General features: G+C 73.2%; 117 protein-coding genes, 1 tRNA gene and 1 pseudogene (1 of these 119 cut by a window edge). 48 read left to right on the forward strand and 71 right to left on the reverse strand.

Annotated features, from left to right (window positions below; genetic code table 11):
* Positions 1-70 precede the first annotated feature (70 nt).
* A complete protein-coding gene (gndA, locus tag TOK_RS14090; protein ID WP_098958309.1) occupies positions 71-1,507 on the reverse strand; it encodes an NADP-dependent phosphogluconate dehydrogenase in 1,437 nt (478 codons plus the stop codon).
* Positions 1,508-1,635: 128 nt separating this feature from the next.
* Here gndA and TOK_RS14095 point away from each other — a divergent pair, with 128 nt between their 5' ends.
* The gene (locus TOK_RS14095) at positions 1,636-2,382 is read left to right on the forward strand and encodes a histidine phosphatase family protein (RefSeq protein WP_098958310.1); all 747 of its coding nucleotides are present in this window, start codon (positions 1,636-1,638) and stop codon (positions 2,380-2,382) included.
* A gap of 76 nt (positions 2,383-2,458) precedes the next feature.
* On the opposite strand, the gene TOK_RS14100 is transcribed toward TOK_RS14095, so the two are convergent.
* The 4 genes from TOK_RS14100 to TOK_RS14115 all read right to left on the reverse strand — a co-directional run bounded on the left by TOK_RS14100 (position 2,459) and on the right by TOK_RS14115 (position 5,612).
* Positions 2,459-3,253, reverse strand: coding sequence for an SCO1664 family protein (locus tag TOK_RS14100; RefSeq protein ID WP_098958311.1), 795 nt, complete (start codon positions 3,251-3,253; stop codon positions 2,459-2,461).
* A 9-nt stretch (positions 3,254-3,262) separates the two neighbouring features.
* Positions 3,263-3,832, reverse strand: coding sequence for a DUF3090 domain-containing protein (locus TOK_RS14105; RefSeq protein WP_098958312.1), 570 nt, complete (start codon positions 3,830-3,832; stop codon positions 3,263-3,265).
* 70 nt (positions 3,833-3,902) lie between these two features.
* Complete coding sequence (locus tag TOK_RS14110; protein ID WP_098958313.1) at positions 3,903-4,598, reverse strand: histidine phosphatase family protein; 696 nt, start codon at positions 4,596-4,598, stop codon at positions 3,903-3,905.
* 192 nt (positions 4,599-4,790) lie between these two features.
* Positions 4,791-5,612: an undecaprenyl-diphosphate phosphatase gene (locus tag TOK_RS14115; RefSeq protein ID WP_098958314.1), complete on the reverse strand. Its 822-nt coding sequence runs from the start codon at positions 5,610-5,612 to the stop codon at positions 4,791-4,793.
* Between the two features lie 82 nt (positions 5,613-5,694).
* On the opposite strand from TOK_RS14115, the gene TOK_RS14120 reads away from it, so the two are divergent.
* The 3 genes from TOK_RS14120 (at position 5,695) to TOK_RS14130 (ending at position 8,633) form a co-directional block, all read left to right on the forward strand.
* Positions 5,695-6,639 (forward strand): aldo/keto reductase, encoded by a 945-nt coding sequence (locus TOK_RS14120; RefSeq protein WP_098958315.1) that lies wholly within the window; start codon positions 5,695-5,697, stop codon positions 6,637-6,639.
* Between the two features lie 181 nt (positions 6,640-6,820).
* Entirely contained in the window at positions 6,821-7,060 is a 240-nt protein-coding gene (locus tag TOK_RS14125; protein WP_098958316.1) for a DUF5703 family protein, read from the forward strand.
* A gap of 106 nt (positions 7,061-7,166) precedes the next feature.
* Positions 7,167-8,633 (forward strand): hypothetical protein, encoded by a 1,467-nt coding sequence (locus tag TOK_RS14130; protein WP_141566396.1) that lies wholly within the window; start codon positions 7,167-7,169, stop codon positions 8,631-8,633.
* Positions 8,634-8,696: 63 nt separating this feature from the next.
* Here the strand turns inward: TOK_RS14130 and TOK_RS14135 are convergent, their stop codons facing one another.
* The 3 genes from TOK_RS14135 to TOK_RS14145 are packed head-to-tail and all read right to left on the reverse strand — an operon-like array spanning position 8,697 to position 11,801.
* Entirely contained in the window at positions 8,697-9,695 is a 999-nt protein-coding gene (locus tag TOK_RS14135) for an NADPH:quinone oxidoreductase family protein (RefSeq protein ID WP_253258377.1), read from the reverse strand.
* A 1-nt stretch (position 9,696) separates the two neighbouring features.
* Positions 9,697-10,467 carry an SDR family NAD(P)-dependent oxidoreductase gene (locus TOK_RS14140; protein WP_253258378.1) on the reverse strand — a complete coding sequence of 257 codons (771 nt, stop codon included), beginning with the start codon at positions 10,465-10,467 and terminating at the stop codon, positions 9,697-9,699.
* A 17-nt stretch (positions 10,468-10,484) separates the two neighbouring features.
* A complete protein-coding gene (locus TOK_RS14145) occupies positions 10,485-11,801 on the reverse strand; it encodes a M20/M25/M40 family metallo-hydrolase (RefSeq protein WP_098958319.1) in 1,317 nt (438 codons plus the stop codon).
* Positions 11,802-11,888: 87 nt separating this feature from the next.
* On the opposite strand from TOK_RS14145, the gene TOK_RS14150 reads away from it, so the two are divergent.
* Positions 11,889-11,973 (forward strand) — tRNA-Leu (locus TOK_RS14150).
* 23 nt (positions 11,974-11,996) lie between these two features.
* Here the strand turns inward: TOK_RS14150 and TOK_RS35370 are convergent.
* The 4 genes and pseudogenes from TOK_RS35370 to TOK_RS14170 form a co-directional block, all read right to left on the reverse strand.
* The gene (locus TOK_RS35370; protein ID WP_098958320.1) at positions 11,997-12,140 is read right to left on the reverse strand and encodes a hypothetical protein; all 144 of its coding nucleotides are present in this window, start codon (positions 12,138-12,140) and stop codon (positions 11,997-11,999) included.
* Positions 12,141-12,330: 190 nt separating this feature from the next.
* A pseudogene (locus TOK_RS35375) lies at positions 12,331-12,456 on the reverse strand (DUF899 family protein); the annotation flags it as partial.
* Positions 12,453-12,815, reverse strand: coding sequence for a metalloregulator ArsR/SmtB family transcription factor (locus TOK_RS14165; RefSeq protein WP_098958321.1), 363 nt, complete (start codon positions 12,813-12,815; stop codon positions 12,453-12,455). The pseudogene TOK_RS35375 and the gene TOK_RS14165, both read right to left, overlap by 4 nt.
* Positions 12,812-13,240 carry an SRPBCC domain-containing protein gene (locus TOK_RS14170; RefSeq protein ID WP_098958322.1) on the reverse strand — a complete coding sequence of 143 codons (429 nt, stop codon included), beginning with the start codon at positions 13,238-13,240 and terminating at the stop codon, positions 12,812-12,814. Before TOK_RS14170 ends, TOK_RS14165 begins: the two co-directional genes overlap by 4 nt.
* Positions 13,241-13,893: 653 nt before the next feature.
* Between TOK_RS14170 and TOK_RS14175 the strand changes: the two genes are divergently transcribed.
* The 4 genes from TOK_RS14175 (at position 13,894) to TOK_RS14190 (ending at position 17,556) form a co-directional block, all read left to right on the forward strand.
* Entirely contained in the window at positions 13,894-14,142 is a 249-nt protein-coding gene (locus TOK_RS14175) for a hypothetical protein (protein ID WP_098958323.1), read from the forward strand.
* A 52-nt stretch (positions 14,143-14,194) separates the two neighbouring features.
* The gene (locus TOK_RS14180) at positions 14,195-14,479 is read left to right on the forward strand and encodes a hypothetical protein (protein WP_141566398.1); all 285 of its coding nucleotides are present in this window, start codon (positions 14,195-14,197) and stop codon (positions 14,477-14,479) included.
* 40 nt (positions 14,480-14,519) lie between these two features.
* Positions 14,520-15,002 carry a histidine phosphatase family protein gene (locus TOK_RS14185; protein WP_098958325.1) on the forward strand — a complete coding sequence of 161 codons (483 nt, stop codon included), beginning with the start codon at positions 14,520-14,522 and terminating at the stop codon, positions 15,000-15,002.
* Positions 15,003-16,062: 1,060 nt separating this feature from the next.
* On the forward strand, positions 16,063-17,556 hold the full coding sequence (locus TOK_RS14190) for an anti-sigma-D factor RsdA (RefSeq protein ID WP_098958326.1): 1,494 nt from the start codon (positions 16,063-16,065) through the stop codon (positions 17,554-17,556).
* A 42-nt stretch (positions 17,557-17,598) separates the two neighbouring features.
* Here TOK_RS14190 and TOK_RS14195 read toward each other — a convergent pair whose 3' ends face one another.
* Both TOK_RS14195 and TOK_RS14200 read right to left on the reverse strand, forming a co-directional pair.
* Positions 17,599-18,081, reverse strand: coding sequence for a MarR family winged helix-turn-helix transcriptional regulator (locus TOK_RS14195; protein ID WP_098958327.1), 483 nt, complete (start codon positions 18,079-18,081; stop codon positions 17,599-17,601).
* Positions 18,059-19,171 (reverse strand): LLM class flavin-dependent oxidoreductase, encoded by a 1,113-nt coding sequence (locus TOK_RS14200; RefSeq protein WP_098958328.1) that lies wholly within the window; start codon positions 19,169-19,171, stop codon positions 18,059-18,061. The genes TOK_RS14195 and TOK_RS14200 overlap by 23 nt, the downstream gene beginning before the upstream one ends.
* 382 nt (positions 19,172-19,553) lie before the next feature.
* Between TOK_RS14200 and TOK_RS14205 the strand changes: the two genes are divergently transcribed.
* Positions 19,554-20,699 (forward strand): MSMEG_0568 family radical SAM protein, encoded by a 1,146-nt coding sequence (locus tag TOK_RS14205; RefSeq protein WP_253258379.1) that lies wholly within the window; start codon positions 19,554-19,556, stop codon positions 20,697-20,699.
* A gap of 62 nt (positions 20,700-20,761) precedes the next feature.
* Here the strand turns inward: TOK_RS14205 and glmS are convergent, their stop codons facing one another.
* Positions 20,762-22,597, reverse strand: a complete 1,836-nt coding sequence (glmS, locus tag TOK_RS14210; RefSeq protein ID WP_098958330.1) for a glutamine--fructose-6-phosphate transaminase (isomerizing) — start codon at positions 22,595-22,597, stop codon at positions 20,762-20,764.
* A 9-nt stretch (positions 22,598-22,606) separates the two neighbouring features.
* The gene (locus TOK_RS14215; protein WP_253258380.1) at positions 22,607-22,885 is read right to left on the reverse strand and encodes a hypothetical protein; all 279 of its coding nucleotides are present in this window, start codon (positions 22,883-22,885) and stop codon (positions 22,607-22,609) included.
* 435 nt (positions 22,886-23,320) lie between these two features.
* On the opposite strand from TOK_RS14215, the gene TOK_RS14220 reads away from it, so the two are divergent.
* Positions 23,321-23,995, forward strand: a complete 675-nt coding sequence (locus TOK_RS14220) for a hypothetical protein (protein ID WP_098958331.1) — start codon at positions 23,321-23,323, stop codon at positions 23,993-23,995.
* Positions 23,996-24,014: 19 nt separating this feature from the next.
* On the opposite strand, the gene TOK_RS14225 is transcribed toward TOK_RS14220, so the two are convergent.
* Positions 24,015-27,752: an ABC transporter ATP-binding protein gene (locus TOK_RS14225; RefSeq protein WP_098958686.1), complete on the reverse strand. Its 3,738-nt coding sequence runs from the start codon at positions 27,750-27,752 to the stop codon at positions 24,015-24,017.
* A 170-nt stretch (positions 27,753-27,922) separates the two neighbouring features.
* Between TOK_RS14225 and TOK_RS34090 the strand changes: the two genes are divergently transcribed.
* The 7 genes from TOK_RS34090 to TOK_RS32620 all read left to right on the forward strand — a co-directional run bounded on the left by TOK_RS34090 (position 27,923) and on the right by TOK_RS32620 (position 36,199).
* Positions 27,923-28,114: a hypothetical protein gene (locus tag TOK_RS34090; RefSeq protein ID WP_253258381.1), complete on the forward strand. Its 192-nt coding sequence runs from the start codon at positions 27,923-27,925 to the stop codon at positions 28,112-28,114.
* Positions 28,114-28,488, forward strand: a complete 375-nt coding sequence (locus TOK_RS14230) for a hypothetical protein (protein WP_253258382.1) — start codon at positions 28,114-28,116, stop codon at positions 28,486-28,488. The genes TOK_RS34090 and TOK_RS14230 overlap by 1 nt, the downstream gene beginning before the upstream one ends.
* A 57-nt stretch (positions 28,489-28,545) precedes the next feature.
* Entirely contained in the window at positions 28,546-30,105 is a 1,560-nt protein-coding gene (locus TOK_RS14235; protein ID WP_098958332.1) for a long-chain-fatty-acid--CoA ligase, read from the forward strand.
* A 62-nt stretch (positions 30,106-30,167) separates the two neighbouring features.
* Positions 30,168-31,199, forward strand: coding sequence for an LLM class F420-dependent oxidoreductase (locus tag TOK_RS14240; protein WP_098958687.1), 1,032 nt, complete (start codon positions 30,168-30,170; stop codon positions 31,197-31,199).
* A 162-nt stretch (positions 31,200-31,361) separates the two neighbouring features.
* Positions 31,362-31,973: a histidine phosphatase family protein gene (locus tag TOK_RS14245; RefSeq protein ID WP_098958333.1), complete on the forward strand. Its 612-nt coding sequence runs from the start codon at positions 31,362-31,364 to the stop codon at positions 31,971-31,973.
* Between the two features lie 285 nt (positions 31,974-32,258).
* Complete coding sequence (locus TOK_RS14250) at positions 32,259-35,981, forward strand: multifunctional oxoglutarate decarboxylase/oxoglutarate dehydrogenase thiamine pyrophosphate-binding subunit/dihydrolipoyllysine-residue succinyltransferase subunit (RefSeq protein WP_253258412.1); 3,723 nt, start codon at positions 32,259-32,261, stop codon at positions 35,979-35,981.
* Between the two features lie 47 nt (positions 35,982-36,028).
* On the forward strand, positions 36,029-36,199 hold the full coding sequence (locus TOK_RS32620) for a DUF6104 family protein (protein ID WP_098958335.1): 171 nt from the start codon (positions 36,029-36,031) through the stop codon (positions 36,197-36,199).
* 102 nt (positions 36,200-36,301) lie between these two features.
* On the opposite strand, the gene TOK_RS14260 is transcribed toward TOK_RS32620, so the two are convergent.
* From TOK_RS14260 to TOK_RS14290, 7 genes are all read right to left on the reverse strand, one after another.
* Positions 36,302-36,691, reverse strand: coding sequence for a hypothetical protein (locus TOK_RS14260; protein WP_098958336.1), 390 nt, complete (start codon positions 36,689-36,691; stop codon positions 36,302-36,304).
* Entirely contained in the window at positions 36,688-39,429 is a 2,742-nt protein-coding gene (locus TOK_RS14265; protein ID WP_306305141.1) for an FtsK/SpoIIIE domain-containing protein, read from the reverse strand. Before TOK_RS14265 ends, TOK_RS14260 begins: the two co-directional genes overlap by 4 nt.
* Before the next feature lie 26 nt (positions 39,430-39,455).
* Positions 39,456-39,704, reverse strand: a complete 249-nt coding sequence (locus TOK_RS14270) for a hypothetical protein (protein WP_098958337.1) — start codon at positions 39,702-39,704, stop codon at positions 39,456-39,458.
* A 31-nt stretch (positions 39,705-39,735) separates the two neighbouring features.
* Positions 39,736-39,996, reverse strand: coding sequence for a hypothetical protein (locus tag TOK_RS14275; RefSeq protein WP_098958338.1), 261 nt, complete (start codon positions 39,994-39,996; stop codon positions 39,736-39,738).
* Positions 39,997-40,149: 153 nt separating this feature from the next.
* The gene (locus TOK_RS14280; protein WP_141566399.1) at positions 40,150-40,842 is read right to left on the reverse strand and encodes a DUF5134 domain-containing protein; all 693 of its coding nucleotides are present in this window, start codon (positions 40,840-40,842) and stop codon (positions 40,150-40,152) included.
* A 205-nt stretch (positions 40,843-41,047) separates the two neighbouring features.
* Entirely contained in the window at positions 41,048-42,241 is a 1,194-nt protein-coding gene (locus tag TOK_RS14285; RefSeq protein WP_098958340.1) for an LLM class flavin-dependent oxidoreductase, read from the reverse strand.
* Positions 42,242-42,278: 37 nt separating this feature from the next.
* On the reverse strand, positions 42,279-43,349 hold the full coding sequence (locus tag TOK_RS14290; protein WP_098958341.1) for a helix-turn-helix domain-containing protein: 1,071 nt from the start codon (positions 43,347-43,349) through the stop codon (positions 42,279-42,281).
* Positions 43,350-43,527: 178 nt separating this feature from the next.
* Between TOK_RS14290 and TOK_RS14295 the strand changes: the two genes are divergently transcribed.
* Positions 43,528-44,451 carry an SDR family oxidoreductase gene (locus tag TOK_RS14295; RefSeq protein ID WP_098958342.1) on the forward strand — a complete coding sequence of 308 codons (924 nt, stop codon included), beginning with the start codon at positions 43,528-43,530 and terminating at the stop codon, positions 44,449-44,451.
* A gap of 20 nt (positions 44,452-44,471) precedes the next feature.
* On the opposite strand, the gene TOK_RS14300 is transcribed toward TOK_RS14295, so the two are convergent.
* The 8 genes from TOK_RS14300 to TOK_RS14335 form a co-directional block, all read right to left on the reverse strand.
* Complete coding sequence (locus TOK_RS14300) at positions 44,472-44,891, reverse strand: PadR family transcriptional regulator (protein WP_098958343.1); 420 nt, start codon at positions 44,889-44,891, stop codon at positions 44,472-44,474.
* A 157-nt stretch (positions 44,892-45,048) separates the two neighbouring features.
* A complete protein-coding gene (locus tag TOK_RS14305; protein WP_098958344.1) occupies positions 45,049-45,972 on the reverse strand; it encodes an ABC transporter substrate-binding protein in 924 nt (307 codons plus the stop codon).
* A gap of 33 nt (positions 45,973-46,005) precedes the next feature.
* Positions 46,006-46,722 (reverse strand): ABC transporter permease, encoded by a 717-nt coding sequence (locus TOK_RS14310; protein ID WP_098958689.1) that lies wholly within the window; start codon positions 46,720-46,722, stop codon positions 46,006-46,008.
* The gene (locus TOK_RS14315; protein WP_098958345.1) at positions 46,719-47,381 is read right to left on the reverse strand and encodes an ABC transporter permease; all 663 of its coding nucleotides are present in this window, start codon (positions 47,379-47,381) and stop codon (positions 46,719-46,721) included. The genes TOK_RS14310 and TOK_RS14315 overlap by 4 nt, the downstream gene beginning before the upstream one ends.
* Positions 47,382-47,392: 11 nt before the next feature.
* Positions 47,393-48,502, reverse strand: a complete 1,110-nt coding sequence (locus TOK_RS14320) for an ABC transporter ATP-binding protein (protein ID WP_098958346.1) — start codon at positions 48,500-48,502, stop codon at positions 47,393-47,395.
* A gap of 145 nt (positions 48,503-48,647) precedes the next feature.
* Positions 48,648-51,422: a bifunctional diguanylate cyclase/phosphodiesterase gene (locus TOK_RS14325; protein ID WP_098958347.1), complete on the reverse strand. Its 2,775-nt coding sequence runs from the start codon at positions 51,420-51,422 to the stop codon at positions 48,648-48,650.
* Between the two features lie 222 nt (positions 51,423-51,644).
* Complete coding sequence (locus TOK_RS14330) at positions 51,645-52,808, reverse strand: NADP-dependent malic enzyme (RefSeq protein ID WP_098958348.1); 1,164 nt, start codon at positions 52,806-52,808, stop codon at positions 51,645-51,647.
* A gap of 208 nt (positions 52,809-53,016) precedes the next feature.
* On the reverse strand, positions 53,017-53,796 hold the full coding sequence (locus tag TOK_RS14335; RefSeq protein ID WP_098958349.1) for an alpha/beta fold hydrolase: 780 nt from the start codon (positions 53,794-53,796) through the stop codon (positions 53,017-53,019).
* 94 nt (positions 53,797-53,890) lie between these two features.
* Between TOK_RS14335 and TOK_RS14340 the strand changes: the two genes are divergently transcribed.
* Positions 53,891-54,244 carry a VOC family protein gene (locus TOK_RS14340; protein WP_098958350.1) on the forward strand — a complete coding sequence of 118 codons (354 nt, stop codon included), beginning with the start codon at positions 53,891-53,893 and terminating at the stop codon, positions 54,242-54,244.
* On the opposite strand, the gene TOK_RS14345 is transcribed toward TOK_RS14340, so the two are convergent.
* Complete coding sequence (locus TOK_RS14345; protein WP_098958351.1) at positions 54,241-54,570, reverse strand: putative quinol monooxygenase; 330 nt, start codon at positions 54,568-54,570, stop codon at positions 54,241-54,243. The two genes, TOK_RS14340 and TOK_RS14345, sit on opposite strands and share 4 nt — an antisense overlap.
* Positions 54,571-54,764: 194 nt before the next feature.
* Here TOK_RS14345 and TOK_RS32625 point away from each other — a divergent pair, with 194 nt between their 5' ends.
* The 3 genes from TOK_RS32625 to TOK_RS14360 all read left to right on the forward strand — a co-directional run bounded on the left by TOK_RS32625 (position 54,765) and on the right by TOK_RS14360 (position 57,341).
* Complete coding sequence (locus tag TOK_RS32625; RefSeq protein ID WP_098958352.1) at positions 54,765-55,145, forward strand: hypothetical protein; 381 nt, start codon at positions 54,765-54,767, stop codon at positions 55,143-55,145.
* Positions 55,146-55,290: 145 nt separating this feature from the next.
* Positions 55,291-55,980, forward strand: coding sequence for a response regulator transcription factor (locus TOK_RS14355; RefSeq protein ID WP_098958353.1), 690 nt, complete (start codon positions 55,291-55,293; stop codon positions 55,978-55,980).
* Positions 55,977-57,341, forward strand: coding sequence for a HAMP domain-containing sensor histidine kinase (locus TOK_RS14360; protein WP_098958354.1), 1,365 nt, complete (start codon positions 55,977-55,979; stop codon positions 57,339-57,341). Before TOK_RS14355 ends, TOK_RS14360 begins: the two co-directional genes overlap by 4 nt.
* Here the strand turns inward: TOK_RS14360 and TOK_RS14365 are convergent.
* Entirely contained in the window at positions 57,316-57,633 is a 318-nt protein-coding gene (locus tag TOK_RS14365; RefSeq protein WP_256387975.1) for a S26 family signal peptidase, read from the reverse strand. The two genes, TOK_RS14360 and TOK_RS14365, sit on opposite strands and share 26 nt — an antisense overlap.
* Positions 57,634-57,732: 99 nt before the next feature.
* Between TOK_RS14365 and sodN the strand changes: the two genes are divergently transcribed.
* Positions 57,733-58,140 carry a superoxide dismutase, Ni gene (sodN, locus tag TOK_RS14370; RefSeq protein WP_098958355.1) on the forward strand — a complete coding sequence of 136 codons (408 nt, stop codon included), beginning with the start codon at positions 57,733-57,735 and terminating at the stop codon, positions 58,138-58,140.
* A gap of 124 nt (positions 58,141-58,264) precedes the next feature.
* Positions 58,265-58,411, forward strand: coding sequence for a hypothetical protein (locus TOK_RS32630; RefSeq protein WP_172457569.1), 147 nt, complete (start codon positions 58,265-58,267; stop codon positions 58,409-58,411).
* 73 nt (positions 58,412-58,484) lie between these two features.
* Here TOK_RS32630 and TOK_RS14375 read toward each other — a convergent pair whose 3' ends face one another.
* Positions 58,485-58,760 (reverse strand): hypothetical protein, encoded by a 276-nt coding sequence (locus TOK_RS14375; RefSeq protein ID WP_098958356.1) that lies wholly within the window; start codon positions 58,758-58,760, stop codon positions 58,485-58,487.
* Positions 58,761-59,052: 292 nt separating this feature from the next.
* Here TOK_RS14375 and TOK_RS14380 point away from each other — a divergent pair, with 292 nt between their 5' ends.
* The 3 genes from TOK_RS14380 (at position 59,053) to TOK_RS14390 (ending at position 61,452) form a co-directional block, all read left to right on the forward strand.
* Complete coding sequence (locus tag TOK_RS14380; protein WP_098958357.1) at positions 59,053-59,802, forward strand: RluA family pseudouridine synthase; 750 nt, start codon at positions 59,053-59,055, stop codon at positions 59,800-59,802.
* Between the two features lie 255 nt (positions 59,803-60,057).
* Positions 60,058-60,741, forward strand: a complete 684-nt coding sequence (locus tag TOK_RS14385; protein WP_098958358.1) for a cyclopropane-fatty-acyl-phospholipid synthase family protein — start codon at positions 60,058-60,060, stop codon at positions 60,739-60,741.
* 102 nt (positions 60,742-60,843) lie between these two features.
* Positions 60,844-61,452 (forward strand): acid phosphatase, encoded by a 609-nt coding sequence (locus TOK_RS14390; protein WP_098958359.1) that lies wholly within the window; start codon positions 60,844-60,846, stop codon positions 61,450-61,452.
* A gap of 12 nt (positions 61,453-61,464) precedes the next feature.
* Here the strand turns inward: TOK_RS14390 and TOK_RS14395 are convergent, their stop codons facing one another.
* Positions 61,465-61,977, reverse strand: a complete 513-nt coding sequence (locus tag TOK_RS14395; RefSeq protein ID WP_098958360.1) for a L,D-transpeptidase — start codon at positions 61,975-61,977, stop codon at positions 61,465-61,467.
* Between the two features lie 128 nt (positions 61,978-62,105).
* Here TOK_RS14395 and TOK_RS14400 point away from each other — a divergent pair, with 128 nt between their 5' ends.
* Positions 62,106-62,624: a GNAT family N-acetyltransferase gene (locus TOK_RS14400; protein WP_253258383.1), complete on the forward strand. Its 519-nt coding sequence runs from the start codon at positions 62,106-62,108 to the stop codon at positions 62,622-62,624.
* Here TOK_RS14400 and TOK_RS14405 read toward each other — a convergent pair.
* On the reverse strand, positions 62,569-63,009 hold the full coding sequence (locus TOK_RS14405; protein ID WP_098958362.1) for a hypothetical protein: 441 nt from the start codon (positions 63,007-63,009) through the stop codon (positions 62,569-62,571). The two genes, TOK_RS14400 and TOK_RS14405, sit on opposite strands and share 56 nt — an antisense overlap.
* A 33-nt stretch (positions 63,010-63,042) precedes the next feature.
* Here TOK_RS14405 and TOK_RS14410 point away from each other — a divergent pair, with 33 nt between their 5' ends.
* Together TOK_RS14410 and TOK_RS14415 are read left to right on the forward strand one after the other, a co-directional pair.
* Positions 63,043-63,972: a diacylglycerol kinase family protein gene (locus TOK_RS14410; protein WP_098958363.1), complete on the forward strand. Its 930-nt coding sequence runs from the start codon at positions 63,043-63,045 to the stop codon at positions 63,970-63,972.
* A gap of 425 nt (positions 63,973-64,397) precedes the next feature.
* The gene (locus TOK_RS14415) at positions 64,398-64,649 is read left to right on the forward strand and encodes a WhiB family transcriptional regulator (RefSeq protein WP_098958691.1); all 252 of its coding nucleotides are present in this window, start codon (positions 64,398-64,400) and stop codon (positions 64,647-64,649) included.
* A 233-nt stretch (positions 64,650-64,882) separates the two neighbouring features.
* Here the strand turns inward: TOK_RS14415 and TOK_RS14420 are convergent, their stop codons facing one another.
* Complete coding sequence (locus TOK_RS14420) at positions 64,883-66,382, reverse strand: sensor histidine kinase (RefSeq protein WP_098958364.1); 1,500 nt, start codon at positions 66,380-66,382, stop codon at positions 64,883-64,885.
* A gap of 98 nt (positions 66,383-66,480) precedes the next feature.
* On the opposite strand from TOK_RS14420, the gene TOK_RS35380 reads away from it, so the two are divergent.
* Positions 66,481-66,555, forward strand: a complete 75-nt coding sequence (locus tag TOK_RS35380) for a 50S ribosomal protein bL37 (protein ID WP_098958692.1) — start codon at positions 66,481-66,483, stop codon at positions 66,553-66,555.
* Positions 66,556-66,631: 76 nt separating this feature from the next.
* Here TOK_RS35380 and rsrA read toward each other — a convergent pair whose 3' ends face one another.
* Together rsrA and TOK_RS14435 are read right to left on the reverse strand one after the other, a co-directional pair.
* Entirely contained in the window at positions 66,632-66,967 is a 336-nt protein-coding gene (gene rsrA / locus TOK_RS14430; protein ID WP_098958365.1) for a mycothiol system anti-sigma-R factor, read from the reverse strand.
* A complete protein-coding gene (locus tag TOK_RS14435; protein ID WP_098958693.1) occupies positions 66,964-67,680 on the reverse strand; it encodes a sigma-70 family RNA polymerase sigma factor in 717 nt (238 codons plus the stop codon). The genes rsrA and TOK_RS14435 overlap by 4 nt, the downstream gene beginning before the upstream one ends.
* A 191-nt stretch (positions 67,681-67,871) precedes the next feature.
* On the opposite strand from TOK_RS14435, the gene ybaK reads away from it, so the two are divergent.
* The gene (ybaK, locus tag TOK_RS14440; RefSeq protein WP_098958366.1) at positions 67,872-68,348 is read left to right on the forward strand and encodes a Cys-tRNA(Pro) deacylase; all 477 of its coding nucleotides are present in this window, start codon (positions 67,872-67,874) and stop codon (positions 68,346-68,348) included.
* A 14-nt stretch (positions 68,349-68,362) separates the two neighbouring features.
* Here the strand turns inward: ybaK and TOK_RS14445 are convergent, their stop codons facing one another.
* From TOK_RS14445 to TOK_RS14455, 3 genes are read right to left on the reverse strand one after another with little or no spacing between them, the layout of a single operon-like run.
* A complete protein-coding gene (locus tag TOK_RS14445) occupies positions 68,363-68,677 on the reverse strand; it encodes a YbjQ family protein (protein WP_098958367.1) in 315 nt (104 codons plus the stop codon).
* Between the two features lie 34 nt (positions 68,678-68,711).
* Positions 68,712-69,326: an alpha/beta family hydrolase gene (locus TOK_RS14450; protein ID WP_098958368.1), complete on the reverse strand. Its 615-nt coding sequence runs from the start codon at positions 69,324-69,326 to the stop codon at positions 68,712-68,714.
* Positions 69,326-70,135: an SOS response-associated peptidase gene (locus TOK_RS14455; protein ID WP_098958369.1), complete on the reverse strand. Its 810-nt coding sequence runs from the start codon at positions 70,133-70,135 to the stop codon at positions 69,326-69,328. The genes TOK_RS14450 and TOK_RS14455 overlap by 1 nt, the downstream gene beginning before the upstream one ends.
* Before the next feature lie 40 nt (positions 70,136-70,175).
* Between TOK_RS14455 and aroA the strand changes: the two genes are divergently transcribed.
* Genes aroA through TOK_RS14475 form a run of 4 tightly spaced genes read left to right on the forward strand, consistent with a single transcriptional unit; the run spans position 70,176 to position 74,698 of the window.
* A complete protein-coding gene (gene aroA, locus TOK_RS14460; RefSeq protein WP_098958694.1) occupies positions 70,176-71,441 on the forward strand; it encodes a 3-phosphoshikimate 1-carboxyvinyltransferase in 1,266 nt (421 codons plus the stop codon).
* Positions 71,438-72,439 (forward strand): ribosome small subunit-dependent GTPase A, encoded by a 1,002-nt coding sequence (gene rsgA, locus TOK_RS14465; RefSeq protein ID WP_098958370.1) that lies wholly within the window; start codon positions 71,438-71,440, stop codon positions 72,437-72,439. Before aroA ends, rsgA begins: the two co-directional genes overlap by 4 nt.
* 25 nt (positions 72,440-72,464) lie before the next feature.
* Positions 72,465-73,277: a hypothetical protein gene (locus tag TOK_RS14470; protein WP_141566402.1), complete on the forward strand. Its 813-nt coding sequence runs from the start codon at positions 72,465-72,467 to the stop codon at positions 73,275-73,277.
* The gene (locus tag TOK_RS14475; protein ID WP_098958695.1) at positions 73,274-74,698 is read left to right on the forward strand and encodes a serine/threonine-protein kinase; all 1,425 of its coding nucleotides are present in this window, start codon (positions 73,274-73,276) and stop codon (positions 74,696-74,698) included. The genes TOK_RS14470 and TOK_RS14475 overlap by 4 nt, the downstream gene beginning before the upstream one ends.
* Positions 74,699-74,744: 46 nt before the next feature.
* Here TOK_RS14475 and pruA read toward each other — a convergent pair whose 3' ends face one another.
* Entirely contained in the window at positions 74,745-76,379 is a 1,635-nt protein-coding gene (pruA, locus tag TOK_RS14480) for an L-glutamate gamma-semialdehyde dehydrogenase (protein WP_098958696.1), read from the reverse strand.
* A gap of 93 nt (positions 76,380-76,472) precedes the next feature.
* Here pruA and TOK_RS14485 point away from each other — a divergent pair, with 93 nt between their 5' ends.
* Positions 76,473-77,045, forward strand: a complete 573-nt coding sequence (locus TOK_RS14485; RefSeq protein ID WP_098958372.1) for a DUF1707 domain-containing protein — start codon at positions 76,473-76,475, stop codon at positions 77,043-77,045.
* A 21-nt stretch (positions 77,046-77,066) separates the two neighbouring features.
* Here the strand turns inward: TOK_RS14485 and TOK_RS14490 are convergent, their stop codons facing one another.
* On the reverse strand, positions 77,067-77,939 hold the full coding sequence (locus TOK_RS14490; protein WP_098958373.1) for an enoyl-CoA hydratase-related protein: 873 nt from the start codon (positions 77,937-77,939) through the stop codon (positions 77,067-77,069).
* A gap of 124 nt (positions 77,940-78,063) precedes the next feature.
* Here TOK_RS14490 and TOK_RS14495 point away from each other — a divergent pair, with 124 nt between their 5' ends.
* Positions 78,064-78,861 (forward strand): formate/nitrite transporter family protein, encoded by a 798-nt coding sequence (locus TOK_RS14495; RefSeq protein WP_098958374.1) that lies wholly within the window; start codon positions 78,064-78,066, stop codon positions 78,859-78,861.
* Between the two features lie 27 nt (positions 78,862-78,888).
* Here TOK_RS14495 and TOK_RS14500 read toward each other — a convergent pair whose 3' ends face one another.
* From TOK_RS14500 to TOK_RS14510, 3 genes are all read right to left on the reverse strand, one after another.
* A complete protein-coding gene (locus TOK_RS14500) occupies positions 78,889-79,551 on the reverse strand; it encodes an HAD hydrolase-like protein (RefSeq protein WP_253258384.1) in 663 nt (220 codons plus the stop codon).
* Between the two features lie 61 nt (positions 79,552-79,612).
* Complete coding sequence (locus TOK_RS14505) at positions 79,613-80,119, reverse strand: hypothetical protein (protein ID WP_098958376.1); 507 nt, start codon at positions 80,117-80,119, stop codon at positions 79,613-79,615.
* 23 nt (positions 80,120-80,142) lie between these two features.
* Positions 80,143-81,552: a wax ester/triacylglycerol synthase family O-acyltransferase gene (locus TOK_RS14510; protein ID WP_098958377.1), complete on the reverse strand. Its 1,410-nt coding sequence runs from the start codon at positions 81,550-81,552 to the stop codon at positions 80,143-80,145.
* Between the two features lie 36 nt (positions 81,553-81,588).
* On the opposite strand from TOK_RS14510, the gene TOK_RS14515 reads away from it, so the two are divergent.
* The 3 genes from TOK_RS14515 to TOK_RS14525 all read left to right on the forward strand — a co-directional run bounded on the left by TOK_RS14515 (position 81,589) and on the right by TOK_RS14525 (position 83,944).
* Complete coding sequence (locus TOK_RS14515; protein WP_098958378.1) at positions 81,589-82,359, forward strand: RNA methyltransferase; 771 nt, start codon at positions 81,589-81,591, stop codon at positions 82,357-82,359.
* 104 nt (positions 82,360-82,463) lie between these two features.
* Positions 82,464-83,684 carry an alpha-hydroxy acid oxidase gene (locus tag TOK_RS14520; RefSeq protein ID WP_098958379.1) on the forward strand — a complete coding sequence of 407 codons (1,221 nt, stop codon included), beginning with the start codon at positions 82,464-82,466 and terminating at the stop codon, positions 83,682-83,684.
* Between the two features lie 44 nt (positions 83,685-83,728).
* On the forward strand, positions 83,729-83,944 hold the full coding sequence (locus TOK_RS14525) for an antitoxin (RefSeq protein ID WP_216361974.1): 216 nt from the start codon (positions 83,729-83,731) through the stop codon (positions 83,942-83,944).
* A 9-nt stretch (positions 83,945-83,953) separates the two neighbouring features.
* On the opposite strand, the gene TOK_RS14530 is transcribed toward TOK_RS14525, so the two are convergent.
* Complete coding sequence (locus TOK_RS14530) at positions 83,954-84,358, reverse strand: HAD-IA family hydrolase (RefSeq protein ID WP_253258385.1); 405 nt, start codon at positions 84,356-84,358, stop codon at positions 83,954-83,956.
* Complete coding sequence (locus tag TOK_RS14535) at positions 84,355-84,771, reverse strand: MarR family winged helix-turn-helix transcriptional regulator (RefSeq protein ID WP_098958382.1); 417 nt, start codon at positions 84,769-84,771, stop codon at positions 84,355-84,357. The genes TOK_RS14530 and TOK_RS14535 overlap by 4 nt, the downstream gene beginning before the upstream one ends.
* A 148-nt stretch (positions 84,772-84,919) precedes the next feature.
* Here TOK_RS14535 and TOK_RS14540 point away from each other — a divergent pair, with 148 nt between their 5' ends.
* A complete protein-coding gene (locus TOK_RS14540) occupies positions 84,920-85,513 on the forward strand; it encodes an Rv3235 family protein (protein ID WP_141566403.1) in 594 nt (197 codons plus the stop codon).
* Between the two features lie 7 nt (positions 85,514-85,520).
* Here TOK_RS14540 and secA read toward each other — a convergent pair whose 3' ends face one another.
* From secA to TOK_RS14595, 10 genes are all read right to left on the reverse strand, one after another.
* Positions 85,521-88,406: a preprotein translocase subunit SecA gene (gene secA / locus TOK_RS14545; RefSeq protein ID WP_098958384.1), complete on the reverse strand. Its 2,886-nt coding sequence runs from the start codon at positions 88,404-88,406 to the stop codon at positions 85,521-85,523.
* Between the two features lie 208 nt (positions 88,407-88,614).
* Positions 88,615-89,346, reverse strand: a complete 732-nt coding sequence (gene hpf, locus TOK_RS14550) for a ribosome hibernation-promoting factor, HPF/YfiA family (RefSeq protein WP_098958385.1) — start codon at positions 89,344-89,346, stop codon at positions 88,615-88,617.
* Between the two features lie 412 nt (positions 89,347-89,758).
* Positions 89,759-90,505: a ComF family protein gene (locus tag TOK_RS14555; protein WP_253258386.1), complete on the reverse strand. Its 747-nt coding sequence runs from the start codon at positions 90,503-90,505 to the stop codon at positions 89,759-89,761.
* 167 nt (positions 90,506-90,672) lie between these two features.
* On the reverse strand, positions 90,673-92,406 hold the full coding sequence (locus TOK_RS14560; protein WP_098958386.1) for an LpqB family beta-propeller domain-containing protein: 1,734 nt from the start codon (positions 92,404-92,406) through the stop codon (positions 90,673-90,675).
* Positions 92,403-94,193, reverse strand: coding sequence for an MtrAB system histidine kinase MtrB (gene mtrB / locus TOK_RS14565; protein ID WP_374754897.1), 1,791 nt, complete (start codon positions 94,191-94,193; stop codon positions 92,403-92,405). Before mtrB ends, TOK_RS14560 begins: the two co-directional genes overlap by 4 nt.
* A 16-nt stretch (positions 94,194-94,209) precedes the next feature.
* On the reverse strand, positions 94,210-94,887 hold the full coding sequence (mtrA, locus tag TOK_RS14570; protein WP_098958387.1) for an MtrAB system response regulator MtrA: 678 nt from the start codon (positions 94,885-94,887) through the stop codon (positions 94,210-94,212).
* Between the two features lie 47 nt (positions 94,888-94,934).
* Positions 94,935-95,579: a dTMP kinase gene (locus TOK_RS14575; RefSeq protein WP_098958388.1), complete on the reverse strand. Its 645-nt coding sequence runs from the start codon at positions 95,577-95,579 to the stop codon at positions 94,935-94,937.
* Positions 95,580-95,589: 10 nt separating this feature from the next.
* A complete protein-coding gene (locus TOK_RS14580) occupies positions 95,590-96,072 on the reverse strand; it encodes an NUDIX domain-containing protein (protein WP_098958389.1) in 483 nt (160 codons plus the stop codon).
* A gap of 13 nt (positions 96,073-96,085) precedes the next feature.
* The gene (ahcY, locus tag TOK_RS14585; protein WP_098958390.1) at positions 96,086-97,597 is read right to left on the reverse strand and encodes an adenosylhomocysteinase; all 1,512 of its coding nucleotides are present in this window, start codon (positions 97,595-97,597) and stop codon (positions 96,086-96,088) included.
* Between the two features lie 722 nt (positions 97,598-98,319).
* Entirely contained in the window at positions 98,320-99,612 is a 1,293-nt protein-coding gene (locus TOK_RS14595; protein WP_098958392.1) for a glutamate mutase L, read from the reverse strand.
* A gap of 201 nt (positions 99,613-99,813) precedes the next feature.
* Between TOK_RS14595 and TOK_RS14600 the strand changes: the two genes are divergently transcribed.
* Both TOK_RS14600 and TOK_RS14605 read left to right on the forward strand, forming a co-directional pair.
* Entirely contained in the window at positions 99,814-101,457 is a 1,644-nt protein-coding gene (locus TOK_RS14600) for a long-chain fatty acid--CoA ligase (protein WP_098958393.1), read from the forward strand.
* 207 nt (positions 101,458-101,664) lie between these two features.
* Complete coding sequence (locus tag TOK_RS14605; RefSeq protein WP_098958394.1) at positions 101,665-102,747, forward strand: YeiH family protein; 1,083 nt, start codon at positions 101,665-101,667, stop codon at positions 102,745-102,747.
* 15 nt (positions 102,748-102,762) lie between these two features.
* Here TOK_RS14605 and TOK_RS14610 read toward each other — a convergent pair whose 3' ends face one another.
* Together TOK_RS14610 and ald are read right to left on the reverse strand one after the other, a co-directional pair.
* Positions 102,763-103,035, reverse strand: coding sequence for a hypothetical protein (locus TOK_RS14610; RefSeq protein ID WP_098958395.1), 273 nt, complete (start codon positions 103,033-103,035; stop codon positions 102,763-102,765).
* Positions 103,036-103,092: 57 nt separating this feature from the next.
* Complete coding sequence (gene ald / locus TOK_RS14615) at positions 103,093-104,208, reverse strand: alanine dehydrogenase (protein WP_098958396.1); 1,116 nt, start codon at positions 104,206-104,208, stop codon at positions 103,093-103,095.
* Between the two features lie 139 nt (positions 104,209-104,347).
* On the opposite strand from ald, the gene TOK_RS14620 reads away from it, so the two are divergent.
* Positions 104,348-104,821 (forward strand): Lrp/AsnC family transcriptional regulator, encoded by a 474-nt coding sequence (locus tag TOK_RS14620; protein WP_253258387.1) that lies wholly within the window; start codon positions 104,348-104,350, stop codon positions 104,819-104,821.
* 44 nt (positions 104,822-104,865) lie between these two features.
* On the opposite strand, the gene TOK_RS14625 is transcribed toward TOK_RS14620, so the two are convergent.
* From TOK_RS14625 to TOK_RS14650, 6 genes are all read right to left on the reverse strand, one after another.
* Positions 104,866-105,789: a cation diffusion facilitator family transporter gene (locus TOK_RS14625; RefSeq protein ID WP_098958398.1), complete on the reverse strand. Its 924-nt coding sequence runs from the start codon at positions 105,787-105,789 to the stop codon at positions 104,866-104,868.
* A 93-nt stretch (positions 105,790-105,882) separates the two neighbouring features.
* Positions 105,883-107,097: a mannose-6-phosphate isomerase, class I gene (gene manA, locus TOK_RS14630; RefSeq protein ID WP_098958399.1), complete on the reverse strand. Its 1,215-nt coding sequence runs from the start codon at positions 107,095-107,097 to the stop codon at positions 105,883-105,885.
* Between the two features lie 52 nt (positions 107,098-107,149).
* Positions 107,150-108,268, reverse strand: a complete 1,119-nt coding sequence (locus TOK_RS14635; protein WP_253258388.1) for a hypothetical protein — start codon at positions 108,266-108,268, stop codon at positions 107,150-107,152.
* Positions 108,255-108,467 (reverse strand): Trm112 family protein, encoded by a 213-nt coding sequence (locus tag TOK_RS14640; protein WP_098958400.1) that lies wholly within the window; start codon positions 108,465-108,467, stop codon positions 108,255-108,257. Before TOK_RS14640 ends, TOK_RS14635 begins: the two co-directional genes overlap by 14 nt.
* Positions 108,468-108,617: 150 nt before the next feature.
* On the reverse strand, positions 108,618-109,973 hold the full coding sequence (locus TOK_RS14645) for a phosphomannomutase/phosphoglucomutase (protein WP_098958401.1): 1,356 nt from the start codon (positions 109,971-109,973) through the stop codon (positions 108,618-108,620).
* 70 nt (positions 109,974-110,043) lie between these two features.
* Positions 110,044-110,412, reverse strand: coding sequence for a DUF3499 domain-containing protein (locus tag TOK_RS14650; RefSeq protein ID WP_098958402.1), 369 nt, complete (start codon positions 110,410-110,412; stop codon positions 110,044-110,046).
* Positions 110,413-110,500: 88 nt separating this feature from the next.
* On the opposite strand from TOK_RS14650, the gene TOK_RS14655 reads away from it, so the two are divergent.
* A complete protein-coding gene (locus TOK_RS14655) occupies positions 110,501-110,980 on the forward strand; it encodes a metallopeptidase family protein (protein ID WP_098958403.1) in 480 nt (159 codons plus the stop codon).
* Between the two features lie 510 nt (positions 110,981-111,490).
* Here TOK_RS14655 and TOK_RS14665 read toward each other — a convergent pair.
* A complete protein-coding gene (locus TOK_RS14665; RefSeq protein WP_172457591.1) occupies positions 111,491-111,742 on the reverse strand; it encodes a WhiB family transcriptional regulator in 252 nt (83 codons plus the stop codon).
* A gap of 220 nt (positions 111,743-111,962) precedes the next feature.
* Between TOK_RS14665 and TOK_RS14670 the strand changes: the two genes are divergently transcribed.
* Entirely contained in the window at positions 111,963-112,727 is a 765-nt protein-coding gene (locus TOK_RS14670) for a site-2 protease family protein (protein WP_374754898.1), read from the forward strand.
* Here the strand turns inward: TOK_RS14670 and TOK_RS14675 are convergent.
* Complete coding sequence (locus TOK_RS14675; RefSeq protein WP_098958406.1) at positions 112,700-113,284, reverse strand: NUDIX hydrolase; 585 nt, start codon at positions 113,282-113,284, stop codon at positions 112,700-112,702. The genes TOK_RS14670 and TOK_RS14675 overlap by 28 nt on opposite strands.
* On the reverse strand, positions 113,278-113,363 hold the final stretch of the coding sequence (locus tag TOK_RS14680; protein WP_098958407.1) for a coenzyme F420-0:L-glutamate ligase. The gene runs 1,267 nt beyond the window's last position; 86 of the gene's 1,353 nt are visible here — the last part of the coding sequence; the start codon falls outside the window, past its right edge; the stop codon is at positions 113,278-113,280. The genes TOK_RS14675 and TOK_RS14680 overlap by 7 nt, the downstream gene beginning before the upstream one ends.

Consider the following 113,363-nt stretch of genomic DNA (forward strand, 5'->3'; position numbering starts at 1 on the left):
GCCATGCATGGCGACGCCTCCCCACGGCCTCCCTGCCGTCCCGGGGCACGCCCGCCGCCACTCATTGGGGTCAGCCGTCCGTGCGGACCTCCGTGCCGTCCTGGGCCCAGCGGGTGTGGAAGGCGCCCTCGGCGTCGGTGCGCTGGTAGGTGTGGGCGCCGAAGAAGTCGCGCAGACCCTGGATCAGGTTGGCCGGGCCGCGCTCGCGGCGGTAGCCGTCGTAGTAGCTCAGGCTCGACGAGAACGCCGGGATCGCGACGCCCTGCTCCGTCGCCGTCACCACGACCCGTCGCCACGCGTCCTGCGCGTTCGCGACGGCCTCGGTGAAGTACGGGACCATCAGCAGGTTGTCGAGGTCGGGGTGCTCGGCGTAGGCGTCGCGGATGCGGTTGAGGAACTGGGCCCGGATGATGCAGCCGCCGCGCCAGATGGTGGCCATCTCGCCCAGCTTGAGGTCCCAGCCGTTCTGCACCGACGCGGCCCGCATCTGGGCGAAGCCCTGCGCGTAGGCGACGACCTTGGAGGCGTAGAGCGCCTCCCGGATGTCGTCGACCAGGCGCTCGTCGACCTTCGTCGCGGGCGTCGGGCCGGTGAGGGTCTTCGCGGCCGCGGCGCGCTCGGCCCGCAGCGCCGAGAGCCCCCGGGCGAATACGGCCTCGGTGATGCCGGTGAGCGGGATGCCCAGGCCGAGGGCGTCGATCGCGGTCCAGGTGCCGGTGCCCTTCTGCCCTGCCTGGTCGACGATGACGTCGACCAGCGGGCCGCCGGTCTTCTCGTCGACCTTGGCCAGCACCTTGCCGGTGATCTCGATGAGGAACGACTCGAGGTCGCCGGAGTTCCACTCCTCGAAGATCTTCCCGATGGCGTGGGCGTCGAGCCCGGCGACCTGGGTGAGCAGGTCGTAGGCCTCGACGATGAGCTGCATGTCGGCGTACTCGATGCCGTTGTGCACCATCTTCACGTAGTGCCCGGCGCCGCCGGGTCCGACATGGACGACGCAGGGCGTGCCGTCGACGACGGCGGCGATCGCCTCGAAGACGTCCTTCACCTCGGCGTAGGCCTCGGGGTCGCCGCCCGGCATGATGCTCGGCCCGAGCAGCGCGCCCTCCTCGCCGCCGGAGACGCCGACGCCCATGAACCGGATGCCGTTGGCCTCGCACTCGGCGGTGCGCCGCACGGTGTCGGGGAAGTGGGAGTTGCCGGCGTCGATGATGATGTCGCCCTTGTCGAGCAGGGGCGTGAGGTCGGCGATGACGCCGTCGACGGGCTTGCCCGCCTTGACCATGACGATGATCCGCCGCGGCGTCTCCAGCGCGTCGACGAACTCCTGCAGCGACTGCGTGCCGGTGAAGTCGCCCTCGCCGCCGAACTCACTCATGAACTCGGTGGTCTTCGAACCCGTCCGGTTGTGCACCGCGACGGACACCCCGCGGCTTGCGATGTTGCGGGCCAGGTTCGCGCCCATCACCGCCAGTCCGGTGACCCCGATCCGGCTCTGTCCCGCCATTGGTCGACTCCCTTGCGTCGGTGCGGCCGTGTGCCTGCTGCTGTGACGTCTCGCCGATCATCCTGCCCGTTCCGCACCCCGGGACGAACCGCCGTGTGGCGTCCGCGACGCCGGTAGCGTCCGATCACATGTACGAGGTCGTTTTGCTCCGCCACGGCGAGACCCTCGGCTACGACGGCGACCACGGCCTCACTCCACGCGGCGAGGAGCAGGCCAGGGCGCGGGGCAAGGCGCTGGCCGCGGAGATCGCGCCGGGTACACGGGTGCTGCTGCCGCACGCGCGGACGTCGCGGGCGACGGCGACGGCCGTGACGTTGCGGGCGGCCCTGGTCGCCGAAGGTGTCGACGAGTCGCTGCTCGGCGCGCTGTACACCGAGCCGCATTTCGACAACCTGCGGTTCTCGCTGGACGGCGAGGTCGTCGACACGTCGGTGGCGGTGGGGGCGCGGCTGGAGCTGGGGCCGGGGCCGGAGCCCGACTGGGTCCGCGAGTACGACCGCTTCGACAGCGACTACCGCGACGTCGCCGCCGCGGGTGGGCCGATCGAGTTCTGGGTGCACGAGCCGACGCTCTACTTCGAGCCGCCGCAGGTCGCGGTTCTGCGGACGTGGCTGGGTGTGGCGGCGCTCGGACCGCGGCTGGCCGACGCCGGCGCGGAGCTCGCGCTGGTCTGCACCCACTCGGCGCCGATGCGGGCCTTCGTGGCGACGACGTTCGGCGAGGACCTGGGCGAGCCGGAGAACCTGGAGCCCATCCGGCTGCGTGTGGAGGACGGGGAGGCGCGCGTCGCCTTCCGGGACCGGAGCATCACCACGCGCATCCCGCAGCCACCCGCGTGGATCGACCGCGGCTGGCTGGAGTCCTACGGCCGCTGACCCCCGGTGAACGCATCCGTCCGCGGGAGCGTGCGTACATCGGGGCCCCGGGCGGGGCCGTGCGCAGCAGGGAGGGTCAGAAGGCAGGCCACGGGATCGCCGGCCCGTACCCCGAGGGCTGCGGGTAGCGGGGCTCCGCGAGCAGCCCGTCGATGCGTGAGGTCAGCGCCACGACCTCGGTGAGCGTGATGTGCTCGTTGAGGGTGTCGGCGAGGCCGCCGTCGAGCGCGCTGCGCAGCTTCTCCAGGCCGGCGACGACGGTCCCGGGCAGCTCGTCGCCGACCCAGCCCCACAGGACGGTCCGCAGCTTGTCCTCGACGTGCATCGTCAGGCCGTGGTCGACGCCGTAGACACGGCCGTCGACCCCCGCGAGGACGTGGCCGCCCTTGCGGTCGGCGTTGTTGGCGACGACGTCGAACGCCGCCATCGCGGCGAGCTGCGGGTCGTCGGCGTGGACGAGGACTGCGGGGTCGCCCGCGCCGTCGCGGGCCCGCAGCACGCGCTTCCAGCCCGCGGGCACCTTCTTCGGCGAGCAGACGTCGATGAGCTCGCGTTCGTCGGTGTCGACCCAGACCTGCAGCATCCCAGGGCCGAAGGGGCCGTTCTCGCGCAGGATCGTGGGCGGGACGACGTGCAACCCGGCGGCCTCGGACACCAGGTGGCTCGCGACCTCACGGCCGGCGAGGGTGCCGTCGGGGAAGTCCCAGAGCGGGCGCTCGCCGCGGACCGGCTTGTAGACGCACTCCAGCTCGGCGCCGTCGAGGGTGATGGTGCCGAACAGCGTCGTGTTCGAGGCGTCGACGAGCCTGCCGGTGATCTCGATCCTGCCGGCGGTCAGCACCTCGTACACCGCCGGGTCGCGAAGGTCCACGTGCGGGCGTCAGTCGGTCATCGGGGAACGCTGGTGGAACCCGTTGAGGCGCACGCACACGTGCCCGGCCGGGTCGAGCGGTTCGGCGCACAGCGGGCACGGCGAGCGGCCGGCCGAGACGACCAGCTCCGCGCGCTCGGCGAACGCCTTGGCCTGCGGAGGGGAGAGGAACACGCGCAGCGCGTCGGGACCCTCCTCGGTGTCGTCGAGGACGACCGACTCGTCGACCTCCTCCTCGCTCACGGCGAGGAGCTCGACGACGATGGAGCGGCTGTCGGCGTCCCAGCCCAGGCCCATCGTGCCGACGCGGAACTCCTCCTCGAGCGGCACGGCGAGCGGGTCGTTGTCGGGGTCGCCGCCCACCGGGGTGGGCAGCTCCTGGCCGAAGCGGCGGTTGACCTCCTGCAGCAGCGCGGCGATGCGCTCGGCGAGGACGGACACCTGCTGCTTCTCCAGCAGCACACTGATGGTGCGGGCCTGTTCGGCGGCCTGGAGGTAGAACGACCGGTCGCCGGGCTCGCCGACGGTGCCCGCGACGAATCGTTCGGGCTGGCGGAAGACGTGGATGACGCGTGACATGGCACCTCCGAGAGTAGGCCACCCTCGCGCGGCGGGCACACCCGTGACGGGACGGGTCACCCCGGCGGGATCAGGTGGAGCCACCGACGACGGCGTCGGAGCTGCGCTTGGTGGACCTCCGGCGGCGCGGTTTCGGCGGGACGATGCTCGCGAGATCGCCCCCGAGGTCGTTCACCTTGGCGACGAACGGACGGGTGTCGGTGTAGTGCACGACGCTCACCGAGCAGGTGTCGACCATGATCCGCTGGAAGTTGTCCAGGTGGGTCGCCAGCGCGTCGGCCAGCACGGACTTGATGACGTCGCCGTGGCTGCACGCCACCCACACCGCGCTCGGGCCGTGGGCCTCGGCGATGCGGGCGCCGTGGGCGCGCACGGCCGCGACGGCCCGGGCCTGCATGCCCGCGAGGCCCTCGCCGCCGGGGAAGACCGCCGCCGACGGGTGGGCCTGCACGACCTTCCACAGCGGTTCCTTGGCCAGCGTCTTGAGCGAGCCACCGGTCCAGTCGCCGTAGTCGACCTCGGCCAGCTGGTCCTCCACGACGGGCACCAGCTTGCGGTCGATCGCGAGCGGCTCGACGGTCTGCCGGCAGCGGGTCAGCGGGGAGGTGACGATCTCGGCGACCGGGATCCCGGCGAGCCGCTCCACCACCTTCTCGGCCTGGCTGCGGCCGGTCTCGTCGAGCTCGACGCCGGCGCTGCGCCCGGCCAGCACACCGGCCACGTTGGCCGTGGAGCGGCCGTGCCGCAGCAGGATCAAGGTCGTCACCGCACCGAGCCTACGTGCGGGGCGGGCCGGCAGGGTGCTGGACCACTCCGGCCGTGGCGAGCGGCGTCCAGGTGATGTCGTCGCAAGGCGGGCAGGTGCGGCGACACCCGGGGTCGTGTCGACGCGCCTGCCCGGCGCGGCGAGGGCGCCGCCTGGGCGTCGCGCAGCAGGCCTGAGTGGCTCGGCGCCCTCCTAGGTGGCCGCGACGGCGCCGATCGCCAGCGCCGCGAACAGCGCCACGCCCAGCGCGATGCGGTAGGCGACGAACACGTAGACGGTGTTGTTCTGCACGTACTTGAGCAGCCAGGCGATGATCACGTACCCGACGGCGAACGCGATGATCGTGCCGACGACCATCTGCGGCCCGCTGGTCAGCCCGGACTCCTTGACGTCACCGATCTGGAACAGGCCCGCCGCCACGACCGCCGGGATGGCCAGCAGGAACGAGTAGCGGACCGCGGCGGGCCGGTCGAGGCCCAGCGCGAGGCCCGCGGTGATCGTGCCGCCGGAGCGCGACACCCCGGGGATCAGTGCCAGCGCCTGGGCGAAGCCGAGGACGATGCCGTCGCGCACCGTGAGGTGCTCCAGCGGCCGGTTCTGCTTGCCGTAGCGCTCCGCCAGCCCGAGCAGGATGCCGAAGACGACCAGCGTCGTCGCGACGATCCACAGGTTGCGCGCGACCGTCTCGATGGAGTCCTTGAACAGGAAGCCCAGGACACTGATCGGGATCGTGCCGATGATCACGAGCCAGGCCAGCCGGTAGTCGTTGGTGGCGCGCACCTCGGCGTCGGTGAAGCCGCGGAACCACGTCTTCACGAGGTTCCAGATGTCCTTCGCGAAGTAGATCAGGACGGCGGCCTCCGTCCCCAGCTGGGAGACGGCGGTGAACGCCGCGCCGGGGTCGTTGCCGAAGAACGCTCCCGACACGATCCGCAGGTGCGCCGACGAGGAGATCGGGAGGAACTCCGTCAGCCCCTGGACAACGCTCAGGACGACGACCTCGAACCAGCTCACGAACCTGCCTCAGAACGGTGGGACGACACGGCGGGAGCACCGTACCGGGGCCGCCCGAGAGGACTGGCAATAGGCTGACCCGGTGCGGCACAGACAGGTCGGGACGAGTGGCCTCCAGGTGTCACGGATCGGGCTCGGGACCATGACCTGGGGCGACGACACGGATCTCGAGGCGGCCACCGACCAGCTCGTGACGTTCGTCGACGCCGGCGGCAGTCTCGTCGAGACCTGCGACGCCTACGCCGAGGGCGCGGCCCAGGAGATCCTCGGCGCGGTGATGGCCGACTCGGTGCCGCGCGAGGACGTCGTGATCTCGGCGCGCGGCGGGCTGCCCGGGGGCGCGTCGGGCGACCGCGGGGCCCGCGGGGCGCTGCTCGACGCGCTCGACGCGACGCTGCGCCGGCTGCGGGTCGACCACGTCGACCTCTGGCAGCTGCCCGGCTGGGACGCTGCGGTGCCGTTGGAGGAGACGCTGTCGGCGGTGCAGGTCGCGGTCATGTCGGGCAAGGCCCGCTACGCCGGGCTGGTCGGCTCCACGGGCTGGCAGCTGGCGACGGTCGTGGAGAAGGCGCGCGCGACGGCGGGCGTCGCCGTCCCGGTCGCCGCGCAGGTCGAGTACTCGTTGCTGACCCGCGGCGTCGAGGTCGAGCTCGTGCCCGCCGCCGAGCACCACGGCCTGGGGATCGTCGCGTGGGCGCCGCTGGGCCGCGGGGTGCTCACGGGCAAGTACGTCGAGGGCACCCCGGCCGACTCGCGTGCGGCGTCGGCGGTGCTCGCGCCCTACGTCGAGGCGCGGCGCAACGAGCGGTCCGCCCGCATCGTGCAGTCGGTCCTCACCGCCGCGGACGGGCTCGGCACCTCTCCCCTCGCCGTCGCCCTGGCGTGGGTGCGCGACCGGCCCGGGGTGGCGTCGGCGGTCGTCGGGGCGCGTGACGGCGCCCAGCTCGCGGCGTCGCTGTCCACCGAGAAGGTCGAGCTGCCCGCGGAGATCCGCGCGGCCCTCGACGACGTCAGCGTCCCCATCTGAGCGCGTCCGGAGCACGCCCAGGCCCGCGATCGGGCCTGGCCGAGGACCGCCACCGGCGCATATGGTGAACGGCACGTCACCTGCCGTTCACGCGGTGGCGACGTCGGCGCCGGGCGGTCCCGGCGGCGGCCGGGCACGGCCGGGCAGTGTTCGTGGCAGGACCGGGCAAGGAGGTGGGCCGGTGGCGTCGACCGGCACGGCTACGGAGGAATCCGGAGATGTCGCCGACGGGGACTGGGAGTACCGCCCCGTCCATCTGTCCGGGGACGTCACCCGGCTGACGGCGGCGGTCCGACTGGCCATCCAGGCCGAGTCCGGCGGCTGGGAGCTCTCCCGCGTCAGGCTCTACCCCGGCGGGGTGCGGAAGGTGTGGCTCCGGCGCAAGCGGTCGCTGTCGATGCTCCCCGAGCCGACGTTCTGACCGATCACCCCTGACCTGGCACCCCTGTCGTGTGACCACGGCTGTAATGCCGCGCCGAGAACCGCCGATGGACCCTGTGTACGAGATGTGTCCAGGGGGGATCACATTGGCAACCACCACCACAGGGGGCCGTCCCGGTGCGAGGGCGGTGCTCGTCGAGTTCAACGAGCTCAGCCCGGCGCTGATCGACCGCTTCGTCGCGGCCGGGCACCTGCCGGCCTTCCGCGCGTTCCGCGACTCCTCGGTCGTCTGCACGACCGACGCGGGTGAGGACGCGCCCAACCTCGAGCCCTGGATCCAATGGCCGACGGTGCACAGCGGGATGCCGTTCGCCGAGCACGGCGTCTTCGCCCTCGGGGAGGGCCGCGAGAAGCTGACCGCACCGCTGCTCGGCGACGTGCTGTCCGCGGCGGGCATCCCCGTCGGGGTGTTCGGGTCGATGAACACCGCCTACAGCCGCCGGCCCGGTGAGCCCGGCTACGTCGTTCCCGACCCGTGGGACGTCGACGGCGTCGCCTACCCGCAGTCGCTGCAGCCGTTCTACGAGACGGTGTCGTGGGCCGTGCAGGAGTCCTCACGCAACGGCCTGCCCGGCGCCGGGCAGCTCGCCCGCTTCGCCGCGTTCCTGGCACGGAGCGGCCTGCGCCCGGCGACCGTGCTGGCCGCGGTCCGCCAGCTCGTCGACGAGCGCCGCATCGGTGGCGTGGCGTGGCGGCGGGCCTCGGTCCTCGACGACCTGTCCTACGACGTGTTCCGCACCCTCAACCGTCGCCACGGCGTGCGGTTCGCCTCGTTCTTCTCCAACAGCACCGCGCACTACCAGCACTACTACTGGCGCGACATGGAGCCGGAGCTGTTCGACGAGGTCGGCGACGGCGCGCACGCCGACGCCGTGCTGCACGGCTACCGCCGGATGGACGCGCTGCTGGCCCGGATCATGGCCGACGAGCCCGACTCGTTGCTGATCCTGGCCACCGCCCTGTCGCAGGAGCCGTGGTCCACCTCGGCCAAGCGCACGTTCCGGCCCCACGCGTTCGACGCGTTGCTCGCGTTCGCCGGGGTCCGTGACGCGGTCGCGAAGCCGATGATGGCCGAGCAGTTCGTCGTCGAGCTGACCGACGACGACGCCGCCGCGACCGCCCGTGAGGCGTTGCGCGCGTTGACGATCGACGGCACCCGGATGCTCAATGCCGACCGCGACGGCCGCCGCCTGCAGGTGGGCTGCCGCAGCGACGTCGGTCGCGAGGGCGCGACGATCGAGGACGGCCCCGGTGGCGCGACCCGCGCGTTCGACGAGCTGTTCTACCCGATCCACACCACCCGCAGCGGCCGGCACAGCCGCGACGGCGCGCTGTGGTTCCGGACCGGTGCGCACCGGGTCGTCGAGGGCCGCGTCCAGCTCACCGACATCGCGCCGACGATCCTCGACCACTTCGGGGTGGCCACGCCCGCGCACATGACGGGCTCGGTCCTGCCGCTGTACCGGGCACCGGCGGTCCCGGCGCAGCGCTCCCGCCCGTTCTCGCCGCTACGGCGCGAGTCCGAGCCGGTCGGGGTCCCGCAGCCCCGCTGACCTGTGGGTGGCCCCGTCCCGGGGGCGCATCGGAGAACGTCGCGACCATCCCCACTCACGACCTCAGGGGACCAGGACGACCTTGCCGGTCGTCCCGCGCGAGCCCAGACGCCGTAACGCCTCCTTGACCTCGGACAACGGCAGCTCCGCGCCGATCAGGGGATCGATGAGCCGCTTCGCCCAGAGGTCCTCCAGCGCGTCCTGCCAGGGCTGGATCAGCTCCGGGGCCATCTGCCGGTAGTAGCCCCAGTGCACGCCGACGACCGAGTAGTTCTTGATCAGGATGTGGTTGGTCGGGGCGTCGGCGATCCGCCCGCCCGCGAAGCCGATCACGAGGATGCGGCCCTCGAACGCCGCGATCCGCCGCGACGCGTCGAACACGTCTCCACCGACCGGGTCGTAGATGACGTCCGCGCCGCGGCCACCGGTCAGGTCCTTCACCGCGGCCACCAGGTCGGCGTCGCGGTAGTCGACGACCTCGTCGCAGCCCACCGACCTCGCGACCGCGCACTTCTCCGGGCCACCCGCGGTCCCGATGACCCGCGCGCCCATGGCTTTGCCCAGCTGGACCGCCGCGGTCCCCACCCCGCCTGCGGCGGCGTGCACGAGCAGCGTCTCGCCCTCGCGCAGCGCGCCGCGGTGCGAGAGCGCGCACCAGCCCGTCTGGTAGGTGATGAGGAACCCGGCGGCCTGCGCGGGCGTCATGCCCTCGGGCCAGCGGAACGTCGCGACGTCGGGCAGCAGCGTGGCCTCGGCGAACCCGCCCGACCCCAGCACGGGCAGCCCGACGACGCGGTCGCCGACCGCGAACCGGGCGCCCTCCCCCACTGCGATGACCTCTCCCGCGACCTCCATGCCCGGGGTGAACGGCAGCGGCGGCTTCTCCTGGTACTTGCCCTGGCAGGCCAGGATGTCGGGGAAGTTGCACGCCGCGGCGTGCACCCGCACCGCCACCTGCCCCGGTCCGGGGACCGGCACCGGGATGTCCTCGTGCCAGGTGAGGACGTCGTCCGGGTCGCCGTTCTGGTGGACCTGCCAGCCGCGCATCGGTGTCGTCGTCAATTCAGTGCTTCTCCCAACTCACTTCGGGGGCCCGGCGTCCGCCGGCCGGGCCGGGGACGCCGCGGAACCCGTAGGGCCCGGGCTCGCGACCGGGCTGCACGAACCAGCACTCGCCCGGCGCGCCATCGGAGATGATCGCCGCGATCGCGGCCGCGACGTCGTCGGCACCCAGGAGCGGGAAGTCGCCGAAGTCACTGCGCGCGTTGGCGATCAGTGCCGTGTCGGTGTAGCCCGGGCAGACCGCGGCCACCCGGATGCCCTCCTCGGCCAGAGCGGGCGCCGCGGCCCGCACGTATCCGACGACGGCGTGCTTGGTCAACGTGTAGAGCGGGTCGCCCGGGTGTGGCATCAGCCCGGCCAGCGACGCCGTCGCGACGACGACCCCGCCGCCCGCCCGCCGCAGCGCGGGGACGGCCGCGGCCAGCCCGAACACGACATGGTCGACGTTGACGCCGACGATGCGCCGGTAGGCGTCGACGTCGAGGTCGGTGACGCCGTCCTGCCCGGACGTCATGCCCGCGTTGAGCAGCACGACGTCGAGCCTGTCGAACGCGTTCTCCGCCGCCGCGACGGCCTCGGCCATGGCGGTCGGCGCGGACACGTCGGTCGCGTGGGCGAGCCCTCCCACCGCATCGGCGACGCGCCGCGCCCCGACCTCGTCGCGGTCGACGACGGCCACCCGCGCCCCCGCCGCGGCGAGCAGACCGGCAGCGGCCTCGCCGATGCCCGACGCGCCCCCGGTGACGAGCGCGGCCTTCCCCTCGAGATCCACGATGATCTCCCCTGTCCTCAGCTGTTCTGCAGGAACGTGTCCAGGACGCGGGTGCCGAACTCCAGGGCGTCGATCGGCACGCGCTCGTCGATGCCGTGGAACAGCGACGCGAAGTCGAGGTCGGGGGGCAGCCGCAGCGGGGCGAACCCGTAGCAGCGCATGCCGAGCCGGAAGAACGACTTCGCGTCGGTGCCGCCGGAGAGCATGTACGGGACCGTCCGCGACGACGGGTCCTCCGTCCGCAGCGCCGCCGCCATCGCCTCGACCAGCGGCCCCTCGAACGGCGTCTCCACCGGCGGCAGCTCCGTCACCCACTCCCGGGTCACGTGCGGGCCGAGCAGCTCGTCGACCTCACGCAGGAACGCCTCCTGCCGCCCCGGCAGCACCCGGCAGTCGACGACCGCCTCCGCCGTCGACGGGATCACGTTGGCCTTGTAGCCCGCCGAGAGCATCGTCGGGTTGGCGGTGTCGCGGACAGTCGCGCCCACGATGCGCGCCAACGGACCCAGCTTCGCCAGCGACCCCTCCAGGTCGTCCTCCGGGAACTCCAGGCCGGTGATCTCGCGCATCGAGGCCAGGAACTCGCGCACGGTGTCGGTGAGCACCAGCGGGAACGTGTGGTTGCCCAGCCGCGCCACCGCTTCGGCGACGCGGGTGACGGCGTTGTCGTCGTGCAGGAACGAGCCGTGGCCGGGCTTGCCCTTGGCGCGCAACCGCATCCAGGCGATGCCCTTCTCCGCCGCCTCGATGAGGTAGACGCGCTGGTCCTCCCCCAGCGTCAGAGAGAACCCGCCCACCTCGCCGACCGCCTCGGTGCAGCCCTCGAACAGGTCCGGCCGGTTCTCCACGAGCCACTGCGCCCCGTACTTGCCGCCCGCCTCCTCGTCGGCGACGAACGCGAACACGATGTCGCGCGGCGGCACCACGCCCTCGCGCTTGAACCGGCGGGCGACGGCGATCGTCATCGCCACCATGTTCTTCATGTCGACGGCCCCGCGCCCCCACACGTAGCCGTCCTGCACCGCGCCCGAGAACGGGTGCACCGACCACTCACTCGGGTCGGCGGGGACGACGTCGAGATGGCCGTGGACCAGCAACGCCCCACGTTCCCGGTCGGCGCCCTCCAGGCGACAGAAGACGTTGCTGCGGCCCGGGGCGCCCGAGTCGAGCACCTCGACCTCGTAGCCGACCTCCGACAGCTTGGCCGCGACATACTCGGCAGCTTCCCGTTCACCCACCACGGTGTCGGGGTCGCCGGTGTTGGAGGTGTCGATCCGGATGAGTTCCGAGGCGAGCTGGACGACCTCGTCGGCAGCGGAGTTCTGGCCGGTCATGGCGATCTTCCTACCATCGCCGGTCCGGTGACGGGGGGTGGATGTGGGTGGTCTATCCTTTGCTCGTCGCGGTCACCGCGGCAGCAAGTCCGAGTGGCGGAATGGCAGACGCGCTAGCTTGAGGTGCTAGTGCCCTTTAACGGGCGTGGGGGTTCAAGTCCCCCCTCGGACACTTCTCAGATTCACCTCCCCCGGTCAGCGGAAGCGGCCGAAACTCGTCGACGATCCCTCGATGGTCATCGGGTTCGGGAAGATCGCGGTCGGCACCTTCGGCCAGCCCTCCCGCTCCTCCCCGCGGCCGTACGCCGTGAGGTCGAGGACACCCGTCACGAAGGTCACGCCGTCGATCCCCCGCGAGGTCGTCGCGCAGGTCAGGTGCCCCTCGTCCCCTGTGCGAAGGAACGTCGACAGCCGGCAACCACCGCCGGCACCGCTGTCGGCCGTCCACCCCGTGCCGTGTGACGACGCATACGGAAGCGCCCAGCCCCGCCGCGCCCAGCCCCGCCGCGCCCAGCAGGACCGGGGTCATCGGCAGCCGCCTGCGGCACGCGGCCACCTCGTCGGCCGCCCGGCGCACCTGTCTCTCGGCGACGAGCAGGTCGTCGCGGGCACGCGTCCACTCCTGCGCGTCGACGACGGACGGTATCGCGGTCATCGCTGTTCTCCTTCGTTCTCCAGGTGGTCCTTGAGTGCGGCGAGCGGGCCGTCCCAGTCACGGGCCAGCGCCGCGAGGAACTGCTGCGCGACCTGCATCGGCGCCGACCGCAGCCGGTACCGGACGCGACGCCGCTCCCCCGGCTCGGCCGTCACCAGGCCGGCGTCGGCGAGCAGGGCGAGATGCTTGGCGATCGCCTGGCGGGTGATCGGCAGCCGCGTCGCGAGATCGGTGGCCGTCGACGGGCCTGCGGCCGCCAATGCGGCGAGCAGCGCCCGGCGGCTGGCGTCGGCCAGTGCGGCGAAGACCAGTTCGGCGACGGCCTCCGCCTCGTCGCCGAGCCGTTGCTGATCGGTCATGCCGCCAGGTACTCGACCAGCTCGCCCAGCTCGGCGGCCCACCCCTTGGCGTGCTCGTCGTACTCGGTGACGCGGACGTCGGCGGGGAGCTGGGCGAACCCGGTCTCGACGACCGTGAGCCGGGTCCCGGCGGCTGCGGTCTCGAGGGTGAACTCGACGTAGGTGCGGCGCGGGTCGTCTGCGCCCAGGCCCTGGTTGCTCCAGGTGAAGGCGAACACCGCCGGCTCCTCGACGCGCTCGACCCGCATCTGTGTGTGGTGCCCACCGTCCCAGCTCATCGACGCCGCGCCACCCGGCCGCAGGTCGACTTCCGCCTCCTGGCCGAACCACGCCGCCAGGCCGTCGGCGGTGGTGAGCGCCGACCAGACGTCGGCCTGCGGGCGCGCGATCTCGACGGTGCGCTCGATGCGATCAGGGAATCCCATGGCTCCTCCTCGATAGCAACTCAACGGTTGCGATATTATGGCAACTGATTGGTTGCGTCAAGGCGGGCATCGAATCCGGTGGCGACGGGATCAGGCGACACCGGTACGCGGCTCGACGCCCCGGTCCAGCAGGTACGCGAGCAGGGCGCCGACGAGGGCGTGCCCGCACCGCGCCAGTCCTCGGCCCTACGACGTGCCCGGTCGGGTGTGCCCGATGCGGTCGTGCCGTCGCCGCCACCGAGCGGCGCCTCGGTGAGCACCAGCCGCGGGGTGCGGCCGGGCATGACGATGCGGTCGACCCGCCACCCTGCGCGCCGACCCGGAACAGGTCCGGATCGAACGACCTGCCACCTCCGGGTTTCCCGCCCGGGTGTTCGGGGTGGTAGCCGGTGGGCCGGGCACGACGTGGAAGCGCCGCGGTGTGCGGGCAGGCCAGGAACTCGGGCCCGGTGTCGACGAACACCTCCGCGAGCCCGCGGTCGATCAGGCCGTGCGAGATGGCTCGCCGCCGCGGGCATCGCCGAGGCTCCGCGCCCGGCACCTGCCCAGCCCCGGGCGGCGCGGGCAAGCTCTCGGCAAACACTTCGGAAGGGATCACCCATCTCCCGCCCGGCACGCCGGTTGCGCGGCGGCGACCCGGTACCGTCGGAGGCATGAACGACGCGACCGTGCCCCTCCGAACGGCGACCCCTCGGCGAAGCCCCGCCTTCGCCATCGCCGTCACCTGGGCCGTGGCCGCGTTCGTCACCCTCGGCGTCGCCGCGGAGACCAGGATCGGGCCGGTGATCCTCACGTTCACCCCGAAGCACGGCATCCACCTGGGCGACATCGCGGTGTTCTTCGGCTGCACGGCCGTCGCGCTCGTCGTCACCGCCGCGCTGCTCGCCCGCCCCCGGCGCTGATCGTCTCCAAACGAGACATCCCGCTCCGTGACGGCGCGCTACGGTGCCGCTCATGGCGGCCGACATCGATGTCCTCGACGCCCTCAGCAACGTCCCCGCACTGCGCAATGCGCAGGTCTGGGAGATCGTCAGGTGCTGCCGCGCGTTCCGGGAACACCCCGACGGCGGCGACCAGACCGTCGAGATCGAGATCAGCGCCGACGGTGCCGGTCGCTTCATGGTCGTCGCCACCGACGTGGCCCGCGGCCTGACCGCGCAGGGCGTGCCCATGCCCGGGCTCAACGGCGCCGTCAACATGGTGCCCTGGTACATCCTCGACGACCCCGAATCGCCGTGACGACGGGCGGACCGCGCCTCGCTGCGAGAGGATCCCGACCATGAGCGAACGCCGGCTCGTGATCCTGCGCCACGCCAAGTCGGACTGGTCCACCGACGCGCCCGACCACTCCCGCCCGCTCAACGTGCGCGGCCGCCGCGACGGACCCGAGGCCGGTCGCTGGCTGCGGATGAACGTCGGCACCCTCGACGTCGTCGTCTGCTCCTCCTCGACCCGCACCCGGCAGACGTGGGAGCTCGCCTCCGCGGCCCTGCGCGACGCGCCGGAGGCGCAGTTCACCGACGACGTCTACGACGCCTCCGCCATCGACCTGCTCGACGTGGTGCGCGGCCTGCCCGACTCGGCCTCCTGCGTGTTGCTGATCGGCCACAACCCGGGCATCGAGGACCTGACGACGCTGCTGGCCGGTGAGTTGCTGCCGATGACGACATCGGCCGTCGCGGTACTCACCTGGCCGGGATCGTGGAGCGACGTGGGCCTCATCCCGGCGACACTGCAGGCCCACGCGGTACCGCGCGGCTGAGCCCGCCCGGCGGCTACCCGCGTGTGCCGTCACTCGTCCGAGTGACACAAACCACGCGCCGTCACTGACCAGTGATCGGGTCCGAAAGGTCGGGCGGATGCGGCAGACGGGGCCCGGGTCGGCGCCGACCAGGGCAGCGGCCTCCTGCGTCTCGACACCCCCGACGGCGAGAGGGCCACGTCTTCAACCGCGACTTCTACGGCAAGCCGCTCTCCACGCTGGCCGACCTCGCGTACGAGACCTACATCGAGCAGGCCGGGACCGACAGACTCCCAGGAGGCGCCGTCGTTCGACATCGAGGTCACCACCCCGCAAGGCTTCACCACCCTCGTGTGGGAGCCGGCCTACAGCGGGACGGCGGTGACGACGGGCGGGTGGCAGACCTGGTCGCCGTCCACGGTCAAGGGCTGGTGGGCGTCCCGTGACGTTCGCCGACGTGGAGACCGCGCTCCCGGCCGCGACCATCGGCCAGATCGGCATCAGCCAGGACAGCGGCGCCCCCGGACTGCGGGCCCGCGCCGACCGCTTCGGCCTCGACGGCACGGTCTGCGACTTCGACACCCCGTCGTCCCGACGACGATCGTCGCGACGGCCGGTGACGAGCAGACCGCGCAGACCGGCAAGCCCTTCGCCACCGCGCTCGCCACGAAGGTCACCGGCGCCGGCAACCTGGCCGCCCCGGGCCGCACCGTCACCGGCACCGTCGCGACGGGCTCGGCGTCGTTCGGCGGCCAGGAGACCGCGACGGCCACGACCGGCGCCGACGGCGTCGCCACCGCGCCCACCCTGACCGCGGGTCAAGGCCGGCACCAGGGCCACGGGCCCGCAGCCCGTCCGGGCAGCAGGTCTGTCCACCCGGGTGACCGACCCGATGTTGCTGAACAACGTCGACATGAGGACCGTTACGGTGCGGCGGTAACAGGTTCTCGCAGGTCAGCGTGAGCGCGTGCTGACTCGCGGGCGGTGCCGGACGCCTGACGGCCTGTAACGGACCGCGGACTCCGGACGAATCAACCTGAGCCCGTCGGGAAGGGTCCGGAAGCCCGCAGGAGGTGAGCACGTGCACGAGTCGGATGGCGGCGACGAGCCCGTCCGCCACCACCCGCGCCCGGACGACCCGGCAGCTCCGCTGCGGCTGGGCGACATCCAGGCCGACGACGCGTTGATCGACGCGCTCGGCTCCGGACACCTCCGCACCACCGACGAGATGGCCGCCAGCGACGACGTCGACGACCGTCTCGCCGCGTTGCTCGCGTCCTGGGTCGCCGCCGTGAACGAGCCCGGCGCCCCCCGCGACGGCGCACTCGCAGCCGCCGAGGCCGCCGCGACCGAGCCGGCGGAGGCCGACGCCGAGACTCCGGCCGACGGCATCGCCACGGTCCCGGTCGAGGTCCGCGCGGCGAACGGAGACATGGCCACGCGCCACCGGCGCCGCCGCGACCGCCCGAGCTACCTCGCCCGGCTGTCGGCCGCCGCCGTGGTGGCGATCGCCGTGACCGGTGGGATCGCCGTCGGGAACGCCGACACGGCCCGCCCCGGCGACGTGCTGTGGCCGGTGGCGAAGGTCTTCTACCGCGACCACGCACAGTCCGTCGAGGCCGCCGACACCGTGGCCGTCCACCTCGAGCGCGCCCGCACCGCCCTGCGCCAGGGCCGGACCGCCGACGCCGCCCGCGAGGTCAACGACATGCAGGCAGCGCTCGCCGTGGTCCTGCCCGCCGACGGGCGCGCCTCGCTCGACGCGCAGCACACCTCGATCGTCGCGATCGTCGCGGCCACGCCGGACGCCGTGCTGCTCGACCCGCAGCTGCGGGCACCGGCCGTCCCCGACGTCGCGGGCGCCGTGGCCCTCGGCCTGCCCCGCGCACCCGGCCTGCCCGACCCGCCGTCGACGGCTGCACTGCCCACCGACGTCCTGACCGCCACGCTGCCGCCTCCGGTCAGCAGCAGCCCGCCGACGGGTGGGACGAGCGAGGTCCCGCTGGTCGTGACCGAGCCGACCGCACCCGTCGTGCCGCCGCTGGTCGACGAGCCGCCCGTCGACCAGCCGCCCGTCGACCAGCCGCCCGACACCGCTCCGGTCGAGCCACCGCCCTACATCCCGCCGCGCACCGATCCGCCGGTCCCCGACCCGGGCACGGACACGGACACGGACAACGGCGCGCAGGGAACCACGGAGGCGCCTGCGACGACGGACCCAGGGACCGACCAGCCGGCCGCTGCGGGCACCGACACCGACTCGGGCTCCACGGACCCTGTCGACCCGGGCCCTGCCGACACAGGTTCTGCCGACACAGGTTCTGCCGACACAGGTCCGGCGGACACAGGCTCGGAGGGCACGACCGACACGGCGTCGACGGACACCGGCTCCGGCACCCCCGCGGACACCGGCTCGACCGACGGCACGTCCGCCACGGGCACCGGCGACCAGAGCGGTTCCCAGGACCAGGGCGGCTCCCAGGACTCCGGCGGCTCGCTCCTCTCGGTGTCGGCCGACGCCTCGCTCGGCGTCGCGGGCACCTCGCTGTCGGGGACCCTCGGCATCAACCTCTGAGCATCGGCCTCCGAGCGTCGACCTCCGAGCGGTCCGACGCGGTCAGCCGGCCGTGCCTGCCCGCAGCTTGTCGCAGAGCAACCGCAACGCGCGCAGCTCACGCTCGTCGAGACTCGCCCCGACGACCCTCCTGATGCTCTCGGCGTGCCGGGCTCCCACCCGGCGGCGCGCCCGGTCGCCGTCCTCGGTGAGCACGACGACGGTGCCGCGGCGGTCGTCGGGGTCGGCGTCGCGCGCGACGAGGCCGTCCTCGGCCATCCGTTCGACGAGCCGCGACAACGACGGCTGGCTCAGCAGCACCTCGCGGTGCAGGTCGCGGATGCGGGCACGACCGTCGGCACGCCGGTGCAAGGTGTGCAGGACGTCGTACTCGTGCACCCCGACGCTGCCCCAGACGTCGTCGGCCTGCAGCAGCCGCCACACCGCGACCTGGCTGCGCAGCAACGCCTCCCAGGCCTCAACGGCCGGGCCGGCCCCCACCGGGGCCGAGCCGGCGCGGCCGTCAGCCTGCGGCGACGGCGACATCGTCGCTCGCCTGCACGGCGGCCTTCGCGGCCACGCGGGACGCGTGCGACGGCGGGTCGGACGGCACCCCGGCGGGCCGCAGCTCGTCGAAACCCCTGCGCAGGTCGGGCAGGACCTCCCCGAGCAGGTCGAGCTGCTCGAGGACGGTCTTGAGCGGCAGCCCGGCGTGGTCGACGAGGAAGAGCTGGCGCTGGTAGTCGCCGAAGTGCTCACGGAACGTCAACGTCTTCTCGACGACCTCGGCCGGGCTGCCGACGGTCAGCGGCGTCTGCGAGGTGAAGTCCTCCATCGACGGGCCGTGGCCGTAGACCGGGGCCTCGTCGAAGTAGGGCCGGAACTCGTTCCAGGCGTCCTGGGATCGGCGGCGCATGAAGAACTGCCCACCGAGCCCGACGGTCGCCTGGTCGGCGCGGCCGTGCCCGTAGTGCTCGAAGCGCTGCCGGTAGAGGTTGATCAGCTTCGTGTAGTGCGAGGCCGGCCAGAAGATGTTGTTGGCGAAGAAGCCGTCGCCGAAGTAGGCGGCGATCTCCGCGACCTCGGGGGTGCGGATCGAGCCGTGCCAGACGAAGGGTGCGACGCCGTCGAGCGGGCGGGGCGTCGACGTGAAGCCGTGCAACGGGGTGCGGAACCGGCCCTCCCAGTCGACGACCTCCTCGTCCCACAGCCGGCGCAGGAGCTGGTAGTGCTCGACGGTCAGCGGGACGCCCTGGTTGATGTCCTGGCCGAACCAGGGGTAGACCGGCGCCGTGTTGCCGCGGCCGAGCATCAGGTCGACGCGGCCGTCGGCCAGGTGCTGCAGCATCGCGTAGTCCTCGGCGATCTTCACCGGGTCGTTGGTGGTGATCAGCGTCGTGGACGTGGACAGCACGAGCCGCTCGGTGCGGGCCGCGATGTGGCCCAGCAGGGTGGTCGGCGACGACGGCACGAACGGCGGGTTGTGGTGCTCACCGGTGGCGAAGACGTCGAGTCCGACGGCCTCCGCGTGCTCGGCGAGGGTGACCATCGCCTTGATGCGCTCGTGCTCGGTGGGTACGCGCCCGGTCGTCGGGTCACGGGTCACGTCACCGACGGTGAAGATGCCGAACTGCACGGCGGGCCCCCTTCCGGAGCTGTGGTCCATGCGTTTGCATGAACATTACCGTCAACCACGCGTTCACGTCGGAGTGTTCCCGCGGTGAGGCAGAGCACGTCCGCTCGTCGCGCGAGGACGGGAACACCGCGGTCAGCAGTGCTCTCATCACCTACGATGGTCATGGCACGGGTCCACGGCGTCGGCCGGAGCGGGCGCCGGAGGCGGACGCACGGGAAATCAGTTCACCGACTCGTATCGCATCCGACACCTCACCTCCTATAGTGGACGGAACTGCTCGCGATCCCGAGGTGGTTGTCGAATGACCGACGTGCTGGACTCCGCTCCCCCGCGGCCGAGTACCGAGGTTCCTACCCCGGTCGACTCGACCGACTCTGCAGCCGTGGCCGAACTGATCATGGACCTGCAGTCGGTCGGACTGCGGATCGAGACACAGCTCGAGACCGGCCGCACCGGCGGTGCCGGCCCCTCCGACTCGGGCTTCCTGTGGGTCGAGGGTGTCCCGGTCACCGTGCCGCCGAGCGAGTCGTCGCCGTACTCGCTGCGCGCCGAGGACGAGGGCCAGGGCATCTACCGCGCCGGCGTCAAGGTCGCGAACGTGTCCGGCACCCGCCGTCCGCGCTTCTACGACCTCAAGACCGCCGACGGCATCCCCTACGAGCAGATCGCCCTGCTGCACCTCGACTCGCTGGCGTCGACGGTCGTGCAGGCCTGCAACTACTGGGGCAACTCCGACCAGTGCGGCTTCTGCGGCATCGGCCTGTCCCTCAAGGCCGGGCGCACCATCGCCAAGAAGTCCCCCGAGATCCTGGCCGAGGTCGCCCTCGCGGCCAAGGAGCTCGACGGTGCGGTCGACGCGACGCTGACCACTGGCTCGTCGGTGGCCCCCGACCGCGGCGCGCTCTACGTCGCCAAGTGCGGGCAGGCCGTCAAGGAGCACGCCGGGCTGCCCGTCGAGGTCCAGTTCGAGCCGCCGCGCGACCTGAAGTACATCGACCAGGTCCACGACATGGGCGTCGACGCGCTCGGCATCCACATCGAGTCGTTCGACCCGAAGGTGCTGGCCAAGGTCGCCCCCGGCAAGTTCCGCACCGGCATGGACACTTACTTCCGCACCTGGGAGTACGCGGTCAACCTCTTCGGTGAGGGCCGGGTGTCGACGTACGTCATCCTGGGCCTCGGCGAGGACCCGGACCTGACCGTCGAGATGTGCCGCCGGGCCGTCGACATCGGCGTGTACCCGTTCGTCGTGCCGCTGCGGCCCGTCGCGGGCTCGCTGCTCGAGGACCTGCCCGCGCCGTCGCGCGAGTACACCGAGCCGATCTACCGCAAGGTCGCCGGCTTCCTCGAGGCGAAGGGCCTCGGTGCCGACACCGCCGTCGCCGGCTGTGCGCGCTGTCAGGCGTGTTCGAGCCTCAACCTCGTCCAGCAGGCCGGCAACGCGCCGGGTTGCGGCTCCTTCGGGGCCCCCGCGGGCGCCCCGAAGGCCGCGCCGCTGCTGCAGATCGGCAAGCGCCCCGACGCCTGACGGTCACCCACGAACGAGGGGCGGGTCCGCGTCGCGGACCCGCCCCTTTCCAATCCTGGCGCCTACTCGACCGTCACGCTCTTCGCCAGGTTGCGCGGCCGGTCCACGTCACGGTCCAGCGCCACCGCGGCGTGGTAGGCCAGCAGCTGCAGCGGGACCGACTGCAGGATCGGGTCGAGCTCCGGCTCGTTGGCCGGGATGACGATCGTGCGGTCGGCCAGCTCGGCCGGCAGCTCCCGGTGCGCGACCGCGTAGACCGGGCCGCGGCGGGCCCGGATCTCGGCCAGCGTCGAGGTGTTCTTGTCGAACAGGTCGTCGTCCGGGACGACCGCCACCGTCGGCAGCTCCGGGCTGACCAGCGCCAGCGGGCCGTGCTTCAGCTCCGCCGACGCGTACCCCTCGGCGTGGACGTAGGAGATCTCCTTCAGCTTCTGCGCGCCCTCGCGCGCCACCGGGAACCCGCGGCGGCGGCCGATGAACAGCACGCTCTCGCGCACCGCGATCTCCTTCGCGACGGCCTCGATCGCCCCCGACTCCTGCTCGGCCTCGACGATCGCACTGATCTGCTCAGGCAGCTTCGCCAGACCGGCGAGGATGCGCGCACCCTCCGTCGGCGACAGGTCACGGATGCGTCCCAGGTGCAGCGCCAGCAGCGCGAACGCCGCCACCGTGGAGGTGAACGACTTCGTCGCCGCCACCGACATCTCCGCACCCGCGTGCAGGTAGATGCCGCCGTCCACGGCCCGGGCGATCGTCGAGCCCACGACGTTGATCACGCCGATGACCTTGCCGCCCTTGCGCTGGATCTCCTGCACCGCCGCGAGGGTGTCGCTGGTCTCGCCGGACTGGCTGACCGCCACGTACAGCGTGTCCGGCTCGACCACCGGGTTGCGGTAACGGAACTCCGACGCCGACTCCGCCGACGCGGGCACCCGCGCCAGGTCCTCGATCAGCTGCGCGCCCAGGTCACCGGCGTAGCACGCCGACCCACAGCCCAGGATCTTCACGCGCTTGAACTCCCGCGCCTCCCGGACGGTCAGGTTCAGCCCGCCCAGGTGCGCCGTGGAGAACCGCTCGTCGAGCCGCCCCGACAGCGTCCGCTCGATCGACCGCGGCTGCTCCAGGATCTCCTTGATCAGGAAGTGCGCGTGGTCGCCGATCTCGGCGCCGATGATGTCCCAGTCGATCGTCGACGGGCTCTTCGCCGTCGCCCGGTCGTCGATCGTGAACGTCCGGTAGCCGGTCGCCGTGATCGTCGCCAGCTCGCCGTCGTCGAGGTACACGACCTGCCGGGTGTACCCGACCAGCGCCGCCGCGTCGGAGGCGACGAACATCTCCTTCTCCCCGACACCCAGCAGCACCGGCGAGCCGTTTCGCGCCACGACGATCCGGTCCGGGTGCTCGGTGTCGAGGACCGCGAGGCCGTAGGCGCCGACGACCTGGCGCAGCGCGAGGCGGACCGCCTGCTCCAGCGTCTCCGCACCCGCCGCGAACGCCGCGCCGATCAGGTGCGCCACCGTCTCGGTGTCGGTCTGCGACGAGAACTCCACACCGTCCGCGGTCAGCTTGGCCCGCAGCTCCTCGGCGTTCTCGATGATGCCGTTGTGCACCACCGCGACCCGGCCCGTCGTGTCGGTGTGCGGGTGCGCGTTCTCCACACTCGGCTCACCGTGCGTCGCCCAGCGCGTGTGCCCGATGCCCGGCGACCCCTTGAACCGGGCGGGCAGGTCACCCGCGAGGTCGGCGACCCTGCCGCTGACCTTGCGCACCTTCAGCGCGCCGCGGTGCAGCACCGCGAGGCCGGCCGAGTCGTACCCGCGGTACTCCAGCCGGCCGAGGCCTTCCAGCAGGATCGGGGCGGCGTCCTGCGCCCCGACGTATCCGACGATCCCGCACACGTGCGGCTCCTATCCGTAGACGATCCGTCGCAGCTGGCGGGCGGACAGCGCCGGCGGCGCGACCCTGCGGACGGCCAGCTCGGCGCCCACCCGCTCGAAGATGCGATCGTTGGTCATCCCCCGACGTTGCAGCTCGCCGTGCCGGCGTCGCACGAAGTGCTCCGTCGACTCGGCGAAGTAGCCGAGAACCTCGGCCACCACCCGCTGCGCCTCCCCCGCCGACAACGGCGTGCTCTGCACCAGGTGCTCCAGGAGCTCCGGATGAGCGTCCAGAAATTCAGCGGGCACCTCGCGATGGTGCCCGATCCCACGGCGAAACACCAAAGCCCTGCCCGAAATCGGGCAGGATCGCGCCATTCCGCGCCCCCGAGCCACCGCTCACCTACCCAACGCTCTCACGCGCCCACAGGACTCGCCCGGCCCCACCGCGACGTTTCCCCCGCCCCAGGGAGGTGATCACCGTTCGCGGCGGCTGAGCGACGCCTCCGTCACTCACCGGCCCGGAACGGCGATCACCACGGCAGGGGATGAGCGCTCGCGAACGGTCGAGCCGATGTCGGGCCGGCGGCGCGGGTCCGGGCGGCAGCATGCCCGCGTGCTCGACGACCTGCTGCGCCGCCAGGCCGGACTCGTCGCGGTGAGGCAGGCCCAGGCCCACGGCGTGACCCCGCGGACCCCGCAGCGCCGTGCCGCGGAGGCCGGCTGGGACCGTTGCATCCTGCGGTGTACCTCGCGGCCGGGCATCGCCTCACCGGCGAGGTGCGGGGCCGGGCTGCATGGCTGTGGGCAGGTGAGGCGACGACGGTCGGTGGGCCCGCGGCGGCGCACTGGCTCGGCATGCTTCCGGCCGCCCCCGACATCGTGGATCTCACACCGCCACCGGCAACGGGGCGACGGTCCCGGCCCGGGGTGCGGGTCCGCCACCGCGACCTGGATGACGAGGACCGGGTCGGCGTCCGCGACATCCGGGTCACCGCGGCACCCCTCAGCGCTCTGGAGACCTCCGTCGCACTCCCGAACGGGTCGACGTTCCTGGACCGGGTGCTGCAACGACACGTCCGCCTCCCGATGCTGCAGCGCGCCCCCTCCCGCAACCTGGGCATGCGCGGCCCGGCGGCAGCCGGTCGGCTGCGCGCCGCCGCGGCCGGCGGAGCGGACTCCGTCGCGCAGCGGCTCCTCACCCGCCTGCTCCGCGACGCCGGGATCGGCGGGTGGGTCCTCGGCCATCCGTTCGGCTCGTTCACCGTCGACCTGGCGTTCCCGGACGCGCGGGTCGGGGTCGAGGTCGACGGCTGGGCCTGGCACGTCGACGCCGAGCGGTTCCGCACCGACTGCCGGAACGCAACGCCCTGGTCGGTACCGGATGGACCCTGCTGCGCCTCACCTGGCACGACCTGACCGGTGCCGCCCTGCCCCGTCACGCTGAGCGGGACTCTGCGGGGTCGGGCGCGGCCGGCTCCAGTTCGCCCGCGGCCCAGAGGGCGGCGTAGCGGCCACCGGCGGCGAGGAGCTCGGCGTGGGGGCCCACCTCGACGACGCGGCCGTCGTCGAGGACCACGATCCGGTCGGCGCGGGCGGCGGTGGCGAGCCGGTGGGCGACGACGAAGGCGGTGCGCCGGGAGGTGACGTGGTCGCCCGCGGCGAGGACGGCTGCCTCGGTGGCCGGGTCGAGGGCGGCGGTGGCCTCGTCGAACACGAGGATGTCGGGGTCGACGAGCTCGGCGCGGGCCAGGGCGACGAGCTGGCGCTGCCCCGCGGAGAGGCCCTGCCCGCGTTCGCCGACGGGGTGGCGGAAACCGCCGGGCAGGGACCGGACGAGGTCGAGGGCACCGACGGCGCGGGCGGCGCGCTCGACGTCGGCGGGGGTGGCGCCGGGGCGACCGTAGGCGATGTTGGCGGCGAGGTCGCCGGTGAACAGGTGCGGTTCCTGGGGGACGACGCCGAGGCGCTGCCGGTAGGCAGAGAGCGGATAGCGGCGGATGTCGATGCCGTCGACGAGCACGGCGCCCGCGCGGACGTCGTAGAACCGGGTGACGAGCTTGACCAGTGTGGACTTGCCGGCGCCGGTGGCACCGACGAGCGCGACGGTCTCGCCGGGTTCGACGTGGAGGTCGATGCCGACGACGGCGGGGTCGGCGGCGGCGTCGTAGCGGAAGCAGACGTCGCGCAGCTCGACGTCGCCGCGCAGCCGTGCGGGCACCGGGACGGCCGTGCCGAGTCGGGGGTCGGGGGCGGCGGGGACGGAGGTGGGGGTGCGCAGCAGCTCGGAGATGCGGGTGAGGCCGACGCGGGCCTGCTGGTAGCCGTCGAACACCTGCGACAGCGCCTGGACGGGGCTGAAGAACATGCCGAGGTAGAGCAGGAACGCGGTGAGCACGCCGGGGGTGAGGTCGCCGCCGGCGACGCGGGCGGCGCCGACGCCGAGGACGGCGGCCTGCGCGATGTCGGAGAGGTAGGCGACGCCCGGGAAGTAGGTGGCGATGTAGCGCTGGGCGCGCAGCCGGGTGCGGCGGTAGGCGTCGCTGCGGTCGCCGAAGGCCTGGGCGCTGTGCTTCTCGCGGACGAAGGCCTGGGCGACGCGGACGCCGGAGACGTTCTCCTGCATGTCGGCGTTGACGACGCTGACCTTCTCGCGGGCCTCGGCGTAGGCGCGGGAGGACAGCCTCCGGAACACGACGGTGGCGACGATCAGCAGCGGCAGCACGGACAGCGCGACGAGGGCCAGCTCGGGGTCGGTGACGAGCAGGGCGACCGCGACGCCGACGACGGTGAGCAGGCTGACGACGGCCTGGGTGAGGCCGGTCTGCAGGAACGTCGAGAGGGCGTCGACGTCGGTGGTCATCCGCGTCATGATCCGGCCGGACAGCTCGCGCTCGTAGTAGTCGAGGCCGAGTCGTTGCAGGTGTGCGTAGCTGCGGACGCGCAGGGAGTACAGCAGGCTCTCCCCGGTCCGCGACGTGATCACGGTCTCGGCGGCGACGACGAACCAGGCGACGGCGACGAGCCCGACGCCGAGCAGGGTGGCGACGAGGACGGCGTGCCCGGAGCGGGCGGTGATGCCGTTGTCGACGGCGTAGCGGGCGACGGTGGGGAACGCGAGCGAGGTCAGCGCGTCGAGGGTGACGAGCAGCAGGCCGAGGGCGAGCAGCCCGCGGACGGGCCGGAGGATGCGGACGAGCCGGGCGCCGTCCTGCGGGGTGGTGGGGTCGGTGTCGCCGAGGCGGGGAGCCTCGGTGGCGGGCGGGAGCCTGTCGACGGCCGCGAGGAGCTCGGGAGTGGCGGGGATGCCGCCGACCATGGCGGCGGCCCCGGCGCTGCCGCGCATCCCGCCCCCGGACGCGGCGGCGGCACGGACGGCGCCCGCCGATCCGGCGGCCGGCCCGGCAACGGGTTCGGGCCAGAGCTCGGGGGTGACGCCGTCGACGGGAACGGTCGGCGGGGCCGGGACGGGTGCGGGGTCGGCGACGGAGCCGAGCTCCGGCCCGTCGGCGGCGAGCAGGCTGCGGAACAGCGGGCTGCGGTCGACGAGCTCGGCCTGGGTCCCGACGTCGACGACGTGGCCGTGGTCGAGGACGGCGATGCGGTCGGCGAGGGCGAGTGTGGACCGGCGGTGCGCGACGAGCAGCGTCGTGCGCCCGGCCGTGAGCGACCGCAGGGTCGCGTGGATGGCGGCCTCGGTGGCGGTGTCGACGGCGGAGGTGGCGTCGTCGAGGACGAGGACGCGCGGGTCGGTGAGCATGGCGCGGGCCAGGGCGATGCGCTGGCGTTGCCCACCGGAGAGGGTGAGGCCGCGTTCGCCGACGAGGGTGTCGTAGCCGTCGGGCAGTGACTCGACGAAGCCGGCGACCTGCGCGGCCTCGGCGGCGGCGCGAATCTCGTCGTCGGCGGCGCCGGGACGGGCGTAGGCGATGTTGGCGCGAATGGTGTCGGAGAACAGGAATGCCTCCTCGAACACCACCCCGAGCTCGGAGCGCAGGTCGGCCAGCCGCAGCCGTCGCAGATCGACCCCGCCGAGGCGCAGCGACCCCGCCTGCGGGTCGTAGAAGCGTGGGAGCAGCAACGCGACCGTCGACTTCCCCGATCCCGCCCCGCCGACGATGGCGAGCGTCTCCCCCGGGCGCACGGTGAGGGAGACGCCGTCGAGGACCGGGTCGCGGCGGGTGTAGCCGAAGGTCACGGCGTCGAGCTCGATGCCGAGCGGGCCCTCGGGGAGGGTGGCGGGCTCGTCGGGGTCGGTGACGTCGGGGGTGGAGTCGACGACGTCGTAGACCCGTTCGACGCCGGCGCGGGCCAGCTGGGCGGACACGATGAGCGACCCGACGAGCCGGGCCGGCCCGACGAGCTGCGCGACGTAGGTGGTGAACGCCAGGAACGTGCCGATGGTGATCGACCCGTTCAGCGCGAGCATCCCGCCGACACCGATGACGGCGACCTGGCCGAGGGTGGGCAGGGCGAGCAGCGTCGGGTTGAGCCGGGAGGTCATCCGGGCGGCGCGCATGCGTTCGGCGAAGAGCCGTCGCGAGATCCGTTCGAGGGTGGCGACCTCGCGGTCCTCCTGCCCGAACCCCTTGACCACTCGGACGCCGGTGACGGTCTCCTCGACCTGCTGCGCGACGTCGGCCGCCCGCTGCTGCGCCGACCAGGTGGCGGGGAAAAGCGTGCGGCGGGTGCGGTTGGTGACGAACGCCGCGGCGGGGAGCATGACGAGCGCGACGACGGTGAGCAGCGGGGACAGCCACAGCATCGCGACGACCGACGCGACGACGAGCACGACCGTGCCGGCGGCGAGCGGCACCATGGACAGCAGGCTCTGCACGAGCTGCAGGTCGGTGATGGCGCGGGACACGACCTGGCCGGTGCGCATCTGGTCCTGGCGCTGTCCGTCGAGGCGCTGGACGGCGGCGAACACCTGGCGCCGCAGGTCGTGCTGGACGTCGAGGGCCATCCGCCCGGCGAGGTAGCGGCGCAGGAACGAGGCCGCGAACCGGATCGTGGCCAGCGCGAGGATCGCGACGACGATCGGCACCAGCACGTCGGTGACGCCGCGGACGGCGTCGTCGACGGCGACGCGGGTGAGCAGCGGGCCGACTGCGTCGAGGCTGACGCCGCACACCGACGCGACGAGCGCGCCGACGGTGACGCCGCGATGGCGCATGCACGCGCGCACGAGCTTGCGGATCCAGCCGGGCCCGGGGCGCGGTGTGTCCTCGTCGACCGCCGTCGCGTCGACCGTTGGTGCCACCACGCGATCAGGCTATGCCCGGCCACCGACATCCCGCCCGCCGCGACCCCGGGCCCACCGTCGGCGGGAGTAGGTTCGCCCGGGTGCGCGAGTTCGTGATGGGCATGCCGAAGGCCGAGCTGCACGTCCATGTCGAGGGCACGATCGAGCCGGTGACGGCGTTCGCCCTCGCCGGGCGCAACGGGGTGCCGCCGCCTGGGCGGGCCCCGACGAGCTGGCCGCGGCCACCGCGTTCGAGGACCTCCAGTCGTTCCTCGACGTCTACTACGCGGTGATGGCCGTCCTGCGCTCGCTGGAGGACCCGGAGCTGGTGGCGCACCTCGTCGAGACCCGGCTGCCGTTGACGGTGTGCCCCTTCTCGACGGTCCGCCTGCGCGGCTGCGACACCCTCGCCGGCCATCCGCCGGCCCGGATGCTGCGGCTCGGGCCGGCCGTCTCGGTGAACTCCGACGACCCGGCCTACTTCGGCGGCTACGTCGGCGACAACCTCGACGCGGTCCGCGAGACCCTCGGGCTGACCGACGACGAGCTGCACACGCCGGCCGCCAACTCGTTCCGGTCGTGTTTCCTGCCCGAGGAGGCCATGCGCGAGCAGCTGCGGGCCCTCGACGAATACGTCGCGGAAGCCCCGAACGTCCGGTTCCGGTGACCCCGGGGCGACGCTAGCGTGGCGTACGACACAGTCGCCGCAACACCGGGAGCTCCGATGACGCCGCAGTTCTCCGACATCCCCGCGATGCTCGCGCACTGGGCGGCCGAACGCGCCGACGACGAGGTCTTCCGGGCCGGCGACCGCACGTGGACGTGGCGGGAGCTCCAGGACCGGGTGCACCGGCTCGCGGGGGCGCTGCGGGCCGCGGGGGTGGGCCCCGGCGACCGGATCGCCGTCCTCGACCTCAACCACCCGTCCTGCCTGGAGCTCACGCTGGCGTGCGCGCAGATCGGGGCGGCCAACGCCGTCGTCAACTTCCGGCTGGCCCCGCCCGAGATCGTCTACGTGATCAACGACGCCGAGGCGAAGCTGCTGTTCGTCGGGCCGGAGTTCGCGGCGGCCGCGGAGTCGTTGGCCGACAAGGTGCCGACGGTACAGCGGCTGGTCCGCATCGGCGGCGCCGACGACGAGTACGAGGCGCTGCTCGCCGCGCACGAGCCCGACACCGAGGTGCACCCGCCCGCACCGGACGACTGCTTCGTGCAGCTCTACACGTCCGGGACGACGGGTTTCCCCAAGGGCGCCATGCTCACCCACCGCGGGATGCTCGCGCACGCCGCGAACGTGCTGGCCGACATCCCGATGGCGGCGGGCGCGGTCGTGCAGGTCGCGATGCCGTTGTTCCACGTCGGCGGGACGAGCTACGCGTTCGTCGCGCTCACCGCGGGCGCACGCATGGTGCTGCTGCGCATCCCCGACCCCGCCGCGGTCCTCGACATGTTCGTCACCGAGCGGATCACCCACACCTTCCTGGTGCCCGCGCTGATGGCCGGGATCGCCGCCGTTCCCGGTGCGGCCGGCCGCGACTACTCGGCGCTGGAGGTCCTCTCCTACGGCGCCTCGCCGATCCCCCTGCCCGTGCTGCGGGCCTGCGTCGCCCTGTTCCCGGGCACGTTGCAACAGGTGTACGGGATGACCGAGGCATGCGGCGTCGTCACCGCGCTCGGTCCCGCCGACCACGAGAACCCCGACGTCGCGCACCGGCTGGTGTCGGCGGGCCTGCCGATCCCGGGCGTCGAGATCGAGATCCGCGACCCCGCCACCGGCGACCGGGTGCCGACGGGCGAGCCCGGCGAGGTGTGGGTGCGCACCGAGCAGCTGATGTCCGGCTACTGGCACAAGCCCGAAGCCACCGAGGCCGCCGTCACCGGGGACGGCTGGCTGCGTTCCGGCGACGGCGGGCACGTCGACGCCGACGGGTACGTCTACGTCACCGACCGGATCAAGGACATGATCATCTCGGGTGGCGAGAACATCTACCCCGCCGAGATCGAGCGCGTCCTCGCCGAGCACCCCGACGTGGGCGACGTCGCCGTCATCGGGGTGCCCGACGACCGCTGGGGCGAGGTGGGCAAGGCCATCGTGGTCGCCACGCCCGGCGCGACCGTCGACCGCGAGGCGCTGCTCGCGTATTGCCGCGACCACCTGGCGTCGTTCAAGTGTCCCAAGACCGTCGACGTGGTCGCCGAGCTTCCCCGCAACCCGACGGGCAAGATCCTGAAGAAGGACCTGCGCGCGCCCTACTGGGAGGGCCGCGACCGGCAGACCGTGTGAGGGTGACCGACCGAACTTGACCCGCGAGTAACTTCTGCGGCTAACTGTCGACCATGGCGGCGATGAAGCTCTCCACCCAGGTCTCCTACGGCGACGACCCGCGCACGACGGTCCGGTCCGTCGTCGAGATGGAGAAGGCAGGACTCGACGTCGTGTGGGTCGCCGAGGCCTACAGCTTCGACGCCGTGTCGACGATGGGCTACCTCGCCGCACGCACCGACCGGCTCGAGATCGGCTCCGGCATCCTGCCGATCTACAGCCGCACCCCCACGCTCACGGCGATGACCGCGGCGTCGCTGGACGCGCTGTCTGGCGGGCGGTTCCTGCTGGGCCTGGGCGCGTCGGGCCCGCAGGTGATCGAGGGCTTCCACGGCGTCCCCTACGACAAGCCGGTCGCGCGGACCCGGGAGGTCGTCGAGATCTGTCGCAAGGTGTGGGCCCGCGAGAAGGTGGAGCACCACGGCCTCTACGAGATCCCGCTCCCCGAGGAGCAGGGCACGGGGCTGGGCAAGCCGCTGAAGCTGATCAACCATCCTGTCCGCGCCGACATCCCGGTGTGGATCGCCGCGCTCGGCGAGCGGAACGTCGCCATGACGGCCGAGATCGCGCACGGGTGGCTGCCGCACGTCATCATCCCGGAGAAGGTGCGCGACGTCTTCGGCGGGTCGATCGACAAGGGCCTGGCCAAGCGCGACCCGGCGCTCGGCCCGCTGCAGATGACCGGGGGCGGGTTCCTGGCCGTCGACGACGACATGATCGAGCACGCCCGCAACGGCGCCCGCGCGATGTTCGCGCTCTACATCGGGGGGATGGGCGCGCGGGGCAAGAACTTCTACAACACGGTGTTCGCCCGGCAGGGCTTCACCGAGGCCGCCCAGACGGTGCAGGACCTCTACCTCGCCGGCCGCAAGGACGAGGCCGCGGCGGCGCTGCCGGACGAGTTCATCGACGGGATGACACTGACCGGCTCGCCCGGCGCGATCAAGGAGCGGATCGCATCGCTGGCCGAGGCGGGCGTCACGCACCTGCACGTCACGCCGGTGTCGAAGGACCCGGTCGGACTGCTGGGCCAGGTCAGGGAGTGGCTCGGCTAGGAGCCGGCCAGGGCGCCCGGCCGGCCGTCGGCCCGGCGGGGTCGGTCCGGCGCGTACTCGGGCAGGTCCGTCACGGACGTCCTCTCCTCGGGCACACAGCCACGCCCAAGGTCTCGCAGTTGAGCAGATGTTCACATGTTGCGCGAGATCTAGGCTCTCCCGGTGAGCGCCCGCCTGACCCTCGTGTCGCACGCCTCGACGGCCGCGACCGCCGCGTCCGCCTTCGCCGCCGACGAGCCGCTCGAACCCCGCGGCGCAGCGGCCGCGGCGGACGCCCGCGGTACCGTGGCTCGGGTCACCGCACTGCGCTGCTCCCCCGCCGCGGCGGCTGTCGAGACCGCGGCCGCGCTCGGGCTCGGACCCGGCGACACGTCCACGACCGCCGACGCCCTGCGCGACTGGGACCTCGGCCGGTGGCGCGGACGCACCCTCGACGACGTCGCCGGCACCGACCCCGCCGCCGTCACCGAATGGCTGTCCGACCCGGCCGCGGCCCCGCACGGCGGCGAGCCGCTCGTCGGCGTACTGGCGCGTGTCGCCGACCTCCTGGCCGACCCCGCGCTCGTGGCGGGCGACGACCGCGCTCCGCACGTCGTGCTCGTCACGCACGCGGCCGTCGTCCGCGCCGCAGTGCTCTCCGTGCTCGGTGCGCCGCCCCAGGGGTTCTGGCGGATCGACGTCGCCCCGCTGACCTCGACGGTCCTGCGCGGGGCCCCGGGCCGCTGGACTCTGCGGACCCTCGCCCACCCCCTCGCCTCCCCCGCGCGGGGGTGATCGGCTCCCCCGTGATCTCCCCCGCCCGGGAGGCGCGCGAACGGACGAGCCCGCGCCCGTTCGTCCTGATCACGCCCCTGACGGTCGACGAGAAACGCCGGAAGCGACGAAGACGACACCCAGAGGTACCTCCGTGCGGTACCTCCCCCTCCGGGGGAGGACTACCGTGGGAGCGTCCCGGCGGAGTGACGACGATCGAGCGAACCGAGGCGATTCAGCGTGTCCACCAGCAGTACCTCCGACCAGGCGAGCCAATTCGGCCCCAACGAATGGCTCGTCGAGGAGATGTACCAGCGATTCCTCGACGACCCGAGCGCCGTCGACGCAGCCTGGCACGAGTTCTTCGCCGACTACCGGCCCCCGGAGGGTGACGGAGTGGCGAGCAACGGCTCCACCCCCACGACGACCACCGCGACCACCGACGGCCCGGCCGCCGGTTCCGCGCGTTCCGCCGCTGCCCCCGGGACGGCCGCGACGGAGCAGCGCCGGACCGCCGGGCCCGCGGCACCGGAGAACGACACCACCACGCCTGTGAAGACCGGCGCCGCCACGAAGTCCACCACCCCGGCCGGTTCCACGGCCGAGGCCGCCGCCCCCGCCAAGCCCGTCGCCGGCACCACGTCACGCGCCGCCCGCCCTGCGCCCGCGGCCACCGAGGGCGCGCTCACCCCGCTGCGGGGTGCCGCCAACGCCGTCGTGAAGAACATGAACGCGTCGCTCGCAGTGCCCACCGCGACAAGCGTGCGCGCCGTGCCCGCCAAGCTGCTGGCCGACAACCGCATCGTCATCAACAACCAGCTCAAGCGCACTCGCGGCGGCAAGCTGTCGTTCACCCACCTCATCGGCTACGCGCTGGTCAAGGCGCTGGCCGACTTCCCGGTGATGAACCGGCACTTCGCCGAGACCGACGGCAGGCCCGCCGTCGTGCAGCCCGAGCACGTCAACCTCGGGCTCGCGATCGACCTGCAGGGCAAGAACGGGCAGCGCTCGCTCGTCGTCGTCTCGATCAAGGGCTGCGAGGCGATGACCTTCGCCCAGTTCTGGTCGGCCTACGAGGCGATCGTCCACAAGGCGCGCAACGGCGCGCTCACCGCCGAGGACTTCGCCGGCACCACGATCAGCCTCACCAACCCGGGCACGCTCGGCACCAACCACTCGGTGCCGCGGCTGATGCAGGGCCAGGGCACGATCGTCGGCGTCGGCGCGATGGAGTACCCCGCCGAGTTCCAGGGCGCCAGCGAGGAACGCCTCGCCGAGATGGGCATCAGCAAGATCATCACGCTGACGTCGACCTACGACCACCGCATCATCCAGGGGGCCGAGTCGGGCGACTTCCTGCGCCGCGTGCACCGGCTGCTCCTGGGCGACGACGGCTTCTACGACGACATCTTCCGCTCGCTGCGGGTGCCCTACGAGCCCGTCCGGTGGGTGCAGGACATCCCCGAGGGCGCCGTCGACAAGACCGCCCGGGTGCTGGAGCTGATCGAGTCCTACCGGACCCGCGGCCACCTGATGGCCGACACCGACCCGCTCAACTACCGCCAGCGCCGCCACCCCGACCTCGACGTGCTCTCGCACCGCCTCACGCTGTGGGACCTCGACCGCGAGTTCGCCGTCGGCGGGTTCTCCGGCCAGTCGCGGATGAAGCTGCGCGACGTGCTCGGTGTGCTGCGCGACGCCTACTGCCGCACCATCGGCACCGAGTACATGCACATCGCCGACCCGGAGCAGCGGGCCTGGCTGCAGGAGCGCATCGAGGTCCCGCACCAGAAGCCCGCGGTCATCGAGCAGAAGTACATCCTCTCCAAGCTCAACGCGGCCGAGGCGTTCGAGACCTTCCTGCAGACCAAGTACGTCGGCCAGAAGCGGTTCTCCCTCGAAGGCGGCGAGACCGTCATCCCGCTGCTCGACGCGGTGCTCGACAAGGCCGCCGAGCAGGAGCTCGACGAGGTCGTCATCGGCATGCCGCACCGCGGCCGGCTCAACGTGCTGGCCAACATCGTCGGCAAGCCGATCAGCCAGATCTTCCGCGAGTTCGAGGGCAACCTCGACCCCGGCCAGGCCCACGGCTCCGGCGACGTCAAGTACCACCTGGGCGCCGAGGGCAAGTACTTCCGGATGTTCGGCGACGGCGAGACCGTCGTGTCGCTGGCGTCCAACCCGAGCCACCTCGAGGCCGTCGACCCCGTCCTCGAAGGCATCGTCCGCGCCAAGCAGGACCTGCTCGACCAGGGCGACGGCGCCTTCACCGTGCTGCCGCTGATGATGCACGGTGACGCCGCGTTCGCCGGGCAGGGCGTGGTCGCCGAGACCCTCAACCTGGCGCTGCTGCGCGGCTACCGCACCGGCGGCACCGTGCACGTCGTCGTCAACAACCAGGTCGGGTTCACCACCGCACCCGAGGCGTCGCGCTCCTCGCAGTACTCCACCGACGTCGCGAAGATGATCGGCGCGCCCGTCTTCCACGTGAACGGCGACGACCCCGAGGCCTGCGTCTGGGTCGCCAAGCTCGCCGTGGAGTACCGCGAGCGCTGGCACAACGACGTCGTCATCGACATGATCTGCTACCGCCGCCGCGGCCACAACGAGGGCGACGACCCCTCGATGACCCAGCCGGCGATGTACGACGTGATCGACGCCAAGCGCAGCGTCCGCAAGATCTACACCGAGTCCCTCATCGGCCGCGGCGACATCACCGTCGGTGAGGCCGAGGCCGCGCTCAAGGACTTCTCCAACCAGCTCGAACACGTCTTCAACGAGGTGCGCGAGCTGGAGCGCACGCCGCCGTCGGCGTCCCCGTCGGTCGAGGACGAGCAGATGGTCCCCACCGACCTCGACACCTCCGTCCCGCTGGAGGTCGTGCACCGCATCGGCGACGCGCACGTCCAGCTGCCCGACGGCTTCACCGTCCACCAGCGCGTCAAGCCCGTGCTGGCCAAGCGGGAGAAGATGTCGCGCGAGGGCGACGTCGACTGGGCCTTCGCCGAGCTGCTCGCCATGGGCTCGCTCGCCCTCGACGGCAAGCTCGTCCGGCTCTCGGGCCAGGACTCGCGGCGCGGCACGTTCGTGCAGCGGCACTCGGTGCTGATCGACCGCAAGAACGGCGAGGAGTACTTCCCGCTGCGCAACCTCGCCGAGGACCAGGGCCGCTTCCTGCCCTACGACTCGGCGCTCTCGGAGTACGCGGCCGTCGGCTTCGAGTACGGCTACTCCGTCGCCAACCCCGACGCGCTCGTGCTGTGGGAGGCGCAGTTCGGCGACTTCGTCAACGGCGCCCAGTCGATCATCGACGAGTTCATCTCCTCCGGCGAGGCCAAGTGGGGGCAGATGGCCGACCTGGTCCTCCTGCTGCCGCACGGCCTGGAGGGGCAGGGCCCCGACCACAGCTCCGGCCGCATCGAGCGGTTCCTGCAGCTGTGCGCCGAGGGTTCGATGACCGTCGCGATGCCGTCGGAGCCCGCGAACTACTTCCACCTGCTGCGCCGGCACGCCCTCGACGGCGTCCGCCGCCCGCTCGTGGTGTTCACGCCGAAGTGGATGCTGCGCGCCAAGCAGGTCGTGAGCCCGATCTCCGACTTCACCGGTGGCCGCTTCCGTACCGTGATCGACGACCCGCGCTTCCGCGGGGCGGACGGTCCCGCGGCGAGCGTGCGCAAGCTGCGGCTGTGCTCCGGCAAGATCTACTGGGAGCTCGCCGCGGCGCTGGAGAAGCGCGGCAACCCCGACGACATCGCGCTCGTCCGGGTCGAGCAGCTCTACCCGGTGCCGCACCGCCAGCTCCAGGCCGTCCTGGACCGCTACCCCAACGCCACCGACATCCGGTGGGTGCAGGAGGAGCCGGCCAACCAGGGCGCCTGGCCGTTCTACGGGCTCATCCTGCCGGAGAAGATCGACCGCTTCGCCGGGATCCGCCGCGTCTCGCGGCGCCGGATGGCTGCGCCGGCCGCCGGGTCGTCGAAGGTCCACGAGTTCGAGCAGACCGCGCTGATCGACGAGGCGCTGGCCTGACCGAGGGTCCGTCCGTGAGGTGCACGCCCGCTTCCTAGAATGCGGGCGTGTACTTCACCGACCGGGGCATCGAGGAGCTCGTCGACCGACGCGGCGAGGAGCAGGTCAGCGTCGAGTGGCTGGCCGACCGGCTGCGCGCCTTCGTAGACCTGAACCCCACCTTCGAGGACGCCGTCGAGCGCCTCGCCAGCTTCCTCGCCCGCGACGACGAGGACTGACCCCGCAACCTGCCGCCGAGTTCGACCTGACGCTGGCTTCCCGGTCGGGTAAGCCGGTCCGAGGGAACTCGGCGGGGGTCCGACGAGCGCGGCGGCGGGTGGTCAGCGGCGCAGGCCCAGGCCGCGGCGGCGGACGGCGTCTGCGAGGTCGGCGAAGCGGGCGGCGACCTCGTCGTCGAGGGCGTCGAGATCCGGGGCCTTGCGCAGGCCCGTGGCGGGCTCCGCGGGGTCGGGGGAAGGCATGGGGCGCAACGTCATCCACGACTCCGACCACAGCATCTCCAGCGCCGCCTCCCAGTGCAGCTCCACGCCGGCACGCGACAGCGCGACGCGGTCGCCGACCCGGGCCATCGCGGCGTCGAGGGCGGCGAGGGTGTGGGTGAGCTCTGCGGCGCGGGCGAGGTCGCGGTCGCGCAGCGCGTCGACGGCGTCGGTGACCGCGGCGGTGATCGCCTTGTACTCGCGGATGGGGTCGGTGGCCGGCTCGGTCACGACGGTCCTCCGTCGAGGTCGGGCACGATGACGACCTGTGGCCGCGCGTGCTGGGAGCGGTCGAAGAACAGCCCTCGGCCGGGGCGGGGTGCCCAGGTGACGACGCCGGGTCCGAGCGCGCCGAGCTCGGCGCCCTGGACGTCGAGGGCGACCCAGGCGCCGACGTCGTCGGATGAGGCGCCGAGGGTGAGCAGCGTCTTGAGCCTGCCGACGCTGCGCCACCAGCCGAGGACGTGCACGCCGGTCTCGGGGCCGAAGTGCAGGATGCGGCGCAGGGCCTCGGTGCCGGGGCGGTCGAGGACGTGGTCGGCGGCGTCGGCGCCGTAGAGGACGAGGTAGACGGGATGGCGGGGGCCGCCGGAGAGCCGGGCGGTGATCTCGGCGGCGAGCTCCTCGACGCGGGCACGGACGTCGCGGATCCCGATCGTCGAGACGGCGCCGGGGGCGTGGGCGGCGAGGGCGGCGGCGGCGTCGACGGCCTCGGCGACGAGCGGGGCGAGCACGACCTGTACGTCGGAGGAGCGGGCGAGTGCGGCGGTGATCGCGGACGTCGCGGCGGCGCCGAGGACGGAGAGCGCGTCGCCCGCGCCGGCCCCGAGGACGGCGACGTTGCGGCCGGGGGCGTCGGGGAGCGGGACGGTGGCGGGGCTGCCGGCGACGTCGATGACCTGCCCGAGCACCGCGCGCGGGACGGGCCCGTCGCCGGGGGTCGCCAGGTCGGCGAAGCGGGGGGCCCGCGAGCCGTCGAACAGGGTGGGTGGGGCGAGACCGGGTGGGCGCGCCTCGAACGCCTGCCGCTGCACGACGTCGACGGTGCCGGGAGCGGTGGCGTCGGGGATGCGGACGATCTCGTTGCCGTGCCGGATGCCGGACTCGTGGTTGAGCAGGGCGTGCCAGCGCGGGAGGTCGAGCGCGGCGTCGTTGAGGTCGGCGAGGACGCGGCGGGCGCGGGGCAGGGCGATGCGCAGCACGAACTGTTCGAAGATCGCGGGCCGCCCCCAGAACGCCTCGATGCCGGAGACGTCCTGGCTGGCGAGGACGAGGTGGATGCCCTGGGAACGGCCGCGGCGGGCGACGTCCTCGAGCAGCGCGGTGGCGGCGCGGGTGACGTCGTCGCGTTCGGCGAACAGGTACTGGAACTCGTCGACGACGGCGACGATCCGCGGCCACCGGCCGTCGGGGTCGTGGCGGCGCAGCTCCTCGAGCTTGGTGACCTCGTGGCGTTTGGCGGCCTCGGCGCGGCGGCGCATCTCGTCGGACAGGAAGCGCAGCAGAGCGAGCCCGAACTCGCGGTCGGTGTTGACGTTGACGCCGATGAGCCGGGCGTGCGGCAGCCAGGACGGGTCCCGCCGGCCGGGTGCGAACTGCGCGAAGGAGACGCCCTCCTTGAAGTCGAGGAGGTAGAACTCCAGCTCGTCGGGGCCGTACTTGGCGGCCATCGAGCCGATCATGGCGAGCAGCAGGTTGGTCTTGCCGGTGCCGCTGGGCCCGCCGACGAGCGCGTGCGGCGACGCGTCGGCGAGCACGAGGTCCTTGGCGACGCCGTCGGCGAACCCGATGGGGGCGTGGACGCCGGCGTGGGTGGTGGGCGGGCGGCCGGCGTCGGCGTGGCGGGGCAGCAGGTCGGCGAAGGTGCCGACGCGGCTGCGCCATTCCTCGTGCTCGCGGCTGATCTCGTGGCAGGCGGCGACGACGCGGTCGCGTTCGAGCGGGTCGTCGAGGGTGACGTCGACGTGCGGTCCGCTCATCGAGGAGCGCACCCGGCCGGGCCGCAGGTCGACGGTCTCGACGGCGGCGCTGAGGGTGACGGGCACGTCGAGCAGGACGAGGGAGATGCCGCAGGCCAGGCCGCCGCGGGCGACGCGCTGGAGCTGGCGGTGGTCGTCCTCGGACAGCGCGGAGCGGTTGCCGACGAGGACGGCGACGACCCACGGTTCGGTGCGGGGGTCGCCGGTCTCGCGGGCCAGCGCGCGCAGCGACGGCTGCCCGTCGACGAGGACGCGGGTGTGGACGCGCCGGATCCGGTCGGAGAGCTCCTCGAGGAGAGCGGGCAGCCGGGTGGGGTCGTGGACGGTGAGCAGGCCGCTGCCGGTGAGCGGGTAGAGCCCGGGCAGGGAGCCGGTGAACTGGCCGACGTCCCAGACGTGCACGGTGACCAGCCCGGGCCGGAAGTGCGACAGCACCCGGACGAGCAGTCCTTCGAGGAGGGACTCGGCGGCGCCGCGGGTGGCGTGGTCGGACGAGACCTGCAGGTGGGAGTCGTCGAGCAGCGGGACGCCGACCGGGAACCCGGGTCCGCCGGCGACCGACGCCGCGCCGATGCGCCACAGCCGTGGCACGGCTCCGGCGGCGTCGTCCTTGCCGGGCTCGCCGAGCCAGCGGCGCGGGTCGTCGCCGGCGACGCCGGGTGCGGCGGCGGCGAACACCGAGCGCAGGGTCGCGGGGCCGTCGGCCTGCCAGCCGTCGAAGGCGGCGGCCCGGTCGGCCTCGACCCGTTCGACGACGGACGCGAACGCGGGCGAGGCCAGCGCGGCGGCGAGGGCGGGGTCGGCGCGGGCGGCGTCGAGACCCTCGTCGCGCAGCCAGAGCTCGAACATCGCGCGGGCGTGGGCGTGCACGGCCTCGTCGCGGGCGCCACCGGCGGCGCGCAGCGTGGACTCGACGGCGTCGACGAACGCGTCGAAGGCCTCGTGGATGCGGTCGCGGCGGCCGCGGCGGGCCATCACCGTCGCCCCCACGGGGATCCGTCGCCTGCCGCCATCGGCTACAGCCGCGCGTCGAGGTCGTCGACGGCCAGCAACGCGGCGGCGACGTGGCCGTGGCAGCGGTCGAGCTCGTCGGCGGCGCGGCTGAGGGCGTCGGGCACCAGCGACTCCGGGTGCTGACGGCTGAGCTCGACGAGGACGCGCACGGCCTCGGCGACGTCGTCACCGGCCCGGCGGACCAGCTCGGCGGCCGTGCGCGTCACGTCGGCGACGTCGGCGACGACGGCCTTCACCTCGGCGAGGGACATGTCCCGCTCCCCTGCTCCCAGGTCCCGGCCGTCACAGGCGCGCCGCGACGCCCTCGGACTCCTGGATGGCCGAGGCCACGGCCTGCTGCACCTCGGAGATGCTGCGGGCAGCCTCGGCGTAGGCGGCGTTGGCGGAGTCGACGTCGGACTGGCTGCTGCCTGCGGTGACCTGCTGCAACGCCGACTGTGCCTGCTCGATGCACGACTGCGCCTGCTGCAGCGCCCCGAGGCTCTCGGAGGCCTTGTCGTTGGCCAGCGCGATCCCGGCCCGGACCTCTTCGATGCTCGCCATGGCGGGTGTGCCTCGCTTCCGCTCGTTCCACCGCGCGGTCGGGGCCCGCCGGTGCAGGCGTGAAATCTAGCGGTCGGCCGCGGCCGGATCCGTCCGGGTCGTCAGGTCCCGATCCCGTTGCGATGCTACGTCCCCGGGCGTGTCGGGGCAGGTTCAGAGCATCCCCAGACACATGACGGTCATGGCTCCGGCCATCGCGATGTGGGCACCGGTCGCGGTGCGCGCGGAGCGCAGCCGGGCCATCCCCCCGGAGACGGGGGCACCGGCGACGACGGGGTCGAGCGCGCGGGTCGCTGCGGGCGGTCCGGCAGTGCCCCGGAGGAGGGCACCGGTGCGGGCGGCGAGCCCACGATCGGCGTCGGGTGCGGGTTCGCACGCGCAGTCCGCGTCGCCGCGGGCGGCGGCGAGGAGCCGGTCGCCGCAGCGCAGCGCGTGCCACGCGAAGAACCCGGCGAGCGCGAGGGCCGCCACCGGGAGCAGCCCTATGCCGCCGTGCCCGCCGTGCCCGCCCACCGCGTCGTGTCCGCCCATGGTGAGCATGAACAGCATCGCGGCGGCGCAGACGACGTGGTAGCCCGCGTCGCGGGTGCCGATGCCGGCGCGGACGGCGAGCGCGGCGAACCACAGCCCCGTCGCGGCGAACACGACGAGCCAGACGGCGTCGGGCACCGGGTCGCCCAGCGGCGAGTACATGGCGGCCATGCCGAAGCCCATCGCGGCGTGCGACGCCTCGCCGACCCGGTCGCCGCGCATGAGCCACAGCCGCGCCAGGTGCAGGACGCCCAGCCCGAGGCAGCCCACGGCGAGGAGTACATGCACCCACTCCATCAGCGGGAACCCCCTCACCCGTCCAGGCTCATGTCGCAGGAAGACGGTAAGCGACGATCACGCTCCGAAGCCATACGGTCCGGGGGTAGTGACTTCCGCGCTCGGACGTGCTGGGCACGGCCGGGCGCGGCCTCAGACCGTTCGGATCGTCGCCATCATCGCCATGTCCTCGCGCGGGTCCTGCTGCTCGACCGGCCCGTGGTGACCGCCGCAGCCTGAGGGGTCACGCCTGGCCCGCGGCCTCCTTCTCCGCCGCGTACTTCTCCGACCAGGCCGCGATCGCCGCACCGTTCTTCTCGTCGAGCTCGCCGTGGCGGCTGCGCGCCCACTCCTGCGCGGCCAGCAGGCGGCGCTGCGACGGCTGGAACGCGGGGATGACGTGGCGGGCGAACAGCTCGTAGTGCCGCTGCGTCGCCTCCCAGTTGGCCCAGTCGTGCTGCATCATCATGTAGCAGCCGAACCCGCCGTCCGACTGGTCCATCAGCCGCTGGATCTGGGTGATCGCCTCGTCCGGCGTGCCGATGACGCCCAGGCCCGTCTCGTTGATCCAGGCGACCCGCTCCTCGAACGTCTCCCCCACCGCGCGGAACGTCGGCAGCGCGAGCGTCTTCTGGGTGTACTCGCAGAACAGGTCGAAGCCGTAGCGGACGTCCTCGATCGCCTGCTCCTTCGTCTCCGCGATGTGCATCGGACCGACGAGGCGCCACTTCGACCGGTCGGTCGGCTGCCCGGCCTTCGCGGCCTCCGCCTCGAGGACGTCCCAGTGGTGGGCGAGCACGTCGAAACCCTCCCGGGTCGTGGCGCCCAGCGACAGCAGGCCCAACCCGTGCTTGCCCGCCAGGATCGGACCGGCCGGGGAGACCGTCGCGGCCACGGCGATCTCGAAGCACGGGTCGGAGTACGGCGCGAGCTGGGTGCGGGCCTCGACGACGGAGTACCGGTCGGTCCGGTGCGTGACCCGCTCCTCGGTCAGCAGCAGCCGCAGCAGGACGTCGAGGTCCTCGCCCAGCGCGGGGCGCAGCTGGGAGGGCTCCAGCCCGATCATCTCGGAGTCCGTCGGCAGCGAGCCCGGCCCCACGCCGAGCATCAGCCGCCCGCGCAGCAGGTGGTCGACGAGGATCGCGCGGTCGGCGATCCACAGCGGATGGTGGTAGGGCAGCGACACGACGCCGGTACCCAGCTTGATGTTGCGGGTCACGGCACCGACGTGGGAGATGAACGTCAACGGGTCGGCGATGATCTCCGTCCCGGCGCTGTGGTGCTCCCCGATCCACGCCTCGTCGTAGCCGAGGCGGTCCAGGAGCTGGATCGTCTCGATGTTGCGCTGCAGCGACGTCGTCGGGTTCTGGGTGGACGGGCTGTTGAACGGGGGCATGAAGATCCCGAACCGCAGCTTGTTGACGGGGTTCGCGGGCATGGCTCTCCTCAGGGACGGACGTACGGGCGATCGGGGGTCAGACGGGACGGTGCGCGCCACGGGTGGGCGCGGCGGTCAGGCGGTAGCGGCGGAGCTTGGCGTAGAGGGTTCCGCGGGAGATGCCGAGCCGGGCCGCGGCGGCGGCCTTGTTGCCCCCGCACTCGGCGAGCACCCCGGCGACGACCTCGGCCTCGGCGTGCTCCAGCAGGCCGAGACCCGCGCGCGGGTCGCGAGCACCGACGGGCGCGACCGCGGCGGGGTCGGGGCGCAGCGTGAGCACGACGCCGTCGGCGGTGGTCCCCGGCGTCACGGGCCAGACGTGCGCGCCCAGCCCGTCGGCGACGTCGATCTCCTCGTCGGGACCGGCCTCGGTGACCAGGGCCCACAGCTCGGCGTGGTCGAGTCCCACCCCGCCGGTGCTGTCGGCGGCCAGCAGGATCATGGCGTCGAGCGCGACGACGGGAGCGGTCGTGCGGGCGCGGGCGGTGAGGAACGCGTCGAGCAGCCGACGTTCCGACGTCGCCGCGCCGGCCCGCAACGCCTCCGACACGCCCTGCACCATCGCCGACGCGGCGAGGCCGAGCAGCCGGCCGGCGTCGCCCGCGCGGCAGGTGATGTTGACGGCGCCGCAGACCTTGCGGGTCACCGGGTGCACGACGGGCGCCGCGACGCACGCCCAGCGGTGGAACGCCTCGACCCAGTGGTCGGCGCCGCGCACGAAGGCGGGACCGCCGCTCTCCAGGGCGGTGCCGATGCCGTTGGTGCCGATGGCCTCCTCTGCGAACCGGCCGCCACGCACGACGCCGACGTCGTCGAGGTCCCCGGCGATCCCGGGGTCGGACACCCACCGCCACACGACGGTGCCGCGCGGGTCGGCGAGCGCGAGGCAGCTCGACGTGCCCGCCAGCTGGTCGGCCAGACCGAGCATCACCGGCGCCGCGACCCGCACGAACGGGGTGTCGGCGTCGACGGTGACCTGCGGGATGTCGGTGTCGGAGGGGTCGACGCCGCTCCATCGGGAGCGCCGCCACGAGTCGAGCAGGCCGGGGCCGACGTCGCCGGGGTCGCCGCCCGACTGGAACGCCTCCCACGCACAGCGCCGGTCCATCACACCCCCACCCGGCGGCGCGGGCCCGGTCGTCGGTGACCGGTGGCTCGCGTGCCGCCCTCTCCCCCAGTATGCGAAGTCACACCACGGTCGGAACTGTTCAATTCCTGGACGCCCGATCAGGGACGAACCGGCTCGACTGACAGAAGGTGTCAGTCGAGGGGTGGATGCTGGGCCGATGACGTCAGCAGAACGACCCCTTGCCGGCCGTGTCGCCCTCGTCGCCGGGGCCACCCGCGGTGCCGGCCGTGGCATCGCCGTCGAGCTCGGCGCCGCCGGCGCCACCGTCTACGCGACCGGCCGCAGCCGCCGGGGCGCGCCGTCGGAGTACGGCCGCGCCGAGACCATCGAGGACACCGCCGACCTCGTCACCGCCGCGGGCGGCACCGGCATCGCCGTCCCCACCGACCATCTCGTCCCGGAGCAGGTGAAGGCGCTCGTCGACCGCATCGACGCCGAGCAGGGCCGCCTCGACATCCTGGTCAACGACGTCTTCGGCGGTGACCCGCTCACCGAGTGGGACACCCCGGTGTGGAAGCACTCCCTCGACGACGGCCTGCACCTGCTGCACCTGGCCGTCGACACCCACATCGTCACCGCGCACTTCGCGCTCGCACTCATGGTCCGCACCCCGGGCGGGCTCGTCGTCGAGGTCACCGACGGCACCGCCGCGTACAACGCCGACAACTACCGGATCACCGTCTACTACGACCTCGCGAAGGTCGCCCCGATCCGGCTCGCGCGCAGCTGGGCCCACGAGCTGCGCGACCACGGTGCCACGTCCGTCGCGATCACCCCGGGCTGGCTGCGGTCGGAGAACATGCTCGACCAGTTCGGCGTCACCGAGGAGAACTGGCGCGACGCGTGCGAGAAGGTGCCACACTTCGCGATCTCGGAGACCCCGCGGTTCGTGGGCCGGGCCGTCGCCGCGCTCGCCACCGACCCCGACCGGCACCGCTGGAACGGGCAGTCGCTGTCGTCGGGCGGGCTCGCCGCGGAGTACGGCTTCACCGATCTCGACGGCTCGTCCCCGGACGCGTGGCGCTACCTCGTCGAGGTGCAGGACCCGGGCAAGCCGGCCGACGTGACCGGCTACCGCTGACCCACCAGGACCCGGACGACTCAGCGTTGCCCCGGCCGACCGTTGGCTGTGACGGCGTGCTGCCCGCCGAGCATCGGCACCGCCTCGGCCGGGGACGGCAGCCCCGCGGTCCCGGTGACCTTCGCGTAGCGCTCGAGGAAGACGTGCAGCGCCTCGTCGACGTGCAGCAGGCCGCGCGCCTGGGCGTCGAGACAGGCCAGCCCCTCCGACGTGATGTGGTAGATCCGCCGTGCCGGGCCGACCTCCGAGGACTCCCACTCCGACCGGACCAGCCCGCGTTTCTCCAGGCCGCGCAGCGCCCGGTAGACCCCTCCCGCGTCGCCGTCGCCGTCGTGCATCGGACGGAGCCGTGCCGCCAGCTCGTACCCGTGGTCCGGCTGCTCGCGCAGGAGGAGCAGCAGGCACGGCTGCAGGAAGTTCCTCGGTTCGAGCTCGGCCAATGCTGGCCCCCAACGTCGGAGTGGTGGACTCCTGGCGCCGCGATGCTCCCATCAGGTGACTGGAATCACAACTCAGGGCGAACCTGCGGTACCGACACCCCTCCGGCGTGCGCCGGGGCCCGCCCGCGGATCGCGGACGGGCCCCGGCGGGTGAGGGTCAGAAACCGTTCTGCGACAGCCAGTTCTTGGCGACGGTCTCCAGCGACGGCTTCGCGTCGGACGAGGCCTCCGCGTTGAGCTTGGTCAGCCCGTCGGTGGTGAGCTTCGCCGAGATCTGGTTCAGCACGTCGAGCGTGGTCCCCGTGGCCTTGGCCTTGGTGATCAGCGGGACGACGTTCTGCGCCGCGAAGTTGTCCTTCGGGTCGGTCAGCACGACGAAGTTGTTCGTGACGATCGACGCATCCGTGGTGAAGATGTCGGCGGCCTGGATGTCGCCGTTCTTCAGCGCGGCGACGGTCAGCGGGCCACCGGCGTCGAGCGCCTTGTACTCCTTGAACGTGCAGTTGTAGGTCTTCTGGATGCCCGGGATGCCGTCGGGCCTGGTCTGGAACTCCGGCGGCCCGCCGAACACGATCTGGCCGCAGTTGGCCGCCAGGTCCTCGATCGACTTCGCGTTGTACTTGGTCGCGGTCTCCTGGGTGACGACGACCGCGTCCTTGTCCTCGGCCGCCGACTTGTCGGTCACGGTGAGGTTGGCGGGCAGCGCGGCCTTGAGGGCGTTGTAGACCGCGTCGGGCTCGGTCTCGGTGGCGTTCTTGTTGATGTACTGCAGCAGCGTCCCCGTGTACTCGGGGATCAGGTCGATCGAGCCGTCCTGGATCGCCGGGTAGTAGGTCTCGCGGCTGCCGATCGGCGGTCGCAGATCGACCTTCACGCCCTTGGCCTGCAGGGCCTGGGAGTAGATGTTGGCGATGATCTGGCTCTCGGTGAAGTTGGCCGACCCGATGACGACGGTGTCGGACGCTCCGGCGGTGCTCCCCGAGCCGCCGTTCTGCAAGGGGTCACTGCCCCCGCCACAGGCGGCGAGCGCAAGCGCTGCGGTGGCGACCACCGCGATCCGGGCGATCAGCGTGCGTCTCATGGTTGTTGTTCCTCCGGGCGGTTCGGTCGGGGCTCAGGCCGCCTGGGCGGCCGTGTCGGTGGGGCGGGTGGCGACGGCGCGCACCCTGCGGCCCGTTCCCGCGGTCTGCAGGCCGGGCGAGACGAGGAGCTTCTGCAGGCCGGCGAGCACCAGGTCGGCGACGACGGCGAGCAGGGCGACGAGGATCGAGCCGCCGATCATCTGCGGGAAGTCGCGGATCGACAGCCCGTCGATGATGTAGCGGCCCAGGCCGTCGAGGCCGACGTAGGCGGCGATCGTGGCCGTCGAGATGACCTGGAGCACCGAGCTGCGGATGCCGCCGATGATCAGGGGCAGCGCGTTGGGCAGCTCGACGCCGAACAACACGTCGCGCCCCCGCATACCCATGCCGCGGGCGGCGTCGACCACCGAGGCGTCGACGTTGCGCACCCCGGCGTAGGTGCCCGCGAGCACCGGCGGGACGGCGAGCAGCACCAGCGCGATGAGCGGGCCCAGCAGTCCGAGCCCGGTCCACTGCACCAGCAGGATCAGCACACCCAGCGTCGGCAGCGCCCGCAGGCCGTTGGCCGAGCCGACGACGAGGAACCCGCCCTTGCCGGTGTGCCCGATCCAGGCGCCCAGCGGGACGGCGATGACGATCGCGATCAGCATCGTGAGCGCGGTGTAGCCGATGTGCTCGACGAGGCGCTGCGGGATCGAGCCGGAGCCCGACCAGTGTGCGGGGTCGAACAGCCATCCGAGGAAGTTCACGCCGTCGCCCCCTTCGCGACCGCGCGTGCGGCCCGGTCCCACGGTGTGAGGGCCCGGCCGATGAGCAGCAGGATCCCGTCGACGATCAGCGCGAGCGCGACGACCAGCACGATCCCGGCGACGACCTCCGCGGTGATGCTGCGCTGGAAGCCGTCGGTGAACATCTGGCCGAGCCCGCCGAAGCCGATGACGGAGCCGACGGTCACGAGGCTGATCGACGACACCGCCGCCACCCGGACACCGGCCAGGATGACCGGCACCGAGACCGGCAGCTCGGCGGCGACGAAGCGGCGGAACGGCTTGAAGCCCATCGCGGTGGCCGCGTCGACCAGCAGCGGCGGGACCGCCTCGAGCGCGTCGGCGACCGTGCGCACCAGCAGGGCGACGGTGTAGACGCTGAGCGCGACGATCACGTTGACCGGGTCGAGGATCCCGGTGCCGAGGATGACCGGCAGGAATACGAACAGCGCCAGCGACGGGACCGTGTACAGCAGCCCGGCCAGGTTGACCACGACGGCGCGGCCGAACCCGGCGCGGTTGGCCAGCCAGCCCAGCGGGACGGCGATGACCAGCCCGATCACCACGGGGACCAGCGAGAAGACGATGTGGTCGGTGAGGAGGCTCGAGATGAACCCGAGATTCTGGATCACCCAGTTCACGACGCCCCGCCTCAGCCGACCCGGCCGGTCGCATCGGCCTCGGGCGCGCCGTCGGCGCTGCGGGAGTCGGCGAGGCCGCGCAGCACATCGTCGGCACCGATGGAGCCCAGCACCCGGCCGTCGCTGTCGACGGCCACGCCGCGGCCGGACGGCGACGACAGGGCCGCGTCGAGCGCCGCGCGCAGCGAGCCCGCCCCGGCGTCGTAGAGGGAGCCCCCGGGGACCAGCGAGTCCTCGGTGACCGTCCCGGTGCCGCGGGCGGCCCAGCCCAGCGGGCGACGCTCCCCGTCGACGACGAGGGCCCAGCCGTCGCTCGGCCTGCGGTCGCCCATCGCGACGACCGGCAGGTCGCCGATCGGAAGCCCGTCCGAGGACAGGAAGCCCAGCCCGCGGTAGCCGCGGTCGCGCCCGACGAAGGAGTCGACGAAGTCGTCGGCCGGGCGGGACAGCAGCACGCCCGGCTCGTCGTACTGGGCGAGATGGCCGCCGGTGCGGAACACCGCGACCTTGTCCCCCAGCTTGATCGCCTCGTCGATGTCGTGGGTGACGAACACGATCGTCTTGCCCAGCTCCGACTGCAGGCGCAGCAGCTCGTCCTGCAGCGTCTCGCGGACGATGGGGTCGACCGCGCTGAACGGCTCGTCCATGAGCAGGACCGGCGGGTCGGCCGCCAGCGCGCGGGCGACCCCGACACGCTGCTGCTGGCCGCCCGACAGCTGCGCGGGATAGCGCTTGGCCATCTCGGGTGCGAGCCCGACCGTCTCCATCAGCTCGGCCGCACGCTCGCGGGCCTGCTTCTTGTTCCAGCCCAACAGCAACGGGACCGTGGCCACGTTGTCGAGGATGGTGCGGTGCGGGAACAGGCCGGCCTGCTGGATGACGTAGCCGATGCCCCGGCGCAGCTCGGCCGCGTCGCGGGACATGATGTCCTCGCCCTCCACCGAGATCGTGCCACCGGTGGGCTCGATCATGCGGTTGATCATCCGCAACGAGGTGGTCTTTCCACAGCCGGACGGCCCCACGAACACGGTGATACGACCCGAATCGACGACGAGGTCGAGATCGTCCACCGCAATGGTGCCGTCCGGGAAGCGCTTGCTCACGCCCCGGAACTCGATCATCCGGGTACCCCCGTCGTCGCCGGCGGCCCCTTGTCGGCCGCCGCAGTCCCGGAAAGATAGCCCGGGGGGCCGACAGTCGCGACCGATGTGACCGGACCGCGACCGTCCACGGGCGGTCCCTCCGGCTGCCCGATGCCGGTCGCGCTCAGGCGACGTCGGTCGACGGGGGCACCCGCAGCCGGCGGGCGCGCAGCACGGCGCGCATCGCCTCGGGGTCGAGCGGCCGGGCGAAGTACCAGCCCTGGAACGCGTCGACCCCGATGCCGCGCAACGCCTCGAACTGCGCCTGCGTCTCGACCCCCTCGGCGACCGTGGTGCGCCCCATGGCGCGTGCCATGTCGACGACGGCGCGGGCGACGGCGTGGTCGACCGGGTCGTCGGCGACACCCGTCACGAAGGCGCGGTCCACCTTGACCGTCTGGGCAGGGAGCTCCTTGAGCCGCGCGAGCGAGGAGTAGCCGGTACCGAAGTCGTCGACGGCGAACCGGACGCCCCGCGCGACGAGGTCCGCCATGGCCGACAACGCGTGCGGCGGAAGCGCGACCAGGCTCGTCTCGACCAGTTCGAGGATCAGCCGCGAGTGGTCGAGCCCGGTCTCGGCGAGCGTGGCGTTGACCAGGTCGGCGAACTCCGGGTCGCCCGGCAGCAGGCCGGCCAGGTTGACCGCGACCGCGACCTCGGCCAGCGACCCCCACGACGCCGCCTCGCGGGCGGCGGTGCGCAGCACCCACAGGTCCAGCTCGCGCATCAGGCCGCCGCGCTGCGCGACCGGCAGGAACTCGCCGGGCGGGATCATCCCGCGCTCCGGGTGCGGCCAGCGGATCAGCGCCTCGCTGCTGCGGACGGTGCCGTCGGCGGCCACGACCGGCTGGTACTGCAGCACCAGCCGGTCGTCGGCGATCGCGGCCCGCAGCTCCGCCTCGACGACGAGCTGGCTCGTCGCCGAGCGCATCACGACGTCGGTGGCCACGCCCACGCTGCCGCGGGAGCGCTTCTTGGCCTCCTGCATCGCGACCTCGGCGAAGCGCAGCATGTCAGCGGCCCGCAGGCCGGGGTCGGCCGTCGGCGTGGCCAGCCCGACCGACGCGGTGACCTCGACGGGCCGGCCCGTGACCGTCACCGACGTCCGCAGCAGGTTCGCGACGGTGTGCCCCAACCGTTCCGGGCCGCCCGCCTCGCCGTGGTCGGAGCAGATGACGACGAACTCGTCGCCCGACAGCCGCGCCGCGGTGCAGCCGAACGGAAGCTCGCGCTGCAGCCGCGCCGCCAGCGTGACCAGGACGTCGTCACCGGCGTCGTGACCCAGCGAGGAGTTGACGCGGGCGAAGTCGTCGAGGTCGCCACAGACGAGGACGACGCCGTCGCGACCGGGGCCGGCCAGCAGCCGGTCGACCGCGTCGAGCGCGGCGGCCCGGTTGAGCAGGCGGGTCAGCGGGTCGACCGTGCCGGCGCTGCGCAGCACCTCGGCGGCACGACGCCGGTCGTCGACGTCCTCGCAGGTGACCAGGAACAGCGGGGCACCGTCGTCGGCGCGGGTGACGGTGACCCCGACGCCGCACCAGACGCGGGTGCCGTCGGCGCGCAGCAGCGGCAGCGCGTCGATCCGGTAGCCGTGCTCGGCACCCTCGGGGACGCGGCGCAGCCAGTCGGGCAGGCCGTCGGCACTCAGCGGCTCGGGCTCGGCGGACAGCGCCGCCGCCGAGACGCCGCGCAGGTTCTCCGGCGCGGTGTCGAGGATCGCGCACACGGCCGGGTTGGCGTCGAGGACGCGGCCCGCGGCGTCGAGCAGCAGGACCCCGGTGGGCAGCAGCGCCACGAGGTCGGCGAAGCGGGCGCCCGCGGCGCGGTGCCGGTTCTCGGCGAGGCGCTGGGCCGACAGGTCGCGCACGGTGCCGATGAGCCGGACCGGGGTGCCGTCCTCGGCGCGCTCGACGACGGCGCGGCAGCCCAGCAGCCGGTCGCCGGGCAGCCGCAGGTCGACGTGGTGGTCGGGCGTGCGGTTGCCACCGCGCAGGCCCTGGCACAGCAGTGCGACCTGCTCGCCCTCGACGGGCCCGTCGGCGGCGTCGGGGTCGATCCCGGCGGCCCGGTAGAGATCCTCGAGGGACCCACTGCGGCGCAGCGTCGCCGATGCCAGCTCGTAGGTCCAGGTGCCGACGCCCGCCATCCGCTCCAGCTCCGCGATGCGGCGGGCGTCCGATGCCGAGCCGAGCTCGACGAACACCACGGCCTGCAGGTCCATCGCGAGGTCCCAGCGGACGACGCGGACCCGGGCGAGCGTGCCGTCGGCACGGATCAGCCGGGCGTCGGCGTCGCCGCCGACGAGCAGCCTGCGCAGCGCCATCCCGAGGGGGCCGACCTCGGAGTCCCCTGGCATCCGGCCGGCGAGCCGGGCGAACGCCGGGTTGACCCTGACGATGCGCTCCGCGCGGTCGACCACCACGGCGGCGGTGGCGGGCAACGGCAGCATGTCGGGGCCTGCGGGCGTCGGGCGGCCGAACGCCGTGTCCCGCACGCCGGGCGCCACACCCGGGCGGGCCGGGGCGTCGGTACCGGAGGAACGGGTGCCGACACGTCCGGGATGGACGGTGTCGGGCGCGAGCGGCGCGGGCCCGAACGAACGGTCGCGGCGCGGGTCGGTGAGCGGGTCGGCTGCCGCCGGCGCCGGTGCGACGGCGGCGATGGCCACGTCGCGGACCTCGTCGCGGACCTCGGTGTCGATGTCGTCGTCGGGGTGGCCGGGGGCCCGGTCGATGGCCCGCGCGAGGTGCTCGGCGAACCGCACGGCGTCCGGGTCGGCCGGGCCACCGGAGGCCTTCCGCGCACGGCGCAGGTCGGCCATGGCGACGGCTTCCGTGGCCGGGACATCGTCCCGGCTGTCGTCCCGCTCGTCGCGGGGACCACGTCCGAACTCGCTCACGGGCTTCCCCCACCAAGTGCGCCGACGGTGCTGACTGGACAACGAGGCACTCGTCCACTCGATGCGCCGACTTCACACGGACGGACTACGCCGCCCCGAGTGAGGTACGTCGAGAACACGTACAGGCTGTGATCGCGAGGGCCGACCGGTGGAATAGCCCCAGGTGGGGCACGTGATCCCCTTCACGCTGCGTTGCGTGACCGGCCGACCCCACGATCGTGATCAACCGCGATCCGCGGCCTCCGCCACCGCGGCCGCGACGGCCGGGGCGACCCGCGGGTCGAACGGGCCCGGGACGATGCGGTCGAGGGCCAGGTCGTCGCGCGCGACCTCGAAGATCGCCTCGGCCGCGGCGAGCTTCATCGACTCGGTGATCCGCCGCGCGCCGGCGTCCAGCGCACCACGGAAGACACCCGGGAACGCGAGCACGTTGTTGATCTGGTTCGGGAAGTCGCTGCGGCCCGTCGCCACGATCGGGGCGTACCGGCCCGCCACGTCCGGGTGCACCTCCGGGTCCGGATTGGACAGAGCGAACACCATCGCGCCCGGGTTCATCGCCGCCAGCAGCTCCTCGGGCAGCAGGGCGCCCGACAGGCCGACGAACACGTCGGCGCCCTGCATCGCCTCGGCGATGCCGCCGGTGACGCCGCGCGGGTTCGTGATCGCCGCGAGCGCGGCCTTCTCACCGCCGCGGGCGGTGTCGACGACGCCGCGCGAGTCGAGCAGCACCACGTCGCGCGCCCCCGCGGCCAGCAGGATGCGCGAGCACGCGATGCCCGCAGCGCCCGCGCCGGAGACCACGAACCGCAGAGCGGTCAGGTCGCGTCCGGTGACCTCGCACGCCCCGCGCAGCGCCGCGAGCAGCACGATCGCGGTGCCGTGCTGGTCGTCGTGCATGACCGGGCAGTCCAGCGCCTCGACCAGCCGTGCCTCCAGCTCGAAGCAACGCGGCGCCGAGACGTCCTCCAGGTTGACCGCGCCGAAGCTCGGGCGCAGCCGCACCAGCGTCTCGACGATCTCGTCGACGTCGGTGGTGTCGAGCACCAGCGGGATGGAGTCGAGCCCGCCGAACGTCTTGAACAGGGCCGACTTCCCCTCCATCACCGGCAGCGCCGCACGCGGGCCGATGTCGCCCAGCCCCAGGACCGCGGTCCCGTCGCTGACGACGGCGACGAGCCGGTCGGCCCAGGTGTGGGTGCGGGCGACGGACACGTCGGCGGCGATGGCCCGGCTGACCTCGGCGACACCCGGGCTGTAGGCGATCGCCAGATCACGCTGGTCGCGCAGCGCGGCGGTGAGGCCGGTGGACAGCTTGCCGCCGCGGTGGGCGTCGAAGATCTCGTCGCGGGTGGGCGCCGACAGGGCGCGCTCGGGCGCGGTGGTCATGACAGGGGTCCCTCGTCCTCGGGTGTGGGTGGGCGCGACTTCTCGCGCGTTCCGTACACCGGAGGTCGCGGGTGTTCGCCCGCTCGCGGTGCCGGACTGCCCCACCTGCCGGTCACCGCGGATGTCGCGATCACTGCCGGCCGTGGAGGCGGTCGGGTTCTCCTCGGATGTTACCCACGCCCGGCACCGACGGGCAGGGTCGTCTTCGTCACCCCGTGATCGGGTGCTCCGCCAGGAAGTCGAGGACCACCCGGGCGGCTTCCTGCTCCTGCTCCTCGAAGTAGCCGTGCTGCGCACCGGGGATGCGGTGCACCCGTGCGTCGGGGATGCGCCCGGCCAGCAGGTCGCTGTTGGCGACGACGTTGAGCACGTCCTCGGTGCCGTGCACGCACAGCGTGGGCGCGGTGATCGACGGCAGGCCGTCCCACGAGTCGTGGGCCTGGCTCGCCCGATAATGCCTCAGCGCGGCGACCGGCCGGGTCCCGACCCGCCAGTCGTTGCACACGCCCTCCGTCCGCAGCCGGGCCCGCGCCCAGGCCGGGTTGTGCAGGAACTCCGTCAGGTCCCCGCCCGCGCCGAGCCGCTCGTTCACATGCTCGGGGCGCGGGACCCCGTGCGCGTCACCGGGGGTCGTCGCACCGAGCACCAGCGCGCCGACGCGGTCGGGGTGGTCGACGGCCACCCACTGAGCGACACGCCCGCCCATCGAGAACCCGTACACGTGGGCGCGCCCGATGCCGAGCGCGTCGAGCACGGCGACGGCGTCGCCCGCGAACCCGCGGGTCGAGTACCCGGCCGCCGGCATCTCGCTCGCCCCGGTGCCGCGGTAGTCGAACAGGACGACGCGGTGCCGCGCGGCCAGCAGGCCGATCGTGCGACCCCACATCAGATGGCTCGATCCCTGCCCGGGCAGCAGGATCAGCGGGTCGCCCGCGCCGGTCTCCTCGGCGTGCAGGCTCGTGCCGTCGGCGGTGCGCACGGTCGTCATACCCACAACCCTGCACCCCCGCCTGTTCTCGCGACCCCCCGGCCGGACAGGATGCGGTTGCGCCCGACGACATCCCCGACGAAGTGGAGACCCCGTGTCCGACACCCCCGCCCGCATCGGCAACGTCCTGCACCCCGTGGCCGACGTCGCCGCGGCGGTCGAGTTCTACGGCTCCGTCTTCGGGTTCGCGACGAAGTTCGTCGACGGCTCGCGCTACGCCGCCCTGGACGCCGGCGGCACGACGCTCGCGCTGGCCGCGCCGGAGGAGGACCTCACCGACGGCATGCCGGCCGCGTCGATCAAGGTCGCCGACGTCCCGTCCGCGCTCACCGCGCTGCTCGAGGCCGGCGGCACGGTCGTCCGCGCGCCGGAGGAGGGCCCCCACGAGGTCCGCGCCGTCGCGCGCGACCCGTGGGGCAACACCGTCGTCGTATACGCCTCCCGCTAGGCGTCCTCCATCACGACCTCGCCCATCGGGCCCCAGCCGTCGCCCGGGAGCTCGGTGAAGACGATCTTCGGCTGCGCCGTCACCACCGACGGCAGCCAGCCGAAGAACCACTTCGCGTGCTCGGACGACACGTGCGCCTCCCCCGCCGCCTGGTCGACGTAGTTGGCGAGGACCGTGTACTCGTTGGCCCGCTCGACGCTCTCGTAGCAGCTGAACAAGAGGTTGCCGGGCTCGTCGCGGACCTGCCCGGAGTAGCGGACGATGCCGTCGAGGAAGTCCTCGCGCTTGTCCGGGCGGACGTCGAGCCTGAAGACGATGAAGATCATGTGATGCCTCCTGTACCCGGTTCTTCGGATGCACTCTCTTACCGCACGCACTCCGACGCGGGTGTGTCACGGGTGCGACGGCGCCCTGACACGACCCGAACATTTCCCGCACCGGTCGTTCACGTCGGCTCGGCATCGTCGTCGGTGTCCGGCACACGTCATCGCCGCCGGACCCGGATGCAGGAGGACGACGGATGCGAGTCAACCGATGGGTCGGCGGACTGGTCGCGACAGGGGCCACCGCGGGAGCGCTGGTCGTCGGCGGCGGCACCGCGTTCGCCGACGCCCCGCCGCCCACGACAGCCGGTGCGACGAACGCGAAGACCTGCACCGACCGGATCCCGGCGATCCTCGCGCGCATCGACAAGGTGACCACCCGGATCAACGGGGACGCGAGCACCAAGGGGTCGACGGCGTGGCTCGAGGCCAGGGAGACCAGGGCCCGCGCCGCCGGCGACAACGCGCTGGCCGACCTGATCTCCGCCCGCGTCGGGAACCGCCAGGCGCGGCTCGACGAGCTCACGAAGGCGAAGTCGACCGTGCAGGGCATCCAGCAGGAGGACTGCGCGTCGTGAGGACGCGGGGGGTGGTGCTCCTCGTCGCGACCGTCGGGGCCGTCGAGTCCCAGGTCGCGAGCGACGGCGGGGGGTGAGTCGCGGACCGTCGGTGGCACGATCCACGCCACCGGCTCCCACGCCGGCGTCCGGAGGTGCAGCACAGGTGTCGCTCGACGCGAACGGACGCGCGCTCGTCCTGGTCGTCGAGGACGAACCGGCGATCGCCGACCTCATCCGGCTCTACCTGCGCAAGGACGGGTTCGGGGTGCACGTCGAGCACGACGGCACCGCCGGACTCGACGCCGTCCGCAGGCTCTCCCCCGCCGCCGTCGTCCTCGACGTCGGGCTGCCCGGGATCGACGGCGTCGAGATCTGCCGCCGGATGCGCGCCGCCGAGGACTGGACCCCCGTCCTGTTCGTGACCGCCCGCGACGACGAGATCGACCGCATCCTCGGGCTGGAGATGGGCGCCGACGACTACGTCACCAAGCCGTTCAGCCCTCGCGAGCTCGTCGCCCGGGTGCGGACGGTCCTGCGTCGCGCGGGCGGTGGCCCCGCCCGCGACGACGAAGTGCTGCGGATCGGCGACGTCGAGTTGCTCGTCGACCAGCGCCGCGTCCGCGCAGGCAGCGCCGAGGTGGCGCTCACCGCCACCGAGTTCGCCCTGCTCACCCACCTCGTGCGCACCCCCGGCCGGGTGTTCTCCCGCGACCAGCTCCTCGCCGCCGTCTGGGGCTACACCGCGTCCTCGGGGGCCCGGACCGTCGACGTCCACGTCGCCCAGCTGCGCGCCAAGCTCGGCGACGCCAGCCCCATCCGGACCGTGCGCGGGGTCGGGTACGCGGCGTCATGAGCGACACCGTGCGCACGCGCACCTCGCTGGCGTTCCGGGTCACCGCCAGCTGCCTGCTCGTCGCGATCGTCGCCGTCGTCGTCGCCGCGCTCGTCGGGCTGCGCCTCGTCGGCGCCACCGCCCGGCAGGTCACCCGCGACGTCCTCGCCCAGCAGGCCGACGTCGTCGCCGCCCAGCTCGCCCCGGCACCCACCGCCGCCGGGTTCCGCGCCGTCGTGCAGGTCCTGCAGGGCCAGGACGTCGCCGTCGTCGGGCTCGGTGACACGCTCCGGCTGCCCGCCCCGGGCCCCGACGTCGCCGTCGCACTGCGCCGCGCCGACGCCGACCGCGCGCTCACCGGCGTCCCCGTCTCCGCGGTCGTCGGCGCAGACGGCCGGACCTGGATCGTCGAGGCCCGCCCGACTCCCGCCGGGGCGTTCGCGCTGGCACGCACCACCGACACCGGGCCGCTCGGCACCGGGCTCATCCGTCGCAACCTGGCGTTCGCGTTGCTGGCCGGCGCCGCGGTGGCGCTGCTCGTCGGCGGGGTTGTCGGCACCCTGCTCGCGCGGCCGTTGCGCCGCACCGCCTCCGCCGCCCACATGCTGCGCACCGGGCGGCGCGACGTCCGGGTCCCCCTCGCCGGGCCGGGCGAGGTCGCCGAGGTCGCGACGGCCGTCAACGAGCTCGCCGACGCCCTGACCCGCAGCGAACGGCGCCAGCGCGAGTTCCTGCTCTCGGTGTCCCACGAGCTGCGCACACCGCTCACCGCCGTCCGCGGCTTCGCCGAGTCCCTCGCCGACGGCGTCGTCACCGGCGACGGCGCCCGCGCCGCCGGCACCACGATCCTGCACGAGGCCCAGCGCCTCGACCGGCTCGTCGCCGACCTCATGGAGCTCGCCCGCCTGGAGGCCGACGACTTCCGCGTCGACATGACCACCGTCGACCTCGTCGCGCTGCTCACCGAAGCCGCCGCGGTGTGGCGGGCACGTTGCGCGGCAGCAGGTGTGGACTTCCGCCTCGACCTCCCACCGGCCCCGGTCCCGGTGCGGGCCGATCCGCGGCGGCTGCGGCAGGTCGTCGACGGGCTCGCCGAGAACGCGCTGCGCCTCGTCCCCGCCGGTGCCCCGCTGGTGCTCGCCGCGCGGGCAGGCACGGTGCAGGTCCGCGACGGCGGTCCCGGCCTCGCCCCCGACGACTACCCGCTGGTCTTCGAACGCGGCGCCCTGCACGACCGCTACCGCGGGCACCGGCCCGTCGGCACCGGTGGCGTGGGTCTGGCACTCGTCCACGGGCTGGTGACCCGCATGGGCGGCACGATCTCCGCCTCCCCCGCCCCCGAGGGCGGGGCGTGCTTCACCGTCGCGTTCCGTTCGTCCTGAGCCGCCCCGGCCTCGGCCACAACCGGCCGACGACAACCGCGTCCACCTCCGCCGGCCCCAGCGTCCGGGAGTCCGTCGACCCGAAGGGGTTGTCGCCCTCGACCCACCAGCCGCCGGCCTCGGGCCGGACCGCCCGCTTCACCGACAGCTGACCCGGACGCGACACCCACCGCACCAGCACGACGTCGCCGGCCCGCACCGCCGCGCCGAACCGGACGACCACGACATCACCGTCCGACAGCGTCGGCGACATCGACGGCCCCCGCACCGCCACCCGACGCCACCACCGCACGTCACACCACCTCCCGCCGTCACACTGTCGACCCGAAGGTCCGAGGGTAGGGTTGGCGACGCCAGAACGATCACCAGAGACCCACGATTGGGAGGACCAATGCGGCTGTCCCGCATCTTCCGCCCGCAGCTCGAGGCCACCGCGCACTGCGACCTCCCCTGCGGCGTCTACGACCCCGCCCAGGCACGGATCGAGGCCGAGTCGGTCAAGGCGATCCAGGAGAAGTACCAGGGCAACGACGACGTCTCCTTCCGCGCCCGCGCCATCGAGATCAAGGAGCAGCGCTCCGACCTCGTCAAGCACCACCTGTGGGTGCTGTGGACCGACTACTTCAAGCCCCCGCACTTCGAGAAGTACCCCGAGCTCCACGAGCTGTTCAACAAGGCCACCAAGGCCGCCGGTGCCTCGGGCACCAAGGGCTCCAACGACCCCAAGACGGGCCAGGAGCTGCTCGACTACATCGCCCAGATCGACAAGATCTTCTGGGAGACCAAGCAGGCTGCCTGATCCAGGCGCTGAAAACGGCGCTGACCAGCGGGGATCGCTCCCGTGGGTCAGCGCCGTTCTTCGTGGGAGCTTCGGCGTCACCCCGCAGCACGTCCTCGACGCCGCCGACGGGGACGCCGGCACCGTGCGCCGCATCGCGACGACGGCCGTGATCGAGGCCGGCGCTGCGCCCGAGGTACCGAAGACCGGCCGGACGCGCCTGCTGCTGGGCCTGCTCATCGGACTCGTAGTGGTGGCCCTGGTCGTCGTGATCGTCCTGCTGCTCCGCTGAGGACGCGCGTCGACACCGACAGGAGTGCTGTCCCCCGCGCCGGGGACAGCACTGCTGTTGGTCTCGGTGCCGGTCACATCTCCGGGGGCAGGCCCGGGCGTGGCGGGATCGGGGGCATCGGCGGGGACAGCGGCGGGTTCCCGCGACCCGGACGCTGCGACGGGTCGGTCCGGGCCGGCGGCACGAGCCGCGGCGCCGTCGAACGCTGGGCGAGCAGCTCGCGCAGGAGCTGGTTCGTCTCGAGCGACGCGTAGTAGGCGGCGAGCGACGCGTGGGCCGATGCGTCGTCGTCGGCGATGTGCGACTCGGCCAGCTCGGCGTGCTGCCGGGCGCGATCCTCGTGCTCCATCCCGGCAGTGTCGGCGGCGTCGCGCCGGCCGGCAACGCGGGAGGGGCGACGTCAGCCCCCGCTCGACGCCCCATGATCCGGTCGGCGATGCGGGTCGCGGCGGCGCGGTCGAAGTTCCCGTTCTCGGCTGCAGCCGGTCCCCCGGCCCCGACGCGGGGGCGGGGGACCCGTCGACCGTGGCGCTGCAGGCGCCGAGCAGCAACGCTGCGGCGAGTCCGGCCAGCAGCAGACGCGCAGCGGCGATCATGAGCCGCAGCACAGGAGTGCTCACACGCCCTGAGAGGATCGCCGCGTGAGTCGCTGGTCGGAGCTGCGTGCCGGGACGGTCCTGTTCGAGGACGAGTCGTGCCTGGTCGTCGACAAGCCGCCGGGTCTGTCGGTGATGGGCGAGCGGCACGACACCGACCTGGTGACGATCGCCGCGGACGGCGGCGAGGAGCTGCGCTGGGTGAACCGGATCGACAAGGTGACCTCGGGCGCGGTGCTGCTGGCCAAGTCGAAGGAGGCGCACGGCGCGCTGACGCGGCAGTTCCAGCAGCGCACCGTCGCGAAGTCCTACCTGGCGGTCTGCCGGCCGGGTGGGTTCCCGACCGCGGCGATGATCGACGTCCCGCTGATGACGGCGGGCAGCGGCCGGATCCGGGTGGCGGCCGACCGGGAGCACATCCGGTTCGAGGAGGGCCGCTGGTTCGTCCGCGCCGAGGACGAGCACGCCCGCAAGAACTTCCCGTCCCGGACCGAGTGCACGTCGCTGTTCGACGACGGCGACACCGTGGTGCTGCGCGCCGACCCGGTGACGGGCCGCAAGCACCAGATCCGGGTGCACCTGGCGTGGGTGGGGCACGCGATCGTCGGGGACCCGCTGTTCCTGCGCAAGACCGATCCGCCGCAGCCGCGGACGTACCTGCACTCGTTCCGCGTCGGTTTCAGCAGCCCGGCCGGCGCGGGCGTGACCGTCGAGGCGGTGCCGCCCGCCGAATTCTGGGCTCCCGTGCCCACCGCCGACGCCGCCGAGCTCGTGGACCTGGCGCGCGGCCGGTAGGGGGCGGGCGTGGAGCCCGACCTCGACGGCGTGTGCGACCCGCTCCTCCAACACCCTCGCCTGCGAAGGGGCTCATCAGGTGCGCGGCGTCACCGAGCAGCGTGACGCCGGGGACGCGGTCCCGGTGTCGGTGTGGACGTCGAGTATGCCGCCCGTTTCCGGGCGGGCTCGCCACATTTTCCAGGCGGGCTCGCCACGTTGCCGTTCCGGCACGACCGCTTGCCGTTGTGAACCGATCCGAGCGACGGTGGGGACATGAGCGAGACACCCACCCCGCACGCCGACCACCGCGACCTGCGCGAGGTCCCCGACCTGGCGGACATGGTGTTCGACGAGGCCTTCTGGGACGGCCGCTACCGTTCCGCGCCCACGATCTGGAGTGGTCGTCCCAACCCGACCCTGGTCGCCGAGGCGGCGGACCTCTCCCCCGGCACCGCCCTGGACGTCGGGTGCGGCGAGGGCGCCGACGTCGCTTGGCTCGCCGAGCGTGGCTGGACGGCGACGGGAGTCGACGTCTCGCAGGTCGCACTGGACCGCGCCGCGGCGCACGCGCGCGGGGCCGGGCTCGCCGCGAGGACGACCTGGCTGCACCTCGACGCCACGGTGGAGCCGCCGCCTGGACGGTACGACCTGGTCAGTGCCCATTTCGTGCACCTGCGGCCGGGCATGCGCGACGACCTGCACCGCCGGCTCGCGGCGGCGACCGCGCCGGGCGGGACCCTGCTGGTCGTCGCCCACCATCCCGACGACCTGGCCGCCGGCGTGCCCCGCCCGCCGATCCCGGAGCTGTTCTTCACCGCCGACGACGTCGCGGGGGTGCTCGATCCGGCGGAGTGGACCGTCATCACCTCGGAGGCGCGGACGCGGCCGTGGACCGACGGCGACGGCCGGGACTGGACGATCAGCGACACCGTCCTGCGGGCGCGACGCCGGGCCTGACCGCAGCGGATCGGGGAACCGTCGCGACGGTCGTGCCACCGATCCTCGGTCCTGGGTGAACGGACCGCCCCGCGGGAGGCCGCTACGCCCTACGGTGGCGCGGTGGGGACGAGCACCGGCCGGGTCTTCCTGTTGCGCCACGGCGAGACCGAGTGGTCGCAGACGGGGAAGCACACGGGCCGCACCGACATCGAGCTGACCGAGCGTGGCCGCGATCGCGCGGTCGCGACGGGGGCGCTGCTCCCCCGGCTGCGCGGGACGAGCGAGCCACCCGCGCTGGTCGTCGCGAGTCCGCGGATCCGGGCGCGGGTCACGGCCGAGCTGGCGGGCCTGCACATCGACCGGATCGACGACCGGCTCGCGGAGTGGGACTACGGCGAGTACGAGGGCGTCACCACGCCGGAGATCCGCGAGACGGTTCCGGGCTGGACGGTGTGGACGCATCCGACGCCCGGCGGCGAGACGGCCGAACAGGTGACGGAGCGGGCCGACGCGATGCTGGCGGACGCCCGCTCGCACCTCGACGCCGGTGACGTCGTCCTGGTGGGGCACGGCCAGTTCAGCAGGGTGCTGATGGCGCGCTGGATCGGAATGTCCGCCGGGGGCGGGCAGCACATCGCGATGGACCCGGCGGCCTGGGCGGTGCTGGGCTTCGAGCGGGAGGCACCCCAGCTCGCGGCGACGAACGTCACCCCTGCGCTTGCGGGCTGACCACCGTCCAGGTCAGTGGACCTGGACCTCGTCGCCGACCTGCAGCGTCTGGTAGTAGTGCTGGGCGTCGGCATCGGACAGGTGCACGCAGCCGGCTGAGTATCGGGTCAGGCTGCCCTCGTGGAACGCGACGCCGCCGTCGGCGAAGAACACCGACCAGGGCATCGGCTGGTCGAGGGTGTTGACGTGGTGCGGGTCCTTCCACTGCACGTGGAAGGTGCCGACGGGCGTGGGCTGGTCGGGCGCGCCCGGCATCATCGCGACGGGTCCGCCGTCGACCTTGCCGTCGGTGATGAGCCATGCCTGGCGGGTCGCGAGGTCGACGCAGGCCTTGGCCGTGGTGGTGCAGGGCGTGCCCTCGACGAGGGTCGTCGCGTCGCCCGCGGGCTGCGCACCGGCCGCCGGACCGGTGGCCGCCTGGGCGGCGGGGCCGAGGAGCACCGAGCCGAGGCCGACGGCGCCGACCGTCACGGCGGTGAGCCGCCGGCGCGACCGGAGCGCGCTGACCTTCGAGTGCCGTCCCACGACGTTCCCCTTCCGAGTTCCCCCCTGGTTAGACGAGTGGGAGGCAGGGAGGTTGCTCCGTCCGGCCCACAGGTTTCCCCCGTCGAGCTCCAGGGTGATCGTCTTCGGCCCGCGGTTACGGTCAGCGTGTGACGACACCCGGTTCCGTGCGCCCGATCGAGCAGGACGACGTGGACGCCGTCGTGGCGCTGGTCTTCGAGCTCGCCGAGTACGAGCGGGAACCCGAGTCGTGCCACCTGACGTCCGGCCAGCTGCACTCGGCCCTGTTCGGTCCGGCGCCCGCGTTGTTCGGGCACGTCGCGGTCGCCGACGGGCGGGTCGTCGGCTGCGCGCTGTGGTTCCTGAACTTCTCGACGTGGGAGGGCGTGCACGGCATCCACCTCGAGGACCTCTACGTGCAGCCCTCCCACCGGGGCCACGGGCTGGGGCTGCGGCTGCTGGCGACACTGGCGGCGGAGTGCACGCGGCGCGGGTTCGCCCGGCTGGAGTGGTCGGTGCTCGACTGGAACACGCCGTCGATCGAGTTCTACCGTGCGCTGGGCGCCGTCGGGATGGACGAGTGGACCAACTTCCGGCTCGACGGGCAGGCGCTCAGCGCGTTGAGCGGTCGTGCAGGTCCAGCGCCCACTCACGGGAACGCTCACTGATCAGCAGCAGGAACGTCGCGATCACGACGGCGCCGACGACGATGCCCCACACGATCTGCTTGGACGGCCCCAGCAGTGAGTAGACGACGGGCAGCAGCAGCAGCTCGACGACGATCGCGGGGCTGCGCGCCCACCGCCTGCCGCGCAGCAGGCCGACGCCGATCGCGACGCAGGCGACCCCGATGAGGACGAAGTAGCCGGTCTCACCCAGGACGAAGCGGACGCCCGCGCCGGCGCCGAGCCCGCGGACGAGCAGGACCACGCCGAACACGACACCGACCAGGCCCTGGAGAGCGACGACGACCCCCGCGAGCCTGACCTGCGGCGGCGTCTGCGGGGCCGGCCGCGCGGCGGCCGCGGCGGGCGGTTCGGACTCGGACGTCACGACCGCAGGATAGGCCTGACTATCCTGGCGTCGGTGCGCGCGCTGCTCGTGGTGAACCCGCAGGCCACGTCCACCACTCCGGCGGGACGTGACGTGCTGGCGCACGCGCTCGCCAGCGAGCTGAAGCTCGACGTCCTGCTCACCGACTACCGCGGTCACGCGGCGGAGGTCACCGAGCAGGCGGTCGCCGACGGCATCGAGCTGGTGGTCGCCCTCGGCGGCGACGGCACGGTCAACGAGGTCGTCAACGGGATGCTGGCGCGCGGCCTGCCGTCGGATCCGTCGTCGGCGCCCGCGCTCGCGGTGGTGCCGGGTGGATCGGCCAACGTGTTCGCCCGGGCTCTCGGGATGCCGCGCGATCCCATGGAGGCGACCGGCACGATCCTCAACGCGTTGGAGGAACAGCGCAGCAGGCTCGTGGGGCTCGGCCGCACGGCCGACCGCTGGTTCACCTTCAACGCGGGCCTGGGGCTCGACGCCGAGGTCGTGGCGGCCGTCGAGCGGGCGCGCGCGCAGGGCCTGGAGGCCACGCCGATGCGCTACGCGCGCACCGCGCTGCGGGAGTACTGGAACGAGCGGCGCCGGCCGCCGTCGATGACCGTCGAGATCCCGGGTGCGGCACCGCTGGAGGGTGTGCGGCTGGCGTTCGTCAGCAACACCGATCCGTGGACGTATCTGGACGGGCGGGCGGTGCGGCTCAACCCCGGCGCCTCGTTCACCGATGGGCTCGCGCTGTTCGCGCTGAAGGACCTCGGGGTGCCGACGATCGCGGGTGTGCTGCGGCAGGCGCTGCGCCCCGACGGCGACCCGCGGGGCCGCCACGTCGCCCGTCAGGACGCCGTGGCCTGGGTGAAGGTGCGTTCCGACAAGCCGCTGGCGCTGCAGATCGACGGCGACCACATCGGCGCGCGGACGGAGATGGAGTTCCGTGCGGTGCCCCGTGCGCTGCGCGTCGTCGTGTGAGAGGGGCTGCTCGTCGTAGCCGAACGGCGTCGTCACTCGACGGAGTGACAAAGGCGGTCCATTCACCGCTCGCCGCGGACCGTCGAGCCGCAAGGGTCTCGCACCTGGGGAAACAGTCCTCCAATCTAGACGAGCACCACGGCACCACCGCGGGAACCCCCCGCACCTTTGGTTCGTTGCAGACCGGGTACCCGGAAAGCAGTGGACCGGGAATGGGTTTGTCGCTCATCGTGACGAAATGGCCCGCCGGTAACTAAATCCGGTGGTCTTCGTTGGGAAGAGTGGGTGAGGATGCTCACCCGGACGGACCTGGCCCCTTGAAGACCCGCCGTGCTCGTGAAATCCTTCACAAGCACGGAAACACCGTGACAGACTCACAGTCGATCGGCGCGACCCCGATCGCGCACTACGAGGAGCACACCGACATGGATTGGCGTCACCACGCCGTATGCCGCGACGAGGACCCGGAGCTTTTCTTCCCGGTCGGCACCAGCGGCCCGGCGCTGCTTCAGATCGCCGAGGCGAAGACGGTCTGCCGTCGCTGCCCCGCCGTCACCGAGTGCCTCGCGTGGGCGCTGGAGAGCGGGCAGGACGCAGGCGTCTGGGGCGGCATGAGCGAGGACGAGCGTCGTGCGCTGAAGCGCCGCAACGCCCGGACGCGCGCTCGTACCGCCTGACTTCGTCCTCGGTCGGGCCGCGACGCCTACGCAGCCCACTACGAGAAGAAGTCAGAGAGCGAAGAAGCAGAGAAGCTCCCTGACCGCGGGCCCGAATGCCGGACGCCACCGGCTTCGGGCCCGCGGTGCGTTCACCGGGCGCTCACCACGTGGGGGCGCACCAGGTGGGGGGCGATCCCGGGCCACGGAACCAGCGCGACCACGGCACCGGTACCTGGGATCACGGTGTCAGGCTATCTCCCCCCCAGAGGGAGCTCGAGAACGGCCTCGGTACCGCCCCCTGGACGGGGCCTGAGCTGCAGCGACGAGTCGAGCTCGGAGTGCAGGAGCGTCCGCACGATCTGCAGCCCGAGCCCGTTGGCGAGCTCCGGGTCGAAGTTCTCCGGCAGCCCCCGCCCGTCGTCGGCGATGACCACGACGATCTTCCCGGCCGACCGCGTGGCCGACACGACGACCTCGCCGGCCTGACCCGCCTCGAAGGCGTGCCGCAGCGCGTTGTGCACCAGCTCGGTCACGACGAGGACGAGCGGTGTCGCCATCGCGGCCGGGTGCGTCCCGAAGCTCCCCTCGCGGCGGACCTTGGCGCGCACCTCGGCCGTCGCCCCGTCGCCGATGGCCGGCAGCACGGTGTCGATCAGGCTGTCGATGTCGACCTGCTCGGCGACGGAGTACGCCAGCGCCTCGTGCACCAGGGCGATCGAGCTGACCCGGCGCACACTCTCGTCGAGGGCCTGCTTGGCCTCGGGGATCGACGTGCGCCTGCCCTGCAGCCGCAGCAGCGCGGCAACCGTCTGCAGATTGTTCTTGACGCGGTGGTGGATCTCCCTGATCGTCGCGTCCTTGCTCAGCAGCGCGAGATCGCGGCGGCGCAGGTCGGTCACGTCACGGACCAGCACGAGGGCGCCGGCGGCGTCGCCACGCGGGCGCAACGGCAGGGCGCGCACCAGCATCACCGCGCCGCGGGCCCGGATCTCCAGCCGCAGCGACGACCGGCCGGCGAGCGCGGACTCGATGCGCGCCACCACCTCCGCGGCGTCGAACGGATCGCGGACGAGCTTGCGGGTGGCCTCGGCGAGCGGCAGGCCGATGAGGTCGCTTGCGTGCCCCATCCGGTGGTAGGCCGACAGCGCGTTGGGGCTGGCGTACGCGACCAGGCCGCGGGAGTCGAGCCGGATCAGGCCGTCACCGGCGCGCGGGCTGGTGTCGGCGCCGGCGACGCTCGCCGCGGGCGGGAACGTGCCGTCGGCGATCATCTGGCACAGGTCCGACGCGCTGCCGAGATAGGCGATCTCCAGCGGGCTGGGCACCCGCGGCATCGCGAGGTTGGTGTCGCGGGACAGCACGGCGAGGACGCGGCCGTTGTGCCGCACCGGGATCGTCTCGCGCCGGACCGGCACCTCCAGGTGCCAGCGCGGGTCCTCCTCGCGGCAGATGCGACCCTCGATGACCGCTCGGCGCAGCTGCGGGTTGTCGACGGCCGAGACCCGTGCGGCGACGATGTCCTGCGGGTGCGCGGTGGGCGCGGTGTCGGGGCGGGCCTGCGCGACGCAGAGGAACTCGGTGGCGCCGCCCGCGAGGGCGTGGTCGGCGTCGGGCAGCGGGATCCAGAGCAGGAAGTCGGCGAACGACATGTCCGCCAGCAGCTGCCACTCGGCGACGACCCGCTGCAGATGGTCGACCGCCTCGCCGGGCAGCTGCGTGTGTGCCGCGAGCAGCTCACTCAGCGTCGACACCCGTCACCGTCCCGTCCTGTGGCCCCACCGGCGAAGCGTCCATCCAACCACGTGGGAGACTGGACCCATTCCGCGACGAGTTGCTGTGAGGAGGATCCATGTCCAAGCGAGGCCGCAAGAAGCGTGACCGCAAGAAGAACGGCGCGAACCACGGCAAGCGTCCCAACAGCTGACGCCACGCCGGAGACGACGAGAGCCGGTCCCCCGAGTTCGGGAACCGGCTCTCGTGCTGTCCGGGTGCGGACCTGCTCAGCCGCGGCGCTCGATGCGCGTCGTGCGGACCTCGATCGTCGTGCCTCCCGGCCCCTGCTCCATCGTGACCTCGGCCTGTTCCAGCACGGCGTGGCGGATCTGGTGGCGCAGCCGGTCGCGCAGCCCGTCCGGGGCGTGCTCGCCACCGCACTTGCTGGCCAGCAGGGCCTTCAGCTTCTCGTCGATGCCGTACTCGGCGAGGCAGGGCTCGCACTCGTCGAGGTGCTTGGCGAGCAGTGCGCGCCGCGTCTGGTCGCACTCCTGGTCGAGGAACAGCCATACCTCGGCGAGGACCTCGGAGCAGTTGGTCTCGTGGGATCCGCCGCAGTTCATCGGCTCGCCTCCTGCTGCTCGCCGCGGATGAAGCCGCGCTCACGCGCCGTGTCGGTCAGCATGTCACGCAGCTGACGACGGCCCCGGTGCAGGCGCGACATGACCGTGCCGATCGGAGTGCCCATGATCTCGGCGATCTCCTTGTAGGCGAAGCCCTCGACGTCGGCCAGGTAGACCGCCATGCGGAAGTCCTCCGGCAGCGCCTGCAGCGCCGCCTTCACCGCGTCGTCGGGGAGGTTGTCCATCGCCTCGACCTCGGCCGAACGCAGACCGGTGGAGCTGTGCTCACCCGCCTGGGCCAGCTGCCAGTCGGTGATCTCGTCCGTCGGCGACTGCAGCGGCTGGCGTTGCCGCTTGCGGTAGCCGTTGATGTAGGTGTTGGTGAGGATCCGGTAGAGCCACGCCTTGAGGTTCGTGCCCTCGCGGAACGTGTGGAACGCCGAGTAGGCCTTGAGGAACGTCTCCTGGACGAGGTCCTCGGCGTCGGCGGGGTTGCGCGTCATCCGCAGCGCAGCACCGTAGAGCTGGTCGAGCAGCGGCATCGCGTCACGCTCGAAGCGTGCGGTGCGCTCCTCGGTGGTCTCGGCCGAACGGTCGACCGCACCGTTCTCGGCGGCCGCACTGTCGTCGACGACGGTGGTGTCGTCGGCCTCCGGCGAGGCGGGCGCGGTGGCGTCCGCGGCCGGTTCGGGTGACGCCGGGGTGGCGGGCACCGCGCTCCTTCCGAGCAGGGGGTGCAGCACCCCCGACAGGTCATGCCCGACCACGTCGGCCGTGGTCAGGTCTGCGGGGAAGGGTACGCCCCTCCCCCGGGTGGGCGGGTCCATCACTGCGTGCGTCACGTTGGGTGGAACGCGACCCTCCCCCCACGGATTCCCGGGACGGCCGCGCTTAGTCTCACAGCGTGGCCGGGAAGGGAACGCCCGCGACGGCGCTGCTGACCAAGCAGAAGATCGCGCACGTCGTGCACACCTACGTCCACGGCGCCGGTCAGGCGTACGGGACCGAGGCCGCCGAGGCGATGGGCGTCGCCCCCGAGCGCGTGTTCAAGACGCTGGTGGCCGACGTCGACGGTGTCCTCACCGTGGGGATAGTCCCGGTCGCGGGCAGCCTCGACCTCAAGGCGCTCGCCGCGGCCGTCGGCGGCAAGCGGGCGAGGATGGCCGATGTCGCCGACGCCGAGCGCGCCACCGGCTACGTCGCCGGCGGCATCTCCCCCCTGGGCCAGCGCAAGCGGCTGCGGACCGTCCTCGACGCGTCGGCCGGAAACTTCGACACCGTGTTCTGCAGCGGCGGCCGGCGCGGCCTGGAGGTCGAGCTGACACCCCATGACCTGGCCGTCGCCGCGAACGCGACCGTGGCGCCGATCTCGGTGCGCTAGCCCCGAGGCGCCGCTCAGACGACGGTGCAGGCCGTTCCGTAGGCGCACACCTCGGTCCAGGTGTCACCCATCTCCGTCGTGTCGAACCGCATCGCCACGACGGCGTTGGCCCCCAATGCCTGCGCCGCCGCGATGAGCCGCTCGATGGCCTCCTGACGGCTGGACTCCAGGTTCTTGGTCATGCCCTTGAGCTCGCCGCCGGCCAGCGACTTGAGCGCCGCCCCGATCTGCGAGCCGACGTTGCGCGAGCGGACCGTCAGCCCGAACACCTCGCCGTGCACCTGCTGGATCGTCCGCCCCGGAACGTCGTTCATCGTCGTGATCAGCACGGCTCCCCCTCGAGTCCTCGCATGGGGGAAGACCCTAGCGGCGCAGCCGAGCCTCCAACCAGGACCCGACGGCGCCGCGCAGACCGTTCACGTCGGATTTCAGCGAGTGGTCGCCCGTGATGACGACGACCTCCCGGCCGGGTGCGGGCCCCGGGCGGCCGAACGGGTCGCGCTCCCCCTGCACCACCAGCACCGGCACGGTGACGGCGTCGATCTCCGGGGCCCGGGTCTTCTCCGGACGGCCCGGCGGGTGTTCGGGGAACGCCAGGCAGAGCACGCCGTCGGCACCCGTGGCCGCGGCCGTCCGGCAGGCGACGCGGGCCCCGGAGCTGCGCCCGCCCACCAGGAACGGCGTGACGTCCCAGATGCCGCGGACGGCGGCGCACACGGCGGTCCATGCGGCGTCGAGCTGGGCCGCGGGAGCGGGGGCGCGCCTGCCCGCGACCCGGTAGGGCTGCTCGACGAGCCCGACGTGCAGGCCGGCGACGTGCGCGACCCCGGCTGCGGCGACGATGTCGGGCGCGGACACACCACCACCGGCGCCGTGGCCGATCAGCAGGACGCCGCGGTCGTCGCCCGGGAGCAGGTGGACGCGGGCGGGCCCGTGCGGCGTGTCGATCTCGCGGACGTCGGTCGCGGTGAGGGTCATCACGGGTTCGTCCCGGTGTTCAGGAGATCGAGCTGCAGGGCCTCGTCGACGTCCTCGGGCCGCAGCGCCTCCAGCAGCTCGGGGCCGTTGTTGCGCACGTTGTTCACCCGGTTCGAGACGGGCCGCAGCTCCATCCGGTCGACGAGCGCGGCCGCGGGCGGGGCCAGCAGCCGGGTCACGGCCGGCGCCGTCGAGTCGGCGTCCGGGTCGAGCCAGGCGTCCCAGTCGCCGGGGTCGAGCACCAGCGGCATCCGGTCGTGGACGTCGGCGAGCGGACCGACGGCCTCGGTCGTCAGCACCGCAACCGTCACCAGGCCGTCGGGGTACTCCGCGAGCAGCTTCTCGTCCTTGGGCTTCCAGTACTCCCAGAGGCCGGCCATCGCGATCGACGACCCGTCCTGGAAACAGGTGAAGTACGGCTGCTTGGTCTTGCCGGTGTCGGTGTCGCGGCGCTGCCACTCGTACCAGCCGTCGGCGGGCAGCAGGCAGCGACGCGATGACAGCGCCCGCCGGAACGCGGGTTTGTCGGCCGCGGTCTCGGAGCGGGCGTTGATCATCCGGGCGCCGCTCGACGGGTCCTTCGACCACGACGGCACCAGGCCCCACCGGACCCGGCGCAACGTCCGCTCGGTCCGATCGCGCACCGGCTCGCCGTCGTCGTCACGCGGGTGCCGTTCGACGACCGTCGTGACCTGCTTGGTGGGGGCCACGTTGAAGTCGGGGACGGTGTCGTCCCCGGTGGCGTCGACGGCCCTGAACTCGTCGGCGAGGTCGGCGGGGGCCTTCGTGGAGGAGTAGCGGCCGCACATGCCTCCATCGTTCCACGATCCGCGTGAAACCATGGGGCTCGTGACCAGCACCTGGCCCGCCCCGCACGCGACCGGCCCCATCAACGGCCGCGTCACCGTGCCGGGCTCGAAGTCGATGACCAACCGCGCGGTCCTGCTCGCCGCCCTGTCCGGCGGCCCGTCGACCGTGGCGGGCGCCCCCGCCACCCGCGACACCATGCTGATGGTGGACGCGTTGCGCGCCATGCACGTGCCGATCACCGTCGACGGGGAGTTCATCTCCGTCGACCGGCACGCGGGGATCGCGCCGGGCACCATCGACTGCGGACTCGCCGGCACCGTCATGCGGTTCCTGCCACCCGCCGCGACGCTGGTCGAGGGCCCGGTCCGCTTCGACGGCGACGAGCGCGCCCGGGAACGGCCGATGGGCCCGGTCCTCGACGCGCTGCGTTCCCTCGGCGCCGTGGTCATCGGCGACTCGCTGCCGTTCACCGTCGTCGGTGAGCGCGGCCTCGACGGCGGCGACGTCACGATCGACGCGTCGGAGTCCTCGCAGTTCGTGTCCGGGCTGCTGCTGTCGGCGGCCCTCTACGACAAGGGCGTCACCGTCCACCACGACGGCCCGCCCGTCCCGTCGCTGCCCCACATCGACATGACGGTCGCGATGCTGCGGCACGCGGGCGTCGTCGTCGACGACTCCCTGCCGAACACCTGGCGGGTCGAACCCGGGCGGATCGACCCGAAGCACTGGGTCGTCGAGCCCGACCTGTCGAACGCCTCGGTGTTCCTCGCCGCCGCGGCCGTCACCGCCGGCACGGTCACCGTGACCGGCTGGCCGGCGGAGTCGACGCAGCCCGGCATCGGCATCCTGCCGATCCTGCGCGAGTTCGGCGCCACCGTCTCCGGCAGCCCGGACGGCATGACCGTCACCGGCCCGGACACGCTGCGCGGCATCGACGTCGACCTCCACGACGTCGGCGAGCTCACCCCGACCGTCGCGGCCGTCGCGGCCCTGGCCTCGACGCCGTCGCGGCTGCGCGGCGTGGCGCACCTGCGCGGCCACGAGACGGACCGGATCGCCGCGCTCGCCGCGGAGCTCACCGCGCTCGGCGGGGACGTCGACGAGACCCCCGACGGCCTGGAGATCCGGCCCGCACCGCTGACCGCCCCCGCGGGCCGGCCGTGGGGTGCCTACGCCGACCACCGGATGGCCACGGCGGGCGCGCTCGTCGGGCTGGCGGTCCCCGGCCTCGAGGTCGACGACATCGGTGCCACGAGCAAGACGTTCCCCGACTTCCCCGGATCCTGGGCGGCGCTCATCTCATGAGTCCTGGGCGGCCGCGGGAGTACGACGAGACCGACGTCCGGATCCGGCCGGGTCGCCGCGGCTCGCGGCCGCGCACCAAGACGCGACCCGAGCACGCCGACGCCACCGAGGCGATGGTCATCGGGGTCGACCGCGGCCGCTGGACGTGCGCCCCCGACGGCGACGCGAGCCGTCCGCCCATCACCGCCATGCGGGCGCGGGAGCTGGGTCGCACCCCGATCGTCGTCGGCGACCGGGTCGGGCTCTCGGGCGACTCCTCGGGGACCGTCGACACGCTGGCCCGCATCGTGCGCGTCGAGCGCCGCGACACCGTGCTGCGCCGCACCGCCGACGACACCGACCCCTTCGAGCGGATCGTCGTCGCCAACGCGGCGCAGCTGGTGATCGTCACCGCGCTCGCCGACCCGGAGCCGCGGACCGGGTTCGTCGACCGCTGCGTCGTCGCCGCCTACGCGGGTGGGCTCACCCCGGTGCTGTGCCTGACCAAGTCCGACCTCGCCGACCCCGCGCCGTTCGCCGACATCTACGCCGAGCTGGAGTTCCCGGTGGTCGTCACCCGCCGCGACCAGCCGCCCGACGAGCTCGCCGAGCTGCTCGTGGGCAAGGTGTCGGCGCTGGTGGGGCACTCCGGGGTCGGGAAGTCGACGCTGGTCAACTCCCTGGTGCCCGACGCCGAGCGCGCCGTAGGGGTGGTGTCGGGCGTCGGCAAGGGCCGGCACACCACGACGGCGGCGATCGCGCTGCCGCTGCCCGACGGGAAGGGCTGGGTCGTCGACACCCCGGGGGTGCGGTCGTTCGGCCTCGCCCACGTGACGTCGAACGAGGTCGTCACGGCCTTCGACGACATGGCCGCCGCCGTCGAGGACTGCCCGCGCGGCTGCGGGCACCTCGGCCCACCAGCCGACCCCGAGTGCGCCCTCGACACCCTCGTCGCCGCCGGAACGCTGCGGCCCACCCGGCTCGACGCGCTGCGCCGGGTCCTGGTCGCCCTGCACTGACCCGGGTTCGCTAGCGTTTCGCGACATGGTGGTGAGGTCGGTGGACGGGCCCCGATCCGTGCTGGCGGCCGTCCTCCTCGTCCTCGCCGTCGTCGCCTCCGCATGCGGGTCCGGCTCCGACGACGACTCCGACGGCGGCGGGCTGCCCCGCTACTACGACGCCACGCAGCTGCTCAACGTCCTCGTCGAACGCCGCGCCGCCGACCGCACGGCCCAGCTCGCCGTGGTAGGCGACGTCACCGGGTCGGCACCGGTCACCTTCAGCGCCCAGGGGGCGGTCAGCCTCGAGGGATCGACGCCCGCGCTCGCCCTCGACCAGACCATCACCTGGCCGGGCGGCAGGCCGCAGACCTCGGGGTTCGTGCTGCGCGACGGCCAGGTGTGGCTGCGCTCCAGCGACGGCGGCACCCCGTGGCTGCGCGGGACGTCGGCGGCCACCGAGGCCGACCGGATGCGCGCCGCGATCGCGGAGGCGTTGGGCGACACCACCGACCCCACCGCCAACCTGTCCCGCTACGCCGACGCCACGCTCGTCGCCGACGCGTCCGACGACATCGTCGACGGGGTGCCGACCATCCGCTACACCCTCGTCGTCGACCTCACCCGGGCCGCGACGATCGAGCCGGACGACACGATCCGCGCCCAGCTGCAGCAGCAGGTCGCGAGCGGGCTGACCCGCATCACCTCGACGCTGTGGGTCGACGCCGACACCCGGCCCGTGCGCACCCGCCAGCGCCAGGACCTGCCCGGCCTGGGCACCCTCGCGATGACCGGCAACTACCGGTCGTGGGGCACGCCCGTCACGATCACCCCGCCCGCCCCGGCCGAGGTGCGATGACCGGGACGGACCCGCGGTCGGTCGGCCCGTTCACGATCCACCGTGTGCTCGGCGAGGGCGGCATGGGCCGGGTCTACCTGGGCCGCTCCCGCGACGGTCGGGAGGCCGCGGTGAAGGTGGTGCGCGCCGCGCTGGCCGACGATCCCGAGTTCCGCGCCCGGTTCCGCCAGGAGGTCGCCGCCGCGGCGCGGGTCCACGGCACCTACACCGCGGCGCTGCTGGGCGCCGACCCCGATGCCCCAGCACCGTGGATGGCGACGGAGTACGTGCCGGCGCCGTCGTTGCGCGACGCGATCGTCGAGCACGGGCCGATGCCCGCCGAGTCGGTTCGGCGCCTGGGCATCGGACTCGCCGACGCGCTGGCAGCCATCCACGCCGCGGGCGTCGTGCACCGCGACCTCAAGCCCGGCAACGTCCTGCTCGCCCACGACGGCCCGAAGGTGATCGACTTCGGCATCGCCCGCGCGGCCGACGCCACGACCCTCACGCGTACCGGAGCCGTCATCGGCACGCCCGGATTCATCGCCCCCGAGGTCCTCACCCACGGCCGCGCCGGCGCCGCCTCCGACGTGTTCGCCCTCGGCGGCGTCCTGCTCTACGCGACGACCGGGCGAGCCCCGTTCGGTGAGGGTGAGGCCGCCGTCCTGTTGTTCCGGGCGGCCAACGTCGAGCCCGATCTCACCGGCGTCCCCGCCCCGCTCGCGTCCGTCGTCCGGGCCTGCCTCGACCGTGACCCGGCGCGCCGCCCCACCCCCGCGCAGGTCCGCGACCGCCTCGGCGGCGACCGCGACCGGCCCACCGGCGGCTGGCTGCCCGCCCGCCTCGAACCGTCGCCGCTGCAGCCCGTCGCGCGCCGCCGGCTCTCCCCCGTGCTCGCCATCGGGGTCGTCGCCGCGGTGATCGCGCTGGTAGGGGGGCTCGTGCTGGCACTGCGGTCGGACCCGGACGACCCGTCGGCCCCGCCGACGACCTTCCCCACCGGGCTCTCGATCCCGGCCACGACGCTGACGCTGCCGACGATCACACTCCCGCCCGCGACGACCGGCGCCGCCGCCGACGTCACCGTGGCCCCCGCCGCGACCGGGTTCAGCACCCCGTCCAACAACATCGCCTGTTACGTGACGCCCAACTCCGCACGCTGCGACATCGCCGAGAGCACCTGGGACCCGACGACGATCCCGGCCCGCCCCGCGACGTGCCAGCAGGTCTGGGGCGACTCACTCGCCGTCAGCGGCGCCGACCGGCCGACGTTCGCCTGCCACGGCGACACCGTGTTCGGCACCGGCGCCGTCCTCGACTACGGCCGCTCGCTGCGCGTCGGCGACGTCACCTGCACGAGCCGCACCTCCGGCGTCGAGTGCAAGGTGGGCTCCAGCGGGCACGGCTTCTCGATGTCCAAGGGCGCCTACCAGTTCTTCTGAGCCGACCCCCGTCGGCGCCCCTCTCCTGCACATCGCGGCCGGGCGCTCACAGGCTCTGGTGCGGGTACCTGTGGTCGGTGGGCGGGACGAGGGTCTCCTTGATCGCGCGCGGGCTCGTCCAGCACTGCAGGTTGTAGATCGAGCCGGCCTTGTCGTTGGTGCCCGACGCCCGCGCCCCGCCGAACGGCTGCTGGCCGACGACCGCGCCCGTGGGCTTGTCGTTGACGTAGAAGTTGCCCGCGGCGAAGCGCAGCGTCTCCTGCGCGGTGACGACGGCGGCGCGGTCCGTCGCGAAGACCGACCCGGTCAGGGCGTAGGGGGTCGCGGTGTCGACGGAGCGCAGCATGTCGGCCCACGCGCCGGGCGCCGCGTCGTCCCACACGTGCACGGCGAGCACCGGCCCGAACAGCTCGGTCGTGAACACCTCGTGGGTGGGGTCGTCGCCGACCAGCACCGTGGGCTCGACGAACCAGCCCTCGGAGTCGTCGCAGCCGCCGCCGGCGAGGACCTCGAGATCGCCCGCCGCCTTCTCCACCACGCCCGACAGCCGCCGGAACGCGCGGGCGTCGATCACCGCACCGCCGAACACCGACAGGTCCTCGACGTCACCGAACGACACGGCGCGGGTCGTGTCGGCCAGCGCGTCGCGCACCCCGGACCGCCACAGCGACGCCGGCACGAACGCCCTCGACGCCGCCGAGCACTTCTGCCCCTGGTACTCGAACGCGCCGCGGACCAGGCCGGTGACCAGGGCGTCCGCGTCGGCGCTGGGGTGGGCGACGACGAAGTCCTTGCCGCCGGTCTCCCCGACGAGCCGCGGGTAGGAGCGGTAGTGCTCCAGGTTGCCCGCGACCGACTGCCACAGGTGCCGGAACGTCGCCGTCGACCCCGTGAAGTGCACGCCCGCGAGGTCCGGTGACGACAGCGCGACCTCGGAGACCGCAGCCCCGTCGCCGGTGACCATGTTGATCACGCCCGGCGGCAGGCCGGCCGCCTCCAGCAGCCGCATCGTGTACCAGGCGGCGAGCGTCTGGGTGGGGCTCGGCTTCCAGACGACGGTGTTGCCCATCAGCGCGGGTGCCGTCGGCAGGTTCCCGGCGATCGCGGTGAAGTTGAACGGTGTGATCGCGAGGACGAAGCCCTCCAGCGGGCGGTGGTCGAAGCGGTTCCACACCCCCGGCGACGACACCGGCTGCTCGGCGAGGAGCCGCCGCGCGTAGTGGACGTTCCAGCGCCAGAAGTCGATGAGCTCGCACGCCGAGTCGATCTCGGCCTGCTGCACCGACTTCGACTGACCGAGGACCGTCGCCGCGTTCAGGGTGTGCCGCCACGGCCCGGCCAGCAGGTCCGCGGCGCGCAGGAACACCGCGGCACGCTCGTCGAACGGCAGGTCTCGCCAGCCGGGGGCGGCGGCGCGGGCCGCGGCGACGGCCGCCTCGACGTCAGCTGCCGTGGCCTGCGCCGTCACCCCGAGGACGCGGCGGCGCCGGTGCGGGGACACGACGTCGACCCGGTCGCCCCCACCCATCCGCTGCGTGCCGCCGATGGTGCCGGTGAGCTCGTGCGCGGTGTCGCCGAGCTCTGCCAGCCGCGCGGCCAGGGCGTCGCGTTCGGGGCTGCCGGGCGCGTGGCCGAGGACGGGCTCGTTGCGCGGAGCGGGGACGTCGGTGACTCCGGTCAGCTCGGGCATGTTCCCAGGGTGGCCCCGTCAGCGCGGCCTGTCATCCGGCGGTCCACTACACGGGAGGGTGCGCAGGATGGCAAGCTTCGCCTCATGACCACGGGGGGTACCGAGGACGCCGCGACGCCCGACCCGACATCGGAGCCGGCCGACGCCTCCGGGCCGCCGCCAATGCGGATCGGGACCTCCGAGCGCGAGGCGGCCGCCAAGGCGCTCGACGCGCACCTGGAGGCGGGTCGCCTCGGCGTCGAGGAGTACGCAGACCGGTCCGCCGCGGCGGCGAACGCGACCGTCGCCGACCAGCTGGAAGCGCTGTTCACCGACCTGCCGCAGCCGCACCCGCAGCTGCCCGGTCACTCGGTGGCGACGACCCCGACCCCGACCTCACGGCTGCCGATCGTCGACGCCGAGGACCGGCAGCCGGCCACGACCGGCGGGTTCTCCGGGTGGGGTCCGCGGATCGTCGCGGTCACGCCGATCATCTCGCTCGTGCTGTTCCTCGCGCTCAACGGTGTGTTCGCGCAGGCGTGGATCTTCTTCCTGCTGATCCCGATCGTCGGCGGCATCGTCTACGGCGGCGACCGCGGCCGTGAGCGGGACCAGCGCCGCCTCGACCGGAACGACCGCCGTGAGCTGCGCCGCGGCGACCACTGGGGCCACGACTGACGCCGGACGCGCCTCGGGGGCTCACTGCATCGGCGGCCAGCGCGGGACGACGTCCGGGTAGTCGCCCGGGACCTGCCCCGGGAACCGCGGCAGGCGCTTCTCCAGGAACGACGTGACACCCTCGGCGGCATCGGGGCCGCGGCCAAGGACGTCGATCGCGCGCGAGTCGAGGCGGTGGGCCTCCCACGGCCCGGGCGCGCCCAGCATCGACCAGAGCAACTGCCGTGTCACCGCCACCGACACCGCCGACGTGTTCTCCACGATCTCCGCGGCCAGCGTCCGCACGGTCGTCGCGAGGTCGGCGTCGGGCACGACGCGCGAGACCAGCCCACCCGCCAGTGCCTCGGCCGCCTCGAACACCCGGCCCGTCGCCGCCCACTCCATCGCCCGGGAGATGCCGACGACCCGCGGCAGGAACCAGCTCGACGCCGCCTCCGGCACCAGGCCGCGGCGGGCGAACACGAAACCGAACCGCGCCGACTCCGCCGCGATCCGCACGTCCATCGGCAGGGTCATCGTCGCCCCGATGCCGACGGCCGGGCCGTTGATCGCGCCGATCACCGGCTTGTGCGACGCCGCGATCCGCAGGGACACCACTCCTCCACGGTCGCGCGGCACGCCGCCGACCGTTCCGTGGGTCTGGTCGGCGACCCGGTCGCCGTCGGAGGCGTCGAAGGTCGACGCGCCCCGCGACAGGTCCGCGCCCGCGCAGAACCCGCGGCCCCGGCCCGTCACGACCACCACCCGCACATGGGGGTCGGCGTCGGTGGCGTCGAACGCGGCGACGATCTCGTCGGCCATCGTCGAGGTGAACGCGTTCAGCTTCGCCGGTCGGTCGAGCGTGACCGTCGCGACGCCGTCGGCGACCTCGTAGGCGATCTCTGTCCAGGACAACAGGAGCCTCCTCGTCGGCGTCCTCACAGATCTAGCCGATCCGGCCGCCGAGCGCGATCACCGCCCGCCGCATGTGATCACCGCCCGTCCGGCGCGACCCGGACAACCCGCCTAACCTCCGCCGATGCACGCACGCAGGACCGGCGAGCCGGACGTCGCCCAGGCCGACACCGAGCGGACCTTCGACCGGCTCGTAGACGAGGGGACCCAGCGGCTCGGCCGGTCGTGGCCGGGGCTGCTGGCCACCGGGACGCTGGGCGGGCTCGACATCGGCGTCGGCGTCCTGGGGCTGCTGCTGGTCGAGCACGCGACGGGCAGCACACTGCTCGGCGGCCTCGCCTTCGCGATCGGGTTCGTGGCGCTCACCCTCGCCCGGTCGGAGCTGTTCACCGAGGACTTCCTCGTCCCCGTCGCCGCAGTCGTCGCGAAGGCGAGCCCGCCGTCGGCGCTGCTGCGGCTGTGGGTCGTCACGCTGGCCACCAACCTGGCGGGCGGCTGGGTGATCACCTGGATCCTGATGGCCGGGTTCCCGTCGCTGCACGAGACCGCGATCGAGTCCGCGGGCACCTACGTGCGGCTCGGGATCGGCTGGCAGGCGTTCGCGCTCGCGCTCACCGGGGGCTTCCTCATCACCCTGATGACACACATGCAGCACTCCACGGACTCCGACGGGCTGCGGCTGGTGCCGGCCGTCGGTATGGGTTTCCTGCTGGGTGCGGGCTCGGTCAACCACGCCGTCGTCGCGTCGCTGCTGTGCTTCGCCGCGCTGCACGCGGGCGCGCCGTTCGGCTACGGCGACTGGGCCGGCCTCGCCGCGTTCGCCGCGCTGGGCAACATGGTCGGCGGTCTGCTGCTGGTGACGATGATGCGGCTGCTGCAGGTGCCGCACAAGGTGTCGGAGGAGCGCCGGGAACGCAGCTGAGCGGCCCGGGCCGCGGGCTCGGCCGTGCTACGGGGCCGTCGGCGCCGTCACCACGCCGAGCGCCGCGGCGAGCTCGTCCGCGTCCGCGCAGATCACCTCCGCACCCGCGACGACGAGCTCGTCCGGCAGCCCGTAGCCCCAGCCGGCGCCGACGAACGGCAAACCGTGCACGCGGGCGCCCACGACGTCGAGATGGCGGTCCCCGACCATCACCGCGGCAGGGTTCCCGATGCGGCGCAACACCTCCGCGATGACGTGGGCCTTCGTCGGGCGGGCCGAGTCCGGGGTGTCGCCGCAGACCGTGGCGAAGACGTCGTCCAGGCCGAGGTGCTCGATGATCAGGTCGGCGTTGACCTGCGACTTGCTCGTCGCGATCGCGACGACGACGCCCAGGCCGTCCAACCTGCGGACGACGTCCTCGACACCCGGGAACACCCGCACCGCCGCCGGCCCGTGGTCGGCGTAGAGGCGGCGGTAGACCTGCAGGACCTCGGCCGTCACCTCGGTGCCGACCAGCGGTGGCAGGGCCTTCGCCAGCGGCGGCCCGAGGATCGTGCGGTCGAGCGCCGCGGGCGGCGGTGTCACCCCGATCTCGGCGAACGCCTCCGCGAGGCAGCCGAGGATCGAGGCGGCGGAGTCGACGACGGTGCCGTCGAGGTCGAACAGGACGGCGGCGGGAAGAGTACTCACCTGTTGAGGGTGGCCTCCCGGCGCCGCCGCCGGATCACCCCCGTGGGTGGTCGGAGGGTGGTCAGCCCAGCTCCACCACGAACGCGATCTCCCCTGGCGCATACCAGGCCAGCTCGTGGTCCTCGGCCTCGCCGATGAGGAACTCCGCGTCGAGGTCGCCCATGTCGGCGGCGTCGACCGCGCCCGCCGCCTGCCGCACCGCGTGCTCGGCCTCGGCGACGTCGACGTGCACCGCGGCGATCGACTCGATGGGCACCGCGCCGGTGACGCGCACCGCGCCGTCGTCGAGGTCGGGGCGCAGCGTCACGTCGTCGAGGTCGGCCGCCACGACGACGCGCCGGGCCGGGGTGTCGTCCTCGCCCAGGCCGAACTCGACGGAGAGCAGCCTCAGCGACGCCCGCGCCGCCTCGAGCATGGCCGCGTACTCCAGTTCCTCGTCATCACCGGTGACGTATGCCTCGCGCAGCCGCGGCGTCAGCGCGAACGCCGTCCCGCCGATCGGCTCGAACTTGCCCGTCTTGACCAGCCTGGCCAGCATCGGCCACGTCCCTGGCAGGTAGATCCGCACGTTCGCCCTTCCACAGCTGTTCGTCAGCCGGCCGTGGCCAGCAGCTCGTCGAGGGCCTCGTCCACGAGGCCTGCGAGCACGTCCACGTCGTGCATCGCGTCGCGATCGCCGTTGAACCCGTAGTACACCCCACCGTCGTAGCTGGTCAGGCCGATCGAGAGAGCCTGGCCCTTGGCCAGCGGCACGACGGGGAACATCTCCAGCATGCGTGCGCCCGCGGCGTAGAGGGGGAACTGCGGGCCGGGGACGTTCGTCACCACCAGGTTGAAGATGCGCTTGGAGAAGCCGCTCGCGGCACGGGCACCGAGCGCGTGCAGGGTCGGCGGCGCGAAGCCACCGATGCGCACCAACGTGTCCGCGCCGACGGACTGGCCGCCCGCGGTGTGCTCGGCCATGGCGTGCGAGACGTGGCGCAGCCGCACGAGCGGGCTCGACTCGCCGACGGGCAGGTCGACGAGGAACGACGACACCCGGTTGCCCAACGACCCGGCCGTGGCCGAGCTGGGCACGTCGGCCTCGCCGCGCACCGACAGCGGCACCATCGCCCGCACCGACGCCGACGCCGTGACCGGCTCGCCGCGCGACAGCAGCCACTCGCGCAGCGCCCCCGAGATGACGCTGAGGACCGCGTCGTTGACGGTGCAGCCGTGTGCCGCGCGGATCCGCCGGTAGGACTGCAGGTCGGTGCGCGCCACCGCGAACCGGCGCTGCGTGGAGATGTCGACGTTCAGCGGCGTCCCGGGGGCCTTGCGCGACGCGGTGCGCGCCATCGTGAACAGCTTCGTGGCGACCCCGGCGACCTTGCCCGCCGTCGCGATCGCGTCGCCGGCGGCCATCCGGACGTTCTCGACGACCTCCCCCGGCCGCGACACCATGTCCCCCAACGCCTCCAGCACGAGCGTCGGCGCGTTCGGCTCGGGGTGGGGCATCCACAGCTCCTCGGGGACCTCCCGCGGGTCCGGGGAGACGTCGAGGATGACCTGGCCGATGTCGATCGCGCTGATGCCGTCGACCATCGCCTGGTGCGTCTTGGTGATGACCGCCGCCCGGTTGTCGGCAAGCCCTTCGACCAGGTACATCTCCCACAGCGGCCGGGCGTGGTCGAGCGGGCGCGACATCAGCCGCGCCACCAGCTCGGCCAGCGCCTCGTCGGTGCCCGGACGCGGCAGTGCCGAGCGCCGCACGTGGTAGGCCACGTCGAAGTCCTGGTCGTCGACCCAGACGGGGCGCGCGAAGTTGCCCGGGACGTGGCGGACCTTCTGCCGGTAACGCGGCACCAGCGCGATGCGCTGCTCGATCAGGTCGACCAGGCCGTCGTAGTCGAAACCCGCCGCGGGCCGCTCGAAGATCGCGACACCGCCGACGTGCATGGGCGTGGACGCCTCCTCCAGGTACAGGAAGGAGGCGTCGAGCGCGGAGAGCCGGGACGGCATGCCGGTGATCCTACGGTCGCGTGGGACGCTTCTGTCGTGCCCGAACCGCGTTCATCGACCCGATCGCCCAAGGACACCTTCATCACGGTGTACGGCCGCAAACCGGTCCTCGAGGCGCTGGCCGACGAGTCGCTGCGTGTCGACAAGGTGCTGCTCGCCGAGGGATCGCGCGGCGAGCCGGTCCGGGCGATCCGCGACGCCGCCCGCGCCCGCGGCGTGCGCGTGGAGACGGCGTCCGCGCACCGGGTGAAGGTGCTGGCGGGCAACGGCCGCCACGACCAGGGCGTCCTCGCCGACGTCGTCGCCCCGCGGATGGCGCCGGTCGAGGAGTTCGTCTCCGACCTGGGCAGCCGCCGCGGCGCGTCCGTGCTGGTCCTCGACGCCGTCACCAACCCCGCCAACGTCGGGATGATCCTGCGCAGCGCCACCGCCGCGGGCCTCGACGGGGTACTGCTCCCCCGGCGCGGGGTCCCGGCGATCGACCCGCTGGTGGTCAAGGCCTCCGCCGGGGTCGCGTTCTCCGCGCCGGTCCTGCGGTCGTCGACGGCCGCCGACGGCTGCGCCGCGCTGCACGCCGCCGGGTTCGGTGTGTTCGGGCTGGCCGCGGGCGCGGAGTCGCTGATCGACGCCGACCTGCCCGACCGCGTCGCCCTGGTGCTCGGCAACGAGACCGACGGCCTGTCCGCCGACGTCCGCGAGCACCTCGACGGGACGCTGGCCATCCCGATGTTCGGCGGGGTGGAGTCGCTCAACGTCGCGAGCGCCGGCGCCGTCGCCGCGTACGAGCTGTTGCGCCGCCGGGGATGATGACCACCGTTCCCGCTCCGGTGGCGACGCTCGTCACAGCGGCGGTGGACCTCGTCCGGGCGCGAGGGGTTCAGGGCCGCGCCACGGGTGCTTAGGCTGGGTCGATGGTGCAACGTCGCATGCCGAGACCCTCCGAGATCCTGCCGCTCCTGCGACCTGCACCGATCCGCTGGGACGCGACCGAACGCCGTCTCGCCCGCGCCGCGAACATCGCCGACCTGCGCGCCATCGCCCGCCGCCGCACCCCCCGTGCCGTCTTCGACTACACCGACGGCGCCGCCGACGGCGAGCTCAGCCTGAGCCGCTCCCACGACGCCTACGCGCGCGTCGAGTTCGTCCCGTCCGTGCTGCGCGACGTCTCCGAGATCGAGACCGGTCGCACCATCCTCGGCAAGCGCTCCGCCCTGCCGTTCGCGTTCGCCCCCACCGGGTTCACGCGCATGATGCACACCGAGGGCGAGAGCGCGGTCGCCGCCGTCGCCCAGGACGTCGGCATCCCGTTCTCCCTGTCGACGATGGGCACGACGACCATCGAGCAGGTCGTCGACATCGCCCCCGACGTGCGGCGCTGGTTCCAGCTCTACCTCTGGCGCGACCGGGCCCACGCCAAGGACCTCGTGCAGCGCGCCGCCGACGCCGGTTACGACACGCTGATGCTCACCGTCGACACCCCCGTCGGTGGGGCCCGTCTGCGCGACGTCCGCAACGGCCTCACGATCCCGCCGGCGCTGAGCCTGCGCACCTTCCTCGACGGGGCGCGTCACCCGAACTGGTGGTTCGACATGTTCACCACCGACCCCCTGACCTTCAGCAACCTGCAGGGCACCGACGGCACGATCGCCGAGATGATCAACCGGGTGTTCGACCCGGCGCTGACCATGGCCGACGTCGACTGGCTGCGCGACGTCTGGCCCGGCACACTCATGATCAAGGGGATCCAGAGCGTCGCCGACGCCCGCCGCGTCGTCGACGCCGGCGCCGACGCCGTCCTGCTGTCCAACCACGGCGGCCGCCAGCTCGACCGCGCACCCGTCCCCCTCGAGCTGGTGGAGCCCACCGTCGCCGAGCTGCGCGGCGAGGCCGAGGTCCTCGTCGACACCGGGATCACCCACGGCGCCGACGTCGTCGCCGCCGTCGCCCTCGGCGCGAACGCCGCTCTGATCGGCCGCGCCTACCTGTACGGGCTCATGGCCGGGGGGCGCCGCGGCGTCGAGAAGACCGTCTCCATCCTGCGCGGGGAGATCGAACGCACTCTCGCGCTGATGGGGGTCACGCGCATCGACGACCTCCGTCCGGAGCACGTCCGGATTCGCCCGAACGGGTGAGCCTCCGGTGGCGGGAGCCGCGCCGGGGGACCACAGTGCTCCGCATGGGACTCATGGACAAGGCCAAGGACCTTCTGAACCAGCACGACGACAAGGTGGACCAGGGGCTCGACAAGGCCGGAGAGGCCGCGAAGAGCCGCTTCGCCGGACACGAGGACCACATCGACGGCGTCGTCGGCAAGGCCAAGGGCGCCACGGGTGACGGCGACACGACCGCCCCCGCCCCCACCGAGGAGCAGCCCCCGCCGCCCAGCGCGTGACGTGACGGCTCAGTGACTCCGGTGCTCGGGGTGCAGGTCCAGCAGGATCTCCACCTCGAGCACCGTCGTCGTCGCATCGACATGTCTGACGACGACCGCGCCCGCCTCCCGCGCACCGCGCACGTTGGCCTCGGCGTCGTCGACGACCACGCACTCCCTGATCGGCACGCCCAGCGCCGCCGCAGCCGATAGGAACGCCTCCGGGTGCGGCTTGCGCGGCCCGTCGGACCCGAGCCGGACGACGTCGACCAGCGCGGCGAGGTCGGGCGCCACCGACGACGCGTCGGTCAGCAGCGCCGTCCGCACGCCGACCGCCCGCGACCGGGCGGGGAGGTCGGTCACCGGTGGGCCGTCGGTCAGCACGCCGCCGACGTCGAGGATCAGCCCACGCAGCCGCACCGCAGGCCCTCTCACGCGTGCCCTGCTATCCGCGCCAGGTAGCGCCGCAGCTCCGGGGGTGCGACGGGCAGCCACGCCGCGACGTCGCGGGCCACCGCCCCCGCGGCGACGGCGGCCCGGTCACGTCCCGCGGCGGTGAGCGCGATGCGCACGACGCGACGGTCGCGGAGGTCGCGTTCGCGGGCGACGAGACCGTCCGCGTCCAGGGCGTCGACCACGGGCGTCAACGTCGCCGGCGTCAGGCCGAGGGCACCCGCGAGGTCGCGGTGCGACGTGCCCGCCGCATCCGGGAGCGCCTGCAGCACGGCGAGCGCTGTCGCGCTGAGCCCGTGCTCGGCGGCGACGGCCCGGCGCCGCCGGTCGACCTCCCGGCCCGCGCGGACCAGCAGCACGTCGAGACCGGGATCCTGGGACGTGGACGTCGGCATCCGCGCACCATAACGGCGGCCCGCCCGCACCCGCGGCCGTTCCGCAGCACCGTTCACAGCCGTGCCGACGGTTCGGACGTGGACCGTGCGTCGGCGTAGTGGTGTGAACGGGTCCTCCCGTGTCCCGGTGCCGCCGATCCTGCGGAGCATGATCACCGCAGACACTGCGCCACCCACCACCACCGGACCCGACGCCGAGCGGCCGCGTCGATGGTTCCGCATCCGCGTCCTGCAGCACGAGCCGGAACCCGAGCCCATCTGGCCGGTCCCGCTGCCGCGCCCCGCCGTCGAGGGATCAGGGTCGACCGGAACCCTCACGATCGTCCCACCGCCCGAACCGACGGCCTCCGCCCCTGCTCCGGACCCTGCGGCCCGCGCCGCCGACCAGGCCGACCGCCGCGCGATCGGCGAGACCGTCGGGCTGATCCTGCAGGTCATCGGCGGCCGGATGCCGGCGCCGCGGCTCGCCCGGCTCGCCGACCCACCGGTGCAGCGCTACGTCGCCGCGGCCACCCACCGCCCCGACCTCCGCCGCGCCGTCACGCCCCGGCGGTCGCCCGCCGCCCCGGATGCCAGGACCGGGCCCGGCGACCGCGTCTGCTCGATGCGCATCGACCGGCCCGTGGACGGCGTCGCCGAGGTGGCGGCCGTGTGCCGGTTCGGCGAGCGGTTCCGGGCGATCGCCGCCCGCTTCGAGCTTCGCGACGCACGCTGGACGTGCGTCGCGCTCCGGCTCGGGTGAGAGCCCGTCAGTCCCCGCGCTTGCGGGCCTTCTCCGCCTGCCGCTGCGCCGCCCGGCGTTCGGACCGGTTTCCCTGACCGCCGCCGTTGTTGCCGCCGCCCTGGGCCTTCGCCGGCTGCCGACGCCCGCCGTTGCCGCCGCCGCGCACCGCCTCGCCGCCGTCCTCGTCGGGGCCGCTGTAGCGCAGGTTCTCCGGCTGCCGCCGGGCGCCACCGAACACGGCGGGCAGCACGGTCGTGGCGTCGTCGTCGGGCTGCGGACGACCGTTCCCGTTGCCGTTGGTCCCGTTGCGGGTCGGGGCCGGGGCCGGGGCCGGGGTCACCGGAACCTCGCGGGTGACGGCCGCGTCGTCGGGCACCTGCACCGGCACCGGCGCGGGCTCCGGTTCCGCAACCTGGACCTGGACCTGGAACAGGTGTCCGACCGTCTCCTCCTTGATGCCCTCGAGCATCCGGGAGAACATGTCGAAACCCTCGCGCTGGTACTCGATCAGCGGGTCGCGCTGGGCCATCGCCCGCAGACCGATGCCCTCCTTGAGGTAGTCCATCTCATAGAGGTGCTCGCGCCACTTGCGGTCCATGACCTGCAGCAGGATCTGGCGCTCCAGCTCCCGCATGCCGCCCTGCTCACCGATCAGCGTGTCGATCTCGGCCTCGCGCTTCTCGTAGGCCTCCTGCGCGTCGGGCAGCAGCTCCGCGAGCAACGCCTCCGACGTCAGGTCGTCGATGTCGCCGTCGTCGACCAGGTCCTTCCAGCGCAGCGACACCGGGTAGATGGTGCGCAGCGCCGTCCACAGCCGGTCGAGGTTCCAGTCCTCGGCGTAGCCTTCCGAGGTCTCGCCTCTGACGTAGGCGGTCACGACGTCGTCGAGCATGTTGCGGACCTCGTCGCGGACCTCCTCGCCGTTGAGCACGCGGCGGCGCTCGTCGTAGATGACGGTGCGTTGCTGGTTGAGGACCTCGTCGTACTTCAGGACGTTCTTGCGGATCTCGAAGTTCTGCTGCTCGACCTGGGTCTGCGCCGACCGGATGGCCTTGGTGACCATGCCCGCCTCGATCGGGACGTCGTCGGGCAGGTTGAGCCGGTTCATGATCGACTCGACGAGCTGGCCGTTGAAGCGGCGCATGAGCTCGTCACCCAGCGACAGGTAGAACCGCGACTCGCCCGGGTCGCCCTGGCGCCCGGACCGACCACGCAGCTGGTTGTCGATGCGACGCGACTCGTGGCGCTCGGTGCCCAGCACGTACAGGCCGCCCGCGTCGCGGACCTCCTCGGCGTCGGCCACCACCTGCTGCTCGGCCTCCGCGAGCGCCGCGTCCCAGGCCGCCTCGTACTCGTCGGGCGTCGACACCGGGTCGAGCCCGCGGGCCCGCAGCTCCAGATCGGCGATGAACTCGGGGTTCCCGCCGAGCATGATGTCGGTACCGCGGCCGGCCATGTTCGTCGCGACGGTGACTGCACCCGGCACACCCGCCTGCGCGACGATCGCCGCCTCGCGCTCGTGGTGCTTGGCGTTGAGGACCTCGTGCGGGACCTGGAGCTGAACGAGCAGCTTCGACAGGTACTCCGACGTCTCGACGCTCGTCGTGCCGACCAGCACCGGCTGACGCTTCTCGAACTTCTCGGCGATGTCCTCGGCCACCGCGGCGAACTTCGCCTGCTCCGTCTTGAAGATGACGTCGCCCTGGTCCTGACGGACCATCGGCCGGTTCGTCGGGATGGTGACGACACCCAGCTTGTAGATCTGGTGCAGCTCCGCCGCCTCGGTCTGGGCGGTACCGGTCATGCCGGAGAGCTTGTCGTAGAGCCGGAAGTAGTTCTGCAGCGTGATCGTCGCGAGCGTCTGGTTCTCGGCCTGGACCTCGACGCCCTCCTTCGCCTCCAGCGCCTGGTGCATACCCTCGTTGTAGCGGCGGCCCGCCAGCACGCGGCCGGTGAACTCGTCGACGATCATCACCGCGCCGTCGCGGACGATGTAGTCCTTGTCCTTCTTGAACAGCTCCTTGGCCTTGATGGCGTTGTTCAGGTAGCCGACCAGGGGGGTGTTCGCGGCCTCGTAGAGGTTGTCGATGCCCAGCTGGTCCTCGACCAGCTCGACACCCTCCTCGGTGACGCCGACGGTGCGCTTGCGCTCGTCGACCTCGTAGTGGGTGTCGCGCTTGAACATCGGCGCCATCCGCGCGAACTCCTGGTACCAGCGGGCGCTCTGCTCCGCCGGGCCGGAGATGATCAGCGGGGTGCGGGCCTCGTCGATGAGGATCGAGTCCGCCTCGTCGACGATCGCGAAGAAGTGGCCGCGCTGGACGAGGTCGTCGGACTTCCAGGCCATGTTGTCGCGCAGGTAGTCGAAACCGAACTCGTTGTTCGTGCCGTAGGTGACGTCGCAGCCGTACTGCTCGCGCCGCTCCGTGGGGGTCATCTCCGAGAGGATCACGCCGACCGTGAGCCCCAGGAAGCGGTGGACGCGGCCCATCTTCTCCGCGTCCCGCTTGGCCAGGTAGTCGTTCACGGTGACGACGTGCACGCCCTGCCCGGCGATCGCGTTCAGGTACGACGGCAGCACACAGGTCAGGGTCTTGCCCTCACCGGTACGCATCTCGGCGACGTTTCCCAGGTGCAGCGCGGTACCACCCATGACCTGCACCGGGTAGGGACGCTGCCCCAGCGTCCGGCTCGCGCCCTCGCGGACGACGGCGAACGCCTCCGGCAGCAGCTCGTCGAGCGACTCACCGGCCTCGTGGCGCTCCCGGAACTCCTCGGTCTTCGCCCGCAGCTCCGCATCGGTCAGGTCCTGCATGTCGGCCTCGAGCGAGTCGACGTGGTCGGCGATCCGGCCCAGCCGCTTCACCAGCTTCGTCTCGCCGGCTCGGAGCAGACGGTTCAGGAACGACACTGGTCGACCTCATTCACGATCTCGGCACGGGCACTGGACACGGCACGGGCGGACTGCGGGCCCGCGGGCGTTGCGGGCGCCGGACCGCGGCCCGGCTGAGCCCATGGTAGAGGCACCCGGGCAATGGCGGCCCCGCAGCGCCGACGGGGGTGGCCCGGCGCGCACGGATGTGCGGCCGGACCACCCCCGCGGGTGATCGTCGCCGGTGTCAGCTGCCGAGTCGGATGAGCCCGTAGTCGTACCCGCGGCGCCGGTAGACGACGCTCGGTTCACCGCTGTCGGAGTCGGAGAAGAGGTAGAAGTCGTGCCCCACCAGCTCCATGCGGGCCAGTGCGTCGTCGACGGTCATCGGCTGCGACGTGTGCACCTTGCGGCGCACGACGCGGCCGGGACACGGATCGGGATCGTCGACGCCCACGCCGTTGTAGACGGCGGCCAGCGCCTCGACCTCGTGCATCTCGCGCTCGACGAGGTCGTGGTCGCCCTCCCCGTGGTGGCCGTTCAGGTTCTCGTCGTGGGATCGGGGCGCCGGTATCGGGAACTCGCCGGTGGGCAGCTCCTCGACCATGAGGTCGGGCAGCTCCTCGGTGATGGTCGCGCCGCCGCGGCCCGACACCGTGCGGGACCGGCGGCCGCCGACCCTTCGCCGGTCGTGCGAGCGACGGAGCCGGCCTTCCAGCTTCGAGATCGCGAGATCCAGCGCGGCGTAGAAGTCCTTCGCCGTGGCCTCGGCGCGGGCGACTGTCCCGCAGCCGCCGCGGCCGGTGATCTCGACGCGCTGACAGGTCTTGAGCTGTCTGCGGTTCGGCTCGTGGAAGAGCTCGACGTGCATTCCCATCATCTTGTGGTCGTACCGCTCGAGGCGACCGACCTTGTCGGTGACATGGACCCTGAAATGGGTCGGCACCTCGACGTTACGGCCGGTGACGACGATCTCCACTAGGACATCCCTCGCTTTCGACGTCGATTCGACGGTCAGGCAAAGCGACCGGGGGCCAGTACCCCGGTCACGCAAACGGCGTCAGGCGTACCTCCCGGAGGGGGACGGGGACTGTTGGGAGAGCACCGTAGCCCGGATCACGATTCGGCAACAGGGGTCGATTGGCAGACTCGCTGACCCGTGTGGTATCGGCGAATGACATTCCCTGCGGCTGTCCGGGGCGGTAACGTCCGGTGTCCGTGCGGTTGCCGACGGTTGTCGACCCGCGGCGATTCGTCCCGGTCCCGCACCGTCTGCGGCACCCGCCACGCGGACCACCTCCCCGACGCTCTCTCCCGCCGGCCCTCGCGCCCCGTGCTGCCGTCTCGTGTCGACGCCCTGCACCGCCTGCCGTCGGTACGGCTGCCGGCGCCTACCCCGCGGTCGCGTCGCACAACACCAGAGCCGCTACCGGGACAACGTCCGAGGCCTCCAGGGAGTGCCTGCACGCCCGCAACGTCGCGCCCGTGGTGATCACGTCGTCGACGAGCATGACCCGCGCGCCCGGGGGCGGGAGGCCGGAGGTGACGGTGCGCAGCCGCCCCGCGAGGTTGGCGGCCCGCTGCGCGGCGTCGAGCCCGACCGAGTCGGCGACGCCGCCCGTCAGGGCCAGGCCGGGAGCCACGGCGACCTCGGCCCCGGCCCGGGCGAGGGCGGCCGCGAGGTGCTCGCAGAGGCGCCGCACATGGTCGCCCCCGCGCTCGCGCGCCGCACCTGCCCGCGACGGCGCCGGGACCAGCCAGCCGGGCGGGCGGCCGCGAGCCCCGGTCCACGACGGCCCCGGCCACGTGGCCGGCGGCATGGACGTGCCGATCGCGGCGGCGAGCATCCCGGCGAGGACCGGCGCGAGGTCGCGACGGCCACGTTCCTTGTAGGCGATCAGCGCCCGGCGCAACGGACCGCCGTAGCGGCCGGCCGCGAGCACCGGCGGCCCGCCGCGCCCACTCACCCAGCGGGGTGGACCGGTGCAGGCCGCGCAGGCCGGGCACCAGCCGGGCCCCGGAGCGGCGCAGCCCGCGCAGCCGCCGGGCAGCAACAGGTCGAGCAGGGCGGGCACCAACCCGCCGGCCTGCAGGCGGGACCGCGGCCGGGCGCGGCCGGAGCGGGACGTCGTGGTCATGGCGCGAGCGTGCCCGGCCGCGCCGACCGTCGGGTCACGCTCGGCCACCACGGACCCGAGTTGTCCACAAGCACGCGCTCACCAGCCGGTCCTGTGGACAACTCCCCACGAGGTCCGGTGGCCGGGGTACAACGGTCCGGCCCAGGAGAGGGACTCCCCGGAGGGAGTCAGCCCGGATAGAAGGGAACGGCGTCGGACATCCCTCCCGCCACCAGGCGCCACGTGTCGAGCTGTCCGCCCGAGAAGCTCCACACCCCGCCCTGGTCCACCACGAGCAGCGGCCGGTTCGGAGCGGCCGCGACCGCCCGCAGCGGCGGCGTCAGGTTGCTGCCCGACACCGAGTCCAGAGCGAGCCCGTCGGCCGACACCAGCGACACCGCCCGGTCGCTTCGTGCGCTGACGACCACGACCGTGTCGGTCGACCGCCAGTCGACCGCGACGGCGTCACCGAGCTCACCCGGCCGCAGCAGCCGCGCGCTGCGCAACGTCACCGACCCGTCCGCCGCCCGCGCGACCGACGCGGTCACGACCCGCCCACCCACGACCGCGGCGACGCGCATCCCGTCCCGCGACATCCGGAAGGAGGTGACCGCCCCGCCCACGGCGGTGATGGCCGAGGCGTCGACCGGTGCCCGCCGCGGCGGCGCGCCGGCATCCGTCACGACCCGCGCGACCGTCCCGTCAGCGACCGTCCAGACCTCCGAGCCGCCGGGCGCCCACGTCGGCCGGGTCAGGACGGTTCCGGTGACGTCGGTGCCCTGCAGCGGCTTGTCGCCCTCGCCGACGATCAGCCGGCTCCGGGTGCCCTCCCGCGACACCACGGCCTGACGGCCCCCGTCGGGCGTGATGGCAGCCGTGGCGATGTCGAAGGCGCCGTTGCCCGCCTGGCCCGCCACCGGGCCGCCGGGGTCGTCGCCGCCCAGCTTGCGGACGCGCCCGCCCGTCGTCACCAGCGCCGGCTGCTGCGGGGCCGTGGCGTCCGCGGCGCCGGCCGAGGCGGAGGCCACCTCGGCGCGCGTGATGTCCGGGGTCGCGGCCAGCACGGGGGCACCGTCGATCAGCAGCCGGACGCGGGTGGCGTTGACCTCTGACAGCGTCAGCACGACCTGGGCGGCCAGCAGCCTGCGGCCGGCGTCGTCGAGGGTGCCGACGCCGGTGAGGTCGACGACGAGCCCGCCGTCGGCGGTCTCGGTGACGTTCGAGGTGAGCGACGCCGTCTCGGGCAACCGGGTCGCGACGGCGCCCGCCAGCGCGGGCGACGGCCCGTCGAGCAGCATGTCGACCACCCGCGCGGCCTGCGCCTTCGCGGGGACGGCCGGCAGGTATCGCAGGTCGGGGACGACCACCGAGCGGGCGGGGTCGACGAAGTACACCTTGACCGAGCGGTAGTTGGATCGCAGGTCCGAGAGCCGGACGAACACACCCGGCGGGACGGCGGAGATGCGCCACTGACCGTCACGGCGTACGGCGGTGACGTCGGCCTCGACGGGTGCCTCGCCGGGCTCGAACGCGCCGGACGCGGTGAGCGTGCCGATCCGGGTGCCGCGGATCCGGACGGTCGTGGTGTCGCTGCCGGTCGCGACGGGCACGGTGCCGAACTGCTCGTCGAGCACGGTGACCGACGCGCCGTCGTCCCAGTTGCCTGCCTCGGGCGCGAGGAACCGCCGGGCGGCGCCGTGCCGGTCGGCGCTGCTGCCGGAGGCGTAGACGAAGCCGCGGACGAGGTCGAGAGGGTTGGTGCCGTCGACGGGGCCGGGCGGCGCGGGTGGGGCCTCGCCGTCGCTGACCTTGCGCAGGACCTGCACCGACGACTCGCCGGGGACGGTCGCGCACGCGGACACACCGACGGCGAGGACGGCGAGCAGCACGACGAGGACCGCCCGCGCCCGCGGGCCGTTCATCGCCGCATCCCGGGCCGGGAGGCGGGCGGGGCGCCGTGGACACCTGCGGCGTCGTCGGAACCGTCGCGGAACTGGCCGATCGGGGTCCCGAGCGGGGGCGTCGGCACGGAGTTCGTCTCTTCGGGGCGGGTGCCGTCGGGACCGAGCGGCAGCGGGCTGGACACCAGCTTGCCGCCGACGTCGCGGGGCAGTGTCAGGCGGAACGTCGATCCCCGGCCCGGGGTGCCCCACGCCTGCAGCCAGCCGCCGTGCAGCCGCGCGTCCTCCAGGCTGATCGACAGGCCCAGGCCGCTGCCGCCGCTGCGCCGGGCCCGCGACTCCTCGGCCCGCCAGAACCGGTTGAACACCAGCCCGGCCTCGCCGGGCCGCAGCCCGACACCGTGGTCGCGGACGGCGACGGCGACCCCGACGGCGTCGCCGCGCAGTGTCACCTCGACGGGCCGGCCCTCGCCGTGGTCGAGGGCGTTGGCGACGAGGTTGCGCACGATCCGCTCGACGCGTCGCGAGTCGACCTCGGCGAACACCCCGGTCGGCAGGTCGAGCACGAGCGAGGTCCCGCTCTCCTCGGCGAGCCCGCGGACGGCCTCGACGGCCCGCGAGACGACGCCGTGCATGTCGAGCCGTTCGGCGCCGAGCTCGGCGACACCCGCGTCGAGACGGCTGATCTCGAGCAGGTCGGCGAGCAGGGCCTCGAAGCGGTCGAGCTCGTTGACGAGCAGCTCGCTGCTGCGGCGCAGCGCGGGCAGGAGCTCGTCGCGGGAGGCGTAGAGGACGTCGGCGGCCATCCGGACCGTCGTCAGCGGGGTGCGCAGCTCGTGGGAGACGTCGGAGGTGAAGCGGCGCTGCAGGGCGCCGAACTCCTCGAGCTGGCGGATCTGGCTCTGGATGCTGGAGGCCATCTCGTTGTAGGACTCGCCGAGGCGCGCCATCTCGTCGTCGCCACGGACGGGCATGCGCTCGTCGAGGTGCCCGTCTGCGAACCGCTCGGCGACCTCGGCCGCCTGCCGTACCGGCCGCACGACCTGTCGCGTCACGAGGCTGGTGATGGCGGCGAGCAGGATGATCAGCACGAGCCCGGAGACGATGAGCGTCGACTGCACGAGGCCGAGGGTCCGTTGCTCGGCGTCGAGCGGGAAGAGCAGGTAGAACTGCAGGTCGCGGCCCGCGGTGGTGACGGGCTCGCCGATGATCAGCGTCGGGGTGTCGCCGACGGTGACGTACTTGCGCGCGAGCCCACCCGCGGTGACAGCGGCGGCCATGTCGGCGGGGATGTCGGCGACGGTGCCCGCCGACACCGGGGATCCGGCGGCGCCGGGGGTGTCGCCCGTGGTCAGGACGGCCCGGAACTCACCGGCGGTGGGCGATCCTGGCTGGTCGGCGATGCTCGAGTTGGTGAGCTGTTCGAGCGCGTTGGTCAGCGTCGCCTGAGCGCCCTCGCGATCGGGGTCGACCCCGGCGAGGTCGCGTTCGAGCACGCCACGGGCCGACTCGGTCTGCGCGACCGCGGCGTCGAACTTGCCCTGGACGAGCCGGTCGGCGATCTGGGTCTGCAGCACGAGGCCGAGGACGAGGACCACGGCCGTCGACAACGCGAGCGTCGACACTGCGACGCGCAGCTGAAGCGAGCGCCGCCAGGCGACGGCGAAGGCGTTGCGGACCTCGGTGACGCCCAGGATCGTGGCGTGGACGACCGCGGCCGCCCGGCGCCCCGGACCTGTCCGCCCGATCCTGCGCCCGGTCCGGCCGAGCAGTCTGCCGCCCGCGCGGGCGCCGTCGATCAGCCCCACCGCTGGGGCCCGGCGATCACGGCGGGCCGGCCTTGTACCCGACCCCGCGCACGGTCAGCACGACCTCGGGGTGCTCGGGGTCGCGCTCGACCTTGGAGCGCAGTCGCTGGACGTGCACGTTGACCAGGCGGGTGTCGGCGGCGTGGCGGTAGCCCCACACCTGCTCGAGCAGGACCTCGCGGGTGAACACCTGGCGCGGCTTGCGCGCGAGGGCGACGAGCAGGTCGAACTCCAGCGGCGTCAGCGCGATGGGTGCGCCGCCGCGGGTGACCTGGTGGGCGGGGACGTCGATGTCGACGTCGCCGATCGAGAGCTGCTCGGCGGGCTCGTTCTCCACACGGCGCACGCGGGCGCGGATGCGCGCGACGAGCTCCTTGGGCTTGAACGGCTTGACGACGTAGTCGTCGGCGCCGGACTCCAGGCCCAGGACGATGTCGACGGTGTCGCTCTTCGCCGTGAGCATGACGATCGGGACGCCGGACTCCGACCGGATGGCCCGGCAGACGTCGATGCCGTTCATGCCGGGCAGCATGAGGTCGAGCAGCACGACGTCGGGCCGCAGCTCGCGGACGGCGGGCAGGGCCTTCGTCCCGTCACCGACGACGGCGGTGTCGAAGCCCTCCCCGCGCAGAACGATGGTCAGCATCTCGGCCAGTGCCGGGTCGTCGTCGACCACCAGAACGCGCGACTTCATGCGCGCAGCATCCCATCACCCTGCGACACGCCCGGTCGCGGGCCGGGTCACGCCCGGGTGATACGTACGGCGAGTGCGGTGGCGTCGACGCGCGCGGTCCCGTCGACGACCTCCCAGCCCGACAGCCACGACGTCGCGGCGAGCTGCGCGTAGACCGCGCCGGTGCGGGCCTGCAGGGCGTCGTCGGACTCGTAGGCGTCGCGGTCACGCCCCGTCTCGGTCAGCGAGCGGCCCAGCGCCCGCTCCGCGGCGACCTCCCGCGGCACCTGCAGCAGCAGCTGCAGGTCGGGGACGGGCAGTCCGAAGCGGTCGATCTCCAGCTCCCGGACCCAGGCGACGACCTCGCCCGCGGCGTCCTGGTGCAGGCGCGCGGCGTTGTAGGCGGCGTTGGAGGCGACGTAGCGGTCGACGATCACGACGTCGTGCGCGGCCAGCAGGCCGGTGATCGTGGGGATCGCGGCGCGGCGGTCGAGGGCGAAGAGGACGGCCATGCCGTGCACGGAGGCGGACAGGTCGCCCAGGCGGCCGTAGAGGGCGTCGCGGGCGAGCTCGGCGTGCACGTCGTCGTCGTAGCGCGGGAACGCGAGCCGGGCGGTGGAGGCGCCGTCCGCGGCGAGCGCAGCGCACAGCCCGTCGGTCAACGTGCGTTTCCCGGCCCCGTCGAGCCCTTCGATGACGATCAGCCGGCCCATGCGGCGGAACCTATCCGGCCGCCCCGAGGGACCGGACCGCGGGCCAGCTCGCGGCGAACCCCGGGTGCAGGGCGACGTCGTCGAGACCCGCGACCGGTGTCCACCCGAACTCGACGCTCTCCAGGCCGCGCACGCCGACCGGGGCCATCGCGGGCAACCACAACGCGACGGTGGTGTAGGACCAGCCGCCGTGGTCGTCGACGAACTCGCCGGCCACGGTGACGCCGGTGACAACGAGGTCGGACTCCTCGGTGACCTCGCGGCGGGCCGCGTCCTCGGCGGACTCGCCGAGGTCGCGGGCCCCGCCGGGGATGCCCCAGGTGCCGCCGTGGTGGCTCCACGACGCGCGGTGCTGCAGCAGCACCCAGTCGGTCCCGCCGGGGTCGCGATGGCGGGCGAGCAGGCCGGCCGCACCATGGATCCCCCAGTGCTTGTGGCCCTGGGAGCAGTACGTCCAGCCGTCACCCGAGTGCGGCGCGACCCCGGCGGTCACCGTGCGATGCCGGTCAGTAGCGGTAGTGCTCGGGCTTGAAGGGGCCCTCGACGTCGACACCGATGTACTCGGCCTGGTCCTTGGTGAGCTTGGTCAGCTCGCCGCCCAGAGCCAGCACGTGGATCTTCGCGACCTTCTCGTCGAGGATCTTCGGCAGCCGGTAGACGTCGTTGTTGTACTCGTCGCGCTTGGTGAACAGCTCGATCTGTGCGATGACCTGGTTCGCGAAGCTGTTGCTCATCACGAACGACGGGTGCCCGGTCGCGTTGCCCAGGTTCATCAGCCGGCCCTCCGACAGCACGATGATCGTGTGCCCGTCGGGGAAGACCCACTCGTCGACCTGCGGCTTGATGTTGACCTTGTGGATGCCCGGGATGCGGCCCAGCCCGGCCATGTCGATCTCGTTGTCGAAGTGCCCGACGTTGCCCAGGATCGACTGGTGCTTCATCTTCTTGAGCAGGTCGACGGTGACGATGTCCTTGTTGCCGGTCGTCGTGATGACGATGTCGGCCCGGTCGATGACGTCCTCCAGGCGCGCGACCTGGAAGCCCTCGAGCAGCGCCTGCAGGGCGCAGATCGGGTCGACCTCGGCGACGATGACGCGGGCGCCCTGCCCGGCCAGCGCCTCCGCGGAGCCCTTGCCCACGTCGCCGTAGCCCGCGACGACGGCGACCTTGCCGCCGATGAGGACGTCGGTGCCGCGGTTGAGGCCGTCGATCAACGAGTGGCGGATGCCGTACTTGTTGTCGAACTTGCTCTTCGTGACCGAGTCGTTGACGTTGATCGCCGGGAACAGCAGCAGCTCCTGCTCGGCGAGCTGGTAGAGCCGGTGCACACCGGTGGTGGTCTCCTCGGTGACGCCGCGGATGTCGGCAGCGACCCGCGTCCAGTACTGGCTGTCGGCGGCCAGGCTGCGGCGCAGGGTGTCGAGGATGATCCGGAACTCGTCGGCGACGGTGAGGTCGTCGTCGTCCACGGTCGGGACGACACCGGTCTTCTCGAACTCGACACCCTTGTGCACGAGCAGGGTGGCGTCGCCGCCGTCGTCGAGGATCATGTTCGGGCCGATGACCTGGCCGTTGTCGTCACGGAACGCGAACAGCTGCTCCGTGCACCACCAGTACTCCTCCAGCGTCTCGCCCTTCCAGGCGAACACCGGGACGCCCTTGGGCTCCTCGGGGGTACCGGTCGGGCCGACGACCGTCGCAGCCGCGGCGTGGTCCTGGGTGGAGAAGATGTTGCAGCTGACCCAGCGCACGTCGGCGCCCAGCGCGGTCAGCGTCTCGATCAGCACCGCGGTCTGCACGGTCATGTGCAGCGAGCCGGCGACGCGGGCACCGCGCAGCGGCTGCGCCTCGGCGTACTCGCGGCGCAGCGCCATCAGGCCGGGCATCTCGTGCTCGGCGAGCCGGATCTCCTTGCGCCCGAATTCGGTCAGTCCCAGATCCGCGACGGCGAACTCCAGGCCGTTGCGCTCCTGGCGCCGGGCTCCGGGGTCGGTCGTCGTCGTGTCCGTCACGCTCATCGGGTGGTCAGTCCTCCTCGTTGGCCGCACGCGGTCGGCGCGCGGCGGTCTTCCGTCCTGGATGCGGTGGGAGCGGCGTGTGCGATCCGTGACGCCGCGACGGAGGGGGACGTCATGTGGGCGGCCTCCTCCGACGAGTGAGGCGCCCTTTCAGCAATGGCCCGGTGGTCGAGCGTGGCGGACAGAGGTCCGTCGCAGCGCCCCTCGACACCGACTCAGCAATCGCTCCTCCAGCTTCGCCGCCCCGGGCGGCCGGTGTCAACTCGCGTCCCGAGGGGCGGACCGGCGGCCGGACGGGTCGGCGATGCCTGCGGGTGCGACCGGCGTGGGGTCAGCCGGGGAGGGCGACGTCGGCGATGTGGACCGCGACCCGGCCGGGCGCGACACCGAAGCGTCGTGTGGACGGCTGCGCCGACGCTGCGCTGCACGTCGCCTGCCACCAGCACGGCGGGTCGGCGGCCGTCGACGACGAGCATGACGTCGACGGTGATCGTGACCGCGTCCGTCACGGGGCCGACGCCCGCACGCCGACCTGGCCCTGCGACGCGCTACCGATGCGGGCGCGGACGGTCTCGACCAGTTCGTCGGCCGGCCCGGCGCGACCGCTCGTGCGACCCGGATCCCGGAGGCGCCACCGTCGGCCCGCCCCGCGACCCCCTGACCTCACCGACCCCTGACCTCACCGACCCCTGACCTCACCGACCCCTGACCTCACCGAACGGTCAGCCCAGCAGATGGTCCTGCAGCAGGGCCTCGGCGGCCACCTCGCGCGCGTTGGCGGCGAGCAGCCCGGCCGCGGCGAGGACGACGTCGTTGTCGACGACGACCCGCGCGCCGGCCAGGAACGTCGACAGCACCTCGTCGGCCCGCAGCGTCGACACGACCGACCGCAAGGCGTCGCGGTCCCGCTGGCGGAACACCCCGCCCGACAGGACGACGACGCCCGGCCGCTCGACGGCCTCCCCGTCGCGGGACGCGACGTGGCGGCGGACGGCGACGGCCGCGGCGAGGGCGGCGATCCGGCGGTCCTCGGCGGCACCGCCCGCGTCGCGAGGGATGTAGCCGGGTTCCGCGGCCATCCGTTCGACGGCCGGGGCGAGCAGGTCCGCCTCGATCGGGTCGACGAGGCCCTCGGTCTGCCCCTCGGTGAGCACCCCGGCGGCGGCGGCCCGCAGCCCGAGGTCGCCCTCGACCGTGCGGTGCAGCTCGCCGTCGGGGGTGGCGGCGTGCACGTCGGTGGTGGCGCAGCCGACGTCGACGAGCAGCACCCGGGACCCGGTGATCCGGGCGATCTCGGCGGCGCCGCGGGCGACGGCGTCGAGCGTCGTGGACCGGACCAGCCTGCGGAAGCGGGGTGCCGCGGCGGGCCCGCGGTCGCCGAGGACGTGCCCGGCGAAGACGTCGGCGACGGCACGCCGCGCCGGCCCGGCGACGACGGTGCCGATGACGGGCGCCACGTTGTCGCAGACCACGACGGTGCGACCGGTCCCGCGCAGCAGGGCGACCGCGTCGTCGCGGGCCTCGACGTTGCCCGCCAGGACGATCGGGTAGCGGATGCGGGCCCGGGCGAGGCGACCGGCGTTGTGCAGCAGCACCGACGGGTCGTCGCCGTCCGCGCCGCCCATGAGCAGCAGCGCGCCGGGGCGGCAGCCGCGGACGGTGCGGACGTCCTCGGCCGCGAGCGGCCCGGCGTGCACGTGCACGACCCGCGAGCCGACGGTCCGGGCGACGTGGTGCCCGGCGTCGGAGGCGGTCAGCGCGTCGGTGCCGATGACGGCGAGCCGCAGCCCGCCCCCCGCCGACGACGCGGCCAGCACCTCGGTCTCCCCCTCGATCCGGGTGGCGGCGGTGACCGCGCCGACGGCGGCGTCGACCCCCGCGAGCACGTCGCCGGTGGTGGTCGGGTGCTCGGCGAATCCCTGGATGGTCCCGTCGGATCGGACGAGGACGGCCTTCGTCCAGGTCGAGCCCACGTCGAGGCACACGGCGGCGCCGGCGGGGCGGTCCTGGGTCATGGCCGACGAGCCTACCTACCGCGGCCGCTCGGGCACCTCATGCGACGCGGTCGATCTTCGGTTCACACCGGGGTGTCCACCTGGTGGGAGCGCTGTGGGGAGCCCGAGCGGGCACGAACGACCCCCTGTCCGATGCGTCCGAAGCGGTAACGTGCCGGGCAGGCGGCGCCGACGCCGCCGGATGCGCCGTCAGGAGGTTTCATGCGCGGGCTCATGCAGAACCGGCCCCTCTCCCTGCCCCATGTCTTCCATCGTGCCGAGCAGTTGTTCGGGCACAAGACGATCGTGACCGCCACCGTCACCGGGCGCACCCGCACCACGATCGCCGACTGGGCGGTCCGGGTCCGCAGGCTGGCCACCGCGCTCGACACCCTCGGGGTGAGCGCCGACGGCCGCGTCGGCACCTTCTGCTGGAACACCGACCGCCACCTCGAGCTGTACATGGCCGCGCCGTGCACGGGCCGCGTCCTGCACACGTTGAACATCCGGCTCTTCCCCGAGCAGCTCGTCTACATCGCCGAGCACGCCGCCGACGAGGTCGTGTTCGTCGACCGTTCGCTGCTCCCACTGCTCCTGCCCCTGATCGACAAGATGCCGACCGTGCAGCGCTACATCGTCATCGACGACGGCGCCGACCACGCCGTCCCCGACGACGAGCGTTTCCTCGACTACGAGGAGCTCCTCGCGGCGTCCGAGCCGTTCGCGGGCCGTTTCCGCGTCGACGACGAGAACACCGCCGCGGCCATGTGCTACACCTCCGGCACCACGGGCAACCCGAAGGGCGTCGTCTACTCGCACCGCTCGTCGGTGCTGCACTCGTTCTTCACCCTCACCGCCGACGGGCCCGCGCTGTCGGAGCACGACGTCGTCATGCCGGTCGTGCCGATGTTCCACGCCAACGCCTGGGGCCTGCCGTACGGCATCCTGCTGGCCGGCGCCGACACCGTCTTCCCGGGCCCCAACATGACCCCGGACGCGATCCTCGAGCTGCTGGCGTCGGAGAAGGTGACCGTCACCGGTGGCGTCCCCACCATCTGGATGGGTGCGCTTCCCAAGCTCGGTGACCACGACCTGTCGTCGCTGCGCACGATCCTGTGCGGCGGCTCGGCGGTGCCGAAGTCGCTGTCGGAGGCCTACCGCAAGGCCATCGGCATCCCCATGCTGCAGGCGTGGGGCATGACCGAGACCAGCCCGATCGCGACGACCGGGGTCATGCGGACCCACCACGACGCCCTCGACGAGGAGGGTCGCGCCGACGTCCGGGCCCGGCAGGGGCAGCCCGTGCCGCTGGTGGAGCTGCGGATCGTCGATCCCGACTCCGGCGAGGAGCAGCCGTGGGACGACGTCGCGACCGGTGAGGTCCAGGCCGCCGGGCCGTGGATCGCGTCGGAGTACTACCGCGGCGAGGGCGGGGGGACGCAGTTCACCGAGGACGGCTGGCTGCGCACCGGCGACGTCGCGACGGTCGACCGCTACGGCAACTTCCGGCTCGTCGACCGCACGAAGGACCTGATCAAGTCCGGCGGCGAGTGGATCTCCTCGGTCGAGCTGGAGAACGAGATCATGGCCCACCCCGCGGTCGCGGAGGCCGCGGTCATCGCGATCCCCCACCAGAAGTGGGTCGAGCGGCCGCTGGCCTGCATCGTCGTGAAGCCGGGGCAGTCGGTGACCAAGGACGAGCTCATCGCGTTCCTGGAGCCGCGCGTCGCGAAGTGGTGGCTGCCCGACGCCGTCGAGCTGATCGACGAGGTGCCCAAGACGTCGGTGGGCAAGTTCTCGAAGAAGACGTTGCGCGACAAGTTCTCCGGCTACCGGATCGACGCCCCCGACCCCGCGGGCGGCTGACACTCCCGGCAGGCACGACCTCCGACGGCCCGGACCGCACCCGCGGTCCGGGCCGTCGCTCGTGTTGATCGGCGAGCCCGGGTACGACCATCCGCCCGGGCTCGATGGCGTCCACCCGAGTTCCCCTCCGCTGGGCACATCTCCTGTCGTGCGTTAATGTCCAGACATTTAGGCGGCCACGTCCTACATGCCGGACCGGAGGTGCGGATGACAGGCTGGGTGCACGGGTCGGGGCACGGCTGGGCGTGGTCGAGGCCTGCCTGGGTCGAGACCGGGACGCGGCGAGGCCGGCGGACCGCGCCGGGACTCGCCGTCGCCGTGGCGATCGCGGTCGTCGCGACCGCGCTCGGCCGGCTGGTCCCCGTCGTCGGCGGGCCGGTGTTCGCGATCGTGCTCGGCGCCGCGGCCGGCGTGCTGCTCAAGCCCGGCGAGCGCCTCGTCCCCGGCATCGACGTCGCCGCCAAGCCGGTCCTGCAGCTGTCGATCGTCGTACTGGGCACCGGGTTGTCACTGCAGCAGGTCGTGCAGGTCGGAGCCGGCTCGCTGCCGGTCATGCTCGGCACGCTGGCGGTGGCGCTGGTCGGCGGCTGGCTGTTGGGGCGGGCACTGGGCGTCGGTGGCGGCACCCGCATCCTGATCTCGGTGGGCACCGGCATCTGCGGGGCGTCGGCCATCGCGGCGACCACCGCGGTCATCGACGCCAAGCGCCACGAGATCGCCTATGCGCTCGGCACGATCTTCGTCTTCAACGTGATCGCCGTGCTCACCTTCCCCGCGCTCGGCCACCTGATGGGCCTGAGCGACCAGGCGTTCGGCCTGTGGGCGGGCACCGCCGTCAACGACACGTCGTCGGTCGTGGCATCGGCGGTCGCCTACGGCGGGGACGCCTCGGGATACGCGATCGTCGTGAAACTGACGCGCACCCTGCTGCTGGTGCCGATCGTCCTGGCACTGGCGGTGTGGACGGCGAAGCGGGCCGCACGGTCGGAACCCGGCAGCGAGCGCGGGCTGCGCGACGTGCCGTGGCGCCGGGTCGTCCCGCTGTTCCTGATCGGCTTCCTGGCCGCCGCGACCCTCGACACCCTCGGCCTGGTCCCCGATGCGTGGCACCCTGCGCTGTCGCTGCTGGGGACGTTCCTGATCACGGTCGCGCTGGCCGGCGTCGGGCTGACCCTGCGCCCCACCGAGATCCGCGGCGCGGGACCACGGCCGCTGCTGCTCGGCGGGCTGCTGTGGGTCGCGGTCGCCGCGACGAGCCTCGGCCTGCAGGCGCTGACCGGGACCCTGTAGGCCGGCCCGTACGGATCAGTCGCCCGCCGGCGTCGACTCCTGCTCCGTGCGCACCCTGCCGAGCGCGAGCAGGGCGGTGAGCACGACCACCAGAAGCAGCGCGCCCCAGTCGAAGGTGAACGCCCCTCCGAGTGAGAACTGCGTGGGCACCTCGAGCCCGAGCTGGGCGAGCGTCTCGTGCAGGTACTTCGACCAGCTCGTGGAGACGACCGCGGAGCCGACGGCCAGCTCCAGGATCAGGTCCCAGCCGATGATCCAGGCGACGATCTCACCGGCGGATGTGATCATGACAACCGGGACATGGGCGCCTCCTGCGACGCCCATGTCCCGGGACCTGCGGTCGGCTCAGGCCAGGACGTCGGCCGGGGCGGTGAACGGGAGGCCGTGCGCGGCGGCCACGGTGTCGCTGGTCAGCGCGCCCCGGTGGGTGCTGAGACCAGCGGCGAGGGCGGGGTCGGCGCGCAGCGCGTCGAGCGTGCCCAGGTCGGCGAGGCGCAGCGCGTAGGGCAGCGTGACGTTGGTCAGCGCGCGGGTGGAGGTCTCGGGGACCGCACCCGGCATGTTGGCGACGCAGTAGTACAGGGTGTCGTGCACCCGGAAGACCGGGTCGGCGTGCGTGGTCGGCCGGGAGCCCTCGAAGCAGCCGCCCTGGTCGATGGCGACGTCGACGAGCACGGCGCCGGGGCGCATGCGGGCGACGAGGTCGTCGGTGACGAGCTTCGGGGCACGGGCGCCGGGCAGGAGGACGGCACCGACGACGAGGTCGGCGGCCAGCAGCTCGCGCTCCAGGTCGAGCGACGTGGAGTACACGGTGCGGACGCGGCCGTGGTACTCGGCGTCGAGGGCGCGGAGCTTGTCGACGTCGACGTCGAGCACGGTGACGTCGGCGTGCAGCCCGACGGCCATCGCGACGGCGTTGCGCCCGGCCACACCGGCACCGAGGACGACGACGCGGGCCGCGGGGGCGCCGGGGACACCGCCCATGAGGACGCCGCGCCCGCCGGTGGGGCGCATCAGGTGGTAGGCACCGACCTGGGTGGCGAGCCGTCCGGCGACCTCGCTCATCGGGGCCAGCAGCGGGAGTCGGCCGTCGGCGGTGCGGACGGTCTCGTAGGCGACCGAGGTGGTGCCGGCGTCGAGCAGGGCGCGGGTGCAGGGCTCGGAGGCGGCGAGGTGCAGGTAGGTGAACAGAGTCATGTCGGGACGCAGGTGGCCGTACTCGGAGGCGATCGGCTCCTTGACCTTGAGGAGCAGGTCGGCGGCGGCCCACACCTCGTCGGCACCGGCGACCACCTGGGCACCCGCGGCCTTGTAGTCGGCGTCGGAGATGGAGGATCCGGCCCCGGCATCCTGCTCGACGACGACCTCGTGGCCGCCGGTGACGAGGTCGTGGACCCCGGACGGCGTCAGCGCGACGCGGAACTCGTTGTCCTTGACCTCACGGGGTACGGCGATCCTCACGGTGACCTCCGGAGTCGGTGGATCGGATGCGATGTCTCCTCAAATGGTGAACTTGATTCGGTTCCCTGTCATCATTCACGGAAAAGATTCTGTGAGGTGCGTGTTGAGCGAAGAAACAGCGAGATCGGCGGCCCGGCGGGTGGCGTCACCGAAGGATGTTCGGGCCCCGCTCGACAACGTCGACCGCGTCCTGCTGCGTCATCTCGAACGCGACGCCCGCATCCCGAACAACGCCCTCGCCGAGCTCGCCGGCATCGCCCCGTCGACGTGCCTGACCCGGGTGCGGGCCCTGCGCGAGCGCGGCGTCATCCGCGGCTACCACGCCGACGTCGACCCGGCAGCCGTCGGCTACCCGCTCCAGGCGATGATCTCCGTCCGGCTGCAGAGCGACGCCCGCAGCAACCTGGCGGTGTTCGTCGAGCGCGTCGGACGGCTCCCCGAGGTGCGCGACGTGTACTTCCTCGCCGGCGAGGACGACTACATGATCCGGGTGGCCACGGCCGACTCTTCGGCGCTGCGCGACTTCGTGATGACGCTCAACACCCACCCCGACATCGCCGGCACCCGCACCAGCCTGATCTTCGAGCACACCCGCCCGCCGCAGACGCACTGAGCCCGGGCCCCACCGAGCCCCGGGGCCGCGCGCGAGAGCGGGGATCAGCCCGCGACGACCGAGCGGTCGAGGTCGGGCTCCAGGTAGATGACCCGCGCGTCCGGCACGGCCTCGCGCACGCGCGCCTCCGCGGCGTCGATCGCCGTGGCAACCCTCTCGACGGGCAGCCCCGGCGTCAGCGCGATCTTGGCCGCGACGAGCATCTCCTCCGGGCCCAGGTACTGGGTACGGATGTGGATGACACGCAGCACCTCGTCGGAGCCCTCGAGGCGCTCGGTGATCGTCGACAGCACCGGTGCGGTGGCGCCTTCACCGATGAGCAGGCTCTTCATCTCGATGATCAGGATGATCGCGATGACACCGAGCAGGACGCCGATGCAGAGCGTGCCGACCGAGTCCCACACCGGGTCCCCGGTGAGGACCGTCAGCCCGACGCCGGCCAGGGCCAGGACCAGACCGATCAGGGCGCCGAAGTCCTCCAGCAGGACGACGGGCAGCTCGGGCACCTTGGACTGACGGATGAAGCCCCACCACGTGCTCGTCCCCTTCAGCGGGCGCGACTCGTGGATCGCGGTGCGGAAGGAGAAACCCTCCAGGCCGATCGCGACGACGAGGATGGCCACCGCCACCAGCGGGGACGTGAGGCCCTCGGGGTGCTGGAGCTTGTGGATGCCCTCGTAGATCGCGAACACCGACCCGAGGGTGAACAGCAGCAGCGCGACGACGAACGAGTAGAAGTAGCGGTCGCGCCCGTAGCCGAAGGGGTGCTCGGCCGTCGCGACCCGCTTGGCACGCTTGCCGCCGAGCAGCAGCAGCCCCTGGTTGGACGTGTCGGCGACCGAGTGGACCGCCTCGGCCAGCATCGACGACGACCCGGTGACCAGGAACCCGATGAACTTCGCGACGGCGATCCCCGCGTTGGCGAGCAACGCCGCGACGATCGCCCTGGTTCCACCGCTCGCCGACACCGCTGCTCCTCGGACCGTCCCCCGGCACCGGAGGCCCGGCACCGGGACGAACCCTAGCGAAACGCCCCGACGGGTCCGGCCGGGACGGTCGGCTCAGGCCAGGCCGTCGGTGGCGAGGAACAGCTGGGTGCCCGGCGTCGCCGAGTCGACGACGACGCCGCGGTCGGACGCGGGCAGGAACACCGCGGTGCCGGGACCGAGCTTGAGGACCGACGCGTCGCACCGCACCAGCGCCGCGCCCGTCGTGCCCAGCAGGATGCGGGGCCCGCCGTCGGGCACCTCGACCGACGCCTGCGGGCCGTCGGCGACGAAGCGGCGCAGCCGGAACTCGACGGCCGGGGTGTCGTAGGTGACCCAGCCGCGGTCGTCGTGCCAGTCGCAGACCGGCGGGGGCGCCGCCTCGAAGTCGAGCACCCGCAGCAGCTCCGGGACGTCGACGTGCTTGGGGGTCAGGCCGCCGCGCAGCACGTTGTCGGAGTTGGCCATGATCTCCACGCCCGCCCCCGACAGGTAGGCGTGCAGGTTGCCCGCGGGCAGGTAGAGCGCCTCCCCCGGCCGAAGGACGATGTGGTTGAGCAGCATCGCCGCGAGCACGCCCGCATCGCCCGGGTAGCGCTCGGACAGCTCCAGGGCGGTGCGCGCCTCGGCGCACCACTCACCGCCGGACGACGCCAGCCGCACCGCTCCCTCCTGGGCGGCGGGGACGAGGTCGTCGAGGACCGACTGCGGCAGGGTGATCCACGTCGTGAACAGGGCACGCAGCCCGTCCGGGCCCGGCTGGGCGGCCAGCAGCTCGACGTAGGCGGCAAGGGCCGGCACGTCGAGCGCCCGCAGGAACCGCACCGACGCCTCGGCCTCCCGGAAGCCGACGAGCGCATCGAACTCCGTGAGCGCGCAGAGCAGCTCCGGCTTGTGGTTCGGGTCGCGGTAGTTCCGCTCGGGCGCGTCGGGCGCGACACGGAGGGCGTTCTCCCGCTGGAACCCCGCCGCGGCCTGCTCGGCGCTCGGGTGCGCCTGCAGGCTGAGCGGCTCGTCGGCGGCGAGGACCTTGAGCAGGAACGGCAGCCGCCCACCCCAGCGGCCGGCCCGGTCGGCGCCCAGCGTGCGCGCCGGGTCCGAGTCGATGAGCTCCAGGAGCGACTCGGCGACGAGGTCGTCGCGCACGACGTGCGACGGGTCGGCGGGGTGGGCGCCGAGCCACAGCTCCGCCTGTGGGTGCGGCGACGGCGACGGGCGGCCGAGCAGCTCCGCGATCACCGTGCGGGAACCCCAGGCGTAGGGCCGCACCGGGTTGTCCAGCAACTCCACGGTCGTCCTGCTCCTCGTTCGGGCCGGTCGGCCCGGTCGCGGTGGCCGGTCGTCAGGCCGGTTCGATGGTACGGGTCGCCAGTCCCAGGTACACGGCGGCGATGTCCAGGCGGGCGGCGAGCACCCCGGCCCTGAGCACCACCGAGTACGGCGTGCCGCGCACGATCTCCTCGACGGGATGCAGCACGTCGGCGACCGGCCAGGGCCGGCCGGTCCGGCGCAGCAGCACCTGGCCCGGGTCGTCGTCGCCGGTGGCGAGCAGCATCAGCCGCGGCGCCGGCGCGGTCGGCGCCGGATCGTCGAACGGGTCGTGGAAGACGTCACGCTCACCCGACCCGGACTCCAGCGCGTGGCGCAGCCCGGACAGGGCCGCGGCACGGCCGACGTCGTCGGCGTGGGCGACGACACCCGTGTGCATGGCGAGCGCCGCGGCGCCGTGCGCGGCGACGGCCGCGGCGACCGCGTCGACCCCCCACAGCAGTGGGGTGTGGTCGGCGAGCCGCAGCGCGAGGGCCTTGGCGGGGTTCATGAACGGCTCGTGGCCCGGCTGGTTGCGCTCGGCCTCGGCGTCGAGGGCGTCGGCGAGCGCGTCGAGGCGGCTCCCCGCACGGTCGTCGGGGCCCTGGCCGAGGAGCCCGAGGGCCCCGGTGACGGCGAGCCCGACGGCGAAGGCCCGCGGCAGGTCGAGACCCCGGGGTACCGGGAGCCGGGGTTCGACGAGCCGCACCCGGCCCGCCCCGGCCGCGGCGACGGGACCGTCGCCCGGCGCGGACAGCACGACGTCGCTGCCCCGGCGCACCGCGGAGCCGATCGAGTCGGCCAGCTCCGCGTCGGTCGCGTCGTCGGTGTGGACGACGACCACGTCGAGCGGGCCCGTCCACATCGGGACGGTGTCGGCCACGACGACCGGTACCGGGCACGCGGGCCCCAGCATCGCCGCGACCAGCGGCGCGGCCGTGGCCGACGCACCGGGGCGACGGACCAGCACCAACGCGCGCGGGCGGTGTCCGACCAGGTCGGCGAGGCCGGCCTCGTCGGCGCTGAGCGCAGCCGAGCGGACCTGGGCGCCCGCGGTGGCGGCGGCGCGCAGCACACCACCCGTGTCGGCGGCCGCGAGTGCCGCCGCGTCGAGCAGCAGGGTGTCGTCGAGCACCGGCTCACCCGTCGCCACGGGAACCGGCCTCGCCGGGGAGGGCCTCGTCGAGCAGGAGCACCGGGATCCCGTCGACGACAGGGAAACGACGGCCGCACGACGTGCAGGTGAGCACCTCGGCATCGGGGTCGCCGGGGGCGCCGGCCCGCAGCGGGGCGTGATCGTCGGACGGGCACGCCAGGATGTCGAGCAGCTGGGGGTCGAGCTCGATGGCCACGGTCCTCCTCTTTCCTGCAGCGGGTTCGCAGCGGCGGGGCGTCCCCACCCCGCGATGCTGCCAGCCCGGGCGGGTCCGCGCCGGGTCCGTCCGGGTATCGGAGCGACCGCCTGCGGATCGGTGTGTTCGGGGTGCGGCGATGCGCCGGGCTCAGGCCCGCACGATCGCCAGTACCTCGTCGCGCAGCGCGGCGACGGCGGCGTCGTCGGACGCCTCGACGTTGAGCCGGAGCAGCGGCTCGGTGTTGGACGCGCGCAGGTTGAACCACGACCCGTCGGCGAGGCTCACGGTGAGGCCGTCGAGCTCGTCGAACTCGGTGCCGGGACGGGCCCCGAACACCTCCCGGACCGCGGCGACACGACCGGCCTGGTCGGCGACCGTGGAGTTGACCTCGCCGGAGGCGGCGTAGCGCTCGTAGGCGGCCATCAGCGCCGACAGCGGACCCTGCTGCTCGGCCAGTGCCGCCAGCACGTGCAGCCCGGCGAGCATGCCGGAGTCGGCCCGCCAGAAGTCGCGGAAGTAGTAGTGCGCCGAGTGCTCGCCACCGAACACCGCGCCCGTGTCGGCCATCGTCTGCTTGATGAACGAGTGCCCCACCCGGGTGCGCACGGCCCGGCCACCCAGCTCGGCGACGATCTCGGGGACGGCGCGCGAGGTGATGAGGTTGTGGATGATCGTGTCGCCCGGCGACTTGGCCAGCTCGCGCGCCGCGACCAGCGCGGTGATCGCGCTCGGGCTCACCGGTTCCCCCCGCTCGTCGACGGCGAAGCAGCGGTCGGCGTCGCCGTCGAACGCCAGACCGATGTCGGCCCCCTCGGCGACGACGGCCTTCTGCAGGTCGACCAGGTTGGCCGGGTCGAGCGGGTTGGCCTCGTGGTTGGGGAAGTTCCCGTCGAGCTCGAAGTAGAGCGGTACGACCTCGAACGGGAGCGGCGCGAACACGGCCGGGACGGTGTGCCCGCCCATGCCGTTGCCCGCGTCGACGACGATCCGGAGCGGTCGCGCGCCCGCCAGGTCGACGAGACCGCGCAGGTGCGCCGCGTAGTCCTCGAGCAGGTCGCGCTGCTCGACCGTGCCCCCACCGGGCCCGGCGGGCACTCCGGCCTCGACGGCCTCGCGCAGCGCGACCAGCCCGGTGTCCTGCCCGATCGGGGTGGCGCCACCGCGGCACAGCTTGATGCCGTTGTACTTCGCGGGGTTGTGGCTCGCGGTGAACATCGCGCCCGGCACGTCGAGCGTGCCCGCGGCGAAGTACAGCATGTCGGTGCTGGCCAGGCCGATGTCGACGACGTCGAGCCCCTGCCCGGTCACGCCCTCGGCGAAGGCGGCCGCGAGCCCGGGCGACGAGTCGCGCATGTCGCGTCCCACGACGACCGACCGCGCGCCCTCCGCGCCGACGAGCCGGGCCAGTGCGGCACCGATCGCGCGCACCGTCTCCGCGTCGAGCTGATCGCCGACGACACCGCGGATGTCGTAGGCCTTGACGATCGAGGACAGGTCGGACACGCACGGAACCCTATCGGGGACGTCCGACGGTCTTGCCGCCGACAACCCCGGGTCGTGCAGGGGCGCCGGCTCAGCCCTCGCCGGAGCCCGGCAGGACGCGCAGGTGACCGCGGCGCCCGGTGCCGCCCTGGACGGGCATCGGCGGCGGCGGGTCGAGCGGGCGGTCGGCCCTGCCCGCCTCGCGGACGGCCTCGGCCAGCGCCGTCAGGTCGTCGGCGGACGGCTGCGGCGGGGCGAACTCGCCCTCGAAGCGGACGACCTCCCAGCCGCGTGGCGCAGTGAGCCGGTGCGCGTGCGCCGTGCACAGGTCGTACGAGTGCGGCTCGGCCTGCGTCGCCAACGGCCCCACGACCGCGGTCGAGTCCGCGTACACGTAGGTGAGCGTGGCCACCGCGAGCTCGGTGCACCCGGTCCGCGAACACCTCCGCACACTCAGCACGTGAGCGACGATAGCGCCTGCGGCCCGCGACACCCGACTGCGACGCGCGGCGCGACCGGGTGGGCACCTCGGTCGTAAGATTCCGCGCGTGACCACAGCGCGCCGCACCCAGCGCCGCTCGCCCCGCCGGCGTGACCGCCGGGGTCGAGGGCTGCGCGGCCTGCTCTACCCGGTGTCGCTGCCCGCGTCCCGCACGCGGGCCGAGAAGTTCGACCAGCTCGTGCTGGAGGCCCTGGAGCCGATCGAGCTGCGCTGGGGTCCTGAGCTCGCGGAGCTCGACCTGGCCGTCGACGAGGTGCCGGAGGTCGACGAGACCTCGCCCGACGAGGTCGTCTGGGGTGCGGGCGTGCTCGCCGACGTCGGGGTGCCGCTCGCGCAGCTCGTCCCGGCGGGGGTCGACCACCGGGGGCTGCCGTCGAGGGCCCGCATCGTGATCTACCGCAGGCCGCTGGAGGCCCGGGCCCGTGGCGGGGCCGACCTGGCCGACCTGCTCCACGAGGTGCTCGTCGAGCAGGTGGCGGAGTACCTCAACATCGAGCCCGACGCCGTCGACGGCGGAGCCGAGTGACCGCACTGCGCGGCTGCGCCAGGGTGCGATCCGAAGTGTGACCGTTCGGCCGCAGCCAAGGCTCCGTCAGGGCGACATGTCCGCTGCCAATGCATCACTCAGGGTGAGCGTCGATGCCGGACGAGCGCCTCTCACGCGAACGGCTCTTGCGCGACGGCGTCACCGCTGATCCCGGCGATCCGCGCACCACGACACCAGCCGGCGCCCGTCTCGGACGACCCCGCGACGTCCGGGACGGCGACGACCCCGGCGTACCCGACGGTCCACCGCCGCCACACACGCGGGCCGACGACGTGCCGGCTCGCGCCCACTCCGACCGCACGGCGGCGCCCCGGCGCAGCTCGCGCACCCGGCCGCCGAGGGCAGCACAAATCCCGTCGTGTCCGATCCGGACGGTCAAGGCCGGGGTCGACCGTCGGGTGTGGACACCCGACGACAGACTCCCGACTCTTCGCCGGCCGGCCGCTCGAACCCCCCGGTCCTTTGCGGCACAACCGGATCCCGCGAGTGTCAGCCCGCGGCGCGACGCAGTCTGCGGCGTTCCCGCTCCGACAGGCCGCCCCAGATCCCGAACCGCTCGTCCTGTGCGAGCGCGTACTCCAGGCACTCGGCCCGGACCTCGCACCCGGAACAGATCCGCTTGGCCTCCCGCGTCGATCCACCCTTCTCAGGGAAGAACGCCTCGGGATCGGTCTGGGCGCACAGCGCCCGTTCCTGCCAGTCCGGCTCCGCGTCGGCGGCGTCGAGGACGTCGATGTACACGACGTCCCCTCCGGCTGCCGTCGTATCCACGAACTCGGCCCCGACCAACTCAAGTGTGTCACTGATCACGTTCACTCGCCCACCTCTCCCCGCGCCCCGGCGAATGACACCGGCGTAAGTACATCGCTGCGGTTCGGTCTTTGGCAAGTTGGGGCGGCCGTCCGGGTGACGCGATCCACCCCATCGGTCGCCCGTTCGGCAGACTGGTCAAGTGACGGGCGTGTCCAACCGAATCAGTCCATGGTTCCTGCTGCTGCTCGGCGTGGCCGTCGTGGGCGGTGTCGTGGCGGCCCTCGCGGGGGCGGTCCCGCTGCAACCGCACTCCTCCGTCGCTCTGACCACGGGGATCGTGCTGCTCGTCCTCGGCGGGTGGACGGTGTCGCTGTGCCTGCACGAGTTCGGGCACGCGTTCGTCGCCTACCGCGCCGGCGACGTCACCGTCCGCGACAAGGGCTACCTGACCCTCGACATCCGTCGCTACACCGACGTCGGTCTCTCGTTCGTGTTGCCGATCCTGTTCCTGCTGATCGGCGGCATCCCGCTGCCGGGCGGCGCCGTCCGGATCAACCACGGGCTCGTGCGCTCCCGGGCGGCGCGCAGCCTGATCTCCCTCGCCGGGCCGCTCACCAACCTGATCCTGGGCGCGATCCTCACCCTGGCCGTGGCGAACATCTCCATGCCCTACGGGCTCGTCATCGGCCTGTCGGCCCTCGCGCTGATCCAGGTGCTGGCCTTCGTGCTCAACATCCTGCCGATCCCGGGGCTCGACGGGTTCGGCGTCCTCGAGCCCTACCTGCCGCCCGGCGCCCGGCAGGTCGCGGCGAAGGTGCGCCCGTGGGCGCCGCTGGTGCTGTTCGTCGTGCTGATCTCGTTCACCGCGGCCCAGCAGGTGTTCTTCGACGTCTCGTCGTGGATGTTCGACGGAATCGGCGGCAGCGACGCCGCGGCCGCCTACGGCTACACCGAGCTGCTGTTCTGGCGCTGAGCCGCCACCGGCCCGATCACGCCGAGGCGCCGCGCCACGGCGACCATCTCGGGCACGGTGTCGCTCTCGGCGGGCACCGCGTCGACCGGCCACCATCGCAGGTCCAGCGATTCGTCGGAGATGCGCGGTTGCGCCCCCGCGGGTGCCCGGACGAGGTAGCGCACGTCGAGATGGCGGCTCGGAACCCCGAGCGAGCACGTCACCGGATGGACGTCGAGGTGCAGCGGGTGCTCGGAGATCGTGAGGCCGTCGATGCCCGACTCCTCGGTGGCCTCCCGCAGCGCCGCCGCGCGCAACGACACGTCGCCCGGCTCGCAGTGCCCACCCAGCTGCACCCAGCGGTGGAACCTGCGGTGCAGCGTGAGCAGGGTGTGTTCGCCGCTCGCGTCGAGCACCAGCGCCGACGCCGTCAGGTGGCCCGGGACGCACGAGCGGTCACAGGCGTCGTCGGGGCGGGCGTCGAGGAACGCGAGCAGCGCGTGCCGCAACCCCTCCTGGCCACTCGTCCCCGGCGTCCACGCCCGCAGCTCGGCGGCCGCCACGGCCGGCGCTACCACTCGACCAGCCCGGCGGCGGGGTCGCGCGGCGACCGGGGCGTGATCGCCTCGTCCGGCACGCCGACCGCGACCGCACCGA

This window comes from Pseudonocardia sp. N23, assembly GCF_002583555.1.
Classification (GTDB): Bacteria; Actinomycetota; Actinomycetes; order Mycobacteriales; family Pseudonocardiaceae; genus Pseudonocardia.

Bases quoted from the DNA above. Each gene is read 5' to 3' on its own strand.
- TOK_RS14525 (WP_216361974.1), top strand. From the start codon at position 83,729: ATGGGACTCATGGACAAGGCCAAGGACCTTCTGAACCAGCACGACGAC.
- TOK_RS14595 (WP_098958392.1), bottom strand. From the start codon at position 99,612: ATGACCCAGGACCGCCCCGCCGGCGCCGCCGTGTGCCTCGACGTGGGC.
- TOK_RS14495 (WP_098958374.1), top strand. From the start codon at position 78,064: ATGCACGCACGCAGGACCGGCGAGCCGGACGTCGCCCAGGCCGACACC.
- rsgA (WP_098958370.1), top strand. From the start codon at position 71,438: ATGAGTCCTGGGCGGCCGCGGGAGTACGACGAGACCGACGTCCGGATC.
- TOK_RS14415 (WP_098958691.1), top strand. From the start codon at position 64,398: ATGGATTGGCGTCACCACGCCGTATGCCGCGACGAGGACCCGGAGCTT.
- TOK_RS14320 (WP_098958346.1), bottom strand. From the start codon at position 48,502: ATGATCGAGTTCCGGGGCGTGAGCAAGCGCTTCCCGGACGGCACCATT.
- TOK_RS14195 (WP_098958327.1), bottom strand. From the start codon at position 18,081: ATGTCGCCGTCGCCGCAGGCTGACGGCCGCGCCGGCTCGGCCCCGGTG.
- ahcY (WP_098958390.1), bottom strand. From the start codon at position 97,597: ATGAGCGTGACGGACACGACGACGACCGACCCCGGAGCCCGGCGCCAG.
- TOK_RS14470 (WP_141566402.1), top strand. From the start codon at position 72,465: ATGGTGGTGAGGTCGGTGGACGGGCCCCGATCCGTGCTGGCGGCCGTC.
- TOK_RS14240 (WP_098958687.1), top strand. From the start codon at position 30,168: ATGAAGCTCTCCACCCAGGTCTCCTACGGCGACGACCCGCGCACGACG.
- TOK_RS14285 (WP_098958340.1), bottom strand. From the start codon at position 42,241: ATGCCCGCGAACCCCGTCAACAAGCTGCGGTTCGGGATCTTCATGCCC.
- TOK_RS14145 (WP_098958319.1), bottom strand. From the start codon at position 11,801: ATGACCGGCCAGAACTCCGCTGCCGACGAGGTCGTCCAGCTCGCCTCG.
- rsrA (WP_098958365.1), bottom strand. From the start codon at position 66,967: ATGAACTGCGGCGGATCCCACGAGACCAACTGCTCCGAGGTCCTCGCC.
- TOK_RS14295 (WP_098958342.1), top strand. From the start codon at position 43,528: ATGACGTCAGCAGAACGACCCCTTGCCGGCCGTGTCGCCCTCGTCGCC.
- TOK_RS14555 (WP_253258386.1), bottom strand. From the start codon at position 90,505: ATGACCACGACGTCCCGCTCCGGCCGCGCCCGGCCGCGGTCCCGCCTG.
- TOK_RS14510 (WP_098958377.1), bottom strand. From the start codon at position 81,552: ATGCCGTCCCGGCTCTCCGCGCTCGACGCCTCCTTCCTGTACCTGGAG.
- TOK_RS14485 (WP_098958372.1), top strand. From the start codon at position 76,473: ATGACCACGGGGGGTACCGAGGACGCCGCGACGCCCGACCCGACATCG.
- TOK_RS14305 (WP_098958344.1), bottom strand. From the start codon at position 45,972: ATGAGACGCACGCTGATCGCCCGGATCGCGGTGGTCGCCACCGCAGCG.
- TOK_RS14230 (WP_253258382.1), top strand. From the start codon at position 28,114: ATGGCCGTCCTGCGCTCGCTGGAGGACCCGGAGCTGGTGGCGCACCTC.
- sodN (WP_098958355.1), top strand. From the start codon at position 57,733: ATGCGGCTGTCCCGCATCTTCCGCCCGCAGCTCGAGGCCACCGCGCAC.
- TOK_RS14540 (WP_141566403.1), top strand. From the start codon at position 84,920: ATGATCACCGCAGACACTGCGCCACCCACCACCACCGGACCCGACGCC.
- TOK_RS14520 (WP_098958379.1), top strand. From the start codon at position 82,464: ATGGTGCAACGTCGCATGCCGAGACCCTCCGAGATCCTGCCGCTCCTG.
- TOK_RS14535 (WP_098958382.1), bottom strand. From the start codon at position 84,771: ATGCCGACGTCCACGTCCCAGGATCCCGGTCTCGACGTGCTGCTGGTC.
- TOK_RS14165 (WP_098958321.1), bottom strand. From the start codon at position 12,815: ATGACCGATCAGCAACGGCTCGGCGACGAGGCGGAGGCCGTCGCCGAA.
- TOK_RS14235 (WP_098958332.1), top strand. From the start codon at position 28,546: ATGACGCCGCAGTTCTCCGACATCCCCGCGATGCTCGCGCACTGGGCG.
- TOK_RS14170 (WP_098958322.1), bottom strand. From the start codon at position 13,240: ATGGGATTCCCTGATCGCATCGAGCGCACCGTCGAGATCGCGCGCCCG.
- TOK_RS14250 (WP_253258412.1), top strand. From the start codon at position 32,259: ATGTACCAGCGATTCCTCGACGACCCGAGCGCCGTCGACGCAGCCTGG.
- mtrA (WP_098958387.1), bottom strand. From the start codon at position 94,887: ATGAAGTCGCGCGTTCTGGTGGTCGACGACGACCCGGCACTGGCCGAG.
- TOK_RS14270 (WP_098958337.1), bottom strand. From the start codon at position 39,704: ATGTCCCTCGCCGAGGTGAAGGCCGTCGTCGCCGACGTCGCCGACGTG.
- TOK_RS32625 (WP_098958352.1), top strand. From the start codon at position 54,765: ATGCGAGTCAACCGATGGGTCGGCGGACTGGTCGCGACAGGGGCCACC.
- TOK_RS14225 (WP_098958686.1), bottom strand. From the start codon at position 27,752: ATGCGCCATCGCGGCGTCACCGTCGGCGCGCTCGTCGCGTCGGTGTGC.
- TOK_RS14290 (WP_098958341.1), bottom strand. From the start codon at position 43,349: ATGGACCGGCGCTGTGCGTGGGAGGCGTTCCAGTCGGGCGGCGACCCC.
- TOK_RS14385 (WP_098958358.1), top strand. From the start codon at position 60,058: ATGAGCGAGACACCCACCCCGCACGCCGACCACCGCGACCTGCGCGAG.
- TOK_RS14185 (WP_098958325.1), top strand. From the start codon at position 14,520: ATGAGCGAACGCCGGCTCGTGATCCTGCGCCACGCCAAGTCGGACTGG.
- TOK_RS14105 (WP_098958312.1), bottom strand. From the start codon at position 3,832: ATGTCACGCGTCATCCACGTCTTCCGCCAGCCCGAACGATTCGTCGCG.
- TOK_RS14375 (WP_098958356.1), bottom strand. From the start codon at position 58,760: ATGGAGCACGAGGATCGCGCCCGGCAGCACGCCGAGCTGGCCGAGTCG.
- TOK_RS14450 (WP_098958368.1), bottom strand. From the start codon at position 69,326: ATGACCCTCACCGCGACCGACGTCCGCGAGATCGACACGCCGCACGGG.
- TOK_RS14455 (WP_098958369.1), bottom strand. From the start codon at position 70,135: ATGTGCGGCCGCTACTCCTCCACGAAGGCCCCCGCCGACCTCGCCGAC.
- TOK_RS14330 (WP_098958348.1), bottom strand. From the start codon at position 52,808: ATGACCACCGCGCCCGAGCGCGCCCTGTCGGCGCCCACCCGCGACGAG.
- TOK_RS14360 (WP_098958354.1), top strand. From the start codon at position 55,977: ATGAGCGACACCGTGCGCACGCGCACCTCGCTGGCGTTCCGGGTCACC.
- TOK_RS14275 (WP_098958338.1), bottom strand. From the start codon at position 39,996: ATGGCGAGCATCGAAGAGGTCCGGGCCGGGATCGCGCTGGCCAACGAC.
- TOK_RS14175 (WP_098958323.1), top strand. From the start codon at position 13,894: ATGAACGACGCGACCGTGCCCCTCCGAACGGCGACCCCTCGGCGAAGC.
- TOK_RS14095 (WP_098958310.1), top strand. From the start codon at position 1,636: ATGTACGAGGTCGTTTTGCTCCGCCACGGCGAGACCCTCGGCTACGAC.
- TOK_RS14605 (WP_098958394.1), top strand. From the start codon at position 101,665: ATGACAGGCTGGGTGCACGGGTCGGGGCACGGCTGGGCGTGGTCGAGG.
- TOK_RS14335 (WP_098958349.1), bottom strand. From the start codon at position 53,796: ATGACGACCGTGCGCACCGCCGACGGCACGAGCCTGCACGCCGAGGAG.
- TOK_RS14345 (WP_098958351.1), bottom strand. From the start codon at position 54,570: ATGATCTTCATCGTCTTCAGGCTCGACGTCCGCCCGGACAAGCGCGAG.
- gndA (WP_098958309.1), bottom strand. From the start codon at position 1,507: ATGGCGGGACAGAGCCGGATCGGGGTCACCGGACTGGCGGTGATGGGC.
- TOK_RS14575 (WP_098958388.1), bottom strand. From the start codon at position 95,579: ATGGGCCGGCTGATCGTCATCGAAGGGCTCGACGGGGCCGGGAAACGC.
- TOK_RS14180 (WP_141566398.1), top strand. From the start codon at position 14,195: ATGGCGGCCGACATCGATGTCCTCGACGCCCTCAGCAACGTCCCCGCA.
- TOK_RS14475 (WP_098958695.1), top strand. From the start codon at position 73,274: ATGACCGGGACGGACCCGCGGTCGGTCGGCCCGTTCACGATCCACCGT.
- TOK_RS14610 (WP_098958395.1), bottom strand. From the start codon at position 103,035: ATGATCACATCCGCCGGTGAGATCGTCGCCTGGATCATCGGCTGGGAC.
- TOK_RS14560 (WP_098958386.1), bottom strand. From the start codon at position 92,406: ATGAACGGCCCGCGGGCGCGGGCGGTCCTCGTCGTGCTGCTCGCCGTC.
- TOK_RS14600 (WP_098958393.1), top strand. From the start codon at position 99,814: ATGCGCGGGCTCATGCAGAACCGGCCCCTCTCCCTGCCCCATGTCTTC.